Raw genomic sequence first — 84113 nt, 5'->3', positions numbered from 1 at the left:
TGGCGCGGTTGACGGGGCTCGAACCCGCGACCCCCGGCGTGACAGGCCGGTACTCTAACCATCTGAGCTACAACCGCCCGCTGCATGTTCATTGCTGAACGTTTGGGTGTATTATGGCTACGGTCGGGCAGCGTCAAGCGGCGTTTTGAAGTTTTTTGTCAGAATCCAGGTTTTTGTTCTGCGCTTCGATTTTTACGTGCAGATCAAAGCCTAATTCGCTTGCAGCCGTTCCGCTGGACAGATATCAACACGTCCCATGGGTGATTAGCTCAGTGGTAGAGCGCTTCGTTCACATCGAAGATGTCAGGAGTTCAAATCTCTTATCACCCACCACTCCCTTTCGAAGATTACGCTTGAAATTGAGGGGCTTGCCAGCGCGCAACCTCGGTGACTATCGTGTTCTATCGGCCAAGTCTTGGACCGGTTGCAGAGTCTGGGGTCATCATGGCAGAGCTAAAGCGGGACATCGGCCTGATCGGACTGACCTTCATTTCGGTTGGAGGAATCATCGGTTCAGGCTGGTTGTTCGGCCCTCTTCTGGCGGTGCAGCATGCTGGGCCCGCAGCCATTCTTTCTTGGCTGATCGGCGCTGGTGCGATGTTCATTTTGGCGATTACATTCGCGGAAATCTCAGCCATGTTGCCCATTTCCGGGGGGATTGCCCGGGTTCCTCAGTTTTCACACGGCAATATCGTATCAATGGCCATGGGCTGGACTGCATGGATTGGTTATAACACCACCGCCCCCATTGAAGTGGAGGCGATGTTGAAATACCTCGCGCCCTACGCCCCTTGGTTGCACGCTGCCGATACGGGCGATCTGACCGGTGCAGGTATCTTTGTGGCACTTGTCTTCATGTTGCTTTTTGTTGCGGTCAACGCGCTTGGGGTCAAGTTCTTCACACATGTGAATGCAGCGCTGACCTGGGCCAAAATCGCCATTCCGGTGGTTCTGTCTGTTCTACTGATTGCCAACCGTTTCAACGCTGACAATTTCACCCAACCGGACGGGTTTGCCCCTTACGGGTTGCAGGGAATCATGGCTGCCGTTTCGACCGGAGGTGTCATTTTCTCGTTCATAGGATTTCGCCATGTGGTCGATATGGCGGGTGAAGTACGCAATCCGAAGTTCGCCATCCCCGCAGCTTTGATCCTGTCGATCATCATGTGCGCCGCAATTTACCTTGGCCTGCAAGTGGCTTTCATCGGCGCGCTGGACCCTTCTTTGCTGGCCAAAGGCTGGGCGCAATTAAGCTTTGGGGGCGAAGGCCCTTTGGATGCCGTGATCATGTCCGTCGGACTGGTCTGGTTCCTCAGCCTTTTGAATGTGGGATCCGTCGTTGGCCCCTTTGGCAACGGTTTGGTCGCGACGGGGTCGAATGCCCGGATTGCCCTCGCCCTTTCTCAGAACGGATTTTTGCCAAAACGTCTGCAAACCCTGTCTTCATTCGGGGTTCCTGTATGGGCTCTGGCATTAAATTTTCTGATCGGAACACTGTTCTTGCTGACCATTCCCTTCACCACGGTCATTGCCCTGAACGGAGCGGCCATTGTCTTGTCCTTCGCCGTTGGTCCCATCGCCGTCGTTTGCCTAAGGGACCTGCTGCCAGACCAACCCAGATCGATCCGCATTCCAGCGGTGCGTCTGGTGGCGTTGACCGCATTCGCCATCGCAACTCTGATCGTCTATTGGAGCGGATGGGACACGGTATGGCGACTTGGCATCGCCCTGATCGTCGGGAAAATTCTGCTGCTCATCCGGTTCCGAGGGCGGTTGGACGAAATGGACCTGACAGAAGCCATTTGGCTGATGCCTTATTTTGCCGGGCTTGGTTTGATCTCATTTCTGGGTCAATTCGGTACCGGGTCTTTGAAACAGATCCCGTTTGGGTGGGACATTCTGCTTTGCGTCTTGTTTTCCGCAATCATCTTCGCCTTGGCCATACGTTCGGCGCTGTCGGACGAAAAATTCATGAAATACATAGCGGAAGAAGAAATACTTGATCCTAAACAACCTGTCATAGGGCTATGAAAAAAGGCAGAGCAATGCTCTGCCTCTTCCAGAATTCATATTACGCTTCTTAGTGCGCAGTGGCTGACGCATCAGCAGGTTTTACCGAAGCAGCAGCCGCAGCTGCAGCTTCTTCTGCAGCTTCATCCCACTCGATCGGTTCGGGCTTGCGCACCAGCGCCTGCTCCAGAACTTCCGAGACATGCTTCACAGGGATGATCTCCAACCCTTCCTTCACATTGTCAGGGATTTCCGCCAGATCCTTTTCGTTCTCTTCCGGGATCAGGACTGTCTTGATACCACCACGCAAAGCCGCCAGCAGTTTCTCTTTCAAACCACCAATCGGCATTGCGTTACCGCGCAGCGAGACCTCTCCGGTCATGGCGATGTCCTTGCGCACAGGAATGCCGGTCAGAACCGAGACAATCGATGTCACCATCGCCAAACCAGCCGACGGACCATCCTTGGGGGTCGCGCCATCCGGCACGTGCACGTGGATATCCAGATTATCGAATTTCGGCGGCTTGACCCCGATCTTTGGCGAAATCGACCGAACGTAAGACGAGGCCGCATCAATGGATTCCTTCATCACATCGCCCAGCTTACCTGTGGTCTTCATCCGCCCCTTGCCGGGCAGTTTCAACGCCTCGATATGCAGCAGATCGCCACCCACGGATGTCCAGGCCAGACCAGTAACGACGCCGATCTGATCGTCCTGCTCAGCCAGACCATAGCGGAACTTTGGTACACCCAGGAAATCATCCAGATTGTCCGGCGTTACCGTGACCGAGTCCGCCTCTTTCTTGATGATCCTGGTCAGCGATTTCCGCGCCACCTTGGCGATCTCACGTTCAAGGTTCCGAACGCCCGCTTCACGGGTATAGGTGCGGATAATCTTTTGCAGCGCTTCATCCGTCAGGTCAAATTCCTTGGCTTTCAGACCATGGTTCTTGACCTGCTTGCTGATCAGGTGCTGTTTCGCGATCTCGCTCTTTTCGTCCTCGGTGTAACCCGCCAGTGGGATGATCTCCATCCGGTCCAGCAGAGGCCCAGGCATGTTATAGCTGTTCGACGTGGTCAGGAACATCACGTTTGACAGGTCGTATTCAACCTCCAAGTAGTGGTCCATGAACGTGTTGTTCTGCTCTGGATCCAACACCTCCAGCATTGCCGACGCCGGGTCGCCACGGAAGTCCTGCCCCATCTTGTCGATCTCATCCAACAAGATCAGCGGGTTCGTGGTTTTTGCCTTTTTCAGCGCCTGGATGATCTTACCCGGCATCGAACCAATATAGGTCCGACGGTGGCCCCGAATCTCGGATTCGTCACGCACGCCACCCAGCGAGATTCGAATGAACTCGCGCCCAGTGGCTTTCGCAACCGATTTACCCAAGCTGGTCTTACCCACACCCGGAGGGCCAACAAGGCACAAGATCGGCCCTTTCAGCTTTTTCGAACGCTGCTGAACGGCGAGGTATTCGACGATCCGTTCCTTGACCTTTTCAAGGCCGTAATGGTCGTCGTCGAGGATTTCCTGCGCCTTACCCAGATCCTTTTTCACCCGGGATTTGGTGCCCCAGGGCAGCGCCAGAATCCAGTCGAGATAGTTGCGCACCACCGTCGCTTCGGCTGACATCGGTGACATGTTGCGCAGCTTCTTCAGTTCGCCCTCGGCCTTTTCGCGGGCCTCTTTGGACAGCTTGGTTTCGGCGATTTTCTCTTCCAGCTCGGCAACTTCGTTCTTGCCGTCCTCGCCATCGCCCAGTTCCTGCTGAATGGCTTTCATTTGCTCATTCAGGTAATACTCGCGCTGGGTCTTCTCCATCTGGGATTTAACGCGGGTCTTAATCTTTTTCTCGACCTGCAGAACCGACATTTCGCCCTGCATCAGGCCATAGACTTTCTCAAGCCGCTCGCTGACGCTGAGGGTTTCCAGCAGTTCCTGCTTTTGCTCGACCTCAATACCCAGATGACCCGACACAAGGTCAGCCAACTTTGCGGGCTCGGTGGTTTCACCTACGGCGGTCAGGGCTTCTTCAGGGATGTTCTTGCGCACTTTGGCATAGCGCTCGAACTCATCCGTGACGGTTCGTAACAGGGCTTCCGTCGTGGTGACGTCGCCGGGAATTTCGGTTAGATATTCAGCCCTGGCCTCAAAAAACTGGTCGTTTTCAAGAAACTCGGTGATCTGCACACGCGCCTGCCCTTCGACCAGCACCTTCACGGTGCCATCGGGCAGCTTCAGCAGTTGCAGCACATTGGCCAATACGCCCGCGCGATAAATCCCATCTTCATCGGGATCATCAACGCCAGGGTCGATCTGGCTGGACAACAGAATTTGCTTGTCATCCTGCATCACCTCTTCCAGTGCGCGGACCGATTTGTCACGGCCCACGAAAAGCGGCACGATCATATGCGGGAACACCACAATATCGCGCAGCGGCAGGACGGGGTATGAGGAATTCAGAGGCTCTTGCATGCTCTATCCTTATCGTTGGCAAGACGGCTCTTGTCCCTCATCGAGGCAACACTTGGCCGTCTCCTGTCTTGGACGATAAAGGTGGGGCCTCATCGCCCTTTTTCAACCTTACCGCCATGTATCGTTATCCAGAATGAACCGAGGTTTGACCGACTGCAAGGCGTCCCGCGAACATATCCACCGAAATTAGCACGACAAGCATAGGCAACGCGCAATTCAAAGGTCAGAACACCCGCTGTACTGCACGAGACAAGAAAAACCCGTGACCGTCCAAGTTGCGACATTCCAGACCTTTCGTTGAAGAACTGCAGGTGAATCCTCCAAACTGACCTGTGACACCGTATTCCGCGCGGTCAAATCCGTCTTTGTTTCGGTTCAGCGGCTGGCACAATATCTCTACCGGGCCAGTGTCGAACATTAGAAAATCATGCCCCCAGTCTGATTGACAATTCGCGGGGCGCGGCATCGCAGGTGGGCCGGATTTCTCTATGATCGTGCACTGGATATCCGAGGACGACGCGCTTTCCCCGACTGAGCACTGAATATTTTCGGACGGCGTTTCGAAGGTCCAGACATCTGAAATAGCGGGTGTCGCGCTCAAAAGCGCGGCGCCCAGAAAAAGGCGAAACATGAAAAATCTCCGGGTCACGAACTAAAATAGTATTGCTTGAAGTGGCCCAAGTTTACTGGAAAACCACTCAATTGTCACCCGAATGGAAAGGCTACAAGGGCTCGATATCGCCTTGGGCACGTTGCGCGTGGAACTCGGCCTGCCAGGCGTCAAAGGTACCTGCCGCAATCGCATCGCGCATGCCCTGCATGATTTCCTGAAAATAATGAAGATTATGCCAAGTCAGCAACATGCCCGAGATCATCTCGTTGGCGCGGAATACATGGTGCAGATAGGCGCGCGAATAGTTCGAGCAGGCTGGACACGAACACTGCTCATCCAGCGGGCGCGGATCGTCCGAATGGCGCGCGTTCTTAATGTTCACCACGCCATAACGGGTAAACACCTGACCAGTACGCCCCGAGCGGGACGGCAAAACGCAATCCATCATGTCGATACCGCGAGCGACTGCCCCAACGATGTCGTCAGGCTTGCCAACCCCCATCAAATAGCGCGGCTTGTCCATCGGCAGACATTCGGGGGCATAATCGAGGCAAGAGAACATGGCCTCCTGCCCTTCGCCCACGGCCAGCCCACCCACCGCGTAGCCTTCAAATCCAATGGATTTAAGTGCTTCGGCGCTTTTTTCGCGCAAATCTTGTTCAAGACCGCCCTGCATAATGCCAAACAGGGCGTGACCCGGACGATCCCCGAATGCCTCACGAGACCGTTCTGCCCAACGCATCGACAGGCGCATGGACTCGGCAATCCGGTCCCGGTCGGCTGGCAACGCGGGGCACTCGTCGAAACACATGACAATGTCCGAGCCCAACAGTCGCTGAATCTCCATCGACCGTTCCGGAGTCAGCTCATGTTTTGACCCGTCGATATGAGATTTGAACGTCACGCCTTTTTCAGTCAGCTTCCGCAGCCCGGCCAGCGACATAACCTGAAACCCGCCCGAGTCGGTCAGAATGGGGCGTTCCCAGTTCATGAACTTGTGCAACCCGCCCAAACGGTCGATCCGTTCCGCAGTTGGGCGCAGCATCAGGTGATAGGTGTTGCCCAAAAGAATATCCGCCCCCGTGGCGCGTACGCTTTCCGGCATCATCGCTTTGACCGTGGCGGCTGTCCCGACCGGCATGAAGGCCGGCGTCCGCACCTCTCCGCGCGGTGTGCTGATCACACCGGTGCGTGCCTTGCCGTCTGTGGCCTTTAGCTCAAATGAGAATTTCTGGGTCATGTCATCGCCTCGGATCGCCGAACCGGGCAGGCTTTGCCCGATCCGATCCGTCTTTGCAACCCGTCAGGGCAACGAGGCAACGCGATCGGTGAACAGACGAACAACCCCTGCCCCGTCCACGTCGCAGCACACCCGGATCGTGGGTCGTTCGGGATCTGGTTGTGTCGCCCCCATCATGTCGCCGTCGGTGACAACCCGCAGCCCTGTTTCGACCATGTTGAACATGGCCTGATGGGAACACGCGATCACGGCGGTTGAATCGTGCAGGCCGCAGCCTTCCAGCCCCCCAATCTCTTTGTAAAATTTCAGATAGAAGCGGGAGATGTCGCGCAGAAATGATCCCATGTCCGGTGACCTCTGTGCCAGGGCCTCGAAATCGGCCGTTTCGTAAAGCGTCTTCAGTGTCACGTCCAGTCCGACCAGAACAGTGTTGGGCGGTGTGGAAAAGACCTCCTCGGCTGCGAGAGCGTCGTGATAGATATTGGCTTCAGCGTGTTGGGTGATGTTGCCCGGGCAATAGACTGCGCCCCCCATGATCACCAGTTGGCGCAGATTACCTGCAAACTCTGGGTCCAGGCGCATTGCATTCGCGATATTAGTCAATGGACCCACAGCACAGACCACCAGTTCACCCTTGTGGGTTCGCGCCATTTCAACCAGAAACTCTGCGGCTGGCAGCGCGTGGTTTTGTCCAATCTCGGGGATTTCGGTCAGATCACCAAAACCTTCGGGGCCGTGAACATGTTCCGACGGGGCATGAGTATCTGCCCCTAATGGGTATGAGGCACCTTCGGCAACCGGAAGGTCGAGACCCAGCTTATCCAACAGAAACCGAGCGTTACGGCTGGATTGATGAACATGTGTGTTGCCAAACACCGTGGTCAGCCCGATCAGGTTAAACTCAGACGCAGCAGCGGCGTAAGCGATAGCCATAGCATCGTCGATGCCGGGATCTGTATCGATAATCAGTTTCATCCCCGCCCGATACCGCAAACAAGTCAGGATGCAAAGCGGTCACAACAGTTCAGTTCAATATCGAATTCCCATATTGGGACGTTTGCATTTAGCGGCTTTCCCGCCATACCAGAGTTGAAATCGGGCGACTCAATTCCCACATGTATACCATAGTACACAATAATAAGAGGACAGAATGACCGAAGATCAGATTATCGGATTGATTTCGTCAAACATCATTTACCTGCTGGCCGCAGTGCTGGTGATTATCGTTATCCTCAAAGGCATCAAGATTGTGCCGCAATCTGAGAAATACGTCGTCGAACGGTTTGGCCGCCTGCACTCGGTGCTTGGCCCCGGCATCAACTTCATCGTTCCGTTTCTGGATGTTGCACGCCACAAAATCTCGATCCTTGAACGCCAGCTGCCCAATGCAACACAAGACGCGATCACCAAGGACAACGTGCTGGTGCAGATCGACACCTCGGTCTTCTATCGCATTCTTGAGCCGGAAAAGACGGTTTACAGAATCCGCGACGTCGATGGTGCAATTGCAACCACCGTGGCCGGTATCGTCCGCGCCGAGATCGGCAAGATGGACCTGGACGAAGTACAGTCTAACCGGGCACAACTGATTGAACGCATTCAGGAAAGCGTTGAAACCGCCGTTGACGATTGGGGTATCGAAGTGACCCGCGCCGAAATTCTGGATGTGAATCTGGATCAGGCGACCCGCGATGCTATGCTACAGCAGCTAAACGCTGAACGCGCCCGCCGGGCACAAGTGACCGAAGCCGAAGGTCAGAAGCGTTCTGTTGAACTGCAGGCTGATGCCGAACTTTACGCCGCTGAACAAACCGCCAAAGCCCGCCGCATTCAGGCCGATGCCGAAGCTTACGCCACTGGCGTTGTCGCCAAAGCCATTCAAGACAACGGTATCGAGGCCGCCCAATATCAGGTTGCTTTGAAACAGGTCGAAGCCCTTAATGCACTGGGTAATGGTTCCGGAAAGCAGACCATCGTAGTTCCGGCAAACGCACTTGAAGCCTTTGGTGACGCGTTCAAAATGCTCAAAGGAGGAAAATGATGGCTGATCCCTTTTGGCTGACCTGGTGGATCTGGCTGGCCGCCGCGCTGGCACTGGGGATTCTCGAGATTGTTCTGCCAGGATTCATCTTTCTTGGCTTCGCGATTGGCGCTGCAATCACAGGTCTTGTCCTGATCATTCCGGGTCTGACACTGTCGCTTCATGTCCTTGCGCTGGTTTTTGCGGTACTGTCGCTGATCGCCTGGCTTGTCTTGCGCAAACTCTTTGCCCTGCCGCATGGTCAGGTCAAAACTTTCAAGCATGATATCAACGATTGAATCGCTGTGGCGCTCGCTCGAGCGCCACTCCCCTACTGGACGCTGTCGCAGCTATTCCCTATATAATCACTCAGGCAACTGACCCGAGGCAAAGATGACTCACCCGAGCGAACAGTTTGAAGGCACCCCGCTGATAGCGCCGTCAACGATTGAACACCCGTTGTACGACCTCGTGGTTGAGGCGTGCCGCACGGTCTATGACCCGGAAATTCCGGTCAATATCTATGACCTTGGCCTGATCTACACGGTTGATATTTCTGCGGATAACGCAGTCAAGGTGATCATGACCCTTACTGCGCCCGGATGCCCGGTGGCCGGCGATATGCCCGGCTGGATCGTCGAAGCCATTGAGCCCGTTGCAGGTGTCAAAGAGGTTGATGTCGAGCTGACCTGGGAACCGCCCTGGGGTATGGAGATGATGTCGGACGAAGCGCGTCTTGAACTGGGCTTTATGTAAAACCAGCACCCGTCGCGCCTTACTCATCTGAAAACGCGATTAATTTAGATTGCAGGTTTCTTTGATCTCTGCGGCACGCGCATCCAGCTGTTTGATGTAGTCACCAGACAACATCTGAAGGTGTTTCTGCTCGGTTCCGGTGACCAGACCCAACAGCGCCCCGGCAGGTGTAATCGCAGCCACGCTTTCCAACTGCTTGTCTTCAGCGTGTTTCTTTTCCGCCGCAATGGCACGCAAATCGCCTTCGGCGGTCGCACAATTGATTGGGTGCCGTTCGGCATCAGATGCGGCCTGTGCATCAACCGGTGCAAAACATGCAACAAAAGCGGCTACTGTCCCGCACAGAAAAACTGGTTTAGAAAACTTTCGTAAAACATTCATTTATATAACCTTTCCCACCCAAGTTGAACATGTGTCAGCACTGGGCCTTACATATACAAGAACAGCTAAACCCGCTTTCTAATCCAAAGCAAGGTCGCATGGCACTTCTTGCACCTTTCAAATGAACATCACGCTTTATCCCTCACCATCTTGAGCCTGAGGGACTTGGACCCTAAGTTAGAAGGGACGCGCGACAACGGAGACTTACATGTTCGGCATTCCCGGCAAACAGGCTGTGACCATGACGCCCAAGGCCGCAGAGCAGATCACCCGCCTGATGAGTTCAGGCGGACACGCTGGCCTGCGCATCGGTGTCAAGAAAGGCGGCTGCGCAGGCATGGAATACACCATGGAATATGTCGATCAGTCAGATCCGCATGATGAAGTGGTTGAACAGGATGGCGCCTGCATAATGATCGCGCCAATGGCGCAGATGTTCCTGTTTGGGACCGAGATCGACTATGAAGTGTCACTGTTGGAATCGGGATTCAAATTCAAGAACCCGAATGTCGTTGATTCCTGTGGCTGCGGTGAATCGATCAAGTTCGACGAAAACATCGCCCAGCAAAGCTAGATCATCGTTCTTGCGCTGACCTTAGCGAGGTCGGCAGGCGGAATTGTAAGATCCTGCAGACAATGCTATCCGCATCCTTAAATCATCGAATGATCAGGGAGATACGGGTATGCGGCGGAAGCTGGCGGCTGGAAACTGGAAAATGAACGGAACCGGCGCAGCGCTGAGTGAGCTAGAAAAGCTGTCGCAAAGCCACCCCCAAGCCTCGGTCGATATCCTGATCTGCCCCCCCGCCACCTTGCTCAGCCGCGCCGCGGACTCAGTGGCAGGCACCGAGATTTCGGTTGGCGGGCAGGATTGTCACTTAGAACATTCAGGTGCGCACACAGGCGATATCAGCGCGGATATGCTTCTGGATGCCGGCGCGACTTCGGTCATTCTGGGCCATTCGGAACGGCGCGTGGATCACAGTGAGCATGACGAGGATGTGCGAGCCAAAGCGCGAGCGGCAATGGATGCGGGTCTCAAGGCGATCATTTGCGTCGGCGAAAGTCTGGAACAGCGAGAGGCAGCCAACACGCTCGATATCATTGGCGGCCAGATGTCTGGTTCGATCCCGGATCAGTCTACCGGCGAGAATCTGATCGTCGCGTATGAGCCGATCTGGGCGATAGGAACCGGCAAGGTTCCGACCCTGGAAGAGATCGGCGAGGTTCACGACTTCATGCGCACGCGGCTGGAACGTCGTTTTGGCGAAGGCGTAGGCCGGTCTGTGCGACTGCTGTATGGCGGATCCGTCAAACCCAGCAATGCGACCGACATCTTTGCAGTATCGAATGTGGACGGCGCTCTGGTCGGTGGTGCCAGCCTGAAGGCTGCGGATTTCTCGGGCATCATTCAGGCGCTGGAAAGCGCCTGACCCCAGACTTCATTCCGCAATATCTTCGGCCCAAAGCTCGGGCTTTTCTTCGATAAACCGCTGCATCAAAGCGATACAGTCGGGGTCGTCGGCAATAACAACCTCGACCCCGCGCTCACGCAGGAAGTCTTCATTGCCTCCGAAGTTCTGCGTGTCACCGATCACAACGCGCGGAATGCCGAATTGAACGATAGTGCCGGAACACATCATGCAGGGCGACAGCGAGGTATAGAGCACCGTGTCGCGATAGGTTTTCTGCCGCCCTGCTTTGCGTAAGGCATCCATTTCCCCATGCGCGATGGGATCACCCCCCTGCACACGCTGATTGCGACCTTGCGAAACAACCTCGCCGCCCCGCGCCAGAACGGACCCAATGGGGCATCCGCCCTCGTCAAATCCGGCTATGGCCTCTTCATATGCCACGCGTAGCAGGCGCTTGTCGGTCTCGGTCAGCATTCCGGGCTCCATGTCTTGAGTTTCGCGCAGACTGCCGAAGACCAAGGGCATGGTCAATGACGGGCTCAGGCCAACTTCATCACGACAAGACCGGTCACGATCAGTATCGCCGCTGCAATCCGTGCCGGTGTCAGGGCTTCGCCCAGAAACAGGATACCCACGCTGAACGCCCCCACCGCGCCGATCCCGGTCCAGATCGTATAGGCGGTGCCCAATGGCAGGTCGCGCATCGCCAGCGCCAGAAGGCCGAAGGAACCAATCATCGAAACGCCCATCAAAGCCGTCGGCCACAATCTGGTGAAACCAGCCGATTGCTTCATGGCTACGGCCCAGACGATTTCCAACAGGCCGGCAAAAAGAAGAAAGATCCAGTGCATAAGAGAACCTCGTATCTGTTCAGGTCGTCCCGAAAGATGTCCCAAAATGGGGAGGTCGTCCTCTGAAACCTCAGATAAGTACCCAATATATGGTTTCAAGACACTAAAAAGCCGGGCAGTCGAAACCACCCGGCAGTGTTCATTGTCAGACCATCTAATTGGTAATGATTTCCGGCCCCATGAAGGTGTTGGGCAGGAAGGTCGATATCCAAGGTATGTACGTCACCATGATCAGGAAGACGAAGAGTACGGCCAGGAACGGCAGCGCCGCCTTTACGACACTCATCATTGGCATTCCCGCAACGCCCGAGGTCACAAACAGGTTCAGACCGACCGGAGGCGTGATCATCCCGATTTCCATGTTCACCACCATGATGATACCCAGATGGATCGGATCGATGCCCAATTCGATGGCAATCGGGAACACCAGCGGAGCCACGATGACCAGCAGACCCGAGGGTTCCATGAACTGACCGCCAATCAGCAGGATGACGTTGACTACAATCAGGAAAGTGACCGGTCCCAGACCCGCTGAAAGCATGGCGCTAGCAATGTGCTGTGGCACCTGCTCGTCCGTTAGCACGTGCTTGAGGATCAGCGCGTTGGCAATGACGAACAGCAGCGTGACCGTCAGCTTACCCGCCTCAAACAGCGTGTGTTTGGTGTCTGGGTGAAAGAATGCCGTAACCAGCGCATAGGGCTTTTTAAGCAGTGACGCGTTGGATTGACCTTCTTCGGTGCTGAGCGGGCCCATGTCTTTGTAGACAAAGCTGGCAATGAAGAACGCGTAGACAGCAGCGACGGCAGCGGCCTCAGTCGGGGTAAAGATGCCCCCATAGATACCACCCAGAATGATGACGATCAGGAACAGGCCCCAACCGGCCTCACGGGCCGAGGTAAAGACCTCTCCCCAGCCTTTCCAGTCACCCTTGGGCAGATTCTTGACCTTGGCCATGACATAGATGGTGATCATCAGCATCAGACCAGCCATCAGGCCCGGAATGACACCCGCCAGGAACATTCGCCCAACCGAGACCTCAACGGCTGCCGCATAGACAACCATCACGATGGACGGTGGGATCAGGATGCCCAAAGTACCGGCGTTACAGATCACACCAGCGGCGAATTCCTTGGAATACCCAACCTGACGCATCCCGGCGATGACAATGGAACCAATGGCCACAACGGTTGCTGGGGACGATCCCGAAAGTGCTGCAAACAGCATACAGGCAAACACGCCAGCAATTGCCAGACCACCGGGCAAGTGCCCCACACAGGCAATCGAGAACCGGATGATCCGGCGCGCCACGCCGCCTGTTGTCATGAAAGACGAGGCCAGGATAAAGAACGGGATCGCCAGCAGGGTAAAGTGCCCCTCGAACGCCTCGAACAACGTGCCCGCGACCGAGGCCAACGAACTGTCCGAATAGATCAGCAGAAACAGGGTCGAGCTGAGGCCAAGCGCAACCGCAATCGGAACACCGATCAGCAGCAGGCCGATGACCATCGAGAAAAGAAGTACAACGTCCATCAGTCATGCTCTCCCTGCTGAGCGCGGACTTCTTCGATCTCGTCCTCGACTTCGTGGCTGGCGACAAGGCGATCCGTTTCACCGCGCCAGATTTGAACGGCAACCTGCGCGAACCGGATCACCAACAGCAGCATCGAAACTGGCAGAACCAGATACGGCACGACCTTGGGCAGTTTTTCGTAGTACTCACCGTAGTTGATCAGGTCTTCCAGGAACCGCAAAGGCGCAACCATCGGGATGTCGTCGACCTCGTAAAAACTCTGACTGCGGGCGTCGACATTGAACCCGGTAGGGAACCAGCGCCCCGACGTGGGCGGCAAATCGGCGAACACAGCCCAATAGTCATAAGCCCCTTTCAGCAGAAGCAGCGAAAACACCAGACAGCAGCCCACTGCAATTAGCGCCAGAATGCGGCGCGGCGCCGGGGCCAGCATGTTCAGAATGGCATCCACGCCCAGATGCGCATGTTTTTTCACTGCATAAGACGCACCCAGCAGCACCAGCCACCCGAAGGTGAACACCGTCAGCTCCAGCGCCCACAGGATATTTGAGTTAAAAACAAACCGCGCAATCACGTTGGCAAATGTCACGACCGTCATCAGGCCCAGCAGCAACGCAATCAGGGTTTCTTCGATATGGTCGACCAGCCCGCCTTGGCCGGAATTCGCACCAGACATCTTTCTGTCCCCGCATTTTTGTGATGATGAGAGAGTGTGTAAGGGCGGGCCTGATCAGCCCGCCCGGCCATCGCGTCAAATACTCCCCAGTCCCCGGACGCGCGGCCTTTGACCGGTTTAGAAACCGGCGTTGATGGCCTGTGCGGCGTCGATCTTGTCCTGACCCACATCACCAGAGAACTGGTCCCAAACCGGCTTCATTGCGTCAACCCAGGCCTGACGCTGTTCAGGGTTCAGTTCACGAATGATACCACCCGCGTCTGTAATCGACGCTTTGGCCGCTTCGTTGACGGTAAAGGCTTCTTTGTTCCGGGTTTCGGTCACTTCGGTCAGAATGGTCATGAACTGGTCACGCACCGCCGGATCCAGGCTGTCCAGCCAGTCAACCGAGGTCACAACAAGATAGTCGATGATACCATGATTGGTCTCAGTGATGCCGTCCTGAACTTCGAAGAACTTCTTGCCATAGATGTTCGACCAGGTGTTCTCCTGCCCGTCCACAACGCCTTGTTGCAACGCACCGTAAACTTCCGAGAACGCCATTTTCTGCGGGCTGCCACCGATCGCTTCCATCTGCGCAACCAACACGTCCGAGGACTGAACACGGAACTTCAGGCCGTTTGCGTCCGAGGGATCTTCCAACGGCTTGTTGGCCGACATCTGCTTCATGCCGTTGTGCCAGAAGGCCAGACCCTGCAGGCCGCGGCGCTGCATGCTGTCTTTCATTGCCTGACCATCGGCCGACGCTTGGAATGCGTCCACGGCATCAATGTTCTTGAACATGAACGGCAGGTCGAACAGGCGGAATTGTTTGGTGAACTTCTCGAACTTCGACAGAGACGGCGCGGCCAGTTGAACGTCGCCTTGCAGCATCGCCTCAAGCACTTTGTCGTCATTATAGAGGGTCGAGTTCGGATAGACCTCCATGCACATCACACCGTTCATCTCGTCATTGACGCGCTGCTCCAGCAGCGAGGCGGCGATGCCTTTGGGATGTTTGTCGGTGTTCGTCACATGCGCGAACTTCACAACAATTTCACCGTCGTCACAGGCTGCCGTACCCGCAGTTGCGGTGACTGTCAGCGCCAGAGCCGTTGCGGCTGTTGTCAAAATCTTCATCTGTTTTCCTCCCAGACTTCCTAAATACAAGCGATCAGCGCCAGACAGGCACCGTATGGCGTGCAGTGAAGCGACTCAGCCGTAAGCACACAACTTTTCCCTCCAGAAGCCGATTCAGTTGTTTTAAGTGTTTATTACCAGCGCTTTACGCCACACCAAACACAAGGAGAAGAATCACCTTTTCTTCGACGTGCGAAAATCCGCACACAAAAAATTGCTGATTGTGCGGATTTCCGCACAATTTGCGAATCAATCATGCGAATCAATGTGCAGCGTAAGTTCGCCGGGCGAATTACCTGCGATAATCCTCTGGGCGGATTTGATAACGGGCCAGCTTGTCATAAAATGTTTTGCGCGGAAGCTTCAGCGCCTTTGCCGCGTCTGACGCCTTTCCATTGTGCCGCCCCAGCGCTGCGATCAGCAGCGATCGTTCGACCCGCGCCATCTGTTCACTAAGACCCAGATCCGTAGCCTGTGCGACCTCTTCCGGCATCCCCAACACAAAACGCATGGCAGCGGACATAAGCGACCGCGCATTCCCCGGCCAGTCGCTGGCCATCAATGCTGCCAGATGTTCCGAGGATATCTCGGGAACAGGGATTCCAGCCTGTTCAGCCGCCTGTGCGACATAATGACGAAAGACGACGGGAATATCGTCAGGCCGCTCCGCCAGGGATGGAATACGCACGCGCATCACATCCAGCCTATAGAATAGATCGGCATTGAAACGGCCTTCGGAGCTTAAGTCAGACAGATCAGCGGTGGTACCAGCGATGATCCGTCCTCCCGGCCCACGTTCGATCAGCTCAAGGGCCGCAAATTGCGTGGCCTGCGGCATGGCCGAAACTTCGTCAAGAAACAGCGACCCACCCGCTGCATCCTCGCAACTGCGGGTCAGGTCTTCGGGACTGAGCGTCGAGGCCGGGCGTTTCACAAACGGCCCCTGCCCCATCGACGACATAAGATGAACAACTTCGGCCACTTTTGAAATCCCGCTGCCTGGCGGGCCAGTCACCAGAACTTCGGCCCCTGTGGGCGCAACAGTTCGAACCCTTTCACGCAACGCCTCCGCCTGCGGCGACAGGCCAAACAGCAAGCGCGCGGCCGGGTCTCCACGTTCGAGTTCGGATTTCACAGCTCTCTGCTCAATGACCTCGGATCGGGCTGCAAAAGCACGCTCCAACACATCCAACAGATCAGACGCCGCGCAGGGTTTTTCCAGAAAGTCGAACGCGCCCTTACCCATCGCGTCAACAGCCATGGGAATATCCCCTTCACCGGTCAGAAGAATGACGGGAAGATCGGGATCAACCTCTCTTGCATAGGTCAAAAGATGGAACCCATCCCGGCCCGGCATTCGGATGTCCGAGATTATAACACCGGGAAAATCTGCTCGGATATGATCCTTGGCCGCCACAAAAGAGCCTGCAGTTGTTGGCTGAAAATCTGCCAGTTCAAGCGTTTGTGCCAAAGCCTCGCGAACGGCTGCGTCATCATCGACCAAAAGAACTTTTCGGGTCATGCCGCCTCGTCTTCCCGATAGTATTCCAACTCCACAGTGAACATCGCACCTGTTGGCGCATTGGTCCCGCGAATGTTCCCACCAAAACTCTGGACCAGACCGTAAGAAATCGAAAGCCCCAGCCCCATTCCTTCGGACGAGCCCACGGCCTTTGTGGTGTAAAACGGCTCAAAAAGCTTTTCCGTGTTCTCGATGCCAGGGCCGATATCTCGCACGGTGACTGAAAGCCTGTCCCCATTGTTGATCACAACTTGAATAAGGCGTTCATCCTGCTGGCTCATCGCATCTGCGGCGTTGTTGATCAGATTCACAAAGACCTGTACCAACCTCACTTCGCCGCCCCATGCGTAGACCGGTTCGTTGGGCGGCTGCCAGTCCATCGTAACATTTTCTGCGCGCAACCGAGCATCGGTCAGTTCAACGGCCGTATTCAGAACTTGCACCAAGTCCACACGCCCCATCGGTTCGCTTTCGTTGCGGGCAAAGGCTCGCAGGTTCTTGATGATCCGCGCCATGCGCGCAGCCATTTCGGAAATACGGCCCAAATTTTCCGCGGCCTTTTCGGGCTTTCCGCGTTCCACGAAAGCCGCGCCATTATCCGCAAACTGCCGGATCGCCATAAGTGGCTGGTTCAGTTCGTGGCTGATCCCTGCCGACATCTGCCCAAGCGCGCTGAGTTTTCCGGCCTGAACCAAATCCGCCTGCGCCCGCCGCAGCGCCGCTTCGGCTTCCTGACGTTCCGCGACTTCCTTGTGCAAGCTGGCATTTGCAACGGTCAGGTCAAGAGTTCGTTTGGCCACTCGACTTTCCAGAACGGCATTGGCTTCTGCCAACGTCCGCCGCCGCTCCATCGCAAGAAAAAGCATTGCACCGAAAGCCAAACAGATCGCTGCAACTGCCGCCGCCTGAAGCCGCGCAAGTTGCAGGGCTGGCGCCACGTCTACCAAAACCTCAGCGGTCATATCGATCACCGGCAAATCGAGGGTAAGGTGCAGAGCATCGCGCGGCAGATAGCGCCCCCAGTTCAATTGCCATAGCTCGTGCCCACCGACCCGCGTCGACGCAAAATTGACGGTCGCGCCATTTGGCGGTGTAAGTCCTGCCTCTCCTTCCTCCCGAGACCAGAACAGCAGGTCCGATCTGTTCGAAATGAAGACAACACCATCTGCATCGACAAAGAAGACCGCCTCGGTACTGCCGCGCCACGTCTGCTCGACATCCTGAACGTCGGCAACGACCATCACTACGCCTTTGATCCGGCCAAATGGGCCGAAAGCAGGTGCAGCGTAGGAGTAGATCCGATCATCTCCGACCGGTGTAACCTCATGCGCACTGCCTAAGGCCCCTTGCATCGCACGACGGAAAGCGGGGTGCCCGGCCATGTTTCGCTGCGGCACCGGCTGCGCCGAAACCAAGACCTGCCCATTTTGGTCCAAGTAGATCATGTTGACTGCCGCAGTCTTGTCTGCAACGTCCAACAACATCGCCTGAGCTTGGCGTATGTTGGCTTGCCGATCCAATTCATGCAGAATCGGATGGGTTGCCATCAGCACTGCAAGCTCTTGATACACCTGCATTTGTGTACTGAGCCGGTCGGCCGCCAGTTCAAGATCAGCCTCGGCCTTTTCGCTCAGCTGAGACAGCGCCTGACGATAGCCATAGGACCAGACGAGTCCGGACAACACCCCGACGGCAAGCAGAAAACCGACAATGATCGAAACCCTGTGCATATACAGGGTCTTGCATTCAATGCGTCGCGTGGCAAGTGTGCGTCGCATGAAGTCACTCTCACAATCTCCGACAGACCCCGGGTTCGTCCAGAACCCCTATCCGTTCTACGACACAGCCCGACAAGCCGGTGACCTGTTTTATTGGGCTGATTACGGCATGGTTGCTGCTGTGTCCTGCCATGCCGTCCGCACCTTGCTGAAAGATCGCCGGTTCGGGCGCGAAGTTCCCCCCGAGCACGCAACGCAAGGCCCCGCGCATCTGGCCCCATGGTTGTCTGTCGAGGCCCATTCGCTGCTTGAAGCCGAGCCACCACGGCACACGCGCCTGAGGGCGCTGGTTATGCGGGCCTTCACATCGCGGGCGATTTCCGCTCTGCAACCCTCGATCGAAACCCTCTGTCACGATCTGATCCGGGATTTTCCGCAAGAGCCGTTTGACCTGTTGCACGCCTACTGCACACAGGTCCCGGTGATCACCATCTGTCGCCTGCTGGGCGTACCCGAAGACATGGCCCCGGACTTGTTGCGTTGGTCACATGATATGGTTGCCATGTACCAAGCCAACAGAACACGTGACACCGAAGACAAGGCCGCGCAATCGGCACAGGAATTTACCGCGTTCCTGGAACGTTATATCGACCAGCGGCGGCGTGACCCGCGTGACGACCTGATCACACGATTGATTTCTGCTGAAGAGGAAGGCGAGAAACTGTCCCGCGATGAGTTGGTTGCAACCTGTATTCTACTGCTGAACGCCGGTCATGAGGCGACGGTTCATTCGTTGGGAAACGGGGTCAAAACCCTGCTGGAAACACACACCGGCCCCAGCGTTTTGCGGCCAGACAAGATTGACGCAACTATCGAAGAAATCCTGCGCTATGATCCACCCCTGCACATGTTCACGCGCTACGCCTATGAGGAAGTGGAGATTTTTGGCCATACGTTCAAACGCGGCGATCAGGTTGCCCTGTTGCTGGGGGGTGCCAACCGCGATCCCACTGTCTGGAATGAACCGAACACATTCCGCCCCGCACGATCCGTCGATATGAACACAAGCTTTGGCGGCGGCATACATTTTTGCGTCGGCGCACCTTTGGCGCGGTTAGAAATGCGTATCGCCCTGCCTATCCTGTTCGACACCTGTCCAAATTTGCGGCTGGCTGCGCCTCCAACGTATTCGGACAGCTATCACTTCCATGGCTTGGAACAGGTTCTGGTACATATCTGAGGACGCGTTACCGCCTACGCCTCGTTACGCCTTCTCTACCAATGCGTTTAACGGCAGCATTGTGGTGGATTTGATTTCCTCCATCGACAAAAGCGCCGTCACGTTGTGCACCCGCACCTCTGAGATCAGAGATTGATAGAACACGTCATAGGCACGGGCATTCTTGACCCTGACTTTGAGGATATAGTCGATGTCGCCCGCCAACCTGTGGGCCTCTTGCACTTCGGGGTGATCGCGCAACGCTTTCAGGAACTTGTGTTGCCACTCGGCCTCGTGTTCCGATGTGCGGATCAATACAAAGAATGTCGCCTCGAACCCAAGCGCTTCGGCATCCAACAGAACCGTTTGCTGCCCAATGATACCCGCCCCCTTAAGCTTGCGGATGCGATTCCAGACCGGGGTCTTTGAACTGCCCACACGGGCCGCAATTTCATCCAGTGACTGACCCGCATCGCGTTGCAACTCGGCTAGAATTTTCCGATCCGTTTCGTCTATTCGCACCGACATTCCAGTTTCCCTTCCAATTCGAGGTCTTCGTTCCATTTTTCAATCTCAATGGAACGAATGTTCTTATTTGAGCGCCCATATGGCGCTTTGGCGGGAATATTTCCTATATTGCAAGGTAAGTCAAACTACACCCAAGGCGATCCGATGCAGGACTTGCATACATTCAGACCCAAAGGACATGTCGATTTTGTCGGCGCTGGTCCCGGTGATCCCGATCTGCTGACACTCAAGGCGCTCACCGCGTTCGAGCAGGCAGACATCGTACTCCATGACCGCCTGATCAGCGCGGCGGTGCTGGATCTTGCAGGTCAGAACGCCAATCTGGTTGATGTTGGCAAGGCTGGGTTTGGTCCATCCTGGAAGCAAAGCGATATCGATGCGCTTTTGGTGGATTATGCCCTTAAGGGCAACCATGTCGTGCGGCTCAAGTCAGGGGATCCCACCGTCTTTGGCCGTCTGGACGAAGAAATCCAAGCTGTCGAGGCCGCAGGCATTTCGTGGCAGATCGTCCCCGGAATCACGGCCGCTTCGGCGGCGGTTGCAAGCATTGGCCAAAGCCTGACCCGCAGGGGCCGCAACTCTTCCGTGCGGTTTCTGACGGGGCACGACATGAAAGGCTTTGCCGACCACGACTGGACAGCGCTGGCGCGCGAAGGATCGGTTGCTGCGATCTACATGGGCAAGAAGTCCGCCCGGTTCATTCAGGGCCGTCTGATCATGCACGGCGCGGATCGCGCCACACCCGTCACCCTGGTCGAAAACGCCTCGCGCCCGAACCAACGCATTCTGGCCACCACATTGGATCAGCTGCCCACCGATCTGGCCGCCGCCGAAATGGACGGCCCGGCCCTGACTTTCTATGGCCTTGCCCCGCGCGAAGCGGCGCAGGCTGTGACCAAATTCAATAAGGAGCTTGCCTGATGGCCCGCGCTTTTACCCCCAAAGTCGTCACCGCAAATGATTTGTTGGAAGGTGATGTAATTTATCAAACCGAAGATGACCGCTGGTCGCGCGATCTGTCCGAAGCGGAACTGATCACCGACGAAGCGCACGCTCAGGTACGTCTGCTGGATGCCGCACGTCAGGCAAGTAAGATTGTAGGCGCCTATCTGGCTGACGCCGTCGCCGGCGACAACGGCCCTGAGCCAGCCCATTTTCGGGAAGATTTCCGCCGGACTGGTCCGTCCAACTATGCCCACGGCAAACAGGAAACTTCCCCGCAGCCCCGGGCCTGATCTCTGGCCCTTCTCTCTCCCCTTCAAGGCCCCGGTTCGGGGCTGCAACTAAGGACAGCTAATCATGTATCGCTACTCCGAGTTCGACACAGCATTTTTGGCAGAACGTAACGCGCAGTTCCGTGCGCAGGTTGAGCGCCGCATAGACGGATCGCTGACCGAAGACGAATTCAAACCACTGCGCCTGATGAACGGCCTGTATCTGCAGCTGCACGCTTACATGCTGCGGGTCGCAATCCCCTATGGCACGCTCTCCAGCGCGCAAATGCACCAACTGGCGCTGCTGGCCGAGAAGTGGGACAAAGGCTATGGCCACTTCACCACCCGTCAGAACATCCAGTACAACTGGCCGAAACTGAACGATGTACCGGATATGCTGGACGCGCTGGCCGAGGTTGGCATGCACGCCATTCAGACCTCGGGCAACACCATCCGTAACGTGACCGCCGACCACTTTGCCGGTGCCGCCGCGGATGAGGTCGCCGATCCGCGCCCTTATGCCGAACTGCTGCGTCAGTGGTCCACCGACCACCCGGAATTCCAGTTCATGCCGCGCAAATTCAAGATTGCCATCACCGGTTCGGAAAACGACCGCGCCGTGATTAAAGCCCATGACATCGGCCTTCAACTGGTCGAACGCGACGGCGTTCTGGGCGCGCGCGTGATTGTTGGCGGTGGTTTGGGCCGTACGCCGATGATCGGCAAGGAACTGTCCGAATTCGTCGCCTTTGACGACCTGCTGGCTTACCTCGAAGCCACCGTTTCCGTGTGGAACCAGATCGGCCGCCGTGACAACAAATACAAAGCGCGTATCAAGATCACCGTGCACGAAAACGGCATCGACACGATCCGCGCCAAGGTCAACGAGCGCTTTTTGCAGGTTCGCCCGCAGTTCAAAGGTGCCGACATGAACCTGCTGGAAGAGATCAAGGGCCACTTCGCCCCGCCCGCCTTCCGCGAAGGTTCGGTTGCGTCGTTCGAAAGTGCATATACCAACGATCCGGTCTTCCGCTCATGGGTCGACACCAACATCGCGCCGCACAAGAACGCAGACCACGCGATTGTCACGATCTCGATCAAAAAGCATGGCCAGACACCGGGTGATGCGACAGCTGAACAGATGCGCGTGATGGCCGATCTAGCCCAAGAGTTCGCCTATGACGAGCTGCGCATCAGCCATGAGCAGAACGTGATCCTGCCGCATGTCCACAAATCGGACTTGCCCGCGATCCACGCCAAGTTGAAGGAATACGAACTGGCGACCGCCAATATCGGCCTGATCAGCGACATCATCGCCTGCCCCGGCATGGATTACTGCGCGCTGGCCACGGCGCGTTCGATCCCGGTCGCTCAGGAAATTGCGACACGCTTTGAAGATATGAAGCTTGAGCATGATATCGGCCACCTGAAAATCAAGATCTCGGGATGCATCAACGCTTGTGGTCACCACCATGTGGGCCATATCGGCATTCTGGGTCTGGATCGGGCCGGCGTCGAGAACTACCAGATCACTCTGGGCGGCGACGCGACAGAGACGGCTGCCATCGGTGACCGCACCGGCCCCGGCTTTGCCTATGATGAGATCGTGCCCGCCGTGGAACGCATCGTAGACACCTACCTGGAACAGCGTGAGAGCGCTGAAGAAACCTTCCTGGAAACATACCGCCGCGTCGGCATGGCTCCGTTCAAAGCGGCGCTTTACCCCGAGGCACAGGCCAATGCCGCTTGATCTGATCCAGACGGAACTGGGGGCGGACCGGCGAGCGTTGACCGAACGGGTCGACGCGCTGAACGACCGGTTTCGCCACCACAGCGCCCATGATGTCATGCATGGTGCGCTGGATGAGATCGAGGAGCTTGCCCTCGTCTCCAGCTTTGGTGCGGAATCCGTCGTGCTGCTGCACATGGCAGCGGTTGTCGACAAGATGACCCCGGTTCTGTTTGTGGACACGCAGATGCTGTTTGCTGAGACACTGGAATACCAGCAGGACGTCAGCGAGCGTCTCGGTCTTAGAAACGTCCAGATCATCCATGCCGATGACGAGGATGTTCAGCGCGACGACCCCTATGGTGCACTTCGCATGCGGGACACAGACGCGTGCTGCAACCTGCGCAAGACCTTTCCACTGCAGCAGGCTCTGTCGGGCTATTGTGGCTGGATTACGGGGCGCAAACGGTTCCAGTCAGGCACGCGCGCCGCGCTAGATTTCTTCGAAGTCGAAGACGGAACAGGCCGGATAAAGGTCAACCCATTGGCGCACTGGGCACCCGAGGATGTGCGCGCCTATATGGAAGAAAACAATTTGCCCCGGCATCCGCTGGTGGCCAAAGGATACCCTTCGATCGGGTGTGCGCCCTGCACCTCGCCGGTCAAAGAGGGCGAAGACCCCCGCGCCGGACGCTGGCGCGATCAGAACAAGGAAGAATGCGGCATCCATTTTGTCGATGGCAAGATGGTGCGCATCGGAGAGAAAACATGAACGTAATCGTAACGGACGAGGGCTTTTCGCCCGATGACTGGACCGACGGCTTTGTCACTCTGGATGATGCCGCCAATGACGTGGTCGCGCTGGACGTGGCTTCGGACACTGACCCCGATGAGCTGATTGACCGTCTGGGCAATGCCAAGATGGTACGCGTGGACTTCCCGTCCTCGGCCGATGGACGCGGCTTTACAATCGCGCGCGTTCTGCGCCTGAAAGGCTATACCGGTCGCCTGCGCGCCCGGGGCCATGTATTGGCTGACCAGTACGCCATGGCCCGCCGCAGCGGGTTCGACGAGGTCGAAATCGATCATACTCTTGCAGACCGTCAGCCCGAGGATCAGTGGTTGGCTCGCGCCAATTGGCAAGACAACAACTATCAGGCCCGCCTGCGTGGATAAGGCCGCACTCGCCAGCTTGTGATACAGAGGGGGCAATCTGTCCCCTTTTCCTGACTTGGATCAAAGATTAAACGGAGATGTCGGTTTAGCTGACCGGCAGTGAAACGATGACAGAGATGAAATCCGTGAGTGAAGCAACCGCCGTCAAGGCCCCCGTTCTGCCAGATGCCCAGACCGTCACCGAGGTGAAGCACTGGACCGACAGCCTGTTCTCTTTCAAGGTCTCGCGCCCTGCCTCGCTGCGCTTCCGCTCGGGTGAGTTCGTGATGATCGGCCTGCTGGGTGACAACGGCAAGCCCTTGTTGCGTGCCTATTCGATCGCGTCGCCGTCTTGGGACGAAGAGTTGGAGTTCTATTCGATCAAGGTGCAGGACGGCCCGCTGACCTCGAAACTGCAACACATCAAACCGGGCGACCAGATCATTTTGCGCCCCAAACCTGTTGGCACGCTGGTTCATGACGCCCTGCTGCCGGGCAAGCGCCTTTGGTTCTTTGCCACCGGCACCGGTTTCGCGCCTTTTGCCTCGCTGCTGCGTGAACCGCAGACGTACGAGGATTATGACGAGATCATCATCACCCATACCTGCCGCGAAGTGGCGGAACTGGAATATGGCCGTCAGCTGATCGACAGTATCCGTCAGGACGAGTTGCTGGCCGAGCTGATCGGTGAAGGCTTCGCTGACAAAATCCGCTATTACCCGACAACCACCCGGGAAGAGAGCCCCAAGATGGGCCGCATCACCACCCTGCTTCAGGATGGCACCGTGTTTGCTGATTTGGGCATTGAAGGTGGCATCAAACCCGAGACCGACCGCGCGATGGTCTGCGGATCGCTGGCGTTCAACCTGGATATCAAGGAAATCCTTGAAGGGTTCAGCCTGCGCGAAGGGGCGAACTCCGATCCTAAGGAATTCGTGATCGAAAAGGCCTTTGTCGGTTAACACCTCTTCGCGTTCGGGGCTTTCATGCTCCGAACGCGAAAAACGCCCGATAAAACAAGTTTTTTCACAGGAACCTGTATTTATGCCGCTTGAAGTGCGGCGCAGCCCGGTTTAAATTCCGGGCTCGAAATTCTGCAATCATCAAAGGAATGAACCCATAGCTCGCAGACCTCACAACGCGCCGCCTCAACGTGACACCGGCCCGCGCGTCAATGATAAGATCCGTGCCCCCGAAATTCGCCTGATTGGCGCCGAAGGTGAAAATGTCGGGGTGGTTCATCCCGCCAAAGCCATGCAAATGGCCGCAGATGCCGGTCTTGATCTGGTTGAGATTTCGCCCAATGCGAACCCTCCGGTCTGCAAGATCATGGACTTCGGCAAATATAAATACGAACAACAAAAGCGCGAAAGCGAAGCCCGCAAAAAGCAAAAAGTCATCGAGGTGAAAGAAGTCAAGTTCCGACCCAACACCGACACGCATGACTATGATGTGAAGATGCGTAATGTGTTCAAGTTTCTGGAGAACGGCGACAAGGTCAAGGTTACCCTTCGCTTCCGTGGCCGCGAAATGGCGCACCAGAACTTGGGCCGCGAGTTGCTGGAACGTGTTGCTGAGGACATCAAAGACCTTGGTAAGATCGAAAACATGCCTAAGATGGAAGGCCGTCAGATGATCATGATGATCGGCCCGCTTCCGCAGAAATAAGCCAAACAAGGGCTGCAAGATCTCAGGCTCTCGCCGGAATGGCGAGAGCCTTTTCGTTTCTGCAGCCGTTAGATGACGGCGTTCAATGCCCGTTCCAGTTTGCCGACAAGCTCGTCAACCTGCGCGTCTTCGACAATAAACGGAGGCGCCAGCAGGATGTGATCCCCGTTGCGGCCATCCCGCGTGCCTGCCATGGGATAACAGATCAAGCCTTCGGCCATCGCAGCTTTTTTTACCTTGCCGGCGATGCCCATGGACGGATTGAACGGTGCTTTGGTGCCCCGATCCGACACCAGCTCGATCCCCCGGAACAAACCGCGCCCGCGCAGATCGCCCACATTCGGGTGCTGACCAAACGCGGCCTCCAGGGCCGATTGCACTTTGTCTCCCATGACCCCGGCGCGGGCTGGCAAATCCCGATCCGTCAGTTCACGGACGACCGCGAGCGCCGCAGCCGTGGCAACCGGATGGCCGATGTAGGTGTGCCCGTGTTGAAAAAACCCTGACCCATCCCGAATTGCATCATAGATTGCGCCGGTGCAAAGCATAGCTCCGATCGGTTGATATCCGGCCCCCAACCCTTTGGCGATACACAGAATATCCGGCGCAATACCGTCATGATTGCAAGCAAACAGGTGGCCCGTGCGCCCCATACCGCACATCACCTCATCCAAGATCAATAGCACCCCATATTGATCGCAGATTTCCCGGATACGTTTGAAGTAACCCTCAACCGCAGGAACTGCGCCAAGAGTTGCGCCAACAACTGGCTCTGCCATGAAAGCCATAACCGTGTCCGGCCCCAGACGCAGGATTTCGGCCTCAAGCTCGTTGGCAACGCGTTGACCATAGTCAAAGCTGCTCTCACCTTCGGGTTTTTCGGCGTATTCATAACAGGCCGATATATGGGTCATCTCGATCAGCATCGGCGCAAACTGAGCCCGTCTCCAGGCGTTGCCCCCGGCGGACAAAGCGCCCAGCGTGTTGCCGTGATAGCTTTGTTTGCGCGCGATGACATGCCGCCGCTCAGGCTGACTTATTTCAAGAAAGTACTGACGCGCCAGTTTGATTGCCGCCTCGGTTGCCTCGGATCCACCCGATACAAAATAAACGCGATCCAAATCGCCGGGCGCGTGCTGGATCAACAGATCCGCCAGTGCTTCGGCCGGTTCAGACGTCATGAAGCCGCTATGGGCGAAGGCGATCTGTTCGACCTGCTCTTGCACGGCGCGGATCACTGCGTCGTTGGAATGTCCCAGGCAAGACACGGCCGCGTCACCGCAGTCCAGGTACCGCTTGCCTTGCGCGTCGATCAGATAACAGCCATCCCCACCTGCCGCGACGGGCAGATTTGATTTGGTGTGGCGCGGGAATACGTGACTCATGTCTTGGCCTTTCCAAGCAATTCAACCAAAGCTGCGACCGAGGCCGCATTATCCGCCCAAGGCGTGCCATCCGGCCCCGTCAGGCTGTTTTCAAATCCGACCCGCACATCGCCCCCGCGCCGCGCAGCCTCGGTCAGACAGGCGTGTTCCTGTGTGCCGAACGCGCAGATCATCCAGCGGTTTGGACAATCCGGGAAGGCATCCAGATCTGCCGGTACCGATTGCTGACCTTCGCTATAGCGTCCCAGAACCAGCAATCGGTCTGTCTGATTTGCCTGCACAATGCCATCCCGCTGCCATTGGTCCAACAGCCGCGCGTCCTCTGCATCGTACAGAATATGCTGCACCCGCGTCCCCTGATCGGCGCAGAGAGCATAGACCCGAGGCGCTAGATCCGGGTCGCGCGCAATCTCTCGTATCGAAATCGACGCCCAGTCCGGTTGCACCTGCTCCAAGCAGGCAAGCTGCGCGGGAACGTCGAACACCCCCGCCGCTTCGGTTGTGATTTGAACATCCAGCCCTGGCGCGACACGATGCAACTCGGCCACCGTTTCGCGATACGATCCGGCGTCCAGAGAATGCTGACCATTCGCGTCCCGTACATGAACATGAACCCCATGCGCACCTGCACGTTGGCAGACCCGCGCGGTTTCGACGATTTCGTCCATCGTAACCGGAATGGCAGGATGATCCGCTGCCGTCCGCCGCGCGCCATTTGGCGCGACCAGGATATAGGGGGTGTTATTGTCTTCAGCGGAGTTGGCTGTCATCATGCTTTCCTCTTCCTGAGTTGCAGCTAGACCTCGCATCATTCGTTTTCAATTTACGCAATAGAAAACATATGTTTTATTTTTCGCATGACCCCTACCCTTACGGCACTTACAGATCAATTAAGGCGCGAGATCGATCAGATGCCGGCGCAAATGCAGGTCGCGGCGAAGTATATCGTCGACCATCCCGGTGACTTTGGACTGAACCCGATCCGCGCAACCGCCGACAGGATCGGCATCAGTTCAAACGTGTTGGTCCGGCTTGCGCAACGCATGGGCTTTGACAGCTTCGATGCGTTTCGCCAACCGTTTCGCCGCGCTCTGACGACAGACAGTGAAGACCGGCTGGGGCAAAGTTGGTTGGAGAATCCGGCGGGGCAAGACCCGTTCCATCTGGCACAGGCCAAGTTCGCTCAGAACGAGACGAACGTCGTTTCGCGATCCCTGCGTTTGATGGATCCGCATCTGACACAACAAGCCATTGGCTACATGGTTTCCGCGCGGCGCTGTTACGTGACCGCGACACGGTCCAGCCACGCGCTGGCCTATTACTTTCACTATGCAGGCCGCATGGCGCATCCCGGGTTGCAGCTGGTGCCCCGTCACATGGGGTCAGCCATTGACGATTTGGTCGAAGCCACGGCTGAGGATTGCCTGTTTGCCATCACCGTCCATCCCTACTCAGCCGACACGATCCAATCGATGCGCTTTGCCCGCGACCGGTCCATGCGCATCGTGCTGTTGTCGGATAGCGAGGTGATCGCGCCGGGGGTCGAACCGGATGTGGTCCTGCCTGTCAGCACCCGCACGTTGCACCCATTCTCAAGCTTTTCCGGCGCGATGGCGGTTCTGGAATGTCTACTAGGGCATCTTTTTGAGGCCAGCGGTAGAGAAGCCCGGACACGTGTGGAACAGTACCAAAAAGCGCGGGAGGACACGGGGGCATATTGGCAGCCCGGGGTTTTACCAAAGCTGAGGAAACCCTGAAACCGCGATGCGGTTCGCGCACGAACAAGATGTCAGTTTTTGCGTTTGGCACGTGGCTGCGGCCTGGTCGGGATTTCCTTGAGCAGCCCACCAACACCCATCGCCGCAATGTCAGCTCCGTTTGTCTCGATTCCACACGCAACACGGGACAGAACCCAATCGGCGCCGTTCAACGCCGGAGAGCGCGCGCAGCCTGGCAATCCAATGACCGGGCGATCCTGCAAGGCCCCCAAAAACAGCAGGTTTCCCGGATCCACCGGCATCCCAAAGCGATCCACCTGCCCGCCGGCCAAACGCACAGCCGAGGGCGCCACATCTTCAGTGTCCGACGTCGCCGATCCTGTCAGGATCATCAGCACATCGCCATCACTTTGCGAGACCGCTTCGGCCAGAGCGTCGACCCGGTGCGGGACGGTCCGCACATCACAAAGCTCCATATCCAGCAACTCGACCCGACCGCGAATAGCGGCAATCCCCTTCTCGTTCGACGGACCACCCTGAATGTCCGTTACGATGAGCCCGGCTGTTTGGTGAACCGGGCACGCCAGACGGATTGCGCGCTGGGCCAAAGTGGCAGCACGTCGAACATCCTCTTCGGGCACGGCGTAAGAGATGACCTTGATGGTCGCCACCATACCGCCTGGTCCCATCTGCTGATGCTGTGGTACCGTGGCCACTGTGATCATCGGATTGACTTCGTTGAACCGCTCAAGCGCCGCGACATCCAGCACGGCCACCCCCGGTCCATCCGCCAAAAGGTTGACCCGACCAGTAAACGCCTCGGTCACGCGCAGGTTGGCCGCGGCGGCATCAGGCGCAAGAGCTGCCGCCAAGGCACGCGCAGCTTCGTCTTCGTGGCAATCACCAGGTTCGAGACGCGCGACGATCACTTCGCTCAGCCCGGATTGCGCCAGCTGCGCGATATGCTCGGCCTGTAATGCCAAACCTTTGCGCAGCTTACGCCCACCTGCTGTCACCGAATGCGCCAGGATGGCCCCTTCTGCCTGAGAAACGGGAACCGGCCCAAACCTCATGCTTTGCCCCGAAGAACCGCTGTCATCTCAGCCAGAATGGCGACAGCGATTTCCGAGGGCCCGGCAGCACCAATATCCAGACCGACGGGGCCGTGAATTCTGGAGATCTGCGACTCGGTGAAACCTGCGGCTTTCATGCGATCAACGCGCTTGGCATGGGTGCGTGTCGACCCCAGAGCGCCAATATAGAAGACACCTGCGTCAAGTGCCGCTTGCAGCGCCGGGTCGTCCAGCTTGGGATCATGGGTCAGCAAGACGATAGCGGTCCGCGCATCCAGCCCCAGCCTGGCGACCGCTTCATCCGGCCAATCGGTCAGGATCGTTTCCCCCGGAAAGCGTGCGCTGGATGCAAATGCATCGCGTGGATCAATGATCGCCGGATCATAGCCCGCAATGCGCGCCATGGGCACAAGGGCCTGTGCGATATGGACGGCCCCCACAACGATCAACCGCAAAGGCGGATTGTGAACGGCCACAAAGGTCTCGCCGTCCTCTTCAAAACCCGACCGGTCCATACGCAACCGATCGGCATAGGCGTTGCGACGCAAGGCCCTGTGTCCGGTATTAGTGTTTACCTCATACGCCACGGGCGCGCGCGTGGCGCGGGCCGCGACCAGTTCCGCCAGCATGCGCTCGGGCAGGACTTTCCCAATGGGTTCGACCAGAACGCGGATCGTTCCGCCGCAGGCCAGCCCCACGGCAAAGGCATCATCATCGCTGACGCCAAATTCCAATAGCCGGGCTTCGCCTTCGTCCAAGGCTTCAAGTGCTTCGACGATCACCGCGCCTTCCACGCAGCCACCAGAAACCGATCCTTCGATCCGCCCGTCGCCACCGATCACCAGTTGCGACCCAACGCGCCGAGGCGCGCTGCCCCAGGTTTCGACAACCGTCGCCAGGGCCGCGCCCCGCCCGCTGCGGTGCCAGTCCAAGGCCGTTTCCGGGCTGTTGTCGAATCGCTCCATCAGACCCTCCAGATGTTGTCCGTTTCCAACATAAGCAGGATTGCCAGGATGAAAAGCGCGGCTGCCTTGCCAAAACGTCTATATTTGGCCCCTTTTGATGCCACGAACACCTTCGCCGCATTCAATAAATCATAGCATTGATTGTTAGCGATCAGAGCTTTAGCCTGCGCCCACAACCGGTAGTTTGACCGGAATGCATATCCAGAAATTCGTAGATCGGAGACAAGCAGTTGAAACTTTTTCTTACACTGGGCGCAGCGGTTGGCATGTTGGCCTCGACCGCGGCGTGGGCTGATACGTTCGAACGCTATGGTGAGGTTGAAGGCTGGAAAGTCTTTATCGACAACGAGAAGAAATCCTGCCTGATCGAAGCTGTGGACGATGCGGAAAACGTCGTTCAGATGGGTCTGACCGAAGACCGCGGTGTTGGCTATGTCGGTGTGTTCACCAAAGCTGACACCGATATCAAACGGGGCGAAACGCAAGAAGTCGCTATCCTGATTGGGGACAATATTTATCTGGGTGAAGCCACCGGTATGAAGGGCAACATCACAAAGGGCTATTCAGGCGGGTATGTCCTGTCGGACGATCCCCAATTTGCGGATGACCTCGCCAAGAAAAAGGTGATGATCGTGTTCCCCGAGACAGCGTATGCGTTCACAGTCGACCTGACCGGCACGTACAAGGCCATGGAAATGGCACGCAAGTGCAACGCAGAGCAGCTGTCGTAAGCGTTTAACCGGAAAGCGCGGCCATCAGCCGGGCTTTCTGCCCCTGGTCGTCGGGGTGTGAGATCACGGCGGCCAAATCTTCGAGCGATGCAATCGAATGCCCTGCCCGGAAACTGTCGACATGCGGCAGCATTGCAGCCACCCCTTGCGCTTTAGGAGCGAACCCATCCCAACGCAAAAGCGGATTCAGCCAGATCAGGCGTCTTGAAGACAGGTGCAAGCGCTCAATCTCTTTCTGTAGGGTCTCCGGGTCGCCTCGTTCCAGTCCGTCGGTGATCAGCAGAACAACCGCCCCTTGCCCCATGACGCGGCGAGACCAGTCGCGGTTGAACTGGTGCAAACAGTCCCCGATGCGCGTGCCCCCTTCCCAGTCCTGCGCCTCGGCTCCGGCAGCGGCAAGTGCTGCATCCACATCCCGTTGATGCAGGTGGCGGGTGATGTTGGTCAGGCGCGTGCCAAAGGTGAAAGCATGAACCTTGGCCCAACCCGCACCCTTGGCGTTGGAAACCGTGTGCAGGAAATGCAAGATGATCCGGCTGTATTGGCTCATCGATCCAGAAATATCACACAGCGCGATAAGATTGGGCCAGCGCGGCTTGGGCTGAAGCTTGGCGATGTCACGCAGCTCGCCGCCTTGTCGCATCGCTGCACGCAATGTGCGGGCGCGGTCGATACGGTGCCCCAGATGGCTGGCCTGCCCACGTCGCGACTCGATGGGTTTGACCGGCAGGGTCATTCGCGCCAAAACACGTTTGGCTTGCGCGATTTCAGCCGTGCTCATCTGTTCGAAATCCAGATTGCGCAGACGTTCCTCTGATGACGCCGTCTGAGTGGCGTCAATTTCGATTTCGGTTTCACCTTCATCTTGCGCGGCTGGTTCAGGCACTTCTTGTTCGACACCGTCCAACAGCGCCTCGGCGGCGCGTTTTTCACCAGCATCGGCCTTGCGCTCTTCCTGAACGCCACGAATGGCGGGCAGCATCATGGCCATCATATGTTCCATGTATCGCGGATCGCGCCAGTACATTCGGAAAACTTGCGCAAATACCGTGCGGTGTTCCGGGCGGTTCACGAAACAGGCATGCAGTGTCCAGTAAAAATCTCGTTTCTCGGTAAACCCTGCCGCCTGCACCGCGCGGATCGCATCAATCACGCGCCCCGGGCCGATTGGCAGCCCCGCCTTTCTGAGCGCACGGGCAAAATGGGTGATATTCTGCGCCAGCTTTGGGTTATCCGGGATATCCAGTGGCAGTTGCTCGGCCATCAGCAACCATGGGGGCGCTGCCCCCATACCCCCGGAGTATTTGGGAAAAGATGAAGCATCAGGCTGGTTCGAGGGTGGCTTTGGCCTCGTCGAGAATGCGTTTTGCCTCGGACCCCTGCAGTTTCTGAATGTCGTCCTGGTACTTCAGGATTGCACCCAGCGTGTCGCCGATCACCTCTGGGCTCAGGTTCATCACATCCAGCGCCAGCAAACACTTGGCCCAGTCAATGGTTTCGGCCACGCCGGGTTTCTTGAACAGATCCTCGGTGCGTAAACGTTGAACAAAAGCCACCACTTCACGGCTGAGAGCATCGGCTGCTTCTGGTGCACGGGCGTGCAGGATTTCAATCTCGCGCTCGAAATCCGGGTAGTCGACCCAATGATAAAGGCAGCGGCGTTTGAGGGCGTCATGCACCTCGCGCGTGCGGTTTGACGTGACGACGACAATGGGTGGCTCAGGTGCTTTGATCGTACCCAATTCCGGGATAGTAACCTGAAAATCGCTGAGAGCCTCAAGTAGGAAAGCTTCAAAAGGTTCATCGGTCCGGTCCAGTTCATCGATTAGCAGAACCGGTGCGCCGTGTTCATCAGGCCGCATGGCTTGCAGCAACGGGCGTTCAATCAAGTATTCGTCCGAGAACAATTCGGACTGCAATGCGCCCCGATCTGCCCCACCCGACGCCTCAGCCGTTCGGATTGCAACCATCTGCGCCGGAAAATTCCATTCGTAGACGGCGGAGGACGCATCGAGACCTTCATAGCATTGCAGTCGGATCAGGCGACGATTCAGGCCGGAGGCAAGGGCTTTGGCGATCTCGGTTTTCCCAACACCCGCTTCGCCTTCCAGAAACAGCGGTCGGCCCAGTTTCAGCGCCAAAAACACAACAGTCGCAAGGGCGCGTCCGCAGACATAGCCCTGGGCTCCCAACATCTGCTGCACGGCATCGATTGAATTTGGTTGCGTCATGGAACCCTCTCTCCTTAGCGGACAAACAGGTCACGCGCGGACCTGTGCGTCAAGACCTCGCGCCACGTCAGAGCTACGACGTTCGGGTTGGTTGACAAGTTTTTTCACCACGAGGCTCGGTCGTGGTTGGTCTTTGCCAGCGGCTATGCTAGCGGAAAGCCATGACCGATACCCTTACGATCCGCCGCCCCGACGACTGGCATCTGCACTTGCGCGATGGCGCCATGCTGCAGGCCGTCCTGCCCGAAACCGCGCGCCATTTTGGCCGCGCGATCATAATGCCCAATCTGGTGCCTCCGGTTGTGACCGGCGCAGACGCCGCCGCCTATCGGGACCGCATTATGACGGCGTTGCCCGAAGGGATGACGTTTGAACCGCTGATGACCCTCTATCTGACCGAGGATACGGACCCAGACGATCTGGCCGCCGCCCATGCGAGCGGACTGGTCAAGGCGGTCAAACTTTATCCTGCCGGGGCCACGACCAATTCGCATTCCGGCGTAAGGAACTTCGACAATGTTCGACCCGTGCTTGAGAGAATGGCCGAGATCGGCCTGCCCCTGTGCGTGCATGGCGAAGTGACTGATGCCGAGATCGACATCTTTGACCGCGAGGCCGTGTTCATCGACCGCGTTCTGGATCCAATCCGCAGGGCCACTCCGGGCCTGCGCGTCGTGATGGAACATATCACCACCCGCGACGGTGTTCAGTATGTCAAAGCCAATGAGGCTGACTTGGGCGCGACGATCACTGCGCATCACCTGATCATCAACCGCAACCACATTCTGGTCGGTGGGATCAAACCGCATTACTACTGCCTGCCTGTCGCCAAACGCGAAGAGCATCGGCTGGAGTTGTTGAAAGCTGCAACCTCGGGCGATCCGCGTTTTTTCCTTGGCACCGACAGCGCACCGCATACGGATGACAACAAGGAAATGGCCTGTGGCTGCGCAGGTTGCTTCACGGCGACCAACACCATGTCCCTGGTCGCCGAGATGTTCGATCGTGAAGACGCTTTGGACAAACTGGAAGGCTTCGTTTCGCTGAACGGGCCTGCGTTTTATCGCCTGCCCGTGAACGAAGACAGCATCACGCTGACCAAGGGCGCGCCGGTCGAGTACCCCGACAAGATCGAAACTGACGACGGGCCCGTCACCGTGTTTGATCCCGGTTTTCCGCTGCACTGGCGCGTGGTTTAACCCGCCAGTTTGGAAGCCAGATCGCGGGCGCGGCCTCCGGTGCGTAGCATTGACCAGATCGCGTCCGCCTCTTCCGCTCCGATCAGCTTGGCCGCTTTGGCGCGCACGCGGTCCTCTCGGTCCGGCAGCGACATCGGGGTCAACAGATCCTGCGTTGCCTCGCGGCGGATACCGTCACGGCGCAGCAAAGCCAGCTGCGCCTGCGTCTCTGACAAACTATCATCTGCTTCGACTGTGATACGGTCGCGTAAGGACTTTATGCGGGGGTCGGCGCAGACCTTGTCCGTATAGCTTCCCGGCAAGGCAGTATCATATCCCAAAGCCTGCATCGCGATTACTGTACGATATGAGAATTTGGCCCCCAACCCGGTTTCAGGTGTAAGCTGATTGCACACACTCATCCAGCGGGGGTGGGTCTTGATCTTGATTTCGGCCACTTCGGGTTCTGCGATATCCAGTTGCCGCGCCGCCTCGAGCGCGGCATGCAAACCATGGCAACAGGCGTGGAACTTGTGGCTGACACTTTCAAACAGCCATTCATCACTCAAACCATCTAGTGCGCTTGGATCCGATGTGCCGTGATGGGTCGCACCAAAGCCAAAAGGACCTTCCAGCGCGTCGGCGTTGGCCTGAAACCCGCGCTGTACCAGCAAGGCTGTTTCGACCCCGGCGGCGGCGGCTAGACCCGCGTTATAAGGCTTGCCCATCGTCCCAAACTGGGCTTTCAGCCCGGCTGTTCGAGTTGCCGTCAGACCCAGAACAGACCGCATCTTGTTCGTATCGAAGCCCAACAACCGCCCTGCGGCGACAGCGGCCCCAAACGCACCGGATGTGGCCGTCTGATGAAACCCGACCTGGTAGTGCCCCCGACCCAACCACAATCCAACGCGGATCGAGCTTTCCATCCCGACCAGTGCGGCTTCGAGCAAATCAACCAGTATGCGGTCATCCCACTCAGACACGGCAAGGGCAGCAGGCAGGATGGCAACTGACGGATGCCCAATATGTGCGAAATGCGTGTCGTCATAATCCAGCGCATGAGACACGGTGCCATTCACCAGCGCCGCTCCGCGCAATGGCGCCGCTCCACCGCCAAAAAGATGGGCCTGTACATTGCCGCCGTCCTCCAGAACCATCTCACGGATGATGGATGAGACAGGTTCGTTTGCGCCTGCACGACCGACCGCAATCCAGTCCAGAACAGACAGAGACGTGACAATCCGCGCCTGAGATGTCGTTGAAATCGGGCCGGCTGCAAACGCGGCCAATGATGCTGTAAAATCCGTCATGGGCGCAGTCTAGCGTGCGCCGTAGTCGCGTAAAGACCTAGCCGTAGAGTTCTTGGGCCCGTGCCTCGAACGCGCGTACGATCCGCTGCATGGCTTCGTTGAACACGACGCCGATGATCCCCTGCAGGATCGCATTCTTGAACTCGAAATCCACATGGAACGAGATATTGCAGCCTCCATCCGGCGCGTCATCGAACTGCCAGTCGGATTTCATGTATTTGAACGGGCCATCCAGATATTCGGTATCGATCTTCTTCTGATCCGCGAACAGAGTCACCCGGCTGCCAAATCGTTCGCGGAACACTTTGAACGAGATCACCAGATCGGCCTCCATCACCTCGGCCTCACCTGCCACAAAGGTCTTGCGTATACGGGCCGCGGCGCACCAGGGCAAAAACTGGGGATAATTGGCCACGTCGGCAACCAGATCATACATTTGCTGGGCGGTGTATGGCAGGTGGCGGTTTTCCGAATGGATAGGCATGGCGTCCGGTATTTGCAGGTGACAATGGCGCGTCATGTCGTATGTTGCGCGCCAAAGATCAAGGGGGCTGCGATGACTGACCGCGCATATGTGATAGATGAGATGATCTCGGCCAAGGCCATCGCCGCCCGAATCGAGGAGTTGTGCCGCGAGATCACTGCAGAATTCGGTGGCACCGACAAGCTGGTGGTCGTTGGTCTGCTGCGCGGCAGCTTTGTGTTCATCGCAGATCTGGTACGCGAACTGGATCTTCCCATTGAAGTGGATTTCCTTGAAGCATCTTCGTACGGGGATGCGATGGAGAGCAGTAGAGAAGTACGTATTCTCAAAGACTTGCGCGGCGCTATTGAAGGGCGAGACGTGTTGGTTGTGGAAGATATTGTTGACACCGGCCACACGCTGAATCACGTCACCAAGCTGCTGCAAAGTCGCAAACCTTCGCGCCTGAAATCCATTGCACTGCTCGACAAACCCAGCCGCCGCGAGGTGGATTTCCGGTCAGACTGGATCGGATTCGAAATCCCGGACGAGTTTGTTGTGGGGTACGGCATCGACTACGCACAGCGAAACCGTAATTTGCCTTTTATTGGTAAGGTTCGATTTACTGGAAACTAGATGTGACTTCCCAGTACTACCTGGCCCATAAAATTCAAATACAAGATTATTTATAGACAGACTCGATTGCGCACCATTACCCTTCCTAACAACTTAGGAGGGTTATTGATGAAGCGTATTGTTGCGACAGCCGGTGTGGTTATGGCGATCGTGGCACTTGCAAGTTCGGGTGCCGCAAAGGACAATAAAGGCAAAGGGCAAGGTGCCAACAAAAACAAGGTAGAGAAATCTATCAAGTCAAACGGCAAAGCTGTTCCACCCGGTCAAATCAAAAGATACACGCGTGGCCAGAAGTTGCCGGATGATCTGAGTTTTGACTACATCGACGACCTCGACAACTGGAAGCTTAAGCCGTTGGGACCCGGTCAGCGCTATATCCGGGTAGATGATGAAGTTTTATCGATCTCAGATGACACGAAGACAGTCATAGAAGCTGTTGGAATTGTTGGTGATCTGGCCAATTGAATGGATCGACGCTAGTGCTCGTCTCGAAGAATAGCATCAATACCGTTAAGGAAAATCCCAGTCCCTACAGGTATCAACGCATCCGGGAAGTCGTAATCCGGATTGTGCAGTTGCGGATGATCCCGCCCTGATCCCAACCAGAACATGGCAGCTCTTGCGCTTTTGGCAAACTGTCCAAAATCCTCTGAAAACCGTTGCGGCTGATCGACCAGCCGGCATTCAATTCCCTGATCGAAACAGGATTGCCTCAGAATTGAGACGGTTTCCGGATGATTGACGCAGGCTTCGAACACTTCGTCATAGGTGATCTCTACCGTCAATCCTTCTGCCTGCGCTGTCTCGTGCACCATCGCTTCGGCATCAGTCATCAGTCGCGTCATCCGGCGATCCGAGACTGTGCGCAGCGTCACCCATAGCTCTGCCCGCCCAGGGGCAACACCTACAGTACGCTCACCCAAATTTGCATGCGTGACAGTGGTCAAGGCATAGTCATCATTCAACTCGCCGCCTGCCCCCAGTTCGGCCAAAGCGGGCATCAGTACCGACAAGGCACCTGCCGGTGAAACTCCATCCTGTGGGGCAGCCGCGTGTGACGTCTTACCCGTCAATAAAATCTGTATACCACGTGAGGCACAGTTTGCAGGTCCTGCACAGAGTTCAACCACACCAAGTTCCAACCCCGGTAGGTTATGGAGGGACAGCACGATATCTGGCGATATTTCAGAAAATTGTGGATCAGCCCTGAACGCGATGGCCCCATGGCCCGTCTCTTCTGCAGGTTGAAAGATCAGAACAACGCGGCCCTTTTTCGGTCGCTGTTCCTTCAGCGCTTCGGCTACGCCCAACACCATTGCCATGTGGCCATCATGACCGCAAAGGTGCCCTTTGCCTTTGATCTGAGACACGTATGGCAGGTCTGAAAGCTCCTGAATCGGCAGGCCGTCCAATTCGCAGCGAATACCCACTGCTGGGCCCGGCTTGCCACTTTCAAAAACCGCAACCACCCCGTGCCCGCCGACGCCCGTCAGAACACGATCTGCTCCGGTTTCGCGCAAAACATCAGCAATCCGCGCCGCAGTTTGCTCCTCCTGCCCCGAGAGTTCAGGGTTTTGGTGCAATTCGCGGCGCAGGCGGGTTAGCCGCGCGAACAGTTCTGGTGTCACGCTTGTTGCAACTTTGCTTGCCGGGCGGCTCTCAGCCGCGCGAAATCGTCACCGGCGTGGTAAGACGATCGGGTCAGAGGCGTCGCTGATACCATCAGAAAACCCTTGCCATAGGCCGCCTTTTCATAAGAGGCGAACTCTTCCGGTGTGACGAAACGATCCACACCATGATGCTTCGGACTCGGTTGCAGGTACTGCCCGATGGTCAAGAAATCGATATCCGCCGCGCGCATATCGTCCATCACCTGACGCACCTGCTGTTCCTCTTCGCCCAATCCGACCATGATGCCGGATTTGGTGAAGATCGACGGATCAAGCTCCTTCACCCGCTGCAACAGTCGCAGTGAATGGAAATAGCGCGCACCTGGTCGTACCTCGGGGTACAGACCTGGCACGGTTTCCAGATTATGGTTGAACACATCCGGTTTCGCCTGAACCACGACCTCCAGCACGTCCTCGTCACATTTCAAAAAGTCCGGGGTCAGAATTTCGATCGTGGTTTTAGGGGATCGATGACGCACTGCGCGAATAGTCTGCGCAAAGTGCTCGGCACCGCCGTCATTCAGATCGTCCCGGTCCACCGAAGTGATCACCACATGGTTCAGACCAAGCTTCTCAACCGCGTGTGCCACACGACCAGGCTCAAACGCATCAAGGTCGTCTGGGCGACCGGTTGCAATGTTGCAGAAGGTACAGCCGCGCGTACAAATCTCGCCCATGATCATCATGGTGGCGTGACCCTGGCTCCAACATTCGCCGACGTTGGGGCAACCAGCTTCTTCGCAGACAGTCACCAGATTGTTGTCGCGCATGATCCGCCGCGTATCCGCATAGCCTTTTCCACCGGGTGCCTTGACCCGGATCCAGTTTGGTTTCTTGGGCTGTGCGTTATCCGGACGATGAGCTTTTTCCGGATGGCGCTGTTCGGGGATCTTCAGATCTCGCACGTTGGTTTTCCTGACTTTGGGTCAACTCTTGTTACTCATAACATAGACAGAAGCGCAGCGTTACACCAGCGACGCATAGCCGCTATGCAACGTCACTGTGCTGACGCAGAATAGTACAATAAGAGATCTGAGTTTGCGGATTAAATTCAATGCGCAACACGACAATGCTATTATTCGCGCATGCGGCATTTCCTCAATTGAATGCGATTTAGAACTGTTTTAATTCACGACAAAATCACATGTGAATCACAGGAGCTTGAACATGAAATCCGGCGCGAAACTGCCTGACGTGACCTTTCACACCCGTGTCCGCGACGACTCTGTCGAAGGACCAAACCCTTTCCGCTGGGAAGACAAGACAACAGCCGACTATTTCGCCGGCAAGCGCGTAGTCCTTTTCTCGCTGCCGGGTGCATTCACTCCAACCTGCTCGACCTACCAATTGCCCGGTTTTGAAAATGGGTATGCCGATTTCACCGCCAAGGGGATCGACGCAATCTATTGCATGTCTGTCAACGACAGTTTCGTGATGAACAAATGGGCACAGGATCAGGGCCTGAAAAACGTCGATGTCATCCCAGACGGATCGGCGGAATTCACCCGAAAAATGGGCATGCTGGTCGACAAGGACAATCTGGGTTTCGGGATGCGTTCATGGCGTTACGCCGCCATCGTCAATGATGGTGTTGTCGAGGCGTGGTTCGAAGAGCCCGGCCTGATGGATAACTGCCCCGAAGATCCCTATGGCGTGTCTTCGCCCGAAAACCTGATGAAGCATCTGCAAGCGTCGGCAGAGCCGGAAATGGCCTGATCAACAGCCAAAAACACAAAAAAGGCCCGCTTCGCGCGGGCCTTTTTTTGTTTCTGGCGTCACTCAACCAATCATGCGGTCGCGGTCGGCTTGTTCTTTATAGTGCTGTTTGAGCCTTTGCAAAGCGATGCGCAGGACAATCTTGCCAGATCGGGCTGACCACCCCATACGCTTTTCTGCCAGCTCCAGCCCCTCAAGATAACAGCAGCAGCGCAGCGCAACATCACTCAGCCCCGGTCCCAGATCTGAAAGCGCGCGCGCCACCCTATCCCTTGCATCAGAAAACCCCTTGCCCCCATGCGATTCACTGTCATAGGCACCCCGCCCTCCGGCAGTCAGAAAACGATCCCAGTTCTGCGATACCTGCGGGCCGATCTGCGCCAGCTCAAAGTCTTCGCGCAGACGTTCACCGGCTTTGACGAGTGTTTCATCCAGAAACGGCTTGCCATCCCGGTCGCGGCGGCGGGACAAGGCGATCAAAGGGCTTTCCGCCGCACTGTAGCGAATGCGACTGACACCCGAGGCAAGCCCGGCAGACGACTTTGCCTGAAACGTGTTTTGTGCCTCCGCGAAGCCTGGATCCGTCTCTGACCGAGCCTTGTTTGCCGCTTGTGCAATCAAGTGGCTAAGTGCAGTTCTTCCTGCCGTAGATATCCGATAGCGCGAGATTCGTCCCGGGTTGTCGCAGCTGATCCAGTCTTTCAAGGCCAAGGCTTGGGCAATCTTGCAATCAACAACAGCTGTTCTGGTCGCAGCGCTATTGCCTGTATCGCGAACGACAACGGCCTTGTCCATTTCCTCAGCCACCGCAAGCACGGATCCGGTTTCGCTCAGACGACGCAGAATCCGAAGAGCTTCGCGTTCAAATTCCTCTTCCTTGGCAGTCTCATCGAACGTTTCCAAAGAACTGCGGACGTCGCCCAGTGTCGAAAAATGCGTTTCAGCCAAAGATTGCAGGGCGGCATCCACCAACGGATCGTCGCGACGCATTTCGATGCGCCGAATTTGCCTGAGGATCGTTGACGCATGGCATCCTGCTGACCGAGCGATATCGCGTATCGATCGGCCGGTTTCGGTATGAGCAAGGTATCTTTGCCCCCCCTCTGGAACCCACGCCGGAATGGAGAAAGCCATGTTGTTTTCCATAATTATTTGCCCTCATCGACAAAACAAACTGCCACTTTTCGCCCTCGGATTGCGGGTTAACCAAATCTAACTAGAGGTCCATTCGTTACTCGTTCGTTAACCACACAAGGCAAGAACCAGATTTGATTCAAAAAGATAAACAGTCGTGAAACCATCGTTCGGAGAGACTCTGGCACAGGCAACACCCGCTTAGGTTGTGCAACAAAGTCCACACGTTTCTTCAAGAAAAGGGATACACAACATGCAGGACCTGATGACGATGATCACAACCCTTCGCCGCCCTCGTATGCTGGCGCGGGCGGCAAAATTTGGGGCGCGGGATTACAATCGGGACCGTCATCTACAACGCATTATGGGATACGGTTCGCTGCCCAGTTCAGGTCCTGCGCTGCTGCGATTGATGGAGATGGAAAAAGAGGTAAATGAACAGCGAAAAGAAGATGATGCCGCATATTCACTGGTGCGGCATCTGGATTTGCTTATTGCGCTGTTGGGTGAGGCGCAGCTGTATCAGGCCAGCCGCGCCTCGATTTTTCAATAATCAGGCGAACGCGTCCGGCATGGAGGCCTTCTTTTCGGTGATATAGGCTTCCAGCGCCGCAGCAATGTCGGGATCCATCTGCGGTTGCTGATAGTTGGCCAGCAAATGCTCGACCCGTGTGGTGGCCAAAGCCCGCGTATCACGCGCACCTTCTTCCTGCCAGGTTTCATACGGCTTGTAATCCAGCACTTCGGATTTCCAGAACGATTCCTTGAAGTTGGCCTGCGTGTGCGAACATCCGAGATAATGCCCGCCGGGTCCGACTTCGCGGATCGCATCCATGGCCTGTGCATTCTCGTCATACGCCACGCCTTTGGCCAACCCGTGCAGAACACCAAGCTGATCAGCATCCATGACGAATTTCTCGAAATCGGCGACCAAACCGCCCTCCAGCCAGCCGCAGGAGTGCAACATGAAGTTCACACCGGACATCAGACCCATGTTCAGCGAGTTTGCGGTCTCATAAGCCGCCTGCGCGTCCGGCAGTTTCGAACCGCAGAACGATCCCGACGAACGGAACGGCAGGTTCAGGCGACGCGCCAACTGGCCAGCCCCATAAGTAATATGCGAAGCTTCAGGCGTGCCAAATGTCGGCGCGCCCGAATTCATATCAATGGATGTCACCATGGCCCCGAAGATTGCCGGTGCGCCCGGGCGAATGATCTGGCTATAGGCGACACCTGCCAGAACCTCGGCCAGAACCTGTGTCAAAGTCCCGGTGACGGACACCGGCGACATCGCACCACCAACAATAAAGGGTGAGATGATACACGCCTGATTGTTGCGCGCATAGACTTCCAGCGAGCCCATCATCACATCGTCGAACGTCATCGGCGAGTTGATGTTGGTCAGTGAGGTCATCACCGTGTTTTCCTGAACGAACTCCTTCCCGAACAGGATTTCGCACATCTCGACCGAATCCTGCGCCCGGCTGGGATCAGTGACCGAGCCCATGAAGGGCTTGTCTGACAGCGTCATATGCGCCTTCAGCATGTCCAGATGGCGTTTGTTCACCGGAATGTCGGTCGGTTCGCAGATCGTACCGCCCGAATGGTGCAACCACTTGGACATGTAGGCCAGTTTCACGAACTTGTTGAAATCGTCCATGGTCGCATACCGGCGGCCACCTTGCGCATCGCGCACAAACGGAGGTCCGTAGACGGGTGCCAAAACCATGTTGCGGCCACCGATGACCACCGATTTCTCGGGGTTGCGGGCGTGCTGAGTAAATTCGCTGGGGGCGGTTTTGATCAACTCACGCGCAAGGCCACGCGGGATACGGACACGTTCACCATCAATATCCGCACCGGCATCACGCCAGCGCTCCAGCGCGGCGGGGTTGTCAACGAAGTTGACGCCGATTTCTTCCAACACGGTTTCCGCGTTGTTTTCAATGATCTCAAGTGCCTCTTCGTTGAGAACCTCGAAATTCGGAATGTTCCGTTCAATGTATTTCGCGGTCTCGATACGAACTGCGGTACGCTCGGCACGGCGGGCGGCGCCACCGCCACCTCTCGCCCTGCGCCGGGTGTTTGCCTCTGCCATGAGAAAATCCCGTCTGGTTGTTTAGGTTGAAGCTTGTGATACAGCTTTACCAGATCACAAGCATCGGGATTGCGGCGCTCTGGGGGGAAAAGCGACATTGGCACCCTGCTGCGCGGTAAACACCCCCAAAGCGGCTCAGGCTTCCGAAACACTATCCCACTCGATGCTTTCGATACTCGGCTCCAGCATAAGCGGCGCAACCACCTTGTGCTGAAGTTCCTCGTGGTGGTCTTCCATCGAAACCAGAACTGCAATTGTTTGCGAACCGTCCGCACTGTCTCCTTTTTCGAACCCAACAATTCGAATGTCATTTTGGGCCAACGCCTTCAGAACCGCGACACGCGCATCGGCCTGCGTTTCTTCCTTGCATTGCAGCAGGATCTTGAACTCTTGCGTCAACGGAACCCCGGCACGCGTTGTACGTTTGAGCCATTTCACCAGTGGCCTGAGACCCAGATTCACAAAAATGACAAAGCCCGTCATCATCAAGGCGAACAACCAAGCCCCCGTCCCCGCCATCATTCCGACCGCTGCCGAACACCACAAGGTTGCGGCCGTATTCAACCCGTGGATTGTGAAACCGTGACGAAAAATGATTCCAGCCCCCAAAAACCCGATGCCGGACACTACCTGTGCCGCCACACGAGTTGGGCTGACTTCGTCAGGAAACAACGCAGAGAACACAACAAAGGCCGCAGCACTCAAAGCCACCAACGCATTTGTTCGCAAGCCTGCCATCCTCTGTCGGACTTGCCGCTCGGACCCGATCAGCGCCCCGCAAAACAACGCCAGCGCCAGATTCAACGCAGCAACTTCTATGGAAATCGGCAATTCATATTCCTTATCCAGACGAATCCAGGCTTGGATTCCATCGGGTTGTCATATTTTTGTTACAAAACTTTTACAATTGGCTTTTTCTTGAGACCTGAAAATCCCAAGGAATTGGATGTCGCCCTTGCGAAATGACCGGGCTTGCCCTAAGGCGCAGGCATGACCCAGACATCCCACGACCGCCTTCTGATCATCGACTTCGGCAGCCAGGTGACGCAGCTTATTGCCCGCCGCCTGCGCGAGCTGAATGTCTATTGCGAAATCCACCCTTACCAGAATGTCACGATGGACTTCGTGCGGGAAATGGCCCCGCGCGCCGTGATCTTCTCGGGTGGTCCCGACAGCGTGACACGCGAAGGGTCGCCCCGTGTGCCGCAAGAGATTTTCGACTTAGGCGTACCAATTCTGGGCATCTGCTATGGCCAGCAAGTGATGATGCATCAACTGGGCGGCAAGGTCGAAAGCGGCCATGGCACCGCCGAGTTCGGACGCGCCTTTGTCACCCCTGAAAGCACTTTGGATATTCTGGACGGCTGGTTCACCGATGGGGATGAGCAGGTCTGGATGAGCCACGGCGATCACGTCAGTGAAATCGCACCCGGGTTCGAAGTGTTCGGCACTTCTCCGAACGCGCCTTTTGCCATCACGGCAGATGCATCGCGGCACTTTTATGCGGTGCAATTCCACCCAGAGGTCCACCACACGCCCAAAGGCGCAAAGCTGTACGAGAACTTCGTCAAGCTGGCGGGCTTCAAAGGCGACTGGACCATGGGTGCCTATCGCGAAGAGATGATCCGCAAGATCCGCGAACAGGTTGGCGACAAAAAGGTCATCTGCGGCCTGTCCGGCGGCGTCGACAGCTCGGTCGCGGCGATCCTGATTCACGAAGCCATCGGGGATCAGCTGACATGCGTCTTTGTGGACCACGGGTTGCTGCGCAAGAACGAGGCCGAAGAGGTCGTGGGCATGTTCCGCGACAACTACAACATTCAACTGATCCATGCGGATGAAACTGAGCTTTTCCTGGGCGAACTCGAAGGTCAGAGCGACCCTGAAACCAAGCGCAAGATCATCGGCAAGCTGTTCATCGACGTGTTCCAGAAACATGCCGATACCATCGATGGGGCCGAATTCCTGGCGCAGGGCACGCTGTATCCTGATGTGATCGAGTCGGTGTCGTTTTCGGGCGGTCCGTCCGTTACCATCAAGTCACACCACAATGTGGGCGGCCTTCCGGAAAAGATGGGCCTGAAACTGGTCGAGCCGCTGCGTGAGCTGTTCAAGGACGAGGTCCGCGCATTGGGCCGCGAACTTGGCCTGCCGCAGAGTTTTATCGGCCGCCACCCCTTCCCCGGGCCGGGTCTGGCAATCCGCTGCCCCGGCGAGATCACCCGCAAAAAGCTGGAGATTCTACGCGAAGCTGATGCCATCTATATCGACCAGATTCGCAGGCATGGCTTGTATGACGAAATCTGGCAGGCGTTTGTCGCCATCCTGCCTGTCCGCACCGTGGGCGTCATGGGTGACGGTCGCACCTATGACTATGCCTGTGCGCTGCGGGCTGTCACCTCAGTCGACGGTATGACTGCTGATTACTATCCGTTCAGCCACGAGTTCCTGGGCGAAACCGCCACGCGGATCATCAACGAGGTCAAGGGCATCAACCGGTGCACCTATGACATCACATCGAAACCACCCGGGACGATCGAGTGGGAATGATAGGCGAACTCAGCGCAGAGGTAAGCGTTTGAACGCACAAAGCGTTGTGTGCGTTCAAACCGGTTCCACGGAAATTCTCTGATACGAACTTGCATCTGTTCACTCATCGGCGTTTGAATGGCTGGATAAATTCAGCCGTCTTTTCTAATGCTTGGCTTTGCACTCATTCGCATGTTTAGCCTCGCGACCAAAACTGGGTGCATATAAATGAGCCATGGGCAGGGACACGTCCTAAAGGCAGCACTTTGGATGACCGGTGCCATCGCCTCGTTCACATCGATGGCCGTCGCCGGGCGCGAGTTGAGCGTGACGCACGACACGTTTGAGATCATGATGTACCGCAGCATCGTTGGCTTCTGTGTTGTTGTGGGTGTTCTGACCATCACAGGCAAATGGGCGCAGGTTTCAACGGAACGTCTGGGGCTGCACGCCTTACGAAATACGTTGCATTTTGCTGGGCAAAACCTGTGGTTCTATGCGGTTGCAGTCGCCCCTTTGGCACAAGTTTTTGCGCTGGAATTTACGCAACCTCTATGGGTGATCCTGCTGTCGCCTCTGTTTCTGAAAGAACGCCTGACCAGCCTGAAGATCATGGCCGCGCTGATCGGGTTTGCAGGCGTTCTGATCGTCACCCGCCCGGGTTCGGTCCCGCTCAGCCCCGGCCTTGTCACCGCTGCGATGGCCGCGATTTTCTTCGCATTTACAATGATCACCACGAAAAAGCTCACACGCTTTGCAAGCATTGGGTGCATCGTTTTCTGGCTGACCGCCATGCAGGCGGTTTTGGGGGCGGTGGCGGCCGGGTATGACGGGCAAATTGCATTGCCGAACGCAAGCACCGCCCCCTATCTAATTCTTGTTGGGCTGGCCGGATTGCTGGCCCATTTCTGCATCACCAATGCCTTGGCCATTGCCCCGGCAACCGTCGTGGTCCCGTTCGACTTTGCCCGCCTTCCCACAATCGCGGTCGTTGGGCTGATCCTGTACCACGAGCCCATTGATCAATGGGTTCTGATCGGCGCCGCAGTCATCTTTTCCGGGATCTTCCTGAATATCTGGTCTGAAAACCGTAGCGGTTCGGCAACAGTTTGAAACAGGTGTCACGACAAGTAACGCTCCGTCACCAGTTGACCTTAAAGTAACCAAATAGAAAGTATCGTGCAGGATACAACGGGCAGGCGATCACGAAAGTCAAACTTAACGCCATGAAACCCGCGTATGACCTACAGGGAGGACAAAATGAAAAAAACACTACTCACTACCTGCGCGCTGTGCGTTGGGGCTGCAGCAGCCCATGCAGGTGGTCTTGATCGAAGCGGGCAAGGCATCAATCTGATTTTCGAAGAAGGCTCTGCCGTGCAGTTTCGTCTGGGTTACACCAACCCAAGTGTGACCGGCACCATGCCTGCGCTTGCTGGTCCGAATATCGGTCAACCTCAAGACTCGGGCGAAGTGGCCAACGACTTTTTCACACCGCATTTGGGTTTCAAAACGTCACTGACCGAACAACTTGATTTCGCCATCATGTATGATCAGCCCTTTGGCGCTGACATCCAGTATGCAAACACCTATCCCCTTTCGATCAACCCAATTCCAGGTGGTCGGACAGACACTCTGCGGGCAAAGGCGGATACGGATGCCATCACGGCATTGCTGCGCTACAAGTTTGATGGTGGTTTCAGTGCAATTGGTGGTATTCGCGCACAGCGTGTGAAGGCGTCTGTCACTGTGCCTCTTGCCGCAGGTTACCAAGTTGACTCGAATGCTGACACTGCATTCGGCTACGTTGTTGGTGTCGCATGGGAAAAGCCCGAGATCGCGGCACGCGTCTCACTGACCTACAATTCGAAGATCAGCCACGATCTTTCGCAAACGGAATCTCTGAACCCTCCGCCGATCCCGCCGATCCCTCCGGGAACTGTGGCCACGTTCAATACAAACAGTGAAATCGAGACTCCGCAGTCGATCAACCTGGATTTCCAGACAGGCGTCGCGCCCAAAACTCTGGTGTTCGGTTCTATCCGTTGGGTCGACTGGACGCAGCTTGTCTACAACCCACCAAACTATCCGCCGACCAGCAACCTGGTTGATTATGACGAAGCCACTTTCACCTACTCGCTGGGTTTGGGGTATCAGTTCTCGGAAGAGTTTTCTGGTGCTGTAACACTGGGCTACGAGTCATCCCAAGGTACCCCGGTTTCGAACCTCGGTCCGACAGACGGGTTCTGGAGTATCGGTCTGGGTGGCACCTACTCGCTTGAGAACGCCAAGATTTCCGGTGGTGTGCGTTACACAGATATCGGAGACGCAACGGCAGACGGCGCCTTTGGGCAAACTGCCACCTTCTCAGGCAACAGCGCCTGGAGTGTTGGTTTCCAGATCACCTACGCTCTGAACTGATCGTAGCTTCTAAACGACATGCCAAAGCCCCGCTCAACCAGCGGGGCTTTTTCGCAAGAACCGGGTCGCAGTTTCAGTTTTTGGATGAGACAGTGACGCCATGAATGCACAAAAACGTCTATCACCCCGTGCCTGGGCTGAATTGCTTCTGCTTGGCATCATCTGGGGTGCGTCCTTTGTCTCGATAAGAATCGCACTGGATACGATTCCAGTCATGACATCTGTGCTGCATCGCACTTTCTGGGCCATGCTTGTGCTTTGGCTCATCGTCTGGCTCCAGGGGCACCAAGTGCCGCGTGCGCCCAAGGTTTGGGGGGCATTTCTGATCATGGGGCTGCTCAACAACGTGATCCCCTTCAGTCTGATGGCCTGGGGGCAGCTGTACATCGACACCGGCCTGACCGCGATCCTGAACGCTGCCACCGCCGTGTTTGGCGTGCTGGTTGCAGCATTGCTTTTTCACGATGAGCGCCTGACAAAACCCCGATTGCTTGGCGTATGTCTTGGTTTTACCGGCGTCACAGTTGCCATCGGCGTGCAAAATTTCGCAGGGTTCAGCCTGCAAAGCACAGCGCAGCTTGCCGTTCTGGCTGGAACAGTTTCCTACGCTTTCGCAGCCGCATGGGCGCGGTATGCGTTGTCCGACCTTCCACCCATCGTTGCCGCTGCGGGCATGTTGACCGGGTCGACCTTTCTGGTCCTGCCTCTGACACTAATGATCGACGGTTGGCCAACTCTTGCGTTGCCTGCAATCACCTGGGCCGCCATTGGCTATTACGCTATTGTGGCAACAGCCGGGGCATATCTGCTGTATTATCGCGTCTTGGCTATGGCGGGCAGCGGCAACCTGATGCTGGTGACTTTGGTGATTCCCCCGGTTGCCATCGTTCTGGGGGCAGTGTTGCGCGGTGAAACCCTCGCTCCCAATGCCTATTTCGGCTTTGCCATTCTTGCCACGGGTCTATTCGTTCTCAATCGCTCTGCCCGTCGCGATTGACGCCGCCCGTTGCCCGATTTAGCAAAGGCAAAAAGGGACAGCTCACCATGATCTATACCGCTGCCGAAGACTGGCGCACCGCCCGCCGCAAGAAAGTGCTGTTCTTTGGCATGTCAGGTCTGGGCAAGACATATGTGTCGAACATCCTGAGGGATTCGGGGAACTGGTTCCACTATTCGATCGATTACCGGATCGGCACGCGTTACATGGGTGAATACATCACCGACAACGCCAAAGCCGAGGCTATGAAGGTTCCGTTTCTGCGCGACTTGTTGTTGTCGGATTCGATCTATATCGGCTCAAATATATCATTCGCAAACCTGACCCCGGTTGCCGCCTATCTGGGCAAACCCGGCAACCCGGCTCTTGGTGGGTTGGAAATGCCCGAATACCGTCGCAGACAGGAACAGTTCCGCCTGGCCGAGATCCACGCCCTTTTGGACACCGAGTACTTTGTCGACCGCGCAGAGCGTTTGTATGAGTACCCGCACTTTATCTGTGATACGGGTGGTTCGATCTGCGAATGGGTCGACCCGGAGGATCCCAAAGATCAGATCCTGTCGGAACTATCCCGTCAAACCCTGATGATCTGGCTGAAGGGGGATGAGGGTCATACTGCCGAATTGGTGCGACGGTTCGATAAAGCGCCCAAACCAATGTCTTACCAGGCAGAATTTCTGACCCGCGCCTGGGCGGAATACCTGGATCAAAAAGGGTGCGCCGAATCGGATGTGAACCCCGATGATTTTGTCCGCTGGACCTATGCACAGGCTCTGGCGCACCGTCAGCCGCGCTATGAGGCGATGGCCGAAAACTGGGGCGTGACGATTGCAGCAGATGACATCGGCAAGATCCGCGACGCAGCTGATTTCGATGAGTTGATCGAACGCACCCTTGAGACCAAACGCAAGAACGCCTAACTAGCAGTTTTCCTTACTCTCTTCGAAGTCTGACACATGCCCATAAAAATCCCATCAGATCTTCCTGCTTTTGACGTCCTGACCAAAGAGGGCGTCATGGTCATGGACGAAGATCAGGCCATGCGTCAGGACATCCGTCCTTTGCGCATCGGAATGCTGAATCTGATGCCCAAGAAAATCCAGACGGAAAACCAATTCGCCCGCCTGATTGGTGCGACCCCACTGCAGATCGACCTATCCCTAATCCGCATGACGGAACACCGCACCAAAAACACTGCGGCCGAGCACATGTCTGAGTTCTACCACCCCTTTCAGGAGGTCAAGGACCAGAAATTTGACGGTCTGATCATTACAGGCGCACCGATCGAGCATCTGGAATTTGGCGACGTCACCTATTGGGACGAGATCAGCGAGATCTTCGAGTGGACCCAGACGAATGTTCATTCGACCTTTGGCGTCTGCTGGGGCGGAATGGCGATGATCAACCATTTCCACGGCGTGCGCAAACACATGCTGGATGCAAAAGCCTTTGGCTGTTTCCGCCACCGCAATCTGAACCCGGCCTCACCGTTTTTACGCGGATTCTCGGATGACTGCGTGATCCCGGTCAGTCGATGGACAGAGATGAAACAAAATGAAATCGACGGTGCCCCCGGTTTGAACACTCTATTGGGCAGCGACGACGTCGGGCCCTGCCTGGTCGAAGATCCCGACCACCGCGCGCTCTATATCTTCAACCATTTCGAATATGACAGCGATACGCTGAAGCAGGAGTATGACCGGGATGTTGCCAATGGCGCGCCGATCAACGTGCCTATCAACTATTACCCGGATGATGATCCTTCACGGACGCCGCAGAACCGGTGGCGCAGCCATGCGCACCTGCTGTATGGTAACTGGATCAACGAGATCTATCAGTCCACACCTTTTGATATGAGCAAAATTGGCAAGTAAAGCGTTGATATCCATTGGCCTTATCGTTCTGGGCCTGGCCGTGCTGACCGCTTGGCGCAGCGCCAGGAACGAGGCGATGGCAGAGGCAGCCTTTCCGCCCGAAGGTCAGATTCTTGATGTTGATGGCATCGCCGTACACACCGTTGTCATGGGAGAAGGCCCAGATGTCGTTCTGATCCACGGATCCAGCGGGAATGCACGTGACATGACCTTTGCCCTGGCCCCCATTCTGGCACAGAACTTTCGGGTTATCGTGTTTGACCGTCCCGGCTTGGGCTATTCGGAAAGCTTCAACCCCGACGGTGAAACCATCATCGAACAGGCGGATATTCTGCAACGTGCAGCGGCTCAGCTTGGGGCCGAAAAGCCCATCGTAGCAGGCCAGAGTTACGGTGGCTCGGTCTCGCTCGCGTGGGCTGTCACGCGGCCCGAAAGCATCTCGGCCCTGGTTTTGATCGCCCCCGCAGCCATCCCGTGGAAAACACCATTGGATGGGTTTAACCGGCTGGCCTCAACCACCGCAGGCAATGCGCTGGCCCTGCCACTGATCAGCTCGTTCGTACCCAACTGGTATGTCACGCAAGCGCTGGACAAAGTGTTTGCGCCACAAACTGCGCCCAAGGGTTACGCCGAACACTTCGGTCCCGGGCTGACGATCCGGCAGGGATCGATGCACGCAAACGCCAAGCAACGCGCCAACCTGTTGGATGAAATCACCCACCTACAGCCCAGATATGGCGAGATTTCCGTACCGACGGAAATCATTCACGGAACCGCTGACGACACGGTTGGTCTTGAATGGCATTCAGAACGCCTGATCGACCAGATCCCCGGGGCTGAACTTGTTGAATTGCCTGGGATCGGTCACATGCCACAGGTGGTTGCCGCCCCCGAAGTTGCCGCCGCGATAGATCGGGCAGCACAGCGCGCGGGTTTGCGTTAGTCCGGGCTCTAATCCATAGTAAGATATGGATTTTATCGCGAGGTGACATATGGCCCGGTCCGAAAAAGGTTCAATCGAGAGATATTATCAAAAGGACGCCCCCAAGGCGGTGCAGGAAGAGATCAAGAAATCGGGAAAAGGGGATATTCTGAACACCTCTTACCCCTATCGCGAAAAAATGAAGTCCAAGGACTATGACGCTCAGATGGAGCTGCTCCAGATCGAGCTGGTCAAGATGCAGTCCTGGGTGAAGGAGACTGGCCAACGGGTGGCTATCATCTTTGAAGGCCGCGATGCTGCCGGAAAAGGCGGCACTATCAAGCGGTTCCGCGAAAACCTGAACCCGCGCGGCGCGCGCAACGTTGCGCTTGCCAAGCCTTCGGACGCCGAACGCAGCCAATGGTACTTTCAACGCTATGTCGCCCACCTGCCCACCGCTGGGGAAATCGTGTTTTTTGACCGTAGCTGGTACAACCGGGGTGTTGTCGAGAACGTATTCGGCTTTTGTACTCAGGAAGAACGTGAGCGTTTTTTCCGCCAAGTTCTGCCGCTGGAAATGGGTCTGGTGAATGACGGCATTCAACTTTTCAAATTCTGGCTCAATGTCGGGCGTGCTGAACAACTGAACCGCTTTTTGGCGCGTGAAACGGACCCGCTCAAACAGTGGAAGCTCAGCCCGATTGATGTGGCGGGGTTAAACAAGTGGGATGAGTACACACAGTCGATCTCGGAAACGCTGACCAGATCGCACACTGATGCGTGTCCCTGGACGATTGTGCGCTCGGACGACAAGAAACGCGCGCGTCTTGCTGCCATCCGAACGGTGCTGCACGCGTTGGACTATGGTGAGAAAGACAAAAAGAGCATTGGCAAAATTGACCCGAAGATTTGCGGTGGCCCGGATATTTGGGATGCATAACCCCGTGTTTCATCGCAGTCGTGTGGCTACAAAGGTTGGACGGTCGCGCATGTTTGCTCTATCTCGTTGTTTTTTCAACACTGCATCAAGACAGCTGAGGCCGGGATGACGAAACGCGGGTATCACCATGGGAACCTGAAACAGGCTTTGGTCGAGGCCGCTTTGTCTCTGATCGAAGAAAAGGGTCCGACCGGTTTCACACTGTCCGAGGCCGCCAAAACCGCCGGAGTGACGCCCGCCGCCGTGTATCGCCATTTTCAGGGGCGCGAGGATCTGATTGCCGAAGCCGCACGGCAAGGGTTCGAGATGTTCGCGGACCTGATGCAATATGCCTATGACAAGGGGCAACCCTCGGCCCTGGCTGCTTTTGAAGCAACCGGACGCGCCTATCTGGCCTTTGCCCGCAAGAACCCCGGCCATTACATCGCTATGTTCGAAAGTGGGATTTCGTTAAACCGAACGACCGAGCTTTCGCTGGCGGCAAATCGCGCCAAATCGGTTCTTGAAAAAGCGGCGGCGGATCTGTCCCAACATATCCCGCCAGAAAAACGGCCGCCCGCCTCTATGTTCAGTGCTCATATCTGGGCGATGAGCCACGGTGTCGTTGAACTGTTCGCCCGCAACACCGGCGCAACTTCACCTTTCCCTCCTGAAGAATTGTTGGAAAGCGGGATTGGCATTTACCTGCGCGGCCTGGGTCTCATTCCGCAAGACGACTGAAACGGGTCAGAGCGACCGGCTGCCCTGTGGCATACTCAGGCCCGAGGTCACATTGATCAGGTCCATCTCGCCCATACCCTTGATTTCGACTGCCCCAAGATCCGAAACTTGAAATTCGTCGATCAGGGCGTACTTCATCTCTTCCGGGGCCACGATGTTCATGGGGTTGGCAAAGACCTGCAAGCGGGAAGCAATATTCACAGCCGGACCAAAAACGTCATAGACATATTTCTGAATACCGACGACCGATCCGACCGCAGCCCCCATCCCCAGACCGATCCGAGCCTGCCATTTATGCGGATGGCTTTCGTTCCGACGCTCCAGATAACGCAGGAACCGCACGGCGCAATGCGCCACGGCGGTGGCGTGATCCGGGGTCGGGTCTGGCATACCAGACACCGCCAGGTAGGCGTCGCCAATTGTCTTGATCCGCTCGCAACCGAATTGCTCGACGATGCGGTCAAAGGCCGTGAATATATCGTTCAGCTCACTCAGGGTCACGGTCGGGTCGGTTTTGGCGGCAAAATCCGTGAACCCGACAAAATCCAGCATCACCACCGAAACTTGCTGATATAGCTGAGGCGTCACGACGCCGAACGTCTTGAACTCTTCATAGACGGCCCGCGGCATCAGGTTCAGCAACAGGCGCTCGACCCTCTCCTTTTCACGCTCAAGCTCTCGGGTGTTGCGTTCGACCATGGTGGAATAGCTGTCGATCATGCTTTCCAACTCGCGAATGCGCGTGATGTTCTGACATTCGACAATCAGCACCTGATCAGACAAACCATTAGCCAACGAAACTGCCACCGCAAAGATCAACGTCCGGCGCTTTGGCTTGATCTGAAGCTCGACAGAGTACCTCAGGCCCGATTGTTTGACATCTTCCAGCTCTTTGGGGTCGAGACTTGGTAGGATATCTTTGAGTGTATTGCCCTCTTCCGGGGTCCCGAACCATTCTGCGAAGGGTCCGTTGTGGAACACAAACTCCAGATCCGAGGCGCGGACCACTGCGACACCAACACCGATCGCCCGCAACAATTGCTCATTGATTGCCAAAATGCTCATGCCGCAGTCCGGACGACGATGATGGACCGTTTTCCTTCGATTGCTGCCAGTGCTGTTTTGACGTCACCGTCCGACATGCCATGGGCGCTCAACGCTTCACCGAACAATTCGGCCATAACGTCAAATTCATCGTGTGAGATGTTCAGATGTCGGTGAACGGCTTCGATCCTGTCGTCGTTGAATGAAGCAGGCCCTCCGATCAAAGAGGATACAAACTTCGTCTGATGGTCAATCAAACGGGGCATATCGATGTCTTCAAAGTAATGGCCGATTTCATCAGACTCCAATGCCATTTCATAGAAAGTCATCACGACACGGCTGATCGTTTTGAAGCCGCCATACTTTTCATAAAGTGTCTGTGTCACACGAGTACCCGCGCGTTACTGATCAATAACACTGCAAGTCTATATCAAATTGACATTATTGTTAATGTTTATGATTTGCGTTGTTTGACCCGTGGGAAAACAGTGTTGTTTTGAAGGGCTGCGGCCCTGGGTCTATGCGCGTTTGAAATTTCAGAGTGTTAGCAAAGATTAAGAAACAGGCATTCCCGCCTTGCTTTTACAGTCGACCTGCCCGCCCCGTTTTCAACGCTGGTTCCGCCGTGCGACATAAGCAAATCAACCCGACCAATATCTTGGCGGGGCCAGCTTTCACCATGTCAGGGAAAATTAGTGGCGGAGAGACAGGGATTCGAACCCTGGAGACGGTTTCCCGCCTACACACTTTCCAGGCGTGCGCCTTCGACCACTCGGCCACCTCTCCGTGCCGGCGATATTTGGACCAATGTCATTGGATTTGCAAGGCCTCAATTCGGCGAAATCCGTAGAATAATTCAAATAACTCCGGTCAACAATTTTCAACGAAAATCACCGAATGCATTCCACTGACTAAGACCTCAGACCTCATCACCTGCGTCAGGGTCTAAATCCGTTTCGGTCAGGTCCACCGGTTTCTTTGCGGTCTCACGCTGCTGGGCATCCAAGGGTTCAGAATCGACCTGCCCTGACTCGCCGGAGGTTTGGAGAGCTTCAGGATTACGCAACCAGATGTCACGCTGAGCAAAGGGAATCTCGATGCCTGCCTCTGAGAACCTGCGGTTGATCTCATGGTTCATGTCAGATTTCACTGACAGAACCCAGTTTACGTCTCGCAGGATTGCACGGATTTCGAAGTCCAGGGAATCCGCACCAAACCCCTGAAACACCACACTGGGCGCAGGGTTCGCCAGGACCATCGGGTGACTGTTGGCAATCTCGCCCAAGATAGTTTCGACCAGCCGCGTATCAGTCCCATAGGCGACACCCACCGGCACAATCACACGGCCAATCGTGTTGCCGCGTGTATAGTTGGTGACAACCCCGCTGATCAGGTCCGAGTTCGGAACGATCACATCGGTCCTGTCAAAGGTCTCGATCCGGGTCGAGCGGACCGAGATGTCGCGCACATACCCCATCATACCGTTCACATCGATCCAGTCCCCTTTGGAAATGGGGCGTTCCACCAAAAGGATGATGCCAGATACGAAGTTGGACACGATGGTTTGCAGACCAAAGCCGATACCGACCGACAAGGCACCTGCGACAATCGCAAGCGACGACAAGTCAAACCCGGCCACCATGATTGCCACAAGAGCAGCGAGAAAAATGCCGACATACCCCGAACCTGCGACGATCGCGTTTTGCCCACCTGGGTCAATGCTGGTCTTCGGCAATAGCGAGTTGCGCAATCCGCTTTGCAGCAACCGTGTCAGCGCGTAACCGATTGCGAAGACAGCAACAAAGGTCAGGAAGTTGGTTGGTGAGATCGTGACACCACCGATGTCGAAACCAAGCAGCAAGCGCGACCACGCTTCAAGCAGATCGGTTTCGCGCGCACCCCAGTAAATCGCCAGAATAGGCAGCGCCACGATGGCCATTGCAAAACCGACGAGCACCGCAAAAAGAGACTCCCGCGCTGCATCCCCCTGCCCGGTAATCCACCCGTAAATCTGGCTGATGAATCTTTGCAGGATGACCAACGCCCCGATGAGCACCAGAGTCTTCACTGTGGGAAACACGACTGCTTCGGCCGCATTGGTGTACCCGAAGATCGCTAAAACAGGAGACGCAATCCCTAACAGGAACAATGCCCGGCGCAAGAATTCAACCAATTGGCTGAAGCCTGCAGCGCGAGTTGATGCAGCTTGATCCGGCGGACCGTCAGTTGTTCGGATCTGGCGTATCCGCAGCAACAACAAAGCTGTTGCGATAATGACCGGGAAACTGACAACGGCCCGGGTCGCGTCCGAGATGTTCTCGATCCGTTCGAACAGCAGTGCCATTTCGTGCAAAATCAGCATCAGGGCGAGCAGATCGATATACAGGCGCAGTTCCGTTATTTTTGCAGCAGACAGCCGTTTGAACCCCTGCGACGCGCCCATCACATATACCTGACGACCGATCCAGTCGTAGAATAAGATTATCCCTGCCCAATACGGAATGTTCTGCAGCAGCAGGCTTCCCCTCAAACCGGTAACGCCCGTAAGGCTAATCGCAGTAACTGCGGCCAAAACTCCAACCCAAGGCAACAGAATGCGCAAAAGCGAAATGACAAAAGACCAAACTCCAGTCCCGGATCCGCCCCACAGCCTGAGGAAATCACCCCCCTTTTCGGACCACCGTTTGCCAAAGATCAGCAGTACGGCTGAAATGGCCAGCAGTATGAAGATCGCCAGTCCGCGATCACGGATTTGCTCGCGTACAACATCTGAACGAAAGTTGGTGATCGTTTCATTTACCAGGCTCTGGACTGCTTCTTTTACATCCACCCATGCCGGACCCCAATACGCGGGGTTTATCGGTGACGGACCCTGTTCAAAGAATTCCTTCGTCTGCCGTGCACGAAGGATCTGATCTATTTCGCTGATCAGCCCGTTGGCGCGGCTGTACGCCTCTTCCGATATGATGCGGGGCACACGCAGACTGTTGAGCTGCTTTTCAAGATGTGCGCGTAGCTTGGCGATATCTTCAGGCTCGGTCGCGTCCCCTTCGGGTTTGGGACCAAGAGCCTTGATTTGACTTTCCAACGTTGAGATACGTTCGGTATTGGCGCCTCTTGCTCGGTTAAAGTCATCTCTGTAACCGTTTATTTCCGAACGCAAATTTTCCAGGGCCGCATCAGAGGCCCGATTTGCCTCGATCACGGATTCAGCGCGGTCCGCTGTTTTCAGCCAGTCCTGATAGTACTCACTTTGCCGGTCTGTCAGCTGCGCATCCGCGCCGCTTGCAAACCCGACGAGACACAGGAAAAGAAGGGTCAGAAACAGGCGGACCTGCGCCAGCATTATACGTCCTCGAACACGCCGGGAATGCTGCGTGGTGCCTCGGTCATCCAATCCGGAACCGGAAGTTCTTTTTCACGCAGGAAGTCCGGGTTGAACAGTTTCGACTGATACCGAGTTCCATAGTCGCACAAGATCGTCACGATGGTATGGCCCGGCCCCATCTCCTTGGCCAGACGGACGGCACCGGCCAAGTTGATTGCCGTCGAACCACCCATGACCAGCCCCTCTTCGCGTAGCAGATCAAAGATATACGGCAATGCCTCGTTGTCGGTGATCTGATAGGTGTGATCCGGAGCGAACCCTTCAAGGTTCTTGGTGATCCGCACCTGCCCGATACCTTCGGCAATCGATCCGCCTTCCATCGCGATTTCGCCAGTGGTGTAATAGGAGTACAGGCCAGCGCCCATCGGATCGGCCAGACCGATTTTAACACCCTTGGGCTGCAGTGCTTCGGCAACCCCAGCCAACGTACCACCGGACCCGACTGCACAGATAAATCCGTCGACCTTGCCGCCTGTCTGTTCCCAGATTTCGGGACCCGTGGTTTCCACATGGGCCTGACGATTCGCCACATTGTCGAACTGATTGGCCCAGATCGCGCCATTGGGTTCCGTTTTGGCCAGTTCCTCGGCAAGACGGCGGGAATAGTGCACAAAGTTATTGGGGTTGCGATACGGGGCCGCGGGCACCTGCACCAATTGGGCGCCGGCCAGCCTCAGCATATCCTTTTTCTCTTCCGATTGGGTTTCCGGGATCACGATCACCGTTTTGAACCCCATCGACGCGCCCACCAGTGCCAGGCCGATACCGGTGTTTCCGGCCGTACCTTCAACGATGGTTCCACCGGGTTTCAGATCCCCCCGCGCAATAGCATCACGGATGATGAAAAGGGCTGCACGGTCTTTCACGGACTGACCGGGATTCATGAATTCGGCTTTGCCAAGAATTTCGCAGCCGGTCTCTTCACTGATGCGGCGCAGCCGGATCAACGGTGTTTTCCCTACTGCGTCAGCAAGATCTCGTGCAATGCGCATGATGGCCCCTTGTCGTTTGGTATCCCCGAAGATTTACAGCCGCACCGCCGCGACCACAAGCGCGATAGTCACGCACGCAATCGATCCCGGTGGCGCGCCAGCCAATAGGCCAGAGCGACCAGTTGCACATCCTTGAAAAGATGGCGATCGGTCATGTCGATGAACTGATCAAACGGCAAAATCTGACTGCGGATGTCTTCTCCTTCGGTGTCGAGACCGCCGTTTGTGGTTGTGTGGGTCAAATCCCCCAATCCTACGTAGAGATACATGAACCCCGAGGACGACCCGCTTGAGGAATAAGCACCGCTTACATATTCCAGCCGGTCAAATTGCACCCCGGCCTCTTCCATAGCTTCGCGATGGGCCGCCTGCTCGGGCGTTTCGCCCGGATCGATCATGCCGGCCACTGCCTCCCACAGCCAGGGCTCGGGGTCGTCGATCAAAAAGGCTGGCGGTCTGAATTGTTCAACCAAAAGAACAGTGTCGCGTATGGGGTCGTAAGGCAGAACGGATACGGCACTGCCCTGCATCAGGCCGGACCGATGCAAGATCGGTCCCATGGAGCCGTCATGCTGACGGTGCTGAAGGTCGATCTCTTCCATCCCGAAATAGTTGACATAAGCCCGCTCATGCCGATGCACGATTACGTCTTTGCCTGTATCCCTTGGATCGCCTGTACGCCGTTTCCGAGCCAGAATCTTGGCCCAGGCCCGAGTTTGAAACGGACGGACGTTACCCAGCATGGTCTGAGCGTCAACCTTGCCGTAATACGCCATCTCTTCTTCCGCAGCCAACGCCGTGATCTCGCCCAATTTGTCCGCCCAAGCCTGCAAGGACCACAGACCCGTCGGCTGCCAGGTACCGGGGGCGGGAAAGAAAACCTGTGCTTGTGCCTCTGATCCGTCTTGCAGAACGATTGCCATCGGAGACAGATCATAGTCAAACGCCCCCTCGTAAAAGGCCAAGCGGGCCAAATCCTCGGGTGATAAGCCCTGAACGAACACACCTTGCGCATTGCTTCCCCGAGAGGACTGGATCATCGGAAAGTCCTGCCCGTGCACCGCGTGAACGGCATGATCAGGAAGACTGGCAGGTTGAACGGAAATCTCTTGCACAGGGCGGCCCAGAACGCGTTCCAGCAACGGCAGATACCGCAGCGTTCCATAGAAGAACAAATCAGGCAATTTCAAACTCTCTTATGAAGGTCCTGGATCAGCGCCATTTGCGATGAGCCTGCTCAGTCGACAAACCAGAAACGACGGCCCCAATGGCAAATGCCACCAGAATTTCGGGTGTAATCAGCAGTTTGCCATACTCGATACCGATCTTGAAAATGGCCATGACCGCTTCAAATGGGCCACCGTATCTGTTGCGCATGGCTAGACGGAACATCTCGTAACACCCTTGAACAAACAGCGCCCAAAAGACCAACGAAGCAACGCCAGTCAGACCGTTATTGATCCCCGACGCCCAGCCACGCCCGGCACGCTTACCCATGATTTTCCAACCGCAAATTGCCCCGAGCCCCATGTTGACGAAAGTGAAGTAGCCATAGTCCTTACCCTCTTCACCGTTTTCGATGATCATGCCGGAAACGATAAAGGCCAGCACAATAAGGCAAAAAGCGGCAACAAGACGCGAGGCAGTCGGCATGTAACGTTCCGTTGGTTAGTTCGGTTTTGTTATGGTGATCTGTGTCACATCACAATTGCTTGTGTCAAAGGCCGCACCACATGCGGTCAAATAATAATTCCACATGCGGCGAAAACGCTCATCAAAGCCCATGTCGGCGATCTGGTCCCATTTGGCGTTGAACGTCTCGTACCAGCGGCGCAGCGTCAGGTCATAACTTTTGCCAAACTCTTTCGATTTCACGACGCTCAACCCGGCCTGGTGGATTTGCTGCCTCAAGACCGTTGGTGACGGCAACATCCCACCCGGAAAGATATATTTTTGAATGAAATCTACACTGTTTTTATAGTAATCCCATCGATGATCACCGACGGTGATGATCTGCAAGGTCGCTTGCGCACCGGGCTTTAACCTCTCGCGCACCGTTTCGAAATAGACTGGCCAGTATCGCTCGCCTACAGCCTCAAACATCTCGATCGAAGCGATACCGTCATACACGCCGCGCTCGTCGCGGTAGTCCTGAAGCTTGAATTCAACGTGATCCGTTAACCCTGCTTTTTCAATGCGTTCCTTGGCGTATTTAAACTGCTCTTGGCTGATTGTCAGACATGTCACGCGCAGGCCGCGTTCCTTAGCAGCGTATTCCGCAAACCCGCCCCAGCCGCAGCCGATCTCAAGAATGTGGTCGCCCGGCTTGGCCCCCATCTCATCCACAAGGCTTGCGTATTTCGCAGTCTGCGCCTTTTCCAGACTTTCCTGCCCAGATTCGAAAATCGCGCTGGAATACGTCATCGTATCATCCAGCCAAAGGCCATAAAATTCATTTCCCAGATCATAGTGATACGAGATATTTTTCTTCGCCTGTGCCCGGTTGTTGCGGTGCAGCCAGAACCGAAGTCGTTCATAAGCTTGCACAAGCAACTTGCCGGTGAACCCGTCATACACAGTCTCGGACCCTAGATGCACGAGGTCCATGAACGAACGCAGGTCGGGCGTGCTCCAGTGGCCATCCAGATAGGCATCGGAAAAGCCCAATTCACCCTCTCGGATCAGGCGCGCAAAAACATCGCCATCATGGATATTGATTTGAGCAACCGGCCCCGGCTTGGACCCTTCGGCACGGAATGTGCGCCCATCGGGCAAAGTGATATCAAGACGCCCGTACTCCATTTGGGTCAGCATCTTGAAGACTTGCGCAAAATACCTGGGCAGGTCTTTCTGCCCTTCAGTTGTCGTCAGGATCATCCGCTCTCCCCTTTGCGGTGTGGGATTAAGGCTAGGCCGCGATTTTGTTTCTGGCAAGTTTTCAGTTCCTTAGTGGGATTTTCGGCTTTCATATGCGCTCAGGGCTCGGGTTCGACCCTCGGGCAATGCAACTATGGGCATGGGATAGATTGCGTCCGGTCTCAGGTGCCAGCACCGAGGGACCGCATCGAAATAAGAAAGGGCTGTGTCGCTGGGGTTTCTCTGACCCTCGGCCACCCATCGCCTTTGATATGCACCGTTCGGATCAAACTTTTCGGCCTGGGTTTGAGGGTTAAAGATCCGAAAGAACGGTGCCGCGTCCGGGCCGGATCCCGCCACCCATTGCCACCCCATCGCGTTGCAGGCCGGGTCCCAGTCGATCAGGCAGTCCTCGAACCACTGCATTCCGATTTTCCAGTGTGTCATCAGATGTTTGGTCAGATAGCTGGACACAATCATCCGCGCCCGGTTGTGCATCCGGCCTGTCACATACATCTGGCGCAACCCGGCATCGACCACCGGGATACCGGTTCTGGCCTGTGTCCAGGCAACAACGTCGGGATGGTCGGGGTCCGTATTCCACGGAAAGCTATCCCATTCCGGCTTCCAATTGTCAGAGACCAGACGTGGCGTGTGATACATCAGATGATAGGCAAACTCACGCCATACGAGTTGACGCAGAAAAGCCTCGGTGCTTGATGCCCCCAACAAAGCAGCCTGATGAACCCGATGCCAAACCGTGCGCGGGCCTATCTCGCCCAGCGACAAGTATTCGGACAGGTTCGACGTTCCGTCATGATCCAGCCGGTCGCGATGGTTGGAATACTGCGAAATGCGGTCCAGAAACGCGTCCAGATGATCGTGGGCGGCTTGCTCGCCAGGTTGAACATAGGGGCGCAGGACAGCCGCGCCTCTGTTCAGTGCACGTCCCAATTGCCACGCGCGCAGGTCCTCTGTACCCGGCCATGAAGCGGGTGATGGCAATCGTTTCACCGCCGCAACAGGAGCGGGAACGTCCCGCCCCTGAACGGCCCGCCACATCGGAGTGTAGACGCGAAATGGTTGACCAGCTTTGGTGGCGACTTCCCACGGCTCAAAGAGCAAATGCCCGGCAAAGGACTTCGCTTCAACAGCTTGCTCGTTCAGAGCGGTCTTGATTTCCGTATCGCGTGCGATCGAGACCGGATCATAGGATCGCGACCAGTAGACTGCGTTTGCACCCGTCTCAGCGACCAGCTGTTGCAATTGAACCAGCGCATCCCCGCTTCGCAGGACCAAAAAGCTGCCCAACCGAGCCAAGGTTTCGGACAGCGCTTCCAATCCCAGCCCCAAACGCCATTTTGGTGCCGCCCCCAGCCGTTCCACAAGTTCATCGCGAATGAACACTGGTACAACCGGGCGGCCACTCTCTGCCGCTGCTGCCAATGCTGGATGGTCCGACAGGCGTAAATCCCGTCGGAACCACATTATGATCGGAGTGTGCTCGTCTTCCATTTCCGCCCCGAGGTTTTCTTCGTTTTACGAAGGCTCGGGGATAATGGATCACAAAACGCGTTCAAGTGCGTCCAAAAGCTGATCAATTTCCTGTTGCGACGTGTAATGTGTGAAGCTGACCCGCAACACACCCTGCGTCGGATCGACACCCATGGCCTGCAACGGACGCACGGCGTAAAAGTCGCTCCCGCTTGCCATGACACCATACTTGGCCAGCTCTGCGGCGACGGGTTCGGCAGGGCGGTTTAAAGACAGGGCAACCGTGGGCGCACGTCTGGTGGCATCTGACGGTCCAATCAGACGCACGGCGTTGCGATCCTTGACCGCATCCAATACGGGCTGCAGCAAAGACACTTCTTGCGTACGCATCAGATCATGCACAAACGCACCTTGCGAGACCGCATCAGCCTCTGGCCCACCGTGATGGGCACAAAGCTGTTCAAAGTAATCCACCATGCCTGCGCAGGCAGCAATCTGCGCGTGATCCGGACCAGCCGGGGTAAAGCGCTTGTACAGCACGTCACCATTGAAATAATGCGCCTGATTGGGCAGCAACTCTCCCAATGCGCGGCGAATGACCATGCAGCCTTGATGTGGGCCATAGGTTTTATAGGCCGAAAACAAATAGATATCCGGCCCCAGATCGCCAACATTCGGGAAACCATGGGGGGCATAGGACACGCCGTCTACACATACAAATGCACCTGCCGCGTGGGCGATGGCTGTAATTTCCGTCACCGGATTGATCTCACCAACTACGTTTGAACAATGCGGGAAACAGACCAGACGCACCTTTTCGTCCAGAATGTTCTCGAGATCCTGTAGGTTCAGAGAACCACTTTCGGGATCGATCTGCCATTCCCGTATTTCAATCCCTGCCTCGGCCAAGCGGCGCCACGGGCCGGAATTGGCCTCATGATCCTGATTGGTCACGACAATGGCTTCGCCGGGCGTCATCCATTGCCGGAACGCCTGCGCCAGAACATAGGTGTTTTGCGTGGTCGAAGGACCAAAACTCAGCTCATCGGTGTCGACCCCCAGGAGTGCAGCCATGCGCGCACGCGCCTCGTCCATTTCCGCGCCACCCAGACGGCTGGCCTCGTACGGGGCATAGGGCTGAACCTTGCGCTGGGTGTAGAACCGCGTCAGTCGGTCGATCACCGGTTTGCACGTATAAGACCCACCCGCGTTTTCAAAAAACGCCTGACCTTGCAAGCTTGGTTCGCAAAAGGCCGGGAATTGTGCCCGAACGAAATCTGTATCCAGAGAACTCATGCCTCATGTCTCCTTTGTTTTGCAGTCAGATCAATGAGATGCCCGCACATGTTTCCGGACCTCTCAGAAATCATGGCAGGTCTTCCAGCCCAACCTTTGATTGTGCCGAAAGACGACAAACCACAGGGCAGCTCTTTGGTCAAAAAAAGAGCACCGACACTTAGACAGGCACGTCCATGACCGTCAAGTCACGGCAAAAAGAAAACCCCGACGAAAAGCCGGGGTTTTGTAGGGTCGTTAACGTCTGCTTTAGCCCTGAACTTTGGTGTAGGTCCCCTCACCTGCCAGAATCCCACGGAAACCGCCTGGCTCATCCAGCCCGAAGACGATCAGAGGCAGATTGTTATCCCGCGCCAGCGCAATGGCCGAGGCATCCATCACGCGCAGTCGCTTGGCCAATACGTCGTCGTACGTGACGGTGTCATAGCGCACAGCGTCTGCGTGTTCTTTTGGGTCCTTGTCGTAAACGCCATCAACACCATTCTTGCCCATGAAGATTGCCTCGCACGCCATTTCATTGGCGCGCAGGGTGGCTGCGGTGTCGGTGGTAAAATAAGGGTTTCCGGTTCCGGCCGCAAAAATACAAACCCGTTTTTTCTCAAGATGTCGTACGGCTCGACGACGGATATACGGCTCGCACACCTCATCCATACGAATGGCCGAGATCACACGGGTGAAAACCCCGTTCTCTTCCAGTGCCGATTGCATTCCCAGCGCGTTCATCACAGTGGCCAACATGCCCATGTAATCCGCCGTGGTCCGCTCCATGCCCTGAGCCGAGCCGCTCAGGCCCCGGAAAATGTTGCCGCCTCCGATGACCATGCAGATCTCAACACCCAGATCGTGAACCGATTTCACCTCTTGCGCGATGCGCTGAACGGTTGGTGGGTGCAGGCCGAATCCCTGATCCCCCATCAAAGCCTCGCCCGAGATTTTTAACATGACCCTGTTATACTTGGCTTTTGGGGTTTCTGTGGTTTCTGACGAAGGGGAAAGGGTCATGTTGCGCTCCGGGCTGGCACGGGGTTAATTTCCGGCGCAAAATGAAGCAAAAGCTCCGCAGGTTCAATGCGGTTGGTAAGGATCGAGGCAACCGCATATGGCACAGCAATCAACAGAGCAGTTTTTTCGACAGTTACCCAATATCCCCGACCACAAACCGGTTCTGATTGCAGGGCCGACCGCATCGGGAAAATCAGCTCTGGCGCTAGAGATCGCCGAACGGTTCGGCGGAGTGATCGTCAACGCGGACGCCAGCCAGATTTATGATTGCTGGCGGATCATTTCAGCCCGACCATCCGCTGAGGAGGAAGCCCGCGCACCGCATCTTCTTTATGGTCACATCGCATATGATCAGGAGTATTCGGCTGGTCACTGGCTGCGCGAGGTGGTTCCCTTGCTGACCGGCGATCAGCGCCCGATCATCGTGGGCGGCACCGGTTTGTATTTTACGGCGCTGACCGAAGGCATGGCACAGATTCCCGCCACACCACAGGGCATACGCGCCGAGGCAGACCTTCTGTCACATCAAGAGCTTATGGCCGGGGTCGACAATGAAACGCTGGCGGGGCTGGACACAAACAACCGGGCTCGTGTGCAGCGTGCTTGGGAAGTGCAACGCGCCACAGGGCGCAGCCTTTTGTCTTGGCAGGCAGACACTCCACCGCCGGTTCTGGACCTGAGTGACACAGTGCCGATTGTGTTTGACGTTGACAAGACGTGGCTTTTGGACCGGATTGAACGCAGGTTTGACCAGATGCTGGATAGGGGCGCCATCGAGGAAGTGCAGGCCATGCAAAATCGCTTTGACCTCACCTTACCCGCCTGCAAGGCCATCGGTGTACCGGAGCTTATGGCCTATCTGAACGGCTCCATGACTTTGGACCAAGCGCGCGAGCGAGCGACGATTTCGACACGACAATTTGCGAAACGCCAGCGCACTTGGTTTCGGGCGCGAATGAAAACATGGAATCACGTTGATTTCTCAAGATGATACCCCAAATTTTCGAAACGATCCGGGTGAGACGGTAAACAAGTCTTAGATACTTAACAAAACTTAATGAAACTCTGTGGTTTGCCTTAACAAAAGAAGAAAAGAATTGGGGATCTCAGCACCTCTCTGGGCCGCTTGATGAAGGTCAACCCACGCCCTCAACTTCGCGAGAATGTCGTTTTTGTACTTCGAATGACGATTTCGAACATTGACCTAGGCCAAAATCTGGTGCCGAATAACGACATGGGGATGTACAGAGTCCAAAAACCAAAAACCTTCACTCTGGCGACCGTGAAAAACCGGGCCGCGTAGAGCCATAAATCAATCAACAAAATCAATGTCACAGGGAGACATCCATGACGAATAACGTATCCACCGAAGACAAGGTGCACTGGGCGGCCGAGATGCACGCTCAGGAATACCGCGACGGCAAGCTGAGCCGGCGGGAATTCATGACGCGCGCGACCGGTCTTGGGGTTACAGCTGCCGTGGCTTACAGCATGATCGGCTTGCCGACACCTGCAGTGGCCCAGGCGGCAAAGCAAGAAGGCGGCACGCTGCGTGTGCAGCAGGAAGTGCGCGCCCTCAAAGACCCCAGAACCTATGACTGGTCGCAGATCGCGAACGTAACGCGCGGCACGCTGGAATATCTGGTCGAGTACAACTCGGACGGTTCATTCCGCGGCATGCTGTTGGAAGGCTGGGAAGTCAACGACGACGCGACTGTCTACACTCTGAATGTCCGTCCGGGCGTCAAGTGGAACAATGGCGATGACTTCACGGCCGACGACGTTGCCCGCAACATCGCACGCTGGTGTGACAAAACCTCGGAAACCAACTCGATGGCGGGACGCTTTGCGACGCTGATCGACGCAGATTCGGGTCAGGCAGGCGAAGGTGTCATCGAAGTAGTTGACGCAACCACGGTCAAGCTGAACCTGCCCAAGCCTGATATTACGCTTATCCCGGGCATGGCCGACTATCCCGGCGCGATTGTTCACAGCTCGTTCAGCGAGACTGATCTGCTGAACAACGTGGGTACAGGCCCTTATCTGATGGATGAACTTGAGGTTGGCGTAAAAGCCGTTTTGGTTCGCAACCCGGATCACACCTGGTGGGGTGATGAAGTGTACGGCCGCCCTGCCCTGGATCGTATCGAGTATATCGACTACGGCACGGATCCGTCCGCCTGGCTGGCAGCGCTGGAATCTGATGAAGTCGACATGCTTTATGAATCGGTGGGTGAATTCATCGACGTGATGGATGGTCTTGGCTATGCGAAGTCCGAAGTTGTGACTGCCGCAACCATCGTTATTCGTCCGAACCAGCTGGCCGAATTCGACGGTCAGAAGCCTTATGCAGACAAGCGTGTCCGTCAGGCAATTCAGATGGCAGTCGACAACGCCGTTTGTCTGGAACTGGGCTATGGCGGTCGTGGCGCCCCTGCGGAAAACCACCATGTGGCTCCGCTGCACCCGGAATATGCAGAGCTGCCCCCGCAAAAGGTCGACCCCGCAGCTGCCAAGGCGCTGATGGACGAGGCCGGGTTCGGTGATTTCGAACACGAGATCATCTCGATCGACGATGACTGGCGCCGCAACACCACCGACGCGGTGGCTGCGCAGCTGCGCGATGCCGGAATCAAGGTCAAGCGGACGGTTCTGCCGGGCAACACCTTCTGGAACGACTGGGCGAAATATCCGTTCAGCTCGACCAACTGGAACCCACGCCCGCTGGGTGTTCAGATCTGGGCGCTTGCCTATCGTTCGGGTGAAGCCTGGAATGAGTTCGGCTATGCAAGCCCCGAGTTTGACGCCATTCTGGAAGAGGCGCTTGCCATTGCTGACGCGGACGGGCGTCGCGAAGTCATGGCACGTGGCGAAGCACTGCTGCAGGAAGATGGGGTCACTATTCAGCCCTATTGGCGTTCGCTCTATCGTCACATGAAAGAGGGTCTTGTCGGCACCGACATGCACGTGACCTTCGAACACCACCACTACAAGTGGGGCTGGGCTGCCTAAGCTCTGTCAAAGACCCACAAGGGGCGCCTGATACGGGCGCCCCTTTCCAGCCGCAGACTTGCCGACGCGGGGTCGGACGTCCGAGGCCAGAAAATGGTCCAAAGATCTGCGGAATACCTGAACAACAGGGGCCAACATGGGACTATTCATCCTACGACGGTTCGGAGTCATGCTGCTTACAGCATTATGTCTGACATTCGTCGTCTTTTTCCTGACCAATCTATACCCGAACCTTGAAAAGCTTGCGAAAACGCAGGGCAACCAGCGGATGTCAGACGAGCAAGTCGAAGCCTGGTTGGACAATCGCGGTTATCTTCAGCCAACACTTGTAAAATACGGCCAATGGCTGGGCGTGATGCCCGGCTTCCAGAAAACACTGGACGATGGCCAGTTTGTGGGTACGTGTACAAGACCCGGTTCAACGGCAGAGGACACGGCGAGATACTGCGGTGTTCTTCAGGGCGATTGGGGATACTCGACCGTATTCAAGGACGAAGTCGGAACCATTGTTAGCAAGCGACTGGGCAACACGGGCTACCTGATGTTTTGGGTTCTGGTCCTGATGGTGCCATCCGCGCTGATCGTTGGTGTTCTGGCCGGGATGCGCGAGGGATCGGCACTGGATCGGTCTCTGTCCACATTCTCGATCATCACGACGGCAACACCGGAATACGTGTCCGGCGTTATCTTCATCGCCATTTTCACCTCATCCACTGTTGGATTGAAGTGGTTCAAAGGAACCGCGACGCAAGCGATGGAGAACCCGACATTCGAGAACTTCTTCCTGCCGGTTCTGACCATTGCGCTTTATGGTATGGGCTATATTGCCCGCATGACCCGCGCCTCGATGACCGAGGTGATGACGGCGCAGTACATCCGAACCGCACGCCTGAAGGGTGTGTCATTCCCGAACATCGTCATGAAGCACGCGCTACGCAACGCACTGATCGCGCCGTTTACCGTCATCATGCTGCAGTTCCCATGGCTGCTGAATGGCGTGGTGATCGTTGAAACCCTGTTCAACTACAAGGGTTTCGGCTGGGCGCTTGTACAGGCGGCGGGTAACAACGACATCCAGCTTCTGCTGGCGATCTCGGTCGTGTCGGTCTTTGTGGTTCTGATAACGCAGCTGATCTCGGATATCGGCTATGTTTACCTCAACCCACGCATCCGCATTTCATAAGAGGAGGGTGAGATTATGGAACCACTTACTTGGACCGGCTCTATTGCCTTCCTGAACCCATTGCTGATGATCGCACTGGCGGTGCTGATCCTGTCGATCTTGATCTGGACCATTGCCAGTATCTTCCTGCCCGAAGAGCAGATTGTCGTGAATTCGGATGGATCCGTCAGTTCGAGCGGCGGAGTCCGCGGCCTGATCCAACTTGTGCTGAACTACAGTTTCCTGGCCAGTGTTGGATTGGCTGTGGCCTATCTGGTGCTGGGCGTCCTGATGGGAACCAGCGCCGGCATTGTTGGGGCAATTTCCCAACAGTTCATGCCGGTATGGGTCGCGCTGATCATCATGTTCGCCATGTCCATCGCCTTTAAGCGGCGGTTGGGACTATACGGCAAACTGTATGACAGCCCCATTGGCATGATCGGTTTTGGCCTTGTGATGTTTTGGGTCTTCACCGGTATCTTCGGCGCGCTTGATCTGATCGTTACCCATGACCCACTTGTACAGATCTCTGGCATGAAGAACAAAGTGCCCGGAACACCTTTGCCGAACCTGGAGGACGGACAATACGCCTGGTACCTTCTGGGCGGAGACAACCTGGCTCGTGACGTCTTTAGCCGGATGATCAAGGGGGCCTGGGTCGTGGTGCAGATCGCCCCATTGGCGACGATGTTCGCCTTCATGGTCGGCATCACCTTGGGCTTGCCTGCCGGATACTACGGAGGTCGTCTGGACACATTCCTGTCGTTCCTCGCGAACCTGATCCTCGCCTTCCCTGTGATCTTGCTGTTCTATCTGCTGGTGACACCGGAAATCGTGGCGACCGGAGTACCCAACTATATGGCGGCGGTGCTGTTCGTGTTCCCGATTCTGTTCATCGGAGTGCTGCTGAATTCGCGCTATTACACACGCCCGAATTTCCGCACACCGCTGCTGATCGGTGTTCTGGGCGTGGCGATTTGGCTGTATTTGTCGCTGATCTCGACCGGTGGTTACGTCATCAATACCGACGCCTACCGGATCTGGGGCCTGCCAACATATCTGGATCTGTTCGATATCCCCGGCGGCATTCTGGTGGTCTTCGTCTCGGTGGTCTTCGTGAACTCGCCCACGGTTTTCCGTATTGTGCGCGGGCTGGCATTGGACATCAAAACACGCGACTACGTGGCTGCGGCCCAGACCCGTGGCGAGGGTCCCTGGTACATCATGCTGTGGGAAATCCTGCCCAATGCCCGTGGTCCGCTGATCGTCGATTTCTGTCTGCGCATTGGTTACACAACCATCCTGCTGGGAACCTTGGGTTTCTTCGGGCTGGGCCTTCCACCTGAAAGCCCGGATTGGGGTTCGACGATCAACGAGGGGCGCAAGCTTCTGTCGATCTACCTGCACCCTGCCCTTCCGCCTGCCTTTGCACTGTTGTCGCTGGTTCTTGGTCTGAACCTGCTGGCGGACGGTCTTCGCGAAGAAAGCCTGAAGGACTGACGTGATCGAGGCCGGGGGCTCTGCCCCCGGACCCCCGGGATATTTTCAGCCAGATGAAGGGGATCCCCGCATTTGGTGAGGAGTGAACAAGATGAGCAAAATGGCGGATTATGACGGGCCAATTCTGGAGATCGACAAGCTGTCGATTTCGTTTTTCACCCGTCTGCGCGAAATTCCTGCCGTGATGGATTTCTCGGTCAGCGTACAGCCCGGCGAGGCGGTGGGGCTGGTTGGTGAATCCGGCTGCGGTAAATCAACCGTGGCGCTGGGCGTCATGCAAGACCTTGGCAAGAACGGTCGCGTCGTAGGCGGAACGATCAAGTTCAAGGGCCGCGATCTGGCGGAAATGTCGACCGAAGAACTACGTGACATTCGTGGAAACGAAATCGCGATGATCTATCAGGAGCCGATGGCATCGCTGAACCCGGCGATGAAGATCGGCAAGCAACTGATGGAAGTGCCGATGATCCACGAAGGTGTCAGCACGGAAGAAGCATATTCGCGGGCTTTGGAAGTTGTGACAGACGTTCGCCTGCCGGACCCCGAGCGAATGCTGAATTCCTTTCCGCATCAGCTTTCTGGTGGTCAGCAGCAGCGGATCGTGATTGCGATGGCGCTGATGTCGAAGCCGGCGTTGCTGATCCTGGATGAGCCAACAACAGCTTTGGACGTGACTGTTGAAGCTGCTGTGGTCGAACTGGTCAAGGATCTGGGCAAGAAATACGGCACTTCGATGCTGTTTATCTCGCACAATCTGGGTCTGGTCCTGGAAACCTGTGACCGGCTTTGTGTCATGTATTCCGGTGAGGCGGTCGAGCGTGGCTCGATCAAGGATGTGTTCGACGAGATGCAGCACCCCTATACGCAGGCGCTGTTCCGTTCGATCCCGCTGCCGGGGGCTGACAAGAACTCGCGTCCGCTGGTGGCGATCCCGGGGAATTTCCCCCTGCCCCATGAGCGGCCACCGGGCTGCAACTTTGGCCCGCGCTGCGATTATTTTGAAGAAGGTCGCTGCGACGCGAAAGACATCTTGATGGAGGCCGTGCCTGGGAATGACCGGCACCATACGCGCTGTCTGAAGTTTCAGGAGATCGACTGGAACGCGCCCATTACGTTGGCGGATCAGAAGGACAAGGGCGAGATCGGCCGCGTTGTTCTGAAGATGGACAACCTCAAGAAATATTATGAGGTTGCCGCGAACGCGCTGTTCGGTGGCGGCGAGAAGAAAGTTGTAAAGGCCAATGAGACGCTGAGCTTTGAGGCCCATGAGTCCGAGACGCTGGCCATCGTGGGTGAATCCGGCTGCGGCAAGTCCACCTTTGCCAAAGTTCTAATGGGGCTCGAAACTGCGACGGACGGGCAAATCCTGCTGGACAACCGCAATATCGAGCAGGTGCCCATTGAAGAACGGGATGCCAAGACGGTTGGCGAAGTTCAGATGGTGTTCCAGAACCCGTTTGACACGCTGAACCCGTCGATGACAGTCGGGCGTCAGATCATCCGTGCGCTTGAAATCTTCGGCGTCGGAAACTCTGAGGCGGAACGCAAGAAGCGGATGCTGGAACTGCTGGATCTGGTAAAACTGCCGCGCGCCTTTGCGGAACGGATGCCTCGCCAGCTGTCCGGTGGTCAGAAACAACGTGTGGGTATTGCCCGCGCCTTTGCCGGTGATGCGCGCATCGTTGTCGCAGATGAGCCGGTCTCGGCCTTGGATGTGTCGGTGCAGGCGGCCGTTACCGACCTGCTGATGGAGATTCAGCGTGAGCACAAAACGACGCTGCTGTTCATCAGTCACGACCTGTCCATCGTGCGCTACCTCAGCGACCGGGTCATGGTGATGTATCTGGGTCACGTGGTCGAACTGGGCACCACGGATCAGGTCTTTGCCCCGCCCTATCACCCCTATACCGAAGCCCTGCTGAGCGCCGTGCCCATTGCGGATACCTCGGTCGAGAAGCAACATATCGTTCTGGATGGCGATATCCCTTCGGCCATGAGCCCGCCGCCGGGCTGCCCGTTCCAGACCCGCTGCCGCTGGAAATCCGAAGTGCCGGATGGGCGTTGCGAGACGCATGTTCCGCCGGTGCAGACCCTTGCGGACGGTCATCAGGTGAAATGTCACCTGGCCGAAGACATTCTGGCGCGGATGGAGCCGGTGATCAAAGTCGCGGCGGAATAACCGCCAGATCAGACACAGAAAGGGCCGGTCACAGGCCGGCCCTTTCTTTTTTCGCCGCATTTTAGGGCGAGACAGGCGACGCTTGGGAGTAAGAATGTGAGTGCTGGCTCCCGTATTGTTCTCAGCCGGTCATGACGTTGTTGCCGAAATGCATGAACTCCTGGTTCATTCCGGAAATCTCTCCGGCTTCAAGTTGAAGACTGGCGCTGTCGAGCATCTTGTAGCTCTGTTGTCCCTTTACCCATTCATCTGCGGATTGCAGCGTGGTCAGCGTGTAAGACGTGACCTCGTTCAGGTAATGTGTGGGAATGATGACCTTGGGCTTCAGTTTGGCCACGATATCGTTGCCCTGGTCATAACTGAGGATATGTTCCGAACCATCCACCGGAAGGGTGAGGACATCGACCTGTCCGATCTCATCCCAGAACTCCTGTGGCGGGTTGTGGCGGTTGTCGCCCCAGATCAGCGTGCGGATTCCGCCGGTTTCAACCAGATAGACCACCATATCCATGTGGCCCACATTGTTCGGCGGGCAGGCTTCCACCCCGAACTCGGCGAGCGCGTTTGTCCAATCATACCAGCCCGGTGCAACACAGGCATGTTTGTCGGCAAACCCGGTGATCTTGAGATCGGCAAACTCAAAATTACCGACCATCCGGTCCAGAACCATCGTCGAGCTTGGGCGCTCAATTGCATCGTGATCAAAATGCGCATGCGTCGACAGGGTGATATCCACCGGGATCTGAGGGAATTCGTTGCGGAACCACAGACCCCACGCACCCGACGGATCATCGCGCCACGGGTCGAACAACACGGTTGCTCCGTTGGGGGATGTGATCTTGATGGCACAATGACCGTAGTAGTCGATGCCAACGGCCCCGGTGCTGGCCTGCCCGGTCGACGCCTGCAGGTCGATCACATGGTTGTTGTTCCCCGGCTGCAACCAGGCCTGAGACTGCGCCTCAGCCGGTTTCACACCCAGCACAGAAGCTGTCGCACCAACACCGGCAGCCCCTGCTGCCATGAAGAACGACCGACGAGACAACCCCGGAGCCAAATGATCCTTATCCCCCTTCAGGATGGTCGGTTTCAGATCTTTGCGATCCATTTAGTGTACCTCTCTGTTGGACGTGTGCGGTTTGCCCGCACCTCGTCACAGAGAGTAACAAGCCAAGCCATGTTGGCTCAGACCGGAAAATTAGGGGTGTAATATGGGGGCAATCCCCATATTCGGGCATCACGAAATCGAGAGTAAATGACTGCGCAGGTTCTGGTCGCGCCCTTCAAGACCCAGTTTTCGGCGGATATTGTTGCGATGAAAATCGATTGTCGAGGTCTCTCGCGACAGGGCCTTGGCGATGTCTTTGGTTGTCTTTCCAAACATGACCATCTGCGCGATTTCGATCTCTGTCGGGGTCATAACCGCAAATGCATCGGTCAGTTTGTCCGACAGGGAAGACGTGATCTCGTTCAGGTTTTTCTCAGCCAGTTCGAGGTAAACACTCTGCGACTCATCACCTGCAAACTGTGCTCGAACCTTATCCAGATATGGCAGCACCCGGCTACGCACCTGTTCGACAATTTCCGCGTCACGGCTCTTGCGATCATCTTCCAGACTGGACAGCAGCACGCGCAGCGCTGTGTTGGTTTCCCGCAATTCCCGCGTGCGATCCGAGACACGCGTTTCGAGCTGCGCCAGTGTTTCATTCAGTTTTTCTTCCAAAGCGCGGCGCAGATAAACCTCTTGCAACAAAGCCAAATCCGACTCGACCATGCGCGCAAACTGCGTCAGCCCTTCGCGAAACAGCAAAGCCCGACGGTTTTGCTTGCGATCCAGAACGCAGATTGTTCCGAACACCGATCCATCAGGCCATTTCAAAGGCAGACCGATGTAAAACGTCATCTCGTGTTCCAGATCGTCATTATCGGACCAGACCGGATCACAGGCGGCATCCTCGACCACCAGCTCTCCATCCCGCTGCAGAACACCCTGACAATAGAGCTTGGGATTCAGCTGGAAAGTCAATCCGACCGGATAGGGATTTTCGGGATGATCCGAGGTGATCAGAACCGCATGGTCAGGCGCATCGGTTTTCATGATCAGGCTTGCGGGCACATCTGCCAACTCGGCGACCAGATCTACTAGCTGCTGCCAGTTGGCCAGTGTTTCTTTGGGAATTTGAGGGTGGTCGACAGGCATGATGGGCCTCACCAGTTTCTAGGTGGTACCCTTTCAGGTTAGTTGGACAAGTCGCATGGAATCAAGAATTGGACGCTCTGCGTCGCAGCATCCGGGCTTACCCGCCCCAGATGACCTTCACGTAGTTCTGGGTTTCCTTGTAGGGCGGAATGCCACCATGCTTTTCGACCGCTTTGGGACCTGCATTGTAAGCGGCCAGCGCCAGCGGCCACGATTTGAACTTGCGATACTGCCAGGACAAATATCTGGCCCCGCCTTCCAGGTTTTGCTTGGGATCATGCGGATTAACTCCCAGCAGTTCGGCCGTCTGAGGCATCAGCTGCGCCAATCCCAGTGCGCCTTTGTGAGATTTCGCCTGCGGGTTCCATCCGCTTTCCTGCTGCACAAGCCGCAGGAACAAATCTTCAGGGATATTGTGAAGCTGGGCCGCCTGCTTTGCCAAGTCCAAATATTGGCCACGATACTTCCCGGTATATCGCTTGCTGGTTTGCGCGCGGGATGCCTTGGGCTTCAGTCGTGCGGAATCGCGATACTGCGTTGCTGCGCGCGAATCCAGTACCTTGGATTGCTTCAGAAAAATATCCTTACGGCTTTTGGTGGACAAAGTTTGCGCCTGCGCAGGCGCGACAGCCAGCACAAGGCAGACAACAGAAAACCCAGCAACCCAAGAACGCATCAATGCCTATCCTGCTCGATAAGAAACCAATCGGAGTATAGGTATTCCCGCAAAAAATGAAAGCTTGGTAAAGACTACAGTAAGACTCTTGTTCAACAGTGTTGTATCAACTGTTTTCAACCACGATGCAGGCCGTATAGGGTCACGCAAACTCATTGCGCCAGATTCGGCGCATTTACGTCAGAACAGAACGAGGAATAACATGGCGGGTTCAGTCAACAAGGTCATTCTGGTCGGAAATCTGGGTCGTGATCCTGAAGTGCGGACATTCCAGAATGGCGGCAAGGTCTGCAATCTGCGCATTGCCACGTCAGAGAACTGGAAAGATCGCAACACGGGTGAACGCCGCGAACGCACGGAATGGCACTCGATCGCCATCTTCAACGAAGGTCTGGTCCGAGTAGCAGAGCAATACCTGCGCAAAGGGTCGAAGGTCTATCTCGAAGGGCAATTACAGACCCGCAAGTGGCAAGATCAGTCAGGTCAGGACCGCTATTCCACCGAAGTTGTATTGCAGGGCTTTGGCTCTACCCTTGTGATGCTGGATGCGCGCGGTGAAGGCGGTGGCGGCAGCGGCGGTGGTTATGGCGGTGGCCAGGCCGGTGGCGGCGGATACGGAGACCCTTACGGCGGTCCGTCCAGCTCTCCGGCGCCGGCATCGGGCGGAATCGACGACGACGAGATTCCGTTCTAATCAATACGGAGACATGACATGACATGGTCCTTCTCTCTCGGCCGGTTACTCGGGTCCGAACTGAGGGTCCATGTCACCTTCTTTCTGTTGTTGGCCTGGGTCGGCTTTGCAGCCTATTCCGCAGGTGGTCTGCCAGCCGCCATCGACAACCTTATTTTTGTTCTGGCGCTGTTTGCCTGCGTCGTTGCGCATGAATTTGGCCATGCTCTCATGGCTCGGCGCTATGGCATCAAAACCCCTGACATAACTCTGCTGCCCATCGGCGGGCTGGCCCGGCTGGAACGCATGCCGGAAAAACCGATGCAGGAGGTTTACGTCGCGCTTGCGGGTCCTGCGGTGAACATCGTCATCTGGATCGTACTCGTTGTCCTTGGCGCTGGGACGCCCTTTGAAACCTTTGCTCAGATCGACTCGCCTGGAACCGGGTTATTGGACAGGCTGGCCTATATCAACTTGCTGCTGGCCGCGTTCAATATGATCCCCGCCTTTCCCATGGATGGGGGACGGGTGTTCCGTGCCCTTCTGTGCCTGCGCATGGACAGGGTCAAAGCCACCCGAGTGGCGGCGATAGGCGGCCAGATCGTCGCCGTCGGGCTTGGTTTCCTTGGGCTCAGTTCGGCAAACCCCATTCTTGTCCTGATCGCGGTGTTTGTGTTCATTGCCGCCAACGCAGAAAGCCAGGATGTTGCATTGCGGTCCGCCGCCCGCCGCGTATTGGCCCGGGATGCGATGATCACCGAATTTCACGCTCTGTCCCCCAACGACACGCTGAGCACTGCAGCGCAAGCCGTCATTCATACGACACAGCACGAGTTTCCGGTTCTGGCCTCTGATCGTGCCCTTCTGGGTTTTGTGACCCGAAATCGCTTGTTCGCAGCTCTGGCCAACGATCAGCCCAGATCAACCGCTGCGCTTTCGGTGATGGATGCTGATATCCCGTCGGTCTCGCTGACCACCGGTCTTGAGGAGGTGTTGGAACACCTGCACAAAGGCGCACCAGCCATCGCGGTTACCACCCATGGCGGGCGCATGGTAGGCTATATCACCCGCGAAAACATCGGCGAACTGATGGTGATACAGGGCCGCTAGGGCCCCGGATCACGCCACTGCCAAAGCGTCTGACAAGACCGACAGAACCGCATCCTTTGGCACATCAGAGGTCACAAAAGCCTGACCGATGCCGCGCGCGAGAATGAACCGCAACTGCCCATCCACGACCTTCTTGTCCTGCCCCATAAGATCCACCAGCGCTTGGGCACTTGGAAGATCCCCCGGAATATCAGCAAGATCAATCTTCATCCCCATGGCCCGCAGATGCGCCCGCACCCGGCTTGGGTCTTCTTGTGAACACAACCCGAGACGCGAGGACAGTTCAAACGCAAGCGCACAGCCGATGGCGACGCCTTCACCATGCAGCAATCGGTCAGAATAACCCGTCGCCGCCTCAAGCGCGTGGCAGAACGTGTGCCCCAGATTCAACAAGGCACGATCGCCTTGTTCGGTTTCATCCCGCGCCACGATATCGGCTTTCATCTGCACAGAACGCGTGACAGCCCGCACGCGCGCCGCCATCTCTCCGGCGGACACGTTTGGTCCGTTTTCCTCAAGCCACTCAAAGAAATCCGCGTCGCCCAGTAGACCGTATTTCACGACCTCGCCATAGCCCGACAGAAAATCCCTCTGGGTCATAGTCCCAAGAACTGACGTGTCAGCCAGTACCAGCGAGGGTTGATGGAACGCCCCAATCAGGTTCTTGCCCTGAGGCGCATTGATCCCTGTTTTTCCCCCGACCGAGCTGTCGACCTGCGCCAGAAGCGATGTGGGGATCTGCACAAACCGGACCCCGCGGCGCAGAACAGCCGCAGCAAAACCTGCAAGGTCGCCAATGACCCCACCACCCAACGCCACGACCACATCCCGACGTTCGACTTTCTCTGCCAGCAGCCATTCAACCGCGCGTTCGAAATGTGGCCAGCTTTTGGTGGCTTCGCCGGCGGGCAACGCCAGCGCTGTCATCTCGACCCCTGCAGCGTTGAGCCCTGCGCGAAGTGCGTCCAGATGCAGGTCAGCCACGTTTTCATCGGTCAGGACGGCCACCTTGGGGCGCGACAACAGCGGGGAAATCCACTCACCCGCCCGCGCCAGAAGATCCGGCCCGATCTCAACATCATACGAACGGTCGCCCAGATCCACGTGTACTGTTTGATGCATTACTTCTGTTCCAAAACATCGGGGCGCGCCAGCAAAGCGACGACCACCCGGTCCACCATATTCTCGATCGAGGTATCGCCATCGGACTCGACCGTCAAATCCGCCTCGGCGTAAACCGGCACGCGCGCCTCGTAGAGGGCCTTTAACGTTGCATAAGGATCAGCGGTTCGAAGCAACGGGCGCGTATCCTTGCGGCGCACCCGGTTCCACAACACGTTCAGGTCAGCCCGAAGCCATACCGAGGCCCCCTGCTGGCTGATCGTTCGGCGGTTGTTCGGTTGCAGAAACGCCCCGCCACCGGTTGACAAGATACCATTCTTCTCTTCCAGCAAGCGTTCGATAACCTGCGCTTCCTTCACGCGAAAGAAAGGTTCGCCATCACGTTTGAAGATTTCCGGGATGGTCATGTTGGCGGCTGATTCGATCTCGGCATCGCTGTCCAGAAACGGAACGCCAAGGCGCGCCGCCAGGGCGCGGCCCACAGCGGTCTTACCAGCGCCCATCATCCCCACCAGAACCACGGTTTTGTGCAGTTCAAACCTGCCCTGTGCGTCCGAAATGTGGGTGTTATGCTTAATTTCGCTCATTTCAACGTGAATGACGTGATCTTAGGAAAAATGCCAGTTATAACTTGGCCAAAATCAAAAATTGAGGCAGCGTAAAGCCATGGGCCGTCTAATCAAGTTTCTGATATATGTTCTTTGCCTTGGGTTCATTGGGCTGGTGGCTTATGCCTATGTGGGTCCTTTCTTTGGCGCGGATTTTTCAGCACCCCAAAGTGAAATCCGCGAACCGGTCGTGCTGGATGTCGACTAAACAGGCGCTTTTTGTCGTCTTTCTAGCAGGGTCGGCACAGGCGCAGGCCCCTTTGTCGGCCATCGATTGGCTGTCGAATCCGCCTGAAAACCTACCCGGAACCGTTCTGCTGGAGCCACCTGTGGCTCAAAACGGTGCCTTGCCGGACATCGAGGTGACTTCGCTTGAGGCGTTGTCACAGCCGCTGGGTCTTGTGTCGTCCACCGTCACGGGCCTGCCGATCGACCTTTGGCAAAGCAGTGATCCCAGCCGTCTGGCAGAACTGATTTCCAAGATACCCGTTCGTGACAATCCCGCCATGCAGCGTTTGCTGTTCACGTTGCTCTTGTCAGAATCCCGCGCCCCGTCCGGGCCAGATGCGCAGGAGGTTCTGCTATTGGCCCGCCTGGATCGACTGATGCAGCTGGGCGCAGCAGACCCTGTACAATCACTCGTGCAATTGGCCGGTCCAACTGACACGCAAGAGCGTTTTCAACGCTGGTTCGACGCGACACTGTTGACCGGGGACGAAGATCGAAGTTGCACTGCCCTGATTGCACAACCTCATCTGTCGCAGAACTATGCAGCGCAGATATTCTGCAAAGCGCGTCGCGGGGATTGGGCGTCTGCGGCGCTGACACTTGAAGCCGCGCACGCGCTGGAACTTCTGTCGCCCGAAGACCTTGCAGTACTGGACCGTTTTCTGAGCCCCGAGCTTTATGAAGGTGCAGCCTATCTGCCGCAGCCTGAAGACCCCGACCCGCTGAGTTTCCGGCTATTCGAAGCCATCGGGGAACGCCTGCCGTCCGCCCCTCTGCCGCGCGCCTTTGCCAACGCAGATTTGCGGGACGTCGCGGGTTGGAAGGCCCAGATCGAAGCTGCCGAACGGTTGACACGGATCGGTGCATTGACGCCAAATCAGCTCTTGGGCCTTTACACCGAACGTGATCCTGCCGCATCCGGCGCGGTCTGGGACCGTGTCTCGGCCATCCAACGATTTGAAAGCGCACTGAACACGGGCAATGCCGAGGCCATCGGAAAGACACTGCCCATTGTCTGGCAACAGATGCGTAGCGTGGGCCTTGAAGTTCCCTTTGCGGAACTCTTCGTAGAACGCCTGTCGCAAGTTACCTTGCCCGTGACCGCCACTGAAATCCTGCGCTGGCGCATCCTCATGTTGTCCGAGATGTATGAACGTGCAGCCCTTGTTACGCCCGACAACTCGACCGACACATTGTTCCTTGCAGCGCTTGCGCAAGGCGATCCCGGACGGGCTGTATCCCCCTCACCCCGGGCAGATGCCATCGCGCAAGGATTTGAATGGTCGGCGCCTGTGCCCAGCGACATCGACGCGCTGTTGGCCAACGGTCAGCTGGGCGAGGCCATTTTGGAAGCGATGCAAATGTTTGCCCATGGAGCACGCGGCAATCTGGTCGATCTGACCGGCGCTATCGCAACCTTCCGAAAGGTGGGGTTGGAGGACACGGCCCGCCGCGCCGCCCTAACGCTTTTGATCCTGCAAGAGCGGTGATCATGGGCGGTCCGGCAACCAACGAACTCTGGATTTCGACTTTTCTGCAAGCGCAGGCGGCAGAGCTTGGAGCAGCGACAAACACGTTGCTGGCTTATGGGCGTGATCTGAAAGACCTTGCCGCGTGGATGGACCACAGGGCCACGGGATTTGAACACGCCGAACGCGATCAGATTGAAGCCTATCTGATCGATTGCGATGCGCAGGGCTTGTCCCGCTCCACCCGTGCACGACGCTTGTCGGCCATCAAGCAACTCTATCGATTTGCCTTCGAAGAAGGCTGGCGCGACGTGAACCCCGCCATTCAGATCAAAGGTCCGGGGCGACAGAAACGTCTTCCCAAGACGTTGGATGTCCCCGAGGTGGATCGCTTGCTTGAAGCCGCCCGGCAAACCGGGCGCACCAAAGCGGATCGGTTGCGCAACACCTGCATGATGGAGCTTCTTTACGCCACCGGAATGCGCGTGACCGAGCTTGTATCCCTACCCGTTTCCTCGGCGCGTGGCGATCCGCGTATGCTGCTGGTACTGGGCAAAGGTGGCAAGGAACGAATGGTGCCCCTGTCTCCACCCGCGCGCGAGGCATTGGCAGCTTGGCTGACCGTGCGGGATGAAGCCGAGGATCAGACCGTAGAGAAAGGCGGCCAACGTTCGCGCTTTCTGTTCCCGTCGCGCGGAAAATCGGGCCACCTGACGCGGCACAGGTTCTTTCTGCTGGTCAAGGAACTGGCCGTGCAAGGCGGTGTTTCGCCTGAAAAAGTCACGCCGCACACATTACGCCATGCCTTTGCCACGCATCTTCTGGCGAACGGCGCTGATCTGCGTTCGATCCAAACCTTGTTGGGTCATGCTGACATCGCCACGACCGAGATCTACACCCATGTTCTGGATGAACGCCTTGCGGAACTGGTGTTGCAGCATCACCCGCTGAGCAAGTACGCCAAGAAAGACGAGGGCTAAGCCCTTGATCCGGTGGGACCGTATCCCCATAACGGATGCAGAACTCTAAATCTCAAGGACCAATGGAACCCTCACCCTCTCTGATCGACAGCGCATTCTGGTTTACCTCTGGCGCGATCCTATTTTTGCTTGTCTTGTCCGGCTTCTTCTCGGGCTCGGAAACGGCGCTTACGGCCTCTTCGCGTGGAAAGCTCAGGGCGCAAGCCGACAAAGGATCACGCGGGGCAAAAAAGGCGCTTGAGATCACCGATGATAATGAACGTCTGATCGGATCGGTTCTTCTGGGCAACAACCTGGTCAACATCCTGGCGGCCTCGCTGGCGACTGCGTTGTTCACGCGCTTGTTCGGCGAAAGCGGCGTAGCCCTGGCGACGCTGGTCATGACCTTGCTGGTGTTGATCTTTGCCGAAGTGTTGCCCAAGACCTATGCGATTACCAATTCTGAAAAGGCTGCAGCTGCGGTAGCGCCAATCATCAGCGTGATTGTGACGGTGTTTTCCCCCATCGTGGCCGCGGTGCGTCTGCTGGTGCGCGGTGTCCTACGCCTCTTTGGCGTGCGGATCGAC

At 56.5% G+C, this 84113-nt stretch carries 82 protein-coding genes and 3 tRNA genes (1 of these 85 only partly in view); 42 read left to right on the top strand and 43 right to left on the bottom strand.

Annotated features, from left to right (window positions below; translation table 11 throughout):
• Positions 1–77 (bottom strand) — tRNA-Asp (locus tag AC2FLD_RS13070).
• A gap of 181 nt (positions 78–258) precedes the next feature.
• Between AC2FLD_RS13070 and AC2FLD_RS13065 the strand changes: the two genes are divergently transcribed.
• Both AC2FLD_RS13065 and AC2FLD_RS13060 read left to right on the top strand, forming a co-directional pair.
• Positions 259–333, top strand: a tRNA-Val gene (locus tag AC2FLD_RS13065).
• A gap of 111 nt (positions 334–444) precedes the next feature.
• Positions 445–2031 carry an APC family permease gene (locus tag AC2FLD_RS13060; RefSeq protein WP_050603493.1) on the top strand — a complete coding sequence of 529 codons (1587 nt, stop codon included), beginning with the start codon at positions 445–447 and terminating at the stop codon, positions 2029–2031.
• A 49-nt stretch (positions 2032–2080) separates the two neighbouring features.
• Here the strand turns inward: AC2FLD_RS13060 and lon are convergent, their stop codons facing one another.
• The 4 genes from lon to AC2FLD_RS13040 all read right to left on the bottom strand — a co-directional run bounded on the left by lon (position 2081) and on the right by AC2FLD_RS13040 (position 7317).
• Positions 2081–4489 (bottom strand): endopeptidase La, encoded by a 2409-nt coding sequence (gene lon, locus AC2FLD_RS13055; protein ID WP_496672945.1) that lies wholly within the window; start codon positions 4487–4489, stop codon positions 2081–2083.
• 223 nt (positions 4490–4712) lie between these two features.
• Positions 4713–5120: a DUF6636 domain-containing protein gene (locus AC2FLD_RS13050; protein ID WP_050603495.1), complete on the bottom strand. Its 408-nt coding sequence runs from the start codon at positions 5118–5120 to the stop codon at positions 4713–4715.
• A 91-nt stretch (positions 5121–5211) separates the two neighbouring features.
• Positions 5212–6342, bottom strand: coding sequence for a tRNA guanosine(34) transglycosylase Tgt (gene tgt, locus AC2FLD_RS13045; RefSeq protein ID WP_496672947.1), 1131 nt, complete (start codon positions 6340–6342; stop codon positions 5212–5214).
• A gap of 63 nt (positions 6343–6405) precedes the next feature.
• Positions 6406–7317 carry a nucleoside hydrolase gene (locus AC2FLD_RS13040; RefSeq protein WP_496672950.1) on the bottom strand — a complete coding sequence of 304 codons (912 nt, stop codon included), beginning with the start codon at positions 7315–7317 and terminating at the stop codon, positions 6406–6408.
• A gap of 175 nt (positions 7318–7492) precedes the next feature.
• On the opposite strand from AC2FLD_RS13040, the gene AC2FLD_RS13035 reads away from it, so the two are divergent.
• The 3 genes from AC2FLD_RS13035 (at position 7493) to AC2FLD_RS13025 (ending at position 9118) form a co-directional block, all read left to right on the top strand.
• Positions 7493–8383, top strand: coding sequence for an SPFH domain-containing protein (locus AC2FLD_RS13035; RefSeq protein ID WP_496672952.1), 891 nt, complete (start codon positions 7493–7495; stop codon positions 8381–8383).
• Entirely contained in the window at positions 8383–8661 is a 279-nt protein-coding gene (locus tag AC2FLD_RS13030; RefSeq protein WP_496672955.1) for an NfeD family protein, read from the top strand. The genes AC2FLD_RS13035 and AC2FLD_RS13030 overlap by 1 nt, the downstream gene beginning before the upstream one ends.
• Positions 8662–8755: 94 nt before the next feature.
• Positions 8756–9118, top strand: a complete 363-nt coding sequence (locus AC2FLD_RS13025) for an SUF system Fe-S cluster assembly protein (protein ID WP_496672957.1) — start codon at positions 8756–8758, stop codon at positions 9116–9118.
• A gap of 39 nt (positions 9119–9157) precedes the next feature.
• Here AC2FLD_RS13025 and AC2FLD_RS13020 read toward each other — a convergent pair whose 3' ends face one another.
• Entirely contained in the window at positions 9158–9499 is a 342-nt protein-coding gene (locus AC2FLD_RS13020; RefSeq protein WP_496672959.1) for a hypothetical protein, read from the bottom strand.
• A 208-nt stretch (positions 9500–9707) separates the two neighbouring features.
• Between AC2FLD_RS13020 and AC2FLD_RS13015 the strand changes: the two genes are divergently transcribed.
• Complete coding sequence (locus AC2FLD_RS13015; protein WP_050603502.1) at positions 9708–10073, top strand: HesB/IscA family protein; 366 nt, start codon at positions 9708–9710, stop codon at positions 10071–10073.
• Between the two features lie 109 nt (positions 10074–10182).
• A complete protein-coding gene (tpiA, locus tag AC2FLD_RS13010; protein WP_496672960.1) occupies positions 10183–10932 on the top strand; it encodes a triose-phosphate isomerase in 750 nt (249 codons plus the stop codon).
• Between the two features lie 9 nt (positions 10933–10941).
• On the opposite strand, the gene AC2FLD_RS13005 is transcribed toward tpiA, so the two are convergent.
• From AC2FLD_RS13005 to AC2FLD_RS12975, 7 genes are all read right to left on the bottom strand, one after another.
• Positions 10942–11439, bottom strand: a complete 498-nt coding sequence (locus AC2FLD_RS13005; RefSeq protein ID WP_496673057.1) for a nucleoside deaminase — start codon at positions 11437–11439, stop codon at positions 10942–10944.
• Positions 11440–11453: 14 nt separating this feature from the next.
• A complete protein-coding gene (locus AC2FLD_RS13000; RefSeq protein WP_496672962.1) occupies positions 11454–11765 on the bottom strand; it encodes a DMT family transporter in 312 nt (103 codons plus the stop codon).
• 154 nt (positions 11766–11919) lie between these two features.
• Positions 11920–13296, bottom strand: a complete 1377-nt coding sequence (locus tag AC2FLD_RS12995) for a TRAP transporter large permease (RefSeq protein WP_496672965.1) — start codon at positions 13294–13296, stop codon at positions 11920–11922.
• The gene (locus tag AC2FLD_RS12990; protein WP_050603506.1) at positions 13296–13973 is read right to left on the bottom strand and encodes a TRAP transporter small permease; all 678 of its coding nucleotides are present in this window, start codon (positions 13971–13973) and stop codon (positions 13296–13298) included. Before AC2FLD_RS12990 ends, AC2FLD_RS12995 begins: the two co-directional genes overlap by 1 nt.
• A 117-nt stretch (positions 13974–14090) precedes the next feature.
• Positions 14091–15092: a DctP family TRAP transporter solute-binding subunit gene (locus tag AC2FLD_RS12985; protein WP_496672968.1), complete on the bottom strand. Its 1002-nt coding sequence runs from the start codon at positions 15090–15092 to the stop codon at positions 14091–14093.
• 292 nt (positions 15093–15384) lie between these two features.
• Positions 15385–16614: a sigma-54-dependent transcriptional regulator gene (locus AC2FLD_RS12980; protein ID WP_050603508.1), complete on the bottom strand. Its 1230-nt coding sequence runs from the start codon at positions 16612–16614 to the stop codon at positions 15385–15387.
• Positions 16611–18392: a sensor histidine kinase gene (locus AC2FLD_RS12975; RefSeq protein ID WP_496672971.1), complete on the bottom strand. Its 1782-nt coding sequence runs from the start codon at positions 18390–18392 to the stop codon at positions 16611–16613. Before AC2FLD_RS12975 ends, AC2FLD_RS12980 begins: the two co-directional genes overlap by 4 nt.
• Between AC2FLD_RS12975 and AC2FLD_RS12970 the strand changes: the two genes are divergently transcribed.
• Complete coding sequence (locus AC2FLD_RS12970; protein ID WP_496672974.1) at positions 18391–19572, top strand: cytochrome P450; 1182 nt, start codon at positions 18391–18393, stop codon at positions 19570–19572. The genes AC2FLD_RS12975 and AC2FLD_RS12970 overlap by 2 nt on opposite strands.
• A gap of 24 nt (positions 19573–19596) precedes the next feature.
• On the opposite strand, the gene AC2FLD_RS12965 is transcribed toward AC2FLD_RS12970, so the two are convergent.
• Complete coding sequence (locus AC2FLD_RS12965) at positions 19597–20079, bottom strand: Lrp/AsnC family transcriptional regulator (protein WP_050603511.1); 483 nt, start codon at positions 20077–20079, stop codon at positions 19597–19599.
• Positions 20080–20223: 144 nt separating this feature from the next.
• Between AC2FLD_RS12965 and cobA the strand changes: the two genes are divergently transcribed.
• The 7 genes from cobA to infC all read left to right on the top strand — a co-directional run bounded on the left by cobA (position 20224) and on the right by infC (position 25845).
• Positions 20224–21000 (top strand): uroporphyrinogen-III C-methyltransferase, encoded by a 777-nt coding sequence (cobA, locus tag AC2FLD_RS12960; RefSeq protein WP_496672977.1) that lies wholly within the window; start codon positions 20224–20226, stop codon positions 20998–21000.
• Entirely contained in the window at positions 21000–21314 is a 315-nt protein-coding gene (locus AC2FLD_RS12955; protein WP_496672979.1) for a DUF2849 domain-containing protein, read from the top strand. Before cobA ends, AC2FLD_RS12955 begins: the two co-directional genes overlap by 1 nt.
• 64 nt (positions 21315–21378) lie before the next feature.
• Entirely contained in the window at positions 21379–23043 is a 1665-nt protein-coding gene (locus AC2FLD_RS12950) for a nitrite/sulfite reductase (protein ID WP_496672982.1), read from the top strand.
• The gene (locus AC2FLD_RS12945; RefSeq protein WP_050603515.1) at positions 23033–23794 is read left to right on the top strand and encodes a phosphoadenylyl-sulfate reductase; all 762 of its coding nucleotides are present in this window, start codon (positions 23033–23035) and stop codon (positions 23792–23794) included. Before AC2FLD_RS12950 ends, AC2FLD_RS12945 begins: the two co-directional genes overlap by 11 nt.
• Complete coding sequence (locus AC2FLD_RS12940) at positions 23791–24198, top strand: DUF934 domain-containing protein (protein ID WP_050603516.1); 408 nt, start codon at positions 23791–23793, stop codon at positions 24196–24198. The genes AC2FLD_RS12945 and AC2FLD_RS12940 overlap by 4 nt, the downstream gene beginning before the upstream one ends.
• Before the next feature lie 107 nt (positions 24199–24305).
• Positions 24306–25139, top strand: coding sequence for a ferredoxin--NADP reductase (locus AC2FLD_RS12935; protein WP_496672984.1), 834 nt, complete (start codon positions 24306–24308; stop codon positions 25137–25139).
• 115 nt (positions 25140–25254) lie between these two features.
• Positions 25255–25845 (top strand): translation initiation factor IF-3, encoded by a 591-nt coding sequence (gene infC / locus AC2FLD_RS12930; protein ID WP_496776605.1) that lies wholly within the window; start codon positions 25255–25257, stop codon positions 25843–25845.
• A gap of 68 nt (positions 25846–25913) precedes the next feature.
• Here the strand turns inward: infC and AC2FLD_RS12925 are convergent, their stop codons facing one another.
• Positions 25914–27230 (bottom strand): aspartate aminotransferase family protein, encoded by a 1317-nt coding sequence (locus AC2FLD_RS12925; protein ID WP_496672986.1) that lies wholly within the window; start codon positions 27228–27230, stop codon positions 25914–25916.
• Positions 27227–28003 (bottom strand): beta-keto acid cleavage family enzyme, encoded by a 777-nt coding sequence (locus AC2FLD_RS12920; protein WP_496672989.1) that lies wholly within the window; start codon positions 28001–28003, stop codon positions 27227–27229. Before AC2FLD_RS12920 ends, AC2FLD_RS12925 begins: the two co-directional genes overlap by 4 nt.
• Positions 28004–28087: 84 nt before the next feature.
• On the opposite strand from AC2FLD_RS12920, the gene AC2FLD_RS12915 reads away from it, so the two are divergent.
• Complete coding sequence (locus AC2FLD_RS12915; RefSeq protein ID WP_496672992.1) at positions 28088–28987, top strand: MurR/RpiR family transcriptional regulator; 900 nt, start codon at positions 28088–28090, stop codon at positions 28985–28987.
• Between the two features lie 32 nt (positions 28988–29019).
• Here the strand turns inward: AC2FLD_RS12915 and AC2FLD_RS12910 are convergent, their stop codons facing one another.
• Both AC2FLD_RS12910 and AC2FLD_RS12905 read right to left on the bottom strand, forming a co-directional pair.
• Positions 29020–30021, bottom strand: coding sequence for a molybdopterin-binding protein (locus AC2FLD_RS12910; protein ID WP_496672995.1), 1002 nt, complete (start codon positions 30019–30021; stop codon positions 29020–29022).
• Entirely contained in the window at positions 30018–30986 is a 969-nt protein-coding gene (locus AC2FLD_RS12905; RefSeq protein ID WP_496672998.1) for an XdhC family protein, read from the bottom strand. The genes AC2FLD_RS12910 and AC2FLD_RS12905 overlap by 4 nt, the downstream gene beginning before the upstream one ends.
• 230 nt (positions 30987–31216) lie before the next feature.
• On the opposite strand from AC2FLD_RS12905, the gene AC2FLD_RS12900 reads away from it, so the two are divergent.
• The gene (locus tag AC2FLD_RS12900; protein ID WP_050603522.1) at positions 31217–31717 is read left to right on the top strand and encodes a hypothetical protein; all 501 of its coding nucleotides are present in this window, start codon (positions 31217–31219) and stop codon (positions 31715–31717) included.
• Positions 31718–31721: 4 nt separating this feature from the next.
• Here AC2FLD_RS12900 and AC2FLD_RS12895 read toward each other — a convergent pair whose 3' ends face one another.
• Positions 31722–32981 (bottom strand): vWA domain-containing protein, encoded by a 1260-nt coding sequence (locus tag AC2FLD_RS12895; protein WP_496673059.1) that lies wholly within the window; start codon positions 32979–32981, stop codon positions 31722–31724.
• Positions 32982–33039: 58 nt separating this feature from the next.
• Positions 33040–33948, bottom strand: a complete 909-nt coding sequence (locus tag AC2FLD_RS12890; protein WP_496673000.1) for an AAA family ATPase — start codon at positions 33946–33948, stop codon at positions 33040–33042.
• 161 nt (positions 33949–34109) lie between these two features.
• On the opposite strand from AC2FLD_RS12890, the gene pyrC reads away from it, so the two are divergent.
• Complete coding sequence (pyrC, locus tag AC2FLD_RS12885; protein WP_496673003.1) at positions 34110–35147, top strand: dihydroorotase; 1038 nt, start codon at positions 34110–34112, stop codon at positions 35145–35147.
• Here pyrC and AC2FLD_RS12880 read toward each other — a convergent pair.
• Positions 35144–36436 carry an MmgE/PrpD family protein gene (locus tag AC2FLD_RS12880; protein WP_496673005.1) on the bottom strand — a complete coding sequence of 431 codons (1293 nt, stop codon included), beginning with the start codon at positions 36434–36436 and terminating at the stop codon, positions 35144–35146. The two genes, pyrC and AC2FLD_RS12880, sit on opposite strands and share 4 nt — an antisense overlap.
• 37 nt (positions 36437–36473) lie before the next feature.
• A complete protein-coding gene (locus tag AC2FLD_RS12875; protein WP_496673062.1) occupies positions 36474–36920 on the bottom strand; it encodes a type II toxin-antitoxin system RatA family toxin in 447 nt (148 codons plus the stop codon).
• 72 nt (positions 36921–36992) lie between these two features.
• On the opposite strand from AC2FLD_RS12875, the gene hpt reads away from it, so the two are divergent.
• Together hpt and AC2FLD_RS12865 are read left to right on the top strand one after the other, a co-directional pair.
• Complete coding sequence (gene hpt / locus AC2FLD_RS12870; protein WP_496673008.1) at positions 36993–37535, top strand: hypoxanthine phosphoribosyltransferase; 543 nt, start codon at positions 36993–36995, stop codon at positions 37533–37535.
• A 108-nt stretch (positions 37536–37643) separates the two neighbouring features.
• Complete coding sequence (locus AC2FLD_RS12865) at positions 37644–38000, top strand: hypothetical protein (RefSeq protein WP_496673009.1); 357 nt, start codon at positions 37644–37646, stop codon at positions 37998–38000.
• A gap of 11 nt (positions 38001–38011) precedes the next feature.
• Here AC2FLD_RS12865 and AC2FLD_RS12860 read toward each other — a convergent pair whose 3' ends face one another.
• A complete protein-coding gene (locus AC2FLD_RS12860; protein ID WP_496673011.1) occupies positions 38012–39163 on the bottom strand; it encodes an amidohydrolase in 1152 nt (383 codons plus the stop codon).
• Positions 39160–40110, bottom strand: coding sequence for a lipoyl synthase (gene lipA, locus AC2FLD_RS12855; protein WP_496673013.1), 951 nt, complete (start codon positions 40108–40110; stop codon positions 39160–39162). The genes AC2FLD_RS12860 and lipA overlap by 4 nt, the downstream gene beginning before the upstream one ends.
• 262 nt (positions 40111–40372) lie before the next feature.
• Here lipA and AC2FLD_RS12850 point away from each other — a divergent pair, with 262 nt between their 5' ends.
• The gene (locus AC2FLD_RS12850) at positions 40373–40921 is read left to right on the top strand and encodes a peroxiredoxin (RefSeq protein ID WP_496673016.1); all 549 of its coding nucleotides are present in this window, start codon (positions 40373–40375) and stop codon (positions 40919–40921) included.
• Positions 40922–40984: 63 nt separating this feature from the next.
• Here AC2FLD_RS12850 and AC2FLD_RS12845 read toward each other — a convergent pair whose 3' ends face one another.
• On the bottom strand, positions 40985–42067 hold the full coding sequence (locus AC2FLD_RS12845; protein WP_496673017.1) for a DUF6456 domain-containing protein: 1083 nt from the start codon (positions 42065–42067) through the stop codon (positions 40985–40987).
• A gap of 241 nt (positions 42068–42308) precedes the next feature.
• Between AC2FLD_RS12845 and AC2FLD_RS12840 the strand changes: the two genes are divergently transcribed.
• Positions 42309–42608: a DUF6477 family protein gene (locus tag AC2FLD_RS12840; protein ID WP_496673020.1), complete on the top strand. Its 300-nt coding sequence runs from the start codon at positions 42309–42311 to the stop codon at positions 42606–42608.
• On the opposite strand, the gene AC2FLD_RS12835 is transcribed toward AC2FLD_RS12840, so the two are convergent.
• Positions 42609–44153 (bottom strand): trimethylamine methyltransferase family protein, encoded by a 1545-nt coding sequence (locus tag AC2FLD_RS12835; protein WP_496673023.1) that lies wholly within the window; start codon positions 44151–44153, stop codon positions 42609–42611.
• 135 nt (positions 44154–44288) lie between these two features.
• Positions 44289–44984 (bottom strand): MgtC/SapB family protein, encoded by a 696-nt coding sequence (locus AC2FLD_RS12830; protein ID WP_496673026.1) that lies wholly within the window; start codon positions 44982–44984, stop codon positions 44289–44291.
• Between the two features lie 159 nt (positions 44985–45143).
• Between AC2FLD_RS12830 and guaA the strand changes: the two genes are divergently transcribed.
• The 9 genes from guaA to AC2FLD_RS12785 all read left to right on the top strand — a co-directional run bounded on the left by guaA (position 45144) and on the right by AC2FLD_RS12785 (position 54556).
• Positions 45144–46703: a glutamine-hydrolyzing GMP synthase gene (gene guaA, locus AC2FLD_RS12825; RefSeq protein WP_496673029.1), complete on the top strand. Its 1560-nt coding sequence runs from the start codon at positions 45144–45146 to the stop codon at positions 46701–46703.
• A gap of 207 nt (positions 46704–46910) precedes the next feature.
• Positions 46911–47795: a DMT family transporter gene (locus tag AC2FLD_RS12820; protein ID WP_496673030.1), complete on the top strand. Its 885-nt coding sequence runs from the start codon at positions 46911–46913 to the stop codon at positions 47793–47795.
• A 147-nt stretch (positions 47796–47942) separates the two neighbouring features.
• Positions 47943–49103 (top strand): OmpP1/FadL family transporter, encoded by a 1161-nt coding sequence (locus AC2FLD_RS12815; protein WP_496673033.1) that lies wholly within the window; start codon positions 47943–47945, stop codon positions 49101–49103.
• A gap of 100 nt (positions 49104–49203) precedes the next feature.
• Positions 49204–50100, top strand: coding sequence for a DMT family transporter (locus AC2FLD_RS12810; protein WP_050603536.1), 897 nt, complete (start codon positions 49204–49206; stop codon positions 50098–50100).
• Between the two features lie 47 nt (positions 50101–50147).
• The gene (locus AC2FLD_RS12805; RefSeq protein WP_496673036.1) at positions 50148–51020 is read left to right on the top strand and encodes an ATPase; all 873 of its coding nucleotides are present in this window, start codon (positions 50148–50150) and stop codon (positions 51018–51020) included.
• Between the two features lie 36 nt (positions 51021–51056).
• Entirely contained in the window at positions 51057–51974 is a 918-nt protein-coding gene (gene metA / locus AC2FLD_RS12800) for a homoserine O-acetyltransferase MetA (protein ID WP_050603538.1), read from the top strand.
• Complete coding sequence (locus tag AC2FLD_RS12795) at positions 51964–52917, top strand: alpha/beta fold hydrolase (protein ID WP_496673039.1); 954 nt, start codon at positions 51964–51966, stop codon at positions 52915–52917. The genes metA and AC2FLD_RS12795 overlap by 11 nt, the downstream gene beginning before the upstream one ends.
• Positions 52918–52966: 49 nt before the next feature.
• Entirely contained in the window at positions 52967–53836 is an 870-nt protein-coding gene (gene ppk2, locus AC2FLD_RS12790; protein ID WP_496673042.1) for a polyphosphate kinase 2, read from the top strand.
• A 105-nt stretch (positions 53837–53941) separates the two neighbouring features.
• The gene (locus AC2FLD_RS12785; RefSeq protein WP_496673045.1) at positions 53942–54556 is read left to right on the top strand and encodes a TetR/AcrR family transcriptional regulator; all 615 of its coding nucleotides are present in this window, start codon (positions 53942–53944) and stop codon (positions 54554–54556) included.
• A 6-nt stretch (positions 54557–54562) separates the two neighbouring features.
• Here the strand turns inward: AC2FLD_RS12785 and AC2FLD_RS12780 are convergent, their stop codons facing one another.
• From AC2FLD_RS12780 to pyrH, 11 genes are all read right to left on the bottom strand, one after another.
• Positions 54563–55621: an adenylate/guanylate cyclase domain-containing protein gene (locus AC2FLD_RS12780; protein WP_496673048.1), complete on the bottom strand. Its 1059-nt coding sequence runs from the start codon at positions 55619–55621 to the stop codon at positions 54563–54565.
• On the bottom strand, positions 55618–55986 hold the full coding sequence (locus AC2FLD_RS12775) for a group I truncated hemoglobin (RefSeq protein WP_083445232.1): 369 nt from the start codon (positions 55984–55986) through the stop codon (positions 55618–55620). The genes AC2FLD_RS12780 and AC2FLD_RS12775 overlap by 4 nt, the downstream gene beginning before the upstream one ends.
• Positions 55987–56296: 310 nt before the next feature.
• Positions 56297–56386 (bottom strand) — tRNA-Ser (locus tag AC2FLD_RS12770).
• Positions 56387–56519: 133 nt separating this feature from the next.
• Positions 56520–58946: a DUF3772 domain-containing protein gene (locus AC2FLD_RS12765; protein WP_496673051.1), complete on the bottom strand. Its 2427-nt coding sequence runs from the start codon at positions 58944–58946 to the stop codon at positions 56520–56522.
• Positions 58946–59980 carry a cysteine synthase A gene (locus tag AC2FLD_RS12760; RefSeq protein ID WP_496726614.1) on the bottom strand — a complete coding sequence of 345 codons (1035 nt, stop codon included), beginning with the start codon at positions 59978–59980 and terminating at the stop codon, positions 58946–58948. The genes AC2FLD_RS12765 and AC2FLD_RS12760 overlap by 1 nt, the downstream gene beginning before the upstream one ends.
• 68 nt (positions 59981–60048) lie before the next feature.
• On the bottom strand, positions 60049–61164 hold the full coding sequence (locus tag AC2FLD_RS12755) for an NUDIX domain-containing protein (RefSeq protein WP_496672489.1): 1116 nt from the start codon (positions 61162–61164) through the stop codon (positions 60049–60051).
• 28 nt (positions 61165–61192) lie between these two features.
• Complete coding sequence (locus tag AC2FLD_RS12750) at positions 61193–61633, bottom strand: TrgA family protein (protein ID WP_496672492.1); 441 nt, start codon at positions 61631–61633, stop codon at positions 61193–61195.
• Positions 61634–61648: 15 nt separating this feature from the next.
• On the bottom strand, positions 61649–62857 hold the full coding sequence (locus tag AC2FLD_RS12745; protein ID WP_496672495.1) for a class I SAM-dependent methyltransferase: 1209 nt from the start codon (positions 62855–62857) through the stop codon (positions 61649–61651).
• A gap of 69 nt (positions 62858–62926) precedes the next feature.
• Positions 62927–64351 carry a cryptochrome/photolyase family protein gene (locus AC2FLD_RS12740; protein ID WP_496672498.1) on the bottom strand — a complete coding sequence of 475 codons (1425 nt, stop codon included), beginning with the start codon at positions 64349–64351 and terminating at the stop codon, positions 62927–62929.
• A gap of 48 nt (positions 64352–64399) precedes the next feature.
• Positions 64400–65626: an aminotransferase class V-fold PLP-dependent enzyme gene (locus AC2FLD_RS12735; protein WP_496672501.1), complete on the bottom strand. Its 1227-nt coding sequence runs from the start codon at positions 65624–65626 to the stop codon at positions 64400–64402.
• 249 nt (positions 65627–65875) lie between these two features.
• Complete coding sequence (pyrH, locus tag AC2FLD_RS12730; protein ID WP_050603549.1) at positions 65876–66628, bottom strand: UMP kinase; 753 nt, start codon at positions 66626–66628, stop codon at positions 65876–65878.
• 97 nt (positions 66629–66725) lie between these two features.
• Here pyrH and miaA point away from each other — a divergent pair, with 97 nt between their 5' ends.
• From miaA to AC2FLD_RS12705, 5 genes are all read left to right on the top strand, one after another.
• Positions 66726–67619: a tRNA (adenosine(37)-N6)-dimethylallyltransferase MiaA gene (gene miaA / locus AC2FLD_RS12725; protein ID WP_496672504.1), complete on the top strand. Its 894-nt coding sequence runs from the start codon at positions 66726–66728 to the stop codon at positions 67617–67619.
• A gap of 356 nt (positions 67620–67975) precedes the next feature.
• Positions 67976–69640 (top strand): ABC transporter substrate-binding protein, encoded by a 1665-nt coding sequence (locus AC2FLD_RS12720; protein ID WP_496672507.1) that lies wholly within the window; start codon positions 67976–67978, stop codon positions 69638–69640.
• Between the two features lie 136 nt (positions 69641–69776).
• Complete coding sequence (locus tag AC2FLD_RS12715) at positions 69777–70823, top strand: ABC transporter permease (RefSeq protein WP_496672510.1); 1047 nt, start codon at positions 69777–69779, stop codon at positions 70821–70823.
• 15 nt (positions 70824–70838) lie between these two features.
• On the top strand, positions 70839–72302 hold the full coding sequence (locus AC2FLD_RS12710) for an ABC transporter permease (RefSeq protein WP_496672513.1): 1464 nt from the start codon (positions 70839–70841) through the stop codon (positions 72300–72302).
• Positions 72303–72393: 91 nt separating this feature from the next.
• The gene (locus AC2FLD_RS12705) at positions 72394–74481 is read left to right on the top strand and encodes a dipeptide ABC transporter ATP-binding protein (RefSeq protein ID WP_050603554.1); all 2088 of its coding nucleotides are present in this window, start codon (positions 72394–72396) and stop codon (positions 74479–74481) included.
• Positions 74482–74602: 121 nt separating this feature from the next.
• Here the strand turns inward: AC2FLD_RS12705 and AC2FLD_RS12700 are convergent, their stop codons facing one another.
• From AC2FLD_RS12700 to AC2FLD_RS12690, 3 genes are all read right to left on the bottom strand, one after another.
• Positions 74603–75589 carry an MBL fold metallo-hydrolase gene (locus tag AC2FLD_RS12700; protein WP_496672516.1) on the bottom strand — a complete coding sequence of 329 codons (987 nt, stop codon included), beginning with the start codon at positions 75587–75589 and terminating at the stop codon, positions 74603–74605.
• A 129-nt stretch (positions 75590–75718) separates the two neighbouring features.
• On the bottom strand, positions 75719–76681 hold the full coding sequence (locus AC2FLD_RS12695; protein WP_496672519.1) for a LuxR C-terminal-related transcriptional regulator: 963 nt from the start codon (positions 76679–76681) through the stop codon (positions 75719–75721).
• A 97-nt stretch (positions 76682–76778) separates the two neighbouring features.
• The gene (locus AC2FLD_RS12690) at positions 76779–77357 is read right to left on the bottom strand and encodes a lytic transglycosylase domain-containing protein (protein WP_050603557.1); all 579 of its coding nucleotides are present in this window, start codon (positions 77355–77357) and stop codon (positions 76779–76781) included.
• Between the two features lie 202 nt (positions 77358–77559).
• On the opposite strand from AC2FLD_RS12690, the gene ssb reads away from it, so the two are divergent.
• Both ssb and AC2FLD_RS12680 read left to right on the top strand, forming a co-directional pair.
• Positions 77560–78051 carry a single-stranded DNA-binding protein gene (gene ssb / locus AC2FLD_RS12685; RefSeq protein ID WP_496672522.1) on the top strand — a complete coding sequence of 164 codons (492 nt, stop codon included), beginning with the start codon at positions 77560–77562 and terminating at the stop codon, positions 78049–78051.
• Between the two features lie 18 nt (positions 78052–78069).
• Positions 78070–79140, top strand: a complete 1071-nt coding sequence (locus tag AC2FLD_RS12680) for a site-2 protease family protein (RefSeq protein ID WP_496672525.1) — start codon at positions 78070–78072, stop codon at positions 79138–79140.
• A 9-nt stretch (positions 79141–79149) separates the two neighbouring features.
• Here the strand turns inward: AC2FLD_RS12680 and aroB are convergent, their stop codons facing one another.
• Both aroB and AC2FLD_RS12670 read right to left on the bottom strand, forming a co-directional pair.
• A complete protein-coding gene (gene aroB, locus AC2FLD_RS12675; RefSeq protein ID WP_496672528.1) occupies positions 79150–80262 on the bottom strand; it encodes a 3-dehydroquinate synthase in 1113 nt (370 codons plus the stop codon).
• Complete coding sequence (locus AC2FLD_RS12670) at positions 80262–80849, bottom strand: shikimate kinase (protein WP_496672531.1); 588 nt, start codon at positions 80847–80849, stop codon at positions 80262–80264. Before AC2FLD_RS12670 ends, aroB begins: the two co-directional genes overlap by 1 nt.
• A 79-nt stretch (positions 80850–80928) precedes the next feature.
• Between AC2FLD_RS12670 and AC2FLD_RS12665 the strand changes: the two genes are divergently transcribed.
• The 4 genes from AC2FLD_RS12665 to AC2FLD_RS12650 form a co-directional block, all read left to right on the top strand.
• On the top strand, positions 80929–81078 hold the full coding sequence (locus tag AC2FLD_RS12665) for a hypothetical protein (protein WP_172677872.1): 150 nt from the start codon (positions 80929–80931) through the stop codon (positions 81076–81078).
• Positions 81068–82588: a hypothetical protein gene (locus AC2FLD_RS12660; RefSeq protein ID WP_496672533.1), complete on the top strand. Its 1521-nt coding sequence runs from the start codon at positions 81068–81070 to the stop codon at positions 82586–82588. Before AC2FLD_RS12665 ends, AC2FLD_RS12660 begins: the two co-directional genes overlap by 11 nt.
• A gap of 2 nt (positions 82589–82590) precedes the next feature.
• Positions 82591–83547 carry a site-specific tyrosine recombinase XerD gene (locus AC2FLD_RS12655; protein WP_496672536.1) on the top strand — a complete coding sequence of 319 codons (957 nt, stop codon included), beginning with the start codon at positions 82591–82593 and terminating at the stop codon, positions 83545–83547.
• 62 nt (positions 83548–83609) lie between these two features.
• Positions 83610–84113, top strand: the beginning of a protein-coding gene (locus AC2FLD_RS12650) for an HlyC/CorC family transporter (RefSeq protein WP_496672539.1). Its footprint extends 801 nt past the window's final position; the window shows 504 of its 1305 coding nt (coding positions 1–504); it begins with the start codon at positions 83610–83612; its stop codon lies off the right edge, out of view.

This window comes from Ruegeria sp. CDSA021 (assembly GCF_059612325.1).
This window is presented reverse-complemented; position numbering and strand designations above follow the sequence as displayed.

Coding starts and splice junctions, on each gene's coding strand:
- AC2FLD_RS13060 (WP_050603493.1), top strand. CDS start 445: ATGGCAGAGCTAAAGCGGGACATCGGCCTGATCGGACTGACCTTCATT.
- lon (WP_496672945.1), bottom strand. CDS start 4,489: ATGCAAGAGCCTCTGAATTCCTCATACCCCGTCCTGCCGCTGCGCGAT.
- AC2FLD_RS13050 (WP_050603495.1), bottom strand. CDS start 5,120: ATGTTTCGCCTTTTTCTGGGCGCCGCGCTTTTGAGCGCGACACCCGCT.
- tgt (WP_496672947.1), bottom strand. CDS start 6,342: ATGACCCAGAAATTCTCATTTGAGCTAAAGGCCACAGACGGCAAGGCA.
- AC2FLD_RS13040 (WP_496672950.1), bottom strand. CDS start 7,317: ATGAAACTGATTATCGATACAGATCCCGGCATCGACGATGCTATGGCT.
- AC2FLD_RS13035 (WP_496672952.1), top strand. CDS start 7,493: ATGACCGAAGATCAGATTATCGGATTGATTTCGTCAAACATCATTTAC.
- AC2FLD_RS13030 (WP_496672955.1), top strand. CDS start 8,383: ATGGCTGATCCCTTTTGGCTGACCTGGTGGATCTGGCTGGCCGCCGCG.
- AC2FLD_RS13025 (WP_496672957.1), top strand. CDS start 8,756: ATGACTCACCCGAGCGAACAGTTTGAAGGCACCCCGCTGATAGCGCCG.
- AC2FLD_RS13020 (WP_496672959.1), bottom strand. CDS start 9,499: ATGAATGTTTTACGAAAGTTTTCTAAACCAGTTTTTCTGTGCGGGACA.
- AC2FLD_RS13015 (WP_050603502.1), top strand. CDS start 9,708: ATGTTCGGCATTCCCGGCAAACAGGCTGTGACCATGACGCCCAAGGCC.
- tpiA (WP_496672960.1), top strand. CDS start 10,183: ATGCGGCGGAAGCTGGCGGCTGGAAACTGGAAAATGAACGGAACCGGC.
- AC2FLD_RS13005 (WP_496673057.1), bottom strand. CDS start 11,439: ATGCCCTTGGTCTTCGGCAGTCTGCGCGAAACTCAAGACATGGAGCCC.
- AC2FLD_RS13000 (WP_496672962.1), bottom strand. CDS start 11,765: ATGCACTGGATCTTTCTTCTTTTTGCCGGCCTGTTGGAAATCGTCTGG.
- AC2FLD_RS12995 (WP_496672965.1), bottom strand. CDS start 13,296: ATGGACGTTGTACTTCTTTTCTCGATGGTCATCGGCCTGCTGCTGATC.
- AC2FLD_RS12990 (WP_050603506.1), bottom strand. CDS start 13,973: ATGTCTGGTGCGAATTCCGGCCAAGGCGGGCTGGTCGACCATATCGAA.
- AC2FLD_RS12985 (WP_496672968.1), bottom strand. CDS start 15,092: ATGAAGATTTTGACAACAGCCGCAACGGCTCTGGCGCTGACAGTCACC.
- AC2FLD_RS12980 (WP_050603508.1), bottom strand. CDS start 16,614: ATGACCCGAAAAGTTCTTTTGGTCGATGATGACGCAGCCGTTCGCGAG.
- AC2FLD_RS12970 (WP_496672974.1), top strand. CDS start 18,391: ATGAAGTCACTCTCACAATCTCCGACAGACCCCGGGTTCGTCCAGAAC.
- AC2FLD_RS12975 (WP_496672971.1), bottom strand. CDS start 18,392: ATGCGACGCACACTTGCCACGCGACGCATTGAATGCAAGACCCTGTAT.
- AC2FLD_RS12965 (WP_050603511.1), bottom strand. CDS start 20,079: ATGTCGGTGCGAATAGACGAAACGGATCGGAAAATTCTAGCCGAGTTG.
- cobA (WP_496672977.1), top strand. CDS start 20,224: ATGCAGGACTTGCATACATTCAGACCCAAAGGACATGTCGATTTTGTC.
- AC2FLD_RS12955 (WP_496672979.1), top strand. CDS start 21,000: ATGGCCCGCGCTTTTACCCCCAAAGTCGTCACCGCAAATGATTTGTTG.
- AC2FLD_RS12950 (WP_496672982.1), top strand. CDS start 21,379: ATGTATCGCTACTCCGAGTTCGACACAGCATTTTTGGCAGAACGTAAC.
- AC2FLD_RS12945 (WP_050603515.1), top strand. CDS start 23,033: ATGCCGCTTGATCTGATCCAGACGGAACTGGGGGCGGACCGGCGAGCG.
- AC2FLD_RS12940 (WP_050603516.1), top strand. CDS start 23,791: ATGAACGTAATCGTAACGGACGAGGGCTTTTCGCCCGATGACTGGACC.
- AC2FLD_RS12935 (WP_496672984.1), top strand. CDS start 24,306: ATGACAGAGATGAAATCCGTGAGTGAAGCAACCGCCGTCAAGGCCCCC.
- AC2FLD_RS12925 (WP_496672986.1), bottom strand. CDS start 27,230: ATGAGTCACGTATTCCCGCGCCACACCAAATCAAATCTGCCCGTCGCG.
- AC2FLD_RS12920 (WP_496672989.1), bottom strand. CDS start 28,003: ATGATGACAGCCAACTCCGCTGAAGACAATAACACCCCCTATATCCTG.
- AC2FLD_RS12915 (WP_496672992.1), top strand. CDS start 28,088: ATGACCCCTACCCTTACGGCACTTACAGATCAATTAAGGCGCGAGATC.
- AC2FLD_RS12910 (WP_496672995.1), bottom strand. CDS start 30,021: ATGAGGTTTGGGCCGGTTCCCGTTTCTCAGGCAGAAGGGGCCATCCTG.
- AC2FLD_RS12905 (WP_496672998.1), bottom strand. CDS start 30,986: ATGGAGCGATTCGACAACAGCCCGGAAACGGCCTTGGACTGGCACCGC.
- AC2FLD_RS12895 (WP_496673059.1), bottom strand. CDS start 32,981: ATGGCCGAGCAACTGCCACTGGATATCCCGGATAACCCAAAGCTGGCG.
- AC2FLD_RS12890 (WP_496673000.1), bottom strand. CDS start 33,948: ATGACGCAACCAAATTCAATCGATGCCGTGCAGCAGATGTTGGGAGCC.
- pyrC (WP_496673003.1), top strand. CDS start 34,110: ATGACCGATACCCTTACGATCCGCCGCCCCGACGACTGGCATCTGCAC.
- AC2FLD_RS12880 (WP_496673005.1), bottom strand. CDS start 36,436: ATGACGGATTTTACAGCATCATTGGCCGCGTTTGCAGCCGGCCCGATT.
- AC2FLD_RS12875 (WP_496673062.1), bottom strand. CDS start 36,920: ATGCCTATCCATTCGGAAAACCGCCACCTGCCATACACCGCCCAGCAA.
- hpt (WP_496673008.1), top strand. CDS start 36,993: ATGACTGACCGCGCATATGTGATAGATGAGATGATCTCGGCCAAGGCC.
- AC2FLD_RS12865 (WP_496673009.1), top strand. CDS start 37,644: ATGAAGCGTATTGTTGCGACAGCCGGTGTGGTTATGGCGATCGTGGCA.
- AC2FLD_RS12850 (WP_496673016.1), top strand. CDS start 40,373: ATGAAATCCGGCGCGAAACTGCCTGACGTGACCTTTCACACCCGTGTC.
- AC2FLD_RS12845 (WP_496673017.1), bottom strand. CDS start 42,067: ATGGAAAACAACATGGCTTTCTCCATTCCGGCGTGGGTTCCAGAGGGG.
- AC2FLD_RS12840 (WP_496673020.1), top strand. CDS start 42,309: ATGCAGGACCTGATGACGATGATCACAACCCTTCGCCGCCCTCGTATG.
- AC2FLD_RS12835 (WP_496673023.1), bottom strand. CDS start 44,153: ATGGCAGAGGCAAACACCCGGCGCAGGGCGAGAGGTGGCGGTGGCGCC.
- guaA (WP_496673029.1), top strand. CDS start 45,144: ATGACCCAGACATCCCACGACCGCCTTCTGATCATCGACTTCGGCAGC.
- AC2FLD_RS12820 (WP_496673030.1), top strand. CDS start 46,911: ATGAGCCATGGGCAGGGACACGTCCTAAAGGCAGCACTTTGGATGACC.
- AC2FLD_RS12815 (WP_496673033.1), top strand. CDS start 47,943: ATGAAAAAAACACTACTCACTACCTGCGCGCTGTGCGTTGGGGCTGCA.
- AC2FLD_RS12810 (WP_050603536.1), top strand. CDS start 49,204: ATGAATGCACAAAAACGTCTATCACCCCGTGCCTGGGCTGAATTGCTT.
- AC2FLD_RS12805 (WP_496673036.1), top strand. CDS start 50,148: ATGATCTATACCGCTGCCGAAGACTGGCGCACCGCCCGCCGCAAGAAA.
- metA (WP_050603538.1), top strand. CDS start 51,057: ATGCCCATAAAAATCCCATCAGATCTTCCTGCTTTTGACGTCCTGACC.
- ppk2 (WP_496673042.1), top strand. CDS start 52,967: ATGGCCCGGTCCGAAAAAGGTTCAATCGAGAGATATTATCAAAAGGAC.
- AC2FLD_RS12785 (WP_496673045.1), top strand. CDS start 53,942: ATGACGAAACGCGGGTATCACCATGGGAACCTGAAACAGGCTTTGGTC.
- AC2FLD_RS12780 (WP_496673048.1), bottom strand. CDS start 55,621: ATGAGCATTTTGGCAATCAATGAGCAATTGTTGCGGGCGATCGGTGTT.
- AC2FLD_RS12765 (WP_496673051.1), bottom strand. CDS start 58,946: ATGCTGGCGCAGGTCCGCCTGTTTCTGACCCTTCTTTTCCTGTGTCTC.
- AC2FLD_RS12760 (WP_496726614.1), bottom strand. CDS start 59,980: ATGCGCATTGCACGAGATCTTGCTGACGCAGTAGGGAAAACACCGTTG.
- AC2FLD_RS12750 (WP_496672492.1), bottom strand. CDS start 61,633: ATGCCGACTGCCTCGCGTCTTGTTGCCGCTTTTTGCCTTATTGTGCTG.
- AC2FLD_RS12745 (WP_496672495.1), bottom strand. CDS start 62,857: ATGATCCTGACGACAACTGAAGGGCAGAAAGACCTGCCCAGGTATTTT.
- AC2FLD_RS12740 (WP_496672498.1), bottom strand. CDS start 64,351: ATGGAAGACGAGCACACTCCGATCATAATGTGGTTCCGACGGGATTTA.
- AC2FLD_RS12735 (WP_496672501.1), bottom strand. CDS start 65,626: ATGAGTTCTCTGGATACAGATTTCGTTCGGGCACAATTCCCGGCCTTT.
- pyrH (WP_050603549.1), bottom strand. CDS start 66,628: ATGACCCTTTCCCCTTCGTCAGAAACCACAGAAACCCCAAAAGCCAAG.
- miaA (WP_496672504.1), top strand. CDS start 66,726: ATGGCACAGCAATCAACAGAGCAGTTTTTTCGACAGTTACCCAATATC.
- AC2FLD_RS12720 (WP_496672507.1), top strand. CDS start 67,976: ATGACGAATAACGTATCCACCGAAGACAAGGTGCACTGGGCGGCCGAG.
- AC2FLD_RS12715 (WP_496672510.1), top strand. CDS start 69,777: ATGGGACTATTCATCCTACGACGGTTCGGAGTCATGCTGCTTACAGCA.
- AC2FLD_RS12710 (WP_496672513.1), top strand. CDS start 70,839: ATGGAACCACTTACTTGGACCGGCTCTATTGCCTTCCTGAACCCATTG.
- AC2FLD_RS12705 (WP_050603554.1), top strand. CDS start 72,394: ATGAGCAAAATGGCGGATTATGACGGGCCAATTCTGGAGATCGACAAG.
- AC2FLD_RS12700 (WP_496672516.1), bottom strand. CDS start 75,589: ATGGATCGCAAAGATCTGAAACCGACCATCCTGAAGGGGGATAAGGAT.
- AC2FLD_RS12695 (WP_496672519.1), bottom strand. CDS start 76,681: ATGCCTGTCGACCACCCTCAAATTCCCAAAGAAACACTGGCCAACTGG.
- AC2FLD_RS12690 (WP_050603557.1), bottom strand. CDS start 77,357: ATGCGTTCTTGGGTTGCTGGGTTTTCTGTTGTCTGCCTTGTGCTGGCT.
- ssb (WP_496672522.1), top strand. CDS start 77,560: ATGGCGGGTTCAGTCAACAAGGTCATTCTGGTCGGAAATCTGGGTCGT.
- AC2FLD_RS12680 (WP_496672525.1), top strand. CDS start 78,070: ATGACATGGTCCTTCTCTCTCGGCCGGTTACTCGGGTCCGAACTGAGG.
- aroB (WP_496672528.1), bottom strand. CDS start 80,262: ATGCATCAAACAGTACACGTGGATCTGGGCGACCGTTCGTATGATGTT.
- AC2FLD_RS12670 (WP_496672531.1), bottom strand. CDS start 80,849: ATGAGCGAAATTAAGCATAACACCCACATTTCGGACGCACAGGGCAGG.
- AC2FLD_RS12665 (WP_172677872.1), top strand. CDS start 80,929: ATGGGCCGTCTAATCAAGTTTCTGATATATGTTCTTTGCCTTGGGTTC.
- AC2FLD_RS12660 (WP_496672533.1), top strand. CDS start 81,068: ATGTCGACTAAACAGGCGCTTTTTGTCGTCTTTCTAGCAGGGTCGGCA.
- AC2FLD_RS12655 (WP_496672536.1), top strand. CDS start 82,591: ATGGGCGGTCCGGCAACCAACGAACTCTGGATTTCGACTTTTCTGCAA.